The sequence below is a fragment of the Cutibacterium equinum genome, assembly GCF_028021195.1.
GTDB classification, from domain to species: domain Bacteria; phylum Actinomycetota; class Actinomycetes; order Propionibacteriales; family Propionibacteriaceae; genus Cutibacterium; species Cutibacterium equinum.
In genome coordinates, this window is the sequence record NZ_CP115668.1 from 2,300,582 (window position 1) to 2,415,924 (window position 115,343).

96 protein-coding genes, 1 tRNA gene and 3 pseudogenes (2 of these 100 running past the window's edge) are annotated in these 115,343 nt (G+C 62.9%); 51 read left to right on the top strand and 49 right to left on the bottom strand.

Annotated elements, in window-relative coordinates:
- Positions 1 to 1,564, top strand: the 3' portion of a protein-coding gene (locus O6R08_RS10435) for an LCP family protein (RefSeq protein WP_333907896.1). The gene continues 302 nt to the left of window position 1, outside the view; 1,564 of the gene's 1,866 nt are visible here — the last part of the coding sequence; the start codon falls outside the window, past its left edge; it ends in the stop codon at positions 1,562 to 1,564.
- Between the two features lie 103 nt (positions 1,565 to 1,667).
- Here the strand turns inward: O6R08_RS10435 and O6R08_RS10440 are convergent, their stop codons facing one another.
- Both O6R08_RS10440 and galK read right to left on the bottom strand, forming a co-directional pair.
- Positions 1,668 to 2,645 (bottom strand): LacI family DNA-binding transcriptional regulator, encoded by a 978-nt coding sequence (locus O6R08_RS10440; RefSeq protein WP_271419372.1) that lies wholly within the window; start codon positions 2,643 to 2,645, stop codon positions 1,668 to 1,670.
- Between the two features lie 126 nt (positions 2,646 to 2,771).
- A complete protein-coding gene (gene galK / locus O6R08_RS10445) occupies positions 2,772 to 4,007 on the bottom strand; it encodes a galactokinase (RefSeq protein WP_271418044.1) in 1,236 nt (411 codons plus the stop codon).
- Positions 4,008 to 4,236: 229 nt separating this feature from the next.
- Here galK and O6R08_RS10450 point away from each other — a divergent pair, with 229 nt between their 5' ends.
- Positions 4,237 to 5,946, top strand: a complete 1,710-nt coding sequence (locus tag O6R08_RS10450; RefSeq protein WP_271418045.1) for a sodium:solute symporter family protein — start codon at positions 4,237 to 4,239, stop codon at positions 5,944 to 5,946.
- Positions 5,947 to 6,010: 64 nt separating this feature from the next.
- Entirely contained in the window at positions 6,011 to 6,229 is a 219-nt protein-coding gene (locus O6R08_RS10455) for a hypothetical protein (RefSeq protein ID WP_271419373.1), read from the top strand.
- A 356-nt stretch (positions 6,230 to 6,585) separates the two neighbouring features.
- On the opposite strand, the gene O6R08_RS10460 is transcribed toward O6R08_RS10455, so the two are convergent.
- From O6R08_RS10460 to O6R08_RS10475, 4 genes are all read right to left on the bottom strand, one after another.
- A complete protein-coding gene (locus O6R08_RS10460) occupies positions 6,586 to 7,077 on the bottom strand; it encodes a hypothetical protein (RefSeq protein ID WP_271419374.1) in 492 nt (163 codons plus the stop codon).
- Between the two features lie 70 nt (positions 7,078 to 7,147).
- Positions 7,148 to 7,233 (bottom strand) — tRNA-Ser (locus tag O6R08_RS10465).
- A gap of 415 nt (positions 7,234 to 7,648) precedes the next feature.
- Positions 7,649 to 8,116 (bottom strand): hypothetical protein, encoded by a 468-nt coding sequence (locus tag O6R08_RS10470; protein WP_271419375.1) that lies wholly within the window; start codon positions 8,114 to 8,116, stop codon positions 7,649 to 7,651.
- Positions 8,117 to 8,565: 449 nt separating this feature from the next.
- Positions 8,566 to 9,021 (bottom strand): hypothetical protein, encoded by a 456-nt coding sequence (locus O6R08_RS10475; RefSeq protein ID WP_408640107.1) that lies wholly within the window; start codon positions 9,019 to 9,021, stop codon positions 8,566 to 8,568.
- A gap of 353 nt (positions 9,022 to 9,374) precedes the next feature.
- Here O6R08_RS10475 and O6R08_RS10480 point away from each other — a divergent pair, with 353 nt between their 5' ends.
- The 4 genes from O6R08_RS10480 to O6R08_RS10495 all read left to right on the top strand — a co-directional run bounded on the left by O6R08_RS10480 (position 9,375) and on the right by O6R08_RS10495 (position 14,039).
- Complete coding sequence (locus O6R08_RS10480) at positions 9,375 to 10,376, top strand: NAD(P)H-quinone oxidoreductase (RefSeq protein ID WP_271418046.1); 1,002 nt, start codon at positions 9,375 to 9,377, stop codon at positions 10,374 to 10,376.
- A gap of 285 nt (positions 10,377 to 10,661) precedes the next feature.
- A complete protein-coding gene (gene argG, locus O6R08_RS10485) occupies positions 10,662 to 12,089 on the top strand; it encodes an argininosuccinate synthase (RefSeq protein WP_271418047.1) in 1,428 nt (475 codons plus the stop codon).
- A gap of 138 nt (positions 12,090 to 12,227) precedes the next feature.
- Positions 12,228 to 12,737, top strand: a complete 510-nt coding sequence (locus O6R08_RS10490; protein WP_271418048.1) for a DUF4282 domain-containing protein — start codon at positions 12,228 to 12,230, stop codon at positions 12,735 to 12,737.
- A gap of 102 nt (positions 12,738 to 12,839) precedes the next feature.
- On the top strand, positions 12,840 to 14,039 hold the full coding sequence (locus O6R08_RS10495; protein WP_271418049.1) for an MFS transporter: 1,200 nt from the start codon (positions 12,840 to 12,842) through the stop codon (positions 14,037 to 14,039).
- Positions 14,040 to 14,344: 305 nt separating this feature from the next.
- On the opposite strand, the gene O6R08_RS10500 is transcribed toward O6R08_RS10495, so the two are convergent.
- A complete protein-coding gene (locus tag O6R08_RS10500) occupies positions 14,345 to 15,292 on the bottom strand; it encodes an endonuclease domain-containing protein (protein ID WP_271418050.1) in 948 nt (315 codons plus the stop codon).
- A gap of 438 nt (positions 15,293 to 15,730) precedes the next feature.
- Between O6R08_RS10500 and O6R08_RS10505 the strand changes: the two genes are divergently transcribed.
- The 3 genes and pseudogenes from O6R08_RS10505 to O6R08_RS10515 form a co-directional block, all read left to right on the top strand.
- A complete protein-coding gene (locus O6R08_RS10505; protein WP_271418051.1) occupies positions 15,731 to 16,579 on the top strand; it encodes a hypothetical protein in 849 nt (282 codons plus the stop codon).
- A gap of 449 nt (positions 16,580 to 17,028) precedes the next feature.
- Positions 17,029 to 17,496, top strand: a complete 468-nt coding sequence (locus O6R08_RS10510; RefSeq protein WP_271419377.1) for a hypothetical protein — start codon at positions 17,029 to 17,031, stop codon at positions 17,494 to 17,496.
- Between the two features lie 363 nt (positions 17,497 to 17,859).
- A pseudogene (locus O6R08_RS10515) lies at positions 17,860 to 18,125 on the top strand (hypothetical protein); the annotation flags it as partial.
- On the opposite strand, the gene O6R08_RS10520 reads toward O6R08_RS10515, so the two are convergent.
- Entirely contained in the window at positions 18,122 to 19,483 is a 1,362-nt protein-coding gene (locus O6R08_RS10520; protein ID WP_271418052.1) for an aminotransferase-like domain-containing protein, read from the bottom strand. The pseudogene O6R08_RS10515 and the gene O6R08_RS10520 overlap by 4 nt on opposite strands.
- A 128-nt stretch (positions 19,484 to 19,611) precedes the next feature.
- Here O6R08_RS10520 and O6R08_RS10525 point away from each other — a divergent pair, with 128 nt between their 5' ends.
- Entirely contained in the window at positions 19,612 to 20,826 is a 1,215-nt protein-coding gene (locus tag O6R08_RS10525; protein ID WP_271418053.1) for a Tm-1-like ATP-binding domain-containing protein, read from the top strand.
- Between the two features lie 19 nt (positions 20,827 to 20,845).
- Entirely contained in the window at positions 20,846 to 21,670 is an 825-nt protein-coding gene (locus O6R08_RS10530; protein ID WP_271418054.1) for a phosphoenolpyruvate hydrolase family protein, read from the top strand.
- 186 nt (positions 21,671 to 21,856) lie between these two features.
- Here the strand turns inward: O6R08_RS10530 and O6R08_RS10535 are convergent, their stop codons facing one another.
- Positions 21,857 to 24,025 carry a cation:proton antiporter gene (locus tag O6R08_RS10535; protein ID WP_271419378.1) on the bottom strand — a complete coding sequence of 723 codons (2,169 nt, stop codon included), beginning with the start codon at positions 24,023 to 24,025 and terminating at the stop codon, positions 21,857 to 21,859.
- Positions 24,026 to 24,389: 364 nt separating this feature from the next.
- Between O6R08_RS10535 and O6R08_RS10540 the strand changes: the two genes are divergently transcribed.
- Both O6R08_RS10540 and O6R08_RS10545 read left to right on the top strand, forming a co-directional pair.
- The gene (locus tag O6R08_RS10540) at positions 24,390 to 24,956 is read left to right on the top strand and encodes a WhiB family transcriptional regulator (RefSeq protein ID WP_271418055.1); all 567 of its coding nucleotides are present in this window, start codon (positions 24,390 to 24,392) and stop codon (positions 24,954 to 24,956) included.
- Positions 24,957 to 25,028: 72 nt separating this feature from the next.
- Entirely contained in the window at positions 25,029 to 25,784 is a 756-nt protein-coding gene (locus O6R08_RS10545) for an HAD family hydrolase (protein ID WP_271419379.1), read from the top strand.
- 47 nt (positions 25,785 to 25,831) lie between these two features.
- Here O6R08_RS10545 and O6R08_RS10550 read toward each other — a convergent pair whose 3' ends face one another.
- The 5 genes from O6R08_RS10550 to aat all read right to left on the bottom strand — a co-directional run bounded on the left by O6R08_RS10550 (position 25,832) and on the right by aat (position 30,993).
- A complete protein-coding gene (locus O6R08_RS10550) occupies positions 25,832 to 27,157 on the bottom strand; it encodes a DUF4921 family protein (protein WP_271418056.1) in 1,326 nt (441 codons plus the stop codon).
- Entirely contained in the window at positions 27,154 to 28,428 is a 1,275-nt protein-coding gene (gene serS, locus O6R08_RS10555; protein WP_271418057.1) for a serine--tRNA ligase, read from the bottom strand. Before serS ends, O6R08_RS10550 begins: the two co-directional genes overlap by 4 nt.
- 131 nt (positions 28,429 to 28,559) lie before the next feature.
- Positions 28,560 to 29,471: a PRC and DUF2382 domain-containing protein gene (locus O6R08_RS10560; protein WP_271418058.1), complete on the bottom strand. Its 912-nt coding sequence runs from the start codon at positions 29,469 to 29,471 to the stop codon at positions 28,560 to 28,562.
- 553 nt (positions 29,472 to 30,024) lie between these two features.
- On the bottom strand, positions 30,025 to 30,234 hold the full coding sequence (locus tag O6R08_RS10565; RefSeq protein WP_333907897.1) for a prephenate dehydratase domain-containing protein: 210 nt from the start codon (positions 30,232 to 30,234) through the stop codon (positions 30,025 to 30,027).
- 27 nt (positions 30,235 to 30,261) lie between these two features.
- Positions 30,262 to 30,993 carry a leucyl/phenylalanyl-tRNA--protein transferase gene (gene aat / locus O6R08_RS10570; protein ID WP_271418059.1) on the bottom strand — a complete coding sequence of 244 codons (732 nt, stop codon included), beginning with the start codon at positions 30,991 to 30,993 and terminating at the stop codon, positions 30,262 to 30,264.
- A gap of 192 nt (positions 30,994 to 31,185) precedes the next feature.
- On the opposite strand from aat, the gene O6R08_RS10575 reads away from it, so the two are divergent.
- The 6 genes and pseudogenes from O6R08_RS10575 (at position 31,186) to O6R08_RS10600 (ending at position 36,115) form a co-directional block, all read left to right on the top strand.
- Positions 31,186 to 32,136, top strand: coding sequence for a metal ABC transporter substrate-binding protein (locus tag O6R08_RS10575; RefSeq protein ID WP_271418060.1), 951 nt, complete (start codon positions 31,186 to 31,188; stop codon positions 32,134 to 32,136).
- Positions 32,137 to 32,190: 54 nt separating this feature from the next.
- A complete protein-coding gene (locus O6R08_RS10580; RefSeq protein WP_271418061.1) occupies positions 32,191 to 32,940 on the top strand; it encodes a metal ABC transporter ATP-binding protein in 750 nt (249 codons plus the stop codon).
- Positions 32,941 to 32,948: 8 nt separating this feature from the next.
- Positions 32,949 to 33,896, top strand: a complete 948-nt coding sequence (locus O6R08_RS10585) for a metal ABC transporter permease (protein ID WP_271418062.1) — start codon at positions 32,949 to 32,951, stop codon at positions 33,894 to 33,896.
- A 1-nt stretch (position 33,897) separates the two neighbouring features.
- The gene (locus O6R08_RS10590; protein WP_271418063.1) at positions 33,898 to 34,848 is read left to right on the top strand and encodes a metal ABC transporter permease; all 951 of its coding nucleotides are present in this window, start codon (positions 33,898 to 33,900) and stop codon (positions 34,846 to 34,848) included.
- Between the two features lie 574 nt (positions 34,849 to 35,422).
- A pseudogene (locus O6R08_RS10595) lies at positions 35,423 to 35,632 on the top strand (siderophore-interacting protein); the annotation flags it as partial.
- A gap of 66 nt (positions 35,633 to 35,698) precedes the next feature.
- Positions 35,699 to 36,115: a siderophore-interacting protein gene (locus tag O6R08_RS10600; protein WP_271419381.1), complete on the top strand. Its 417-nt coding sequence runs from the start codon at positions 35,699 to 35,701 to the stop codon at positions 36,113 to 36,115.
- A gap of 86 nt (positions 36,116 to 36,201) precedes the next feature.
- Here O6R08_RS10600 and O6R08_RS10605 read toward each other — a convergent pair whose 3' ends face one another.
- The 3 genes from O6R08_RS10605 to O6R08_RS10615 all read right to left on the bottom strand — a co-directional run bounded on the left by O6R08_RS10605 (position 36,202) and on the right by O6R08_RS10615 (position 38,588).
- On the bottom strand, positions 36,202 to 37,056 hold the full coding sequence (locus tag O6R08_RS10605) for an undecaprenyl-diphosphate phosphatase (RefSeq protein ID WP_271418064.1): 855 nt from the start codon (positions 37,054 to 37,056) through the stop codon (positions 36,202 to 36,204).
- A gap of 149 nt (positions 37,057 to 37,205) precedes the next feature.
- The gene (locus O6R08_RS10610) at positions 37,206 to 37,724 is read right to left on the bottom strand and encodes a ferritin (RefSeq protein ID WP_271418065.1); all 519 of its coding nucleotides are present in this window, start codon (positions 37,722 to 37,724) and stop codon (positions 37,206 to 37,208) included.
- Positions 37,725 to 37,874: 150 nt separating this feature from the next.
- Positions 37,875 to 38,588 (bottom strand): hypothetical protein, encoded by a 714-nt coding sequence (locus O6R08_RS10615; RefSeq protein WP_271418066.1) that lies wholly within the window; start codon positions 38,586 to 38,588, stop codon positions 37,875 to 37,877.
- 98 nt (positions 38,589 to 38,686) lie between these two features.
- On the opposite strand from O6R08_RS10615, the gene O6R08_RS10620 reads away from it, so the two are divergent.
- Positions 38,687 to 40,054 (top strand): MFS transporter, encoded by a 1,368-nt coding sequence (locus tag O6R08_RS10620; RefSeq protein WP_271418067.1) that lies wholly within the window; start codon positions 38,687 to 38,689, stop codon positions 40,052 to 40,054.
- Between the two features lie 137 nt (positions 40,055 to 40,191).
- Here the strand turns inward: O6R08_RS10620 and rplI are convergent, their stop codons facing one another.
- The 4 genes from rplI to rpsF form a co-directional block, all read right to left on the bottom strand.
- Positions 40,192 to 40,641 carry a 50S ribosomal protein L9 gene (rplI, locus tag O6R08_RS10625; protein WP_271418068.1) on the bottom strand — a complete coding sequence of 150 codons (450 nt, stop codon included), beginning with the start codon at positions 40,639 to 40,641 and terminating at the stop codon, positions 40,192 to 40,194.
- A 14-nt stretch (positions 40,642 to 40,655) separates the two neighbouring features.
- The gene (gene rpsR / locus O6R08_RS10630) at positions 40,656 to 40,895 is read right to left on the bottom strand and encodes a 30S ribosomal protein S18 (RefSeq protein WP_004809778.1); all 240 of its coding nucleotides are present in this window, start codon (positions 40,893 to 40,895) and stop codon (positions 40,656 to 40,658) included.
- A gap of 145 nt (positions 40,896 to 41,040) precedes the next feature.
- The gene (locus O6R08_RS10635) at positions 41,041 to 41,631 is read right to left on the bottom strand and encodes a single-stranded DNA-binding protein (RefSeq protein ID WP_271418069.1); all 591 of its coding nucleotides are present in this window, start codon (positions 41,629 to 41,631) and stop codon (positions 41,041 to 41,043) included.
- Positions 41,632 to 41,745: 114 nt separating this feature from the next.
- Positions 41,746 to 42,036: a 30S ribosomal protein S6 gene (gene rpsF / locus O6R08_RS10640; protein ID WP_271418070.1), complete on the bottom strand. Its 291-nt coding sequence runs from the start codon at positions 42,034 to 42,036 to the stop codon at positions 41,746 to 41,748.
- A 466-nt stretch (positions 42,037 to 42,502) separates the two neighbouring features.
- On the opposite strand from rpsF, the gene O6R08_RS10645 reads away from it, so the two are divergent.
- Positions 42,503 to 47,938, top strand: a complete 5,436-nt coding sequence (locus O6R08_RS10645) for a S8 family serine peptidase (RefSeq protein WP_271418071.1) — start codon at positions 42,503 to 42,505, stop codon at positions 47,936 to 47,938.
- Between the two features lie 133 nt (positions 47,939 to 48,071).
- Here the strand turns inward: O6R08_RS10645 and O6R08_RS10650 are convergent, their stop codons facing one another.
- From O6R08_RS10650 to O6R08_RS10685, 8 genes are all read right to left on the bottom strand, one after another.
- Positions 48,072 to 48,455 (bottom strand): rhodanese-like domain-containing protein, encoded by a 384-nt coding sequence (locus O6R08_RS10650; protein WP_271418072.1) that lies wholly within the window; start codon positions 48,453 to 48,455, stop codon positions 48,072 to 48,074.
- 477 nt (positions 48,456 to 48,932) lie between these two features.
- On the bottom strand, positions 48,933 to 49,352 hold the full coding sequence (locus O6R08_RS10655) for an ROK family protein (protein WP_271418073.1): 420 nt from the start codon (positions 49,350 to 49,352) through the stop codon (positions 48,933 to 48,935).
- Entirely contained in the window at positions 49,240 to 50,097 is an 858-nt protein-coding gene (locus O6R08_RS10660; protein ID WP_271418074.1) for an ROK family transcriptional regulator, read from the bottom strand. Before O6R08_RS10660 ends, O6R08_RS10655 begins: the two co-directional genes overlap by 113 nt.
- A gap of 111 nt (positions 50,098 to 50,208) precedes the next feature.
- Positions 50,209 to 51,747, bottom strand: a complete 1,539-nt coding sequence (locus O6R08_RS10665) for a sulfatase-like hydrolase/transferase (RefSeq protein ID WP_271418075.1) — start codon at positions 51,745 to 51,747, stop codon at positions 50,209 to 50,211.
- 42 nt (positions 51,748 to 51,789) lie between these two features.
- Positions 51,790 to 53,250: a sugar porter family MFS transporter gene (locus O6R08_RS10670; protein WP_271418076.1), complete on the bottom strand. Its 1,461-nt coding sequence runs from the start codon at positions 53,248 to 53,250 to the stop codon at positions 51,790 to 51,792.
- A gap of 385 nt (positions 53,251 to 53,635) precedes the next feature.
- A complete protein-coding gene (locus O6R08_RS10675) occupies positions 53,636 to 54,865 on the bottom strand; it encodes an anaerobic sulfatase maturase (RefSeq protein ID WP_271418077.1) in 1,230 nt (409 codons plus the stop codon).
- A gap of 162 nt (positions 54,866 to 55,027) precedes the next feature.
- Positions 55,028 to 56,962 carry an AMP-dependent synthetase/ligase gene (locus tag O6R08_RS10680; RefSeq protein ID WP_271418078.1) on the bottom strand — a complete coding sequence of 645 codons (1,935 nt, stop codon included), beginning with the start codon at positions 56,960 to 56,962 and terminating at the stop codon, positions 55,028 to 55,030.
- 73 nt (positions 56,963 to 57,035) lie between these two features.
- Positions 57,036 to 57,833: a deoxyribonuclease IV gene (locus O6R08_RS10685; protein WP_271418079.1), complete on the bottom strand. Its 798-nt coding sequence runs from the start codon at positions 57,831 to 57,833 to the stop codon at positions 57,036 to 57,038.
- A gap of 121 nt (positions 57,834 to 57,954) precedes the next feature.
- On the opposite strand from O6R08_RS10685, the gene O6R08_RS10690 reads away from it, so the two are divergent.
- The 3 genes from O6R08_RS10690 to O6R08_RS10700 are packed head-to-tail and all read left to right on the top strand — an operon-like array spanning position 57,955 to position 60,081.
- Positions 57,955 to 58,764, top strand: coding sequence for an SDR family NAD(P)-dependent oxidoreductase (locus O6R08_RS10690; RefSeq protein WP_271418080.1), 810 nt, complete (start codon positions 57,955 to 57,957; stop codon positions 58,762 to 58,764).
- Position 58,765: 1 nt separating this feature from the next.
- Complete coding sequence (locus tag O6R08_RS10695) at positions 58,766 to 59,599, top strand: lysophospholipid acyltransferase family protein (RefSeq protein WP_271418081.1); 834 nt, start codon at positions 58,766 to 58,768, stop codon at positions 59,597 to 59,599.
- On the top strand, positions 59,599 to 60,081 hold the full coding sequence (locus O6R08_RS10700; RefSeq protein WP_271418082.1) for a GyrI-like domain-containing protein: 483 nt from the start codon (positions 59,599 to 59,601) through the stop codon (positions 60,079 to 60,081). The genes O6R08_RS10695 and O6R08_RS10700 overlap by 1 nt, the downstream gene beginning before the upstream one ends.
- A 121-nt stretch (positions 60,082 to 60,202) precedes the next feature.
- On the opposite strand, the gene O6R08_RS10705 is transcribed toward O6R08_RS10700, so the two are convergent.
- The 4 genes from O6R08_RS10705 to O6R08_RS11480 all read right to left on the bottom strand — a co-directional run bounded on the left by O6R08_RS10705 (position 60,203) and on the right by O6R08_RS11480 (position 64,911).
- The gene (locus O6R08_RS10705) at positions 60,203 to 61,402 is read right to left on the bottom strand and encodes a septal ring lytic transglycosylase RlpA family protein (RefSeq protein WP_271418083.1); all 1,200 of its coding nucleotides are present in this window, start codon (positions 61,400 to 61,402) and stop codon (positions 60,203 to 60,205) included.
- Between the two features lie 283 nt (positions 61,403 to 61,685).
- Positions 61,686 to 63,944, bottom strand: a complete 2,259-nt coding sequence (locus O6R08_RS10710) for a heavy metal translocating P-type ATPase (RefSeq protein ID WP_271418084.1) — start codon at positions 63,942 to 63,944, stop codon at positions 61,686 to 61,688.
- Positions 63,945 to 64,100: 156 nt separating this feature from the next.
- On the bottom strand, positions 64,101 to 64,493 hold the full coding sequence (locus O6R08_RS10715; protein WP_271418085.1) for a heavy-metal-associated domain-containing protein: 393 nt from the start codon (positions 64,491 to 64,493) through the stop codon (positions 64,101 to 64,103).
- Between the two features lie 22 nt (positions 64,494 to 64,515).
- The gene (locus tag O6R08_RS11480; protein ID WP_456298776.1) at positions 64,516 to 64,911 is read right to left on the bottom strand and encodes a metal-sensitive transcriptional regulator; all 396 of its coding nucleotides are present in this window, start codon (positions 64,909 to 64,911) and stop codon (positions 64,516 to 64,518) included.
- A 484-nt stretch (positions 64,912 to 65,395) separates the two neighbouring features.
- Here O6R08_RS11480 and dnaB point away from each other — a divergent pair, with 484 nt between their 5' ends.
- The gene (gene dnaB, locus O6R08_RS10725) at positions 65,396 to 66,742 is read left to right on the top strand and encodes a replicative DNA helicase (RefSeq protein ID WP_271418086.1); all 1,347 of its coding nucleotides are present in this window, start codon (positions 65,396 to 65,398) and stop codon (positions 66,740 to 66,742) included.
- A gap of 53 nt (positions 66,743 to 66,795) precedes the next feature.
- Positions 66,796 to 67,806 (top strand): zinc-binding alcohol dehydrogenase family protein, encoded by a 1,011-nt coding sequence (locus tag O6R08_RS10730; RefSeq protein ID WP_271418087.1) that lies wholly within the window; start codon positions 66,796 to 66,798, stop codon positions 67,804 to 67,806.
- Positions 67,807 to 67,911: 105 nt separating this feature from the next.
- Here O6R08_RS10730 and O6R08_RS10735 read toward each other — a convergent pair whose 3' ends face one another.
- The gene (locus tag O6R08_RS10735) at positions 67,912 to 68,235 is read right to left on the bottom strand and encodes a hypothetical protein (protein WP_271418088.1); all 324 of its coding nucleotides are present in this window, start codon (positions 68,233 to 68,235) and stop codon (positions 67,912 to 67,914) included.
- Positions 68,219 to 68,533 (bottom strand): ArsR/SmtB family transcription factor, encoded by a 315-nt coding sequence (locus O6R08_RS10740; protein ID WP_271418089.1) that lies wholly within the window; start codon positions 68,531 to 68,533, stop codon positions 68,219 to 68,221. Before O6R08_RS10740 ends, O6R08_RS10735 begins: the two co-directional genes overlap by 17 nt.
- Positions 68,534 to 68,638: 105 nt before the next feature.
- Between O6R08_RS10740 and O6R08_RS10745 the strand changes: the two genes are divergently transcribed.
- The gene (locus O6R08_RS10745) at positions 68,639 to 68,956 is read left to right on the top strand and encodes a hypothetical protein (RefSeq protein ID WP_271418090.1); all 318 of its coding nucleotides are present in this window, start codon (positions 68,639 to 68,641) and stop codon (positions 68,954 to 68,956) included.
- Entirely contained in the window at positions 68,953 to 69,528 is a 576-nt protein-coding gene (locus O6R08_RS10750) for a DNA-3-methyladenine glycosylase (protein WP_271418091.1), read from the top strand. Before O6R08_RS10745 ends, O6R08_RS10750 begins: the two co-directional genes overlap by 4 nt.
- Before the next feature lie 204 nt (positions 69,529 to 69,732).
- Here the strand turns inward: O6R08_RS10750 and O6R08_RS10755 are convergent, their stop codons facing one another.
- The 4 genes from O6R08_RS10755 to O6R08_RS10770 form a co-directional block, all read right to left on the bottom strand.
- On the bottom strand, positions 69,733 to 70,983 hold the full coding sequence (locus O6R08_RS10755) for an anaerobic glycerol-3-phosphate dehydrogenase subunit C (RefSeq protein WP_271418092.1): 1,251 nt from the start codon (positions 70,981 to 70,983) through the stop codon (positions 69,733 to 69,735).
- Positions 70,984 to 70,985: 2 nt separating this feature from the next.
- Positions 70,986 to 72,329, bottom strand: a complete 1,344-nt coding sequence (glpB, locus tag O6R08_RS10760; protein WP_271418093.1) for a glycerol-3-phosphate dehydrogenase subunit GlpB — start codon at positions 72,327 to 72,329, stop codon at positions 70,986 to 70,988.
- Complete coding sequence (glpA, locus tag O6R08_RS10765) at positions 72,326 to 73,960, bottom strand: anaerobic glycerol-3-phosphate dehydrogenase subunit GlpA (protein WP_271418094.1); 1,635 nt, start codon at positions 73,958 to 73,960, stop codon at positions 72,326 to 72,328. Before glpA ends, glpB begins: the two co-directional genes overlap by 4 nt.
- Positions 73,961 to 74,375: 415 nt before the next feature.
- Positions 74,376 to 75,341: a 2-hydroxyacid dehydrogenase gene (locus tag O6R08_RS10770; protein WP_271418095.1), complete on the bottom strand. Its 966-nt coding sequence runs from the start codon at positions 75,339 to 75,341 to the stop codon at positions 74,376 to 74,378.
- A 135-nt stretch (positions 75,342 to 75,476) separates the two neighbouring features.
- Between O6R08_RS10770 and O6R08_RS10775 the strand changes: the two are divergent.
- Positions 75,477 to 75,635, top strand: a pseudogene (locus O6R08_RS10775) (MarR family winged helix-turn-helix transcriptional regulator); the annotation flags it as partial.
- Complete coding sequence (locus O6R08_RS10780; RefSeq protein ID WP_271418097.1) at positions 75,632 to 77,272, top strand: chloride channel protein; 1,641 nt, start codon at positions 75,632 to 75,634, stop codon at positions 77,270 to 77,272. The pseudogene O6R08_RS10775 and the gene O6R08_RS10780, both read left to right, overlap by 4 nt.
- Positions 77,273 to 77,306: 34 nt before the next feature.
- On the opposite strand, the gene O6R08_RS10785 is transcribed toward O6R08_RS10780, so the two are convergent.
- Complete coding sequence (locus O6R08_RS10785; RefSeq protein ID WP_271419383.1) at positions 77,307 to 78,650, bottom strand: amino acid permease; 1,344 nt, start codon at positions 78,648 to 78,650, stop codon at positions 77,307 to 77,309.
- A gap of 135 nt (positions 78,651 to 78,785) precedes the next feature.
- Entirely contained in the window at positions 78,786 to 79,319 is a 534-nt protein-coding gene (locus O6R08_RS10790) for a MarR family winged helix-turn-helix transcriptional regulator (RefSeq protein WP_271418098.1), read from the bottom strand.
- A gap of 156 nt (positions 79,320 to 79,475) precedes the next feature.
- Here O6R08_RS10790 and O6R08_RS10795 point away from each other — a divergent pair, with 156 nt between their 5' ends.
- From O6R08_RS10795 to O6R08_RS10805, 3 genes are all read left to right on the top strand, one after another.
- Positions 79,476 to 80,021, top strand: coding sequence for a YceI family protein (locus O6R08_RS10795; protein WP_271418099.1), 546 nt, complete (start codon positions 79,476 to 79,478; stop codon positions 80,019 to 80,021).
- Between the two features lie 95 nt (positions 80,022 to 80,116).
- A complete protein-coding gene (locus tag O6R08_RS10800; protein WP_271418100.1) occupies positions 80,117 to 81,289 on the top strand; it encodes a metallophosphoesterase family protein in 1,173 nt (390 codons plus the stop codon).
- Positions 81,286 to 83,895: an ATP-binding protein gene (locus O6R08_RS10805; RefSeq protein WP_271418101.1), complete on the top strand. Its 2,610-nt coding sequence runs from the start codon at positions 81,286 to 81,288 to the stop codon at positions 83,893 to 83,895. The genes O6R08_RS10800 and O6R08_RS10805 overlap by 4 nt, the downstream gene beginning before the upstream one ends.
- A gap of 71 nt (positions 83,896 to 83,966) precedes the next feature.
- Here O6R08_RS10805 and O6R08_RS10810 read toward each other — a convergent pair whose 3' ends face one another.
- Positions 83,967 to 85,313: an MATE family efflux transporter gene (locus O6R08_RS10810; RefSeq protein ID WP_271418102.1), complete on the bottom strand. Its 1,347-nt coding sequence runs from the start codon at positions 85,311 to 85,313 to the stop codon at positions 83,967 to 83,969.
- The gene (locus tag O6R08_RS10815) at positions 85,313 to 85,960 is read right to left on the bottom strand and encodes a TetR/AcrR family transcriptional regulator (protein ID WP_271418103.1); all 648 of its coding nucleotides are present in this window, start codon (positions 85,958 to 85,960) and stop codon (positions 85,313 to 85,315) included. Before O6R08_RS10815 ends, O6R08_RS10810 begins: the two co-directional genes overlap by 1 nt.
- Before the next feature lie 137 nt (positions 85,961 to 86,097).
- Between O6R08_RS10815 and O6R08_RS10820 the strand changes: the two genes are divergently transcribed.
- A complete protein-coding gene (locus tag O6R08_RS10820) occupies positions 86,098 to 86,970 on the top strand; it encodes an aminodeoxychorismate lyase (protein ID WP_271418104.1) in 873 nt (290 codons plus the stop codon).
- A gap of 167 nt (positions 86,971 to 87,137) precedes the next feature.
- On the opposite strand, the gene O6R08_RS10825 is transcribed toward O6R08_RS10820, so the two are convergent.
- A complete protein-coding gene (locus tag O6R08_RS10825; protein WP_271418105.1) occupies positions 87,138 to 87,665 on the bottom strand; it encodes a hypothetical protein in 528 nt (175 codons plus the stop codon).
- Positions 87,662 to 88,576, bottom strand: a complete 915-nt coding sequence (locus O6R08_RS11350) for a L,D-transpeptidase family protein (protein WP_333907898.1) — start codon at positions 88,574 to 88,576, stop codon at positions 87,662 to 87,664. Before O6R08_RS11350 ends, O6R08_RS10825 begins: the two co-directional genes overlap by 4 nt.
- A 35-nt stretch (positions 88,577 to 88,611) precedes the next feature.
- Between O6R08_RS11350 and O6R08_RS10835 the strand changes: the two genes are divergently transcribed.
- The 3 genes from O6R08_RS10835 (at position 88,612) to O6R08_RS10845 (ending at position 94,050) form a co-directional block, all read left to right on the top strand.
- A complete protein-coding gene (locus O6R08_RS10835) occupies positions 88,612 to 89,517 on the top strand; it encodes a carbohydrate kinase family protein (RefSeq protein WP_271418106.1) in 906 nt (301 codons plus the stop codon).
- A gap of 39 nt (positions 89,518 to 89,556) precedes the next feature.
- The gene (locus O6R08_RS10840; protein WP_271418107.1) at positions 89,557 to 91,626 is read left to right on the top strand and encodes an NAD(+) synthase; all 2,070 of its coding nucleotides are present in this window, start codon (positions 89,557 to 89,559) and stop codon (positions 91,624 to 91,626) included.
- Between the two features lie 177 nt (positions 91,627 to 91,803).
- The gene (locus tag O6R08_RS10845) at positions 91,804 to 94,050 is read left to right on the top strand and encodes a 6-phosphofructokinase (RefSeq protein WP_271419385.1); all 2,247 of its coding nucleotides are present in this window, start codon (positions 91,804 to 91,806) and stop codon (positions 94,048 to 94,050) included.
- Positions 94,051 to 94,155: 105 nt separating this feature from the next.
- Here O6R08_RS10845 and O6R08_RS10850 read toward each other — a convergent pair whose 3' ends face one another.
- Both O6R08_RS10850 and O6R08_RS10855 read right to left on the bottom strand, forming a co-directional pair.
- Positions 94,156 to 94,881, bottom strand: coding sequence for a hypothetical protein (locus O6R08_RS10850; protein WP_271418108.1), 726 nt, complete (start codon positions 94,879 to 94,881; stop codon positions 94,156 to 94,158).
- 140 nt (positions 94,882 to 95,021) lie between these two features.
- Positions 95,022 to 95,147 (bottom strand): acyltransferase, encoded by a 126-nt coding sequence (locus tag O6R08_RS10855; protein WP_271418109.1) that lies wholly within the window; start codon positions 95,145 to 95,147, stop codon positions 95,022 to 95,024.
- A 223-nt stretch (positions 95,148 to 95,370) separates the two neighbouring features.
- Here O6R08_RS10855 and O6R08_RS10860 point away from each other — a divergent pair, with 223 nt between their 5' ends.
- The 4 genes from O6R08_RS10860 (at position 95,371) to O6R08_RS10875 (ending at position 101,337) form a co-directional block, all read left to right on the top strand.
- Complete coding sequence (locus O6R08_RS10860; RefSeq protein WP_271418110.1) at positions 95,371 to 96,624, top strand: L,D-transpeptidase; 1,254 nt, start codon at positions 95,371 to 95,373, stop codon at positions 96,622 to 96,624.
- 273 nt (positions 96,625 to 96,897) lie between these two features.
- Positions 96,898 to 98,427 carry a septal ring lytic transglycosylase RlpA family protein gene (locus O6R08_RS10865; protein ID WP_271418111.1) on the top strand — a complete coding sequence of 510 codons (1,530 nt, stop codon included), beginning with the start codon at positions 96,898 to 96,900 and terminating at the stop codon, positions 98,425 to 98,427.
- A gap of 312 nt (positions 98,428 to 98,739) precedes the next feature.
- A complete protein-coding gene (locus O6R08_RS10870) occupies positions 98,740 to 100,026 on the top strand; it encodes a citrate synthase (RefSeq protein WP_271418112.1) in 1,287 nt (428 codons plus the stop codon).
- Positions 100,027 to 100,311: 285 nt separating this feature from the next.
- Entirely contained in the window at positions 100,312 to 101,337 is a 1,026-nt protein-coding gene (locus O6R08_RS10875; protein WP_271418113.1) for an adenosine deaminase, read from the top strand.
- A 54-nt stretch (positions 101,338 to 101,391) separates the two neighbouring features.
- On the opposite strand, the gene ald is transcribed toward O6R08_RS10875, so the two are convergent.
- Both ald and O6R08_RS10885 read right to left on the bottom strand, forming a co-directional pair.
- Positions 101,392 to 102,504 carry an alanine dehydrogenase gene (ald, locus tag O6R08_RS10880; RefSeq protein ID WP_271418114.1) on the bottom strand — a complete coding sequence of 371 codons (1,113 nt, stop codon included), beginning with the start codon at positions 102,502 to 102,504 and terminating at the stop codon, positions 101,392 to 101,394.
- Between the two features lie 173 nt (positions 102,505 to 102,677).
- Positions 102,678 to 103,688 (bottom strand): Lrp/AsnC family transcriptional regulator, encoded by a 1,011-nt coding sequence (locus O6R08_RS10885; RefSeq protein ID WP_271418115.1) that lies wholly within the window; start codon positions 103,686 to 103,688, stop codon positions 102,678 to 102,680.
- Between the two features lie 303 nt (positions 103,689 to 103,991).
- Between O6R08_RS10885 and ord the strand changes: the two genes are divergently transcribed.
- The 9 genes from ord to O6R08_RS10930 form a co-directional block, all read left to right on the top strand.
- Entirely contained in the window at positions 103,992 to 105,035 is a 1,044-nt protein-coding gene (gene ord / locus O6R08_RS10890) for a 2,4-diaminopentanoate dehydrogenase (RefSeq protein ID WP_271418116.1), read from the top strand.
- An 11-nt stretch (positions 105,036 to 105,046) separates the two neighbouring features.
- Complete coding sequence (gene ortA / locus O6R08_RS10895; RefSeq protein ID WP_271418117.1) at positions 105,047 to 105,394, top strand: 2-amino-4-oxopentanoate thiolase subunit OrtA; 348 nt, start codon at positions 105,047 to 105,049, stop codon at positions 105,392 to 105,394.
- Positions 105,391 to 106,806, top strand: a complete 1,416-nt coding sequence (gene ortB, locus O6R08_RS10900) for a 2-amino-4-oxopentanoate thiolase subunit OrtB (protein WP_271418118.1) — start codon at positions 105,391 to 105,393, stop codon at positions 106,804 to 106,806. The genes ortA and ortB overlap by 4 nt, the downstream gene beginning before the upstream one ends.
- A complete protein-coding gene (oraS, locus tag O6R08_RS10905) occupies positions 106,803 to 107,225 on the top strand; it encodes a D-ornithine 4,5-aminomutase subunit OraS (RefSeq protein ID WP_271418119.1) in 423 nt (140 codons plus the stop codon). Before ortB ends, oraS begins: the two co-directional genes overlap by 4 nt.
- A complete protein-coding gene (oraE, locus tag O6R08_RS10910) occupies positions 107,222 to 109,555 on the top strand; it encodes a D-ornithine 4,5-aminomutase subunit OraE (protein ID WP_271418120.1) in 2,334 nt (777 codons plus the stop codon). Before oraS ends, oraE begins: the two co-directional genes overlap by 4 nt.
- Before the next feature lie 5 nt (positions 109,556 to 109,560).
- The gene (locus tag O6R08_RS10915) at positions 109,561 to 110,991 is read left to right on the top strand and encodes a glutamate mutase L (RefSeq protein ID WP_271418121.1); all 1,431 of its coding nucleotides are present in this window, start codon (positions 109,561 to 109,563) and stop codon (positions 110,989 to 110,991) included.
- Positions 110,988 to 112,076 (top strand): alanine/ornithine racemase family PLP-dependent enzyme, encoded by a 1,089-nt coding sequence (locus O6R08_RS10920; RefSeq protein ID WP_271418122.1) that lies wholly within the window; start codon positions 110,988 to 110,990, stop codon positions 112,074 to 112,076. The genes O6R08_RS10915 and O6R08_RS10920 overlap by 4 nt, the downstream gene beginning before the upstream one ends.
- Positions 112,077 to 112,175: 99 nt before the next feature.
- On the top strand, positions 112,176 to 113,591 hold the full coding sequence (locus tag O6R08_RS10925; protein ID WP_271418123.1) for an amino acid permease: 1,416 nt from the start codon (positions 112,176 to 112,178) through the stop codon (positions 113,589 to 113,591).
- A gap of 371 nt (positions 113,592 to 113,962) precedes the next feature.
- Positions 113,963 to 115,343, top strand: partial view of an amino acid permease gene (locus O6R08_RS10930; protein WP_271418124.1) — the 5' portion only. 125 nt of this gene lie beyond the right edge of the window; only the first 1,381 of its 1,506 coding nucleotides appear in the window; its start codon is at positions 113,963 to 113,965; its stop codon lies off the right edge, out of view.

A 115,343-nucleotide genomic window follows, 5' to 3' on the forward strand; every position in this document is an offset into this window, starting at 1 on the left:
GTGGAACGAGGAAGCCAAACGTAGCCACGCCTTCCACATCTGTCTGGGATGGACAGTCCTGGGAGCGATCGTTCCCGGTCTGGCCCTGTCCCGCAGTCGCGCGCCACGACGCCGGGTCGCGGGCCTGACGGTGGTCGGGCTCCTCGTCATCACTCTGACCATCGTTGTCGTCTTCGTCCTGGCCAACCCGACGGTCGCAGCATCCATCGTCGTCCGGCCAAAGCTGCTCACCGCGCTGATCTGGGGGCTGCCGGCCCTGGCCGTCGCCTTGACCGCCCTGCTGACCTTCTCCCATCTGGACCTTCGCCCTCGCGGCATCACTCGAGGGCAACGATGGCTCTCGACCGTCCTCGTCACCGTGTTGTGCACCACCATCGCGACCCCATTGGCCGTCGCGGGACGCTATGCCTACGACTCGGCGCACATGCTCAATCAGATCTTCACCGACAAACGCTCTGGCACTCGTCCCTCCATCGACTACAACCAGGACGTCAGGGCCATTTGGGCCTCCAAGCCGCGGGTCAACGTTCTGCTCGTCGGAGCCGACGACACCAAGGCGCGCAACTACCGCGCCGACAATTCCATGAACACCGACACGATCATGGTGGCGTCGATCAACACCTCCAACGGCGACACGTCGATCTTCCAGATCCCGCGTAACACCGCGAGGATGCCCTTCCCCGCTGATTCACGGCTGCACGATGACTTCCCCAATGGATTCGTCGGGAAGGACGACGACGGCCGCAACCCTGACTACATGGCCAACGAGATCTGGTCGACGGTGTCGGCTCGGTACGTCGATCGCATGGGCGAGACCGACTATCCCGGTGCTGACGCCCTCAAGCTGGCCACCGGTGAAGCCCTCGGACTCAAGATCGACTACTTCGTCATGCTCGACATCGACGGCCTCCATAGACTCATTGACGCCCTCGGTGGCGTGACCGTCAACATCAACGAGCGCCTGCCCATCGCTGGCAACACCGAGGGCAAAAGACCCGACGGCTACCTCGAGGTTGGCCCCGACCAGCACCTCGACGGCTATCACGCCATGTGGTACGCCCGATCGCGCTCAGAGAGCTCCGACTACGACCGTATGGGACGCCAGTCCTGCCTCATGAAGGCTGTTCTCGACCAGACCAGCCCCCAAACCGTCCTGACGCGCTTCGAATCGATTGCCGACGCCTCCGGAAAGATGGTGGTCTCCGACATCCCGCAGGGGATGCTACCGGCCTTCGTCGACCTGGCCATCAACATGCGTGACGCCAACATCAACCGCGTCGTCTTCACCAATGGCAAGCACGGCTTCTCCTCGGCTCACCCCGATTACAACCTCGTCCGCAAGCAGGTACAGGCCGCCATCAACGGCGTCTCGAAGGCCACGAACAAGAACAAGCCAGTGACAGGGGCCTCGGCAGCCAAACCCCGCAAGAGCGCCACCCCGACAGCCAATCAGAGCACGTCGAAGAAGTCCTCGCGCCAAACTGACCCGAGCCCGTCGCCGACCAACCATGACGTCTCGCAGTCGGTGACCGACGCTTGCGCCTACAACCCCCAACAGCCCTGACGACCGGCGCTTGGGCTGGGCCTACGACGAGCCTGTGCCCTCGCTGGCAACATGCAGGTCCCGGACTCGACTCGGTGAGGCGACCGTTCGTCTGAGACCGCCGTCAATGCTGCGGAGCTGCGGTACTCCCGCGAACGACCAGCGGAGCCGGAACCATCTCGCAGGTGGACCCATGGCGGGTCCCCCGCAACTGAGACAGGAGTTTCTCGGCGAGACGCTGACCGATCGCGGCAAAGTCCTGACGCACCGTTGTCAGCGTCGGCCACACCACATTGCCCAGGACATCGTCGAATCCCACCACGGACATGTCGTCAGGCACCCTGACCCCTAAATCCAGCAACCCGACGATGAGTCCTGCCGCCATCTCGTCATTGCTGACCACCGTGGCGGTCGCACCGGCAGCCTTGAGGTAGCGGGCAGCCTCCCGTCCCGACGAGGCCGTCCAATCCCCTGCGATGACGTCGGGAATCTCGCAGCCGTTGTCCTCCAAACACTCCTGCCAGGCTTGACGACGCACCGCAGCCTGACGAGAATAACTCGGCCCGCTGACAAAGTGAACGGTCCGATGTCCCAGGGCCAGGAGATAGTCAACTGCGGCGCGCACCCCAGCAGCCTGATCACACCCGATGGTCGAAAATCGCCTGCACGGCGGACCAGCCATGACGACCGGGATTCCCGCCGGCACGTCAAGCTCGTCGGGGCGATCAAGCTCAAGACCCTCAATGATGAAACCGTCGACCCGACCAGACATCCGCTTCATGGCGTGCCCATAGGCCTTGACGAGGTCATCGGTGGGCTCGAGGCGGTCCAGGACGACCGCGAAATCGCTCCGCCGAGTGGCGTCAACGATGGACTGGACGGTGCGCAGCTCCCCGGTGCGAGAAAGATCTGTGGCCAGAACGCCAATGGCACTCGTGCGCCCTGAACGGAGGCTGCGGGCAGCCACATTGGGCGAATAACCCACCTCGGCCATGGCCTTGAGCACCTTCTCGACGGTCCGCGGCCGCACAGCATCGGAATGATTGACCACGCGCGAAACGGTCTGCTGGGACACCCCCGCAGCCGCGGCGACATCGCCCATCGAGGGGCGCGACGACCTCCGGCGCTGTTGCTCGTTCATCGATACACCCTTCACGATGGCAGGCCATCTGCCCGCATCTGGTTCCTCACCACGTCCGCCGTCGGACTGGCGAGTTCGATCAGTCAATCATTGCACCCGGAGCGCGGCAGGACCTGGGGAGACAACATAAAGATCGGGGTGGGTGAACCCGGCGTCGTGGAAGGCCTTGACGACCTGCGTGGCAACCTCGTTGCGGACGTCGCGGTCGACCAGAGCGATGGCACAGCCGCCGAATCCGCCGCCGGTCATCCGCGCACCGAGGGCGCCGGCGGCCCGGGCCGCGTCGACGGCGGTGTCCAGCTCAGGACAGGTGACCTCGTAATCGTCGCGCAGGGAGTCGTGGGAGGCGTCCATGAGCGGTCCCACCTCGCGGATACGTCCGGCATCGACGAGCTCGACGAACTGGATGACACGATCATTTTCGGTGACGACGTGACGGACACGGCGGGCCATCTCCTCGTCGTCAAGGGCTGCCAAGGCGGCACCAAGGTCGCTGACCTCACGCAGGCTGGCGACGCCGAGAATGCGTGATGCGTCCTCGCAGGCGCGACGGCGGGCCTCATACTGGCCATCGACGAGGCTGTGGGAGGCGCGGGTGTCGATGACGAGCAGTTCCAGGCCGGCAGCATCGAGGTCGAAGGGGACCTGACGAACCGACCAGTCCTCGCAGTCGAGGAGGAGGGCGTGACCCTCGGTGGTGCGCAGGGATGCCGTCTGGTCGAGACCTCCGGTAGGTGCTCCGGCAACGTCGTTCTCCGCAGCGCGGGCAGCATTGACGAGATCTGTACGGCCGGCCTCGGAGTCGGACAGGCCAAGGTCGAACAGATCTGCGAGGGCCAGCCCGACGCTGCACTCGACGGCTGCTGACGAGGACAGACCCGCTCCCAGGGGTACGCAGGTGACCAGGGCGGCCTCGAATCCGCCGATCTGGTGTCCGGCCTCGCGCAGTGCCCATGCGACGCCGGCGGTGTAGGCCTGCCAGCCATCGACGGACCCCGGAGCGATCTGATCGACGCTTCCCTCCCAGGAGACGACGGACTCGCCAAGCTGAGAGACGAGGACGACCTGGTTGTCGTCGCGACGACGAGCGGCAACGTAGGTGCGGTGAGGCAGGGCCATGGGCAGGCAGAAGCCGTTGTTGTAGTCCGTGTGCTCACCGATGACGTTGACGCGACCGGGAGCGGCCCAGACGCCGTCGGGGGTGCCGCCAATGCGCTCGGCGAAGAGGTCACGGGCACGGGCTGCGCCGTCTTCAGCCGACCATGCCGTGCCGATCGTGAAGGTCTCGTGATGTGCCGCGGAGGCGTCAGTTGTCTGCGACATGTGTGGCTCCTTTGCCCGTCAAGAATCGGTGTCAGTGAGGAAGACCGTACGCCGCTACCGACGATGGCAACGACTCCGTGGGCACTTCGCTCACCGATAATGTTTACGTACTCAAAAATAGCGGGTCGGGGTGGGAGTCCGCCACCCTGGGGTCCTATGGTTCCTCACAGGGCCGATGCCGGCAACGCCACCGTCGGCCCCGCCATGACAGAAAGGACCACCCCACACAATGCCGTTGGAGACGCTCATCAACGCGGGATTCGTTGACTACCTGATCCTGCTCATCTATTTCGTGTTCGTTCTCGGGATCGGACTGGCCGCCAGACACCAGGTGTCCGACTCCCTTGACTTCTTCCTGTCCGGGCGCAGCCTGCCTGGGTGGGTGACAGGGCTGGCGTTCGTGTCAGCCAACCTCGGTGCCGTCGAGATCATGGGTATGTCAGCCAATGGCGCCCAGATCGGCATCCCGACCGTGCACTACTTCTGGATCGGCGCCATCCCGGCGATGGTCTTCCTCGGCATCGTCATGATGCCCTTCTACTACGGCTCCGGGGTGCGCTCGGTGCCGGAGTTCATGCTCAAACGATTCGGGCCTGCCGCTCACTTGGTCAATGCGATCTCCTTCGCGCTCGCCCAGTTGCTCATCGCTGGCATCAACCTCTACCTGCTCGGGACGATCGTCCATGCTCTGCTGGGATGGCCACTGTGGGTCGCCCTCATCGTCGCCGCGGTGATCGTGCTCGCCTACATCAGCCTTGGTGGCTTGTCGGCGGCCATTTACAACGAGGTGTTGCAGTTCTTCGTCATCGTCGCCTCCCTGCTGCCACTGGTCGTCATCGGTCTGCACCGTGTCGGCGGATGGAACGGGCTCAAGGCCAAGATCACCGCTGCGGCGCAAGCCCATCCCGACACCGTGACCCCAGCCGCCCAGCAGTTGCACTCCTGGCCCGGTCAGGCGCTGTCGGGATTCACCAACCCGGTGATGTCGGTCATTGGCATCACCCTGGGACTCGGATTCGTGCTGTCCTTCGGCTACTGGACGACCAACTTCGTCGAGGTGCAGCGTGCCATGGCCTCTGATTCGTTGTCGTCGGCGCGCAAGACACCAATCATCGGCGCCTTCCCGAAGATGCTGGTGCCGTTCCTCACCGTTCTTCCCGGCATGTTGGCGGCAGTGCTCGTTCCCGAGATTGCTCGGATGAAGGCGGGCGAGCATGTCGCCGGTGGCGCGTCGGGCAACGCCGTTCAGTACAACGACTCGGTGCTGTTCCTCATCCGCAACCTCTTGCCGACTGGTCTGACGGGTATTGCGATCACGGGCCTGCTGGCGGCCTTCATGGCCGGTATGGCCGCGAATATCTCGGCGTTCAACACCGTCTTCAGCGTGGACATCTGGCAGCACTACGTGCGCAAGAACAAGTCTGACGTCTACTACGTCAAGGTTGGCCGAATCGCCACGGTCATCGCGACTGTCATTGCTATTGGAACCGCGTTCCTGGCATCTGGTTTCTCCAACATCATGGACTACCTGCAGACCCTCTTCGGGTTCTTCAACGCCCCGCTGTTCGCGACGTTCATCCTTGGCATGTTCTGGAAGAAGTCGACCCCGCACGCCGGCTGGTCGGGGCTCGTCGTCGGTACTCTCAGCGCCGTGACGGTGTGGATCATGAGCCTCAATGGGGTGTTCACCTTGCCGGGTCAGGGAACTGCGTTCCTGGCTGCCACGGTCGGATTCCTCGCCGACATCATCGTCAGCATTGTGGTTTCGCTGTTCACAACACCGAAACCGGCTGCCGAACTCGTCGGTCTGGTGTATTCGGAGACGCCGAAGGAAAGCCTCGTCGATCCGCACGAGAAGAGCCTGCCGTGGTATCGACGCACAGTTCCGCTCGGCATGACCGTGCTTGCCATCACCGTCGTTCTCAACATCGTTTTCTGAGGAGGTTGTCATGACCAACGAAACTTCCACGGCCCGTCGCAATCGTCGCAAGGTCGCCCGCGCGATGGATATTCGTACCGTCATTGGTGAGTTGCTTGCGCTCTATGGCGTCATTCTGACGATCACCGGCCTGATCAAGGGGGCAGATGCTCGAGCCGACGTGTGGGCCGGGATCTGTCTGCTCATCGCCGGAGCAGCATTCCTGCTGTGGGCGAAGATTCGCCCGGTCAAGGTGCCTGAGGCCCCAAGACAGGCCGATTCCGGCCAGCTCGAGGAGAGCTGACACCAGGTGATACCTGCGCTGAGTTGACCGAATCGCTGAGCTGTTGGATCGCTGAGCTTGGTTGGATTCGGCGCAGGATGACTTCAAACTGGCCGGGCCGTGCATGACGCGGCCCGGCCACATCGTCACTGAGCGATGCCGCCACTGTTGCCATGCGCACCAACCCCGACGCGGTCCAGCGCGTGCACCGCACACCCCGTCCCCGCGTGAGTCGGACATGCACCACCAGCGTCAGTCAGAACGCCCAGAATCGCCATCCCACACAAGTCGGAATGCACCCATGAGCCGCGCGCAACAGGCCACGGCACTGCGAACCGTTTCTGGGACGTCACGGCCCGCTTGGGTCGTGATGGGGTTCAGACGTTTTGCCGATATCCGCGCGATTTGTCGAGGCGATGGGCGACGTCGACAGCCAAATCGTCCATTTCCTTGGGATCCCCGCCGCCAGGACGAACGATGTGAGTGCGTCCGACTTGGCCGTGATAGAGGGTGAGACGGGAACGTGACTGCGTGAGAGCGGCCTTGGTGACCTTGTCCCAGGTGCCGCGGCGATCCTGTCCGGCACCGTGGATGTGATAGCCCTCGTCGTCGAGGTCGACGTACAGCTTCATGTGAACCATCGACCAGGCGGCAATGATGGCCAGGGCGATGCCGCATGCGAGAACGGCGATGAACAGGATGGTCACGGCTTCGTGCCACTTGTTGGCGACACTGATGATCATCAGGACGGCTCCGATGATCGAGATGACGCCGGCGACGATGAATCCACGAATTGGCGGCTCCGGGGACATGACGTGCCGGCTCGCGCCAGGAGGAAGATCCGTCACGTCCTTCTTGGCCATCCCAATCTCCCGTCGCTACAAGGTTGATCTGTGAGGCTCGACCCCCGGGTACCCGGTGTGAGGGGGCAGGCCCTCATGGCGGCGAGAGTGGGATTCGAACCCACGGAGGTTGCCCTCGGCCGCTTTCAAGGCGGCTGCACTCGTCCACTATGCGATCTCGCCAACCGGGCTCGGCCCGGTGGTCACATCTTAGCCATGATTCAGCGGTGCCATTCACCGTGTGGGGCTTCGACGGTGAAGCTTGGGCGAGATCTGCTACGCGGCACAGGTACTGCACGGGGTCTCGCGTGGGCATCACACAGGTTCTCGCGTGGGCATCACACAGGTTCTCGCGTGGGCATCACACAGGTTCTCGCGTGGGCATTTTGCGGTGTCTCGCGTGAGCATCACACAGGTTCTCGCGTGGGCATTTTGCGGAGTCTCGCGTGAGCATCACACAGGATGTCGCTTCGGCATCACTCGAGCTGCGGCCCTGCCTCTGGAACGTTGGCGCTCCACCGTCGCCCCATGGGCGCTGCGCAAAGCCCATTGCGCGGCGCTGATGTCAGGTACTCCCTCGCTGCCGTCAGATACTCCCTTATTGCGTTTCGGGTTTTGTTAGTACTGCGATGAGTTCGTTGACTTTGAGTGGTTTGGATGATGAGCGTGTCGTGATGATCTGGCCGGACTGGCTGCCTGAGCGCCAGTGTACTGTCCAGACTTCGGTCATGCGAAGGGTGTAGTCGCCCGGATGCTGGTACATGTAGCCGCAGTCGGGGGATTGGGCTCGCGGGTCAGCAGTGGTGGGGCGGGGAGTCGTGTGAGAACAGTGAACCGTTTTCTCTCCGGTTTCATAGATGGTTTCGGACCTCTGGGCGTCAAGGGAGACCACGATTCCATGGGCGGAGTCGTGTGCGGTGTGATGTCCACCCTTGGGGTTGTGGAACCACAACGGCTGTCCCACGGCTGTGATATTCCACTTGTTGGCCGAAGGAGACGGCTGGACATCGATGACGGGTTTGGTCAATCGGATACTGGTTGCGATATCAATCGACCAGGCTCTGATCTCCTCAGCAGTGCGGCCTGTAGGCGTCTGGGGTGCACGATGCGGGGTCCGATGGTCAGGCGTGGGTGTGGAGTCGTGGCTGTGCAGCCCTGGTAGATACGGCATCCTGGTGAGGGACAAGATCGCTGAGTCAACATAGGGATCAGTCCCCGATAGCTTGGGTAATCCAGGAGACCCAGACGAGCCTGGTGAGTCTGGCGAGGTGTGGCCACGATGGGAGCCACCACCGCCATGACGACGCTTGTGATGGGAACCCCTGTAACCCGGATTGTGGTACTTGGCCCCCTTCTCCGGATCGATCACAGGCCTCCGATGGTAGCCATGTCTGTGGTAGATCACAGTGACTTCACCGGGGGTTTCCGCGTCCAGTACCCCCCGATTTCCCTCCGCAAACGCCTGCATCGACATGAAACCAACATGAAGAAGCGCAAGCCCGACACATGAACACATCACTTTTCGCATGTGTCTACACCCCCCGAAAATCCGTCAACGATGACAAGTTTGCCTTTTTCTCGAATCATCGAGAGAGTGTTCTGTCGCAGATTCCCCCGTGCCATCTCTTTCCCAGCATCATCGACAAAGACCCAACCCCGCTGATCTGCACACGACTTGATCGTTATGTCGTATCCCGGTTCCGTCTTGATCCGAGACAGAGTCATTTCTCCGAACCCAGCCGATTCCGGAGTGACATGGTGCCCCCGTTTCTTGACCTTCGTGTAATACTCCTGCAGGGCTCCCTCCCACGGGTCGCCAACCACTTCCCTCAGCCCTGTCGGTAGAACCTTCCCTCCGCCCTCTTCCTCGAACAGCAGCGACTGCTCCATGTACGTCTCGTAAACCTTCTTGGCCTCCAGGAACAGCGCGTCCTGCGTGGTCCCGGGAACCGGGGTCGCCGTCGCTTTCACCAACCTCGGCTCATCCGACCTCGGCGTGGAAGTCGATCTCGGCGTGGGAGTCGAGCTCGTCGTCACCGCACCGGGCGCAGGAGTCACTCCACCCATCGCCCCAGAAGCGCCGTCATCACCACCACAGGCAGCCGTCCCCAACATCACCACGAAAGCAGTTACCATCGCCAAACGCCGTCGACAGCCTCCGGCGTGCTCACCATTCATCACCATGACGACAATCCTGAAGCCCCACACAACCGTTGAGAACCCCCGAAACCAAAATCTGTGGAAAACCCCGAAAATCTGTGGATAACATCGTTCGGTCGAGTGAGGGACCTGGCATCCACCCCACCCTGTGGCACGCTTGAAGCATGCATGCGATCACCGTCCGCCCCACTGACACAACAGACTCCAAGGGCCGCCATCGCCCCGGCCCCGAGTGCATCGAATGGACCGAGGTGCCCACCCCCGAACCCGGGCCGGGCGAGGTCCTCGTCAAGGTGAGGGCAGCCGGCATCAACCGTGGTGACCTCCTACAGCGCCAGGGTCTCTACCCGCCACCGAAGGGCGTTTCCCAGACCATGGGCCTGGAAGTCAGCGGCACCGTCTCCTCCCTGGGCCCCGATGTCGACGGCTGGTCCGAAGGCGACGACGTCGTTGCCCTACTCGCTGGCGGCGGATACGCCGAATACGTCATCGTCCCGGCCGGCCAACTTCTCCCCCTCCCCGACGGCATCGACCCAGTCACCGCCTCAACCCTCATCGAGGTCGCAGCAACCGTCATCTCCAACATGGACCACGTCGGCCTGTCCCAGGGCGAGACCCTTCTCGTCCACGGTGGCGCCGGCGGCATCGGACAATTCGCCATCCAGTACGCCAAATCGCTCGGCTGCACGGTCATCACCACGTGCGGCACCCCCGAGAAACAGGAGTTCTGCCGCGATCTTGGCGCCGACGTAGCCCTCGACTATCACGAGGACTGGGTTGCCGCCGTCAAGGAGGCGACCGATGGCCGCGGCGTTGACGTCATCCTCGATGTCATGGGCGCCAAGTACCTCAGCCTCAACGTCGATGCGCTGGCCACCGGCGGTCGTCTCGACATCATCGGGATGCAGGGCGGCGTCAAGGGGGAGCTCAACATCGGCAAGCTGCTCAACAAGCGTGCCCTCGTCACCGCAACGAGCCTGCGCCCCCGACCCCTCGAGGAGAAGGCCAAGATCTGCCAACGGGTCCGTGAGATTGCCTGGCCGCTCTACACCAACGGCAGCATCAAGCCCGCCCCCGTCGAGTCCTTCCCCATGCCCGAGGCTGGCGAGGCTCACGCTCGCCTGGAGTCCGGCGAAGTACTCGGGAAGGTCGCGCTGACCCTCTGAGGCCCCTCGCCCACACACGACCTGTCACGGCTTCGGTCGCGGCAGGTCGTTGTTGTTTTCACCATCCCAATGCCGTCTCAGCTCCCATCGGCGTAAGTCGGACAGTCAACCCGGAACCGCCCGTCCATCACTTGAGCCTCCCATCACCCGGCCTCACGGTGGTGATTTCGGTTACGACTCCGGTCTCTGCCACCTGACATGGCACCGCCCATCATCAGCACCCGGAGCTCCACCACACCCACCGAGTGAATATCCATTTGCTTGTACGCATATATATGCTCTAGAGTGTACGACGTGTCCAAGGTCATCACTCAGCTTCCCGTCGGCGAGCGCGTCGGCATCGCATTCTCTGGAGGTCTCGACACCTCGGTAGCCGTCGCGTGGATGCGCGAGAACGGCGCGATCCCATGCACCTACACTGCCGACATCGGTCAGTACGACGAGCCCGACATCGCGTCAGTGCCGGGCCGCGCCCTCGACTACGGTGCCGAGATCTCTCGACTCGTTGACTGCAAGGCAGCCCTGGTCGAGGAGGGCCTGAGCGCCATCGCATGCGGGGCCTTCAACGTCCGCTCCGCCGGGCGCCCGTATTTCAACACCACCCCGATCGGTCGCGCTGTCACCGGCACGCTACTGGTGCGCGCCATGCACGCCGACAACGTCTCGATTTGGGGCGACGGCTCCACCTACAAGGGCAACGACATCGAGCGGTTCTACCGCTACGGCCTGCTCGCCAACCCTCAGCTGCGCATCTACAAGCCCTGGCTCGACGAAAATTTCGTCGCCGAGCTCGGCGGCCGCGACGAGATGAGTGCCTGGCTCACCGCCCACGACCTGCCCTATCGCGACTCCAAGGAGAAGGCCTACTCCACCGACGCCAACATCTGGGGCGCCACCCATGAGGCCAAGACCCTTGAGTCCCTGCACGCCTCGATCGAGTCCGTCGAGCCCATCATGGGCGTCAAGTTCTGGGACCCCGACGTCAAGATCGACACCGAGGAGGTGACCATCTCCTTCGAGCAGGGCATGCCTGTCGCCATCAACGGCAAGGAGTACGACGACAACGTCGCCCTCGTCCTGGAGGCCAACGCCATCGGCGGTCGCCACGGACTCGGCATGAGCGACCAGATCGAGAATCGCATCATCGAGGCCAAGTCCCGCGGCATCTACGAGGCCCCCGGCATGGCCCTGCTGCACATCGCATACGAGCGGCTCGTCAACGCCATTCACAACGAGGACACCCTCGCGACGTACCACAACGAGGGACGTCGTCTCGGCCGGCTGCTCTACGAGGGCCGCTGGCTCGACCCGCAGTCCCTCATGGTCCGCGAGTCGCTCACTCGCTGGGTCGCAAGTGCCGTCACCGGATCGGTCACCCTCAAACTACGTCGCGGCTGGGACTACTCCATACTCGACACCACCGGCCCGAACTTCTCCTACCACTCCGAGAAGCTGTCGATGGAGCGCGTCGAGGGCGCCGCATTCGGCCCGACCGACCGCATCGGCCAGCTCACCATGCGCAACCTCGACATCGCCGACACCCGCGAGAAGCTGGAGCTCTACTCCGCCCAGGGCCAGCTGACAAGCCACGCAGATCTCGTTGGACAGCTGAAGGCTGGCGGCGCGGCGGACATCGCGGCCAGCGGATATGACGACGATGACAACAGCCAAAGGGCTCTCGACGCCGCCGCAATGGAATTTGGTGTCGACTGATCGCAACACCTCAGGTTGGGCCGTCCGAAAGAGACTTGGGCGGCCCCATAAGTTTAATTATTCGTCACGAAGTATTTCCCTCAGCGATACGAATATGAACACTTCCCCGAAGGCGTCCTCACATGGCACACTGTTGCCATGAGTAATGTGACGCCGACCGGCGACTCGAATAACAACAGCGCAAACGCGCCGTACCAGCCCTCGAACTACCCCACCCAGCCCTACGGACAGGGCAACCGGTCGACCCAGCCCTACGGCCAGAGCAACCAGTCAACCCAGTACAGCTACGACGGATCCAACCCGTCGCCGTCCAGCGACAAGAAGGGCTTCTTCGGGGCCCTTTTCGACATGTCCTTCGACTACTACGTCACGCCGAAGATCGCGAAACTTGTGTACATCATCGCGATCATCTGCGCGGCCGTGATGTGGATCGGCTCTATCATCGTAGCCGGCGTTGGCGGTGCCATTGGTACAGCCGCCGGCGCCGATGCTGGCGGCACCGGCGTGGTCGTCGTGCTCATAATTCTCGTGGGATGGATCCCAGCATTACTGTTCGTCATCGGTGTGCGGATGCAGATCGAGTTCGTCCTCGCCCTCATCAAGACCGCCGAGAACACCGCCACCCTGCGTCGCAAGCTGGAACGCTGAGTCAACCTCGGAGTAGGCCGCACATCACCGACGATGTGCGGCCTATGTCATGCCCAGGCTCTCTACCAGCGTGGGCCAGCCAGATCGTTGTAGAGTGCTTGAGTGCGCGGTTACCGGGATGTCATCGCCATCCGGGAGGTGTGGGCAACCCTCCTGTTGTCGGCTCTCATCCGGATTCCGATCTTCAGCCTCGGAATCGTCATGAGCGTCCACGTCGTCAGTTCCCTGCATCTTGACTACGTGCGAGCCGGGGCTGTGACGACCGTCGTCACCGTGGCAACTATGGTTTCAGGGCCATGGCGAGGCAGCATGGTCGACCGCAAAGGGCTGCGGCGAACCATGTTCCCGTCTCTTATCATCACGACGGCCACCTGGGGACTATCGCCGTGGCTAGGGTATTTCCCGCTCCTCGTGCTATGCGCAATAGGGAGCCTGTGGAACTACCCGATTTTCACCATCCCACGCCAGGTCTTGATGGCCGCCGTGCCCACGTCCCGACGCCGTGCCGCTCTGTCACTGGACTCGGTGAGCGTGGAAATTTGCTACATGATCGGCCCGACAGTCGCCATCATTGCAGCGACGACCATCGGAACCCAGATCACCATCACCGCGTGTGGGTTCATCGCTGCCATTGGCGCTGCAGGCCTGATGATCCTGAACCCGGCGACCACCGAGCCCTCCAAGGTCGACCCGGTGCCACCAGCCTCGGACGCACCGGCTGTTCAGACCCCGCACAACCCGAAGACGACGTGGCTGTCGCCAACGTCGGCGTCCCTTCTGTTCACCGTCATCGCAACCGGCTTCTGCCTGGGCGGTATTGAGCTGACGACCGTCGCCGCCATGAGGTCGATGGGCCACCCCGGGATGATCGGGTGGGTGCTCGCAGCCTCAGGTTTTGGGTCGGCCATCGGTGGCGTCATGTACGGAGCCCTGCCAAGGGGGGCGTCCACGGCGCTTCTCCTCGTGTTCCTTGGTGCGATGACTGCGTTGCCGGCACTGTCGAGCGGCCCTGGGTCGGCGGCCATCCTGCTGTTCGTGGGTGGCATCTTCTGCGCCCCGACGATCACCTCGTCCATCGATGCCCTGACCGACCTGGTACCGGCAGATTCTCGAGGAGCCATCATCGGATGGCAGGGATCATGCCTCAACGGCGGCACGGCTATGGCAGCCCCGTTGATCGGCGCCATCATGGACTCTCACGGGTGGCAGTGGGGATTCCTCGTGGCTGGAATTACCAGCGCCATCATCGGAGCGATCGTGTGGACGACAATCCGGCTCGTGAAGAAGCGTCAGACCGCGTAATCGCCGAGTTGCTGGGTGTGGAGGCGCGACTGACGTCAGCGCCGCGCGCCTTATTCCGCTGCTGGCCCACCCATTCCGCTGACCTGATCCCGCACTTGGGTTTCCTGGTCGGGCGCCTACCCGCGTTGATTCGTCAACTACCCCGCGCGTCCGCGTTCCGCGTGGTGTGGTGATGTGGGTGGTGACCGGGTGTTGTGTCGTGTGGGGTGGTCGCCAGTGTGGTCATAACCAGTTTTGCCACCACTGGGCAAGGTGAGGCCTTGGATCCGTACTGTCGCAATACCTGGTGTCGGGGAGGGTACTGGTTAGGCGGGTCGAACGCCGTTCATGATGCGTCGTAGGACGGTTTCGGTGTACATGGTTTTGGGTCGGTGACGTCGGTGGAGGTGGGAGGCCAGCCAGTCGAGGACGAACCGGGGGCTGCGCCGCATCATGGTGGGGGTAGTGTGAAGTACAGTCCAGCCGTGTCGATCCAGGTGGGCTGAGCGCATCATGGTGTCTTCGAAACCGTCCGCAGTTGCGTGAACACTGCGTCCGTCGATTTCGAGGGCGACGTGTTCAGCGTCGAATGCTTGGTCGAGGTAGTAGCAGTGTTCTCCGGCCCAGATTTTCCGGTTGGGCTTGTGCCCGGTCACTCCCACGGCGCGCAGCATCCGCCCCATCTCCGACTCGGGAATCGACCAGGCGTTGAGATCAATATCGGCCAGCGCAGCGTCAACCTGGGCCTTCGAATAGCGGCCAGCCAATGCCTTACGGGCTTTGCGGCACGACGCAGGGGTGACCAGGTGTTGACGCAGCGCCTCGCAGACCCATTCCCAATCGCCGGCAATCGCCAATATCAGCACCGAGACCTCCGGCATGGTCATCCAGATACCGTCGCGTTCGACCAGGTATCGGCGAGGCATGTGCCAGCGATGCACCCGGATTCTGGGCCGGTCCAGACATCGGGTGCGCGAGAATGCCTCCACACTCCCAATGCGCGCCAGGTCCATGTACCGGTCTGCCCCGGGGGCTTTCAACCCTTGCAGCACCAACGCGACTCTACCGACGAGGGTGATGTCGCGGTGCCACAGCAACAAGGCGCGGATAACGGTGTGGGGGTCGTCGGCCAAGCCGGTGGCAGCCACCACACCAGGCAGGATACGGACGGCGTGGCCGCGGGCCACAGCCCGGTCGGCTTGGCCGCGAATGGGGCTATAGCGATGAATGCGGGCCACCCCGTGACGATTCAAATAGTCTTGAAGAGTTCTCACATATTCAGTTGTCGTCTGAGTACCCGGGTTTCGTTCACCCAACTTGGATCTGTGGATAGCACCAGCTCTGGCCACGATCGCCGCTGTGGATAGCCGCAGCCCAGAAGGCGGCCTCTCAATCACCACCACTGCCGGGATGGTGGCGATCCGGGTGATGACGGGCCGGGCCGCTACCAGCGCTGGCAGCAAGCCCCTGCACAACCGTGATGACCACCGCGTTCGGGATAAGAGGGTGCGCGAGGGGTATTAGGATTCGATGCCCTCCGTGGCAGTCTCTTCTGAGGGGTCACTGTCGCCGACAACTCCGGTGACCTGAGGAGCGCGTTTGACGCTTTGCGTGCGTTTCAAACCCCGCCCTTAGATGGTGAACAACACCGTTGAATCATGGTCAAGTTGTGACCACCGGGCCGAACCCGATCGGCGAGATCACAATTGGAGATGACGGTTGCTGCGATCTCGATGAGGGTTGAGGCAGTGGTTGGGTCGATGCCGGCTGCCCTCACCTTGACGAGGACCTCGCCCGGCCCGGAGTTTCCTCACATGAGTCAGAGGTCTTATCCACAGATTTTCGGGGTTTTCCACAGATTTTGGTTCCGGGGGTTCTCAACGGTTGCGCGAGCCTTCAGGATTGTCGTCATGGTGATGAATGGTGAGCACGCCGGAGGCTGTCGACGGCGTTTGGCGATGGTAACTGCTTTCGTGGTGGTGTTGGGGACGGCTGCCTGTGGTGGTGATGACGGCGCTTCTGGGGCGATGGGTGGAGTGACTCCTGTACCCAGTGCTGTGACGACGAGCTCGACTTCCACGCTGAGGTCGGATGAGCCGAGGTTGGTGAAAGCGACGGCGACCCCGGTTCCCGGGACCACGCAGGACGCGCTGTTCCTGGAGGCCAAGAAGGTTTACGAGACGTACCTGGAGCAGACGCTGCTGTTCGAGCAAGAGGGAGGAGGCGAGGTGTTACCTGCTGGGCTGAAGGACGTTGTTGGCGGTGACTGGGCGGAGATGATCCGGGAGTACTACGAGAAAGTGAAAGAGCGCGGTCACGTTGTTCGGCCTGACTCTGCCGGTTATGGACCGGTAAGTATTGCCATCCATGAACCCAAGGAAGGTCATGCGTTAGCTATTGACTCGTGTGTTGATCAACGGGGATGGGAGTTCGTAGATGCTTCAGGGAAGTTGGTTTCTGAGGGGACGCTCAAACATAACCAGCTGTTCTTTGATCGGATTGACGGTCACATGGTGATTGTTGACGGACTCTCAGAAAGGGGAGAAGAATGCGAGGCCTGACTATCGCTCTGGCGACGCTGATTGCCGTACAGGGAATCGGGCTGCAACAATCGGGGCGAAGCTCGTCCTCCGAAGCTGTTGTTGATAATGAGAAGACCGGTGTCATAAGCATTGGCAAGCGCATCGGAGGTTCTCATCGAAAGCCTGTGATCGATCCGGAGAAGGGGGCCAAGTACCACAATCCGGGTTACAGGGGTTCCCATCACAAGCGTCGTCATGGCGGTGGTGGCTCCCATCGTGGCCACACCTCGCCAGACTCACCAGGCTCGTCTGGGTCTCCTGGATTACCCAAGCTATCGGGGACTGATCCCTATGTTGACTCAGCGATCTTGTCCCTCACCAGGATGCCGTATCTACCAGGGCTGCACAGCCACGACTCCACACCCACGCCTGACCATCGAACCCCGCACCGTGCACCCCAGACGCCTACAGGCCCCACTGCTGAGGAGATCAGAGCCTGGTCGATTGACATCGCAACCAGTATCCGATTGACCAAACCCGTCATCGATGTCCAGCCGTCTCCTTCGGCCAACAAGTGGAATATCACAGCCGTGGGACAGCCGTTGTGGTTCCACAACCCCAGGGGTGGACATCACACCGCACACGACTCCGCCCACGGAATCGTGGTCTCCCTTGACGCCCAGAGGTCCGAAACCATCTATGAAACCGGAGAGAAAACGGTTCACTGTTCTCACACGACTCCCCGCCCCACCACTGCTGACCCGCGAGCCCAATCCCCCGACTGCGGCTACATGTACCAGCATCCGGGCGACTACACCCTTCGCATGACCGAAGTCTGGACAGTACATTGGCGCTCAGGCAGCCAGTCCGGCCAGATCATCACGACACGCTCATCATCCAAACCACTCAAAGTCAACGAACTCATCGCAGTACTAACAAAACCCGAAACGCAATAAGGGTTCACGAGGAGAGATTTACGCTGCTTGATGATGTGGTCTTCAGTCCTCACGACACCGCTGCTGCGAGAAGCTGATCCCGGCCAGTGCGGCAGATGTGACCCCCGAGGGTAACGACAGAGGAGATCCGGCCATAGCTAATGCGACAAGTGTTGTTCTGAGCAGTCCGGCGAATGAGTGTTCTGGCTTGAGGTTTTCAGAGCGCCGTTCAAGAAGGGACAAGTACTATGCAAACATGCTGCCCGTACTATGCAAAGATGCTGCCCGCGCGAGCAGGGATGATCCGGACCAGGACTGCCGTTCCTGCTCGCCGCTCAGGTGCTCCCTGCGCGAAGTCGCCGCGAGGTTCCAGTGTTTGTGGCCCACGGTCAGCCCCGACTCGAGCACACCCTCGTCCACTCCGTGATCGATGGCCACTCCCGACTGGTCTACGTCGAGGTCCACGACGATGAGACCGCCCTCGCGGCCACCGCAGTCCCGGCCCGGGCCGTCGGCTGGTTCGCCAAGCCGAGCGTCGTGATGCCCTGGCCGACTGGATCCACTTCCACGATCATCACAGGCCCCATTCAGCCTGCGGCAACCTCCCACCCGTCACCCGGCTGACCAACCTCCCCGGTCAATACGCCTAACACACCATCAACGCGGCCCGCAGCGACTCCTGGTCATGCCAGACGGGGATTCGCAGCATGGTGCGGTGCCCGTCGTGCGGCGAGAAGCGCGGCCCGGGCGCAAGCTTCACTCCGACACGCTTGGCTCGCTCCGCGAGAAGCGCCGCGTCCTCGCCGGTGTCGACCCACAGACATGGACCGCCGTGGATGGGCTCCCACCGCCACTTTGGCCGGAGCTCGCGCAGCACGGCCTCTGTGCGAGCGAGTTGATCATGGAGAAGGGTGCGCCGCTCATCGCGCGCCTCCTCGACGCGCTGCAACATGCGCACGGCGAGAAGCTGGTCGACGACGGAGGTGGCGAGGTCGCCTACCTTCCGCAGCTCGGTGAGCACCCGGATTCGCGGGGCCGAGGCACGAATCCAACCAATCCTCAGCCCGCCCCAGAACAGCTTCGAGCATGTCCAACAACCGATGAGTCGGTCGGGGTCGACGAGTCCGGCAAGACTGGGAGCAGCGCCGACCCCAAGCGAGAGGTCCGCAGAACAACAATCCTCAATGACCTGCACCGATGAGTCGTTCACGACGCCGGCGATGGCCTTGCGCATCGTCGTGGAGGTCGTGCGACCGGTGGGGTTGTGAATGCTCGTCTGGCAATACAGCAGCTCGGGGCCCCGCTTCATGGCCTGCTCCAACAACGCGACGTCGAGCCCGTCGCCACGCATGGGGATCCCCTGCACGCGGACGCCCTCGGAATTGAACACCTCCAACGCGCCGCGATAGGTCGGGTCGTCACAGAGCACCAGGTCGCCGGGCGCCACCACGCTGCGCACCGCGAGCTGTGTGGCATGCTGAGCCCCCGTCGTGACGAGGATCTCCGAGGGCTTGGTGGGTGTGTGACGACGGGTGAGGTAGTCGGCGATGGTCTGCCGCAACACCGGCAGCCCGGCAGGGAAGTAGCCGTCGGTGTCCAGATACGGGTCCAGCTCCCGCACTCCACCCGCGAGTACCTCCCGTGCCACACGCGACGCGGGGAGGGCACCCGTCGAGAGGTCGGCGAGTTCGGCGGATGCGTTGGTGAAGGAGAACAGCCGCCCGGACATGCCGGTTTGAGCCGTGGCCTTCCCGGACCGGATCCGTACCCCAGACCCCCGTCGGGCTGTCGCGTACCCTCGCTCGACCAGGATCGACACCGCGGATGCGACGGTGCCTCTCGCGATTCCGAGGCTCGCCGCCAGTTCCCGCTGGGGAGGAAGCATGATTCCGGCAGGTACGAATCCCTGCTCGACGAGATCCGCGATGGCGTCAGCGAGCGAATCCGGTAACCGGCCGTGCTCGGGAGCCCACGGGCCGAGGAGATCTGCCAAGTGCGCAGCGGTCATGTGTGAGTGCACACCATGAGTCTCCTCTCGATCAGCGGCCATGCTGGGCCAATGTTCGTCAATTGGCCCAGCGCGGCCGATGCGCGATACCTAGGCTGGCGCCAATCTTGCACGAAGGGGTGAAGACAATGGCAGTTGTTGGCCTGATCGGCACCTTGGATACCAAGGCCGATGAGTACCGATGGCTCAAAGAACGACTGGTTGTGGAGGGCGTCGAGACCCTACTCATCGACGTCGGATCGTTTTCGAGCAGTGAGCTTGCGGACGTGTCCTCCGAGGAGGTGATTCGGGCCGCCGGTGGAGACGCCGTCGAGTTGCGCGCCGTGCGCGACCGCGGGCGCATGATGGATGTGATGAGCCATGGTGCCGCTCGGATTGCCACACAGCTCGCGGACGAGGGCAGGATCCACACCCTGCTCGCCATCGGAGGCTCGGGTGGCTCTTCCGTCGCGAGCGCGGCGATGCGGGCGCTTCCCATCGGTTTTCCGAAGTTGCTCGTCTCGACGATGGCCTCAGGCGACGTGAGCCCCTACGTGGGCGAGGCGGACGTCGCGATGATGTACTCCGTCGTCGACATGGCGGGCATCAACTCGGTCTCGGAGATGGTCCTTGACAACGCGGCGGCGGCTGCCGCAGGCATGGCCAAGTCGTTCGAGGGCCGCATCGCCCGCGACGACCACAAGCCACTCGTCGGAGTCACCATGTTCGGCGTCACGACGCCGGCTGCCGACGAAGCCCGCGCACGTCTCACCGAGCTCGGATACGAGGTGCTCGTCTTCCACGCGACCGGCACCGGCGGCCGCGCGATGGAGAAGCTCGTGGAATCCGGCATGCTCGCCGGCGTCTGCGACCTCACCACCACAGAACTGGCCGACGACCTCGTCGGCGGCGTTCTCTCCGCAGGCCCCCACCGACTGGAAACCGCTGGCAGAGTGGGCCTTCCACAAGTCGTCAGCGTCGGGGCGCTCGACATGGTCAACTTCGGCCCCCCAGACACCGTGCCCGCCAAGTTCGAGGGGAGGCACTTCGTCGTACACAATCCAACGGTGACGCTGATGCGCACCACGCGCGAGGAGATGGCCGAATTGGGACGCCGAATCGCCGCCAAGCTCGGTGCAGCCAACGGACCGACGTCGATGTTCATCCCATCGCGTGGGGTGAGCGCCCTCGACGTCGACGGGGCCCCGTTCCGCGATGCCGAAGCTGACGAAGCTCTGTTCGGGGCACTGCGTGACGGCCTGCGAGGCAGCAGCGTGGCGCTTGTCGAACTCGACCAGGCAATCAACGACGAGGGGTTCGGCAAAGCGATGGCTGACGCCCTCCATCAAGCAATCACCAAGTGAAAGGACCGGAATCAACACTATGTCACGACAAGAGATCCTCGACGGGTTCCGCGCGAAGGTCGCGGCAGGCCACCCAATCATCGGCGGCGGCGCCGGCACCGGCATCACCGCGAAGTCTGCCGAAGCCGGCGGCATCGATCTGCTCGTCATCTACAACTCAGGACGGTTCCGCATGGCGGGCCGTGGCTCGCTGTCCGGCCTACTCGCCTACGGCGACGCCAACGCGATCGTCATGGAAATGGCCAACGAGGTCCTTCCCGTCGTCAAGCACACCCCCGTGCTCGCCGGAGTCAACGGCACCGACCCGTTCCGGGTCATGCCGTACTTCCTCAAGCAGGTGAAGGAGGTGGGCTTCGCCGGAGTCCAGAATTTCCCGACGGTGGGCCTGATCGACGGCGTATTCCGCGCCAATCTCGAGGAGACGGGCATGGGCTACGGCCCCGAGATCGACATGATCCGCATGGCCCATGAACTCGATTTGCTGACGTCTCCGTACGTCTTCGATGAGGATCAGGCCAAGGACATGGCAGCGGCCGGCGCCGACATCCTCGTTCCGCACATGGGCCTGACAACATCCGGCACCATCGGGGCCCAGACTGCACTCAGCCTCGAGGAAGCTGCGGTGAAGGTACAGAAGCTGGCCGACGCGGCGAAGTCGGTGAATCCTGACATCCTGTGCCTGTGCCACGGCGGCCCGATCGCCCACCCCGAGGACGCCCAGTACATCCTCGACAACACCGAGGGCATCGTCGGCTTCTACGGCGCCAGCTCGATCGAGCGCTTCCCCACTGAGGTGGGGATCAAGAAGCAGACCGAGGACTTCACATCAATCACGTTCAAGTGAGGACCCTCACCCCGAGGATTCCACAGCACCACCACCGCCAACATGGCTGACAAGGGCTGCCACTGATTCGACGAAACTCCCACGACCAGAAGGAGAAGAGGCATCCGGTGGAAGGCGACAGGAAACGACCGGCGCCACCATGACGAAGGACCTGACGACGGCACAGCCACCCTCAGGTCCTTCTTCTCACCACTCGCTCGGTGAGTCCGCCGACATGGGCGACGCTCTGCCCGGACTCAGCTGATCAGTATGGGGTCGAATCGGTTCCTCGTCGCGCACATCGGCAATGGACCCGGACTCAGCCCTCTCTTCATGGGCTGTGGGAGCAGCAGGACGGGACTCGTCCTCGGTCGCGACCAAGGAAGCCTTCTCCGCTGCCGCCTTCTCCTTCTCCGCTGCCGCCTTACGATCGGCGTCAATGCGATCTCGAACCGCCTCCTCTGACGACGGCACGGACATCGTCTGACGCTTCGGTTCCTCATCCTCAGCAGGAGCAGGTTCCGGAGCTTCCTTCCACTCGTCGCCCAGGTAAATGATGGTGTCGCCATCCTTGGGGTCACTCATGTCGACGTTTGCGACACTCACCGACGACGGCTTGACGACAAACATCACGACAGCCTCGGGGAGGGCTTGGCGGAACTGCTCCCAGGTCCGATCCTCGTCCAGCTCGACCCGGCGCACCCTCTTGCCGCTGCGCCACATCTTGTCCATGGCCGAGTGGGTTGCCGGCGGGTCGAAAGCTGTCCTCGCCTTGAGGATTTGCGCAGTGCCAGTGGTCGAATCCTCGTCGTCACCCTCATCCAGACGCTCAAGCTGGAACACGTTCGCCCGCCCCAACGCGCGCCGGTAATGCACCGACGCGATCGAGTTGGTGTCATCGTCGGGGGTACAGGCCACCATCGACGCGATTCCTGCGAGGTCCATGTCCTCAGTCGCGTACTCGGAGAGGAAGTCTGCTGCCTCGCACCTGAGTCCCGCTTTCTGGGCAGCGTAGAGGTCGTAGGCACGTCGGGTGACGATGAGGGTGGGGACGTCCAGGTCGCGCAGGGTTTTCGCGGTGTCGATGCTCCATGCCGGTGATCCCGCAAACATCACTCCGCGCGGACTTGCCGACGCCAACCCGAGCTTCTCAGCAAGCCTGCCAATACCCAGACCGTAAATGGCCACCGTGCAGACGATGACGAGGAATACCAGCGGCACGAGCCGGTCGACCTGGCTTGCCATCCCCGTAATCTGGTCAGCGAACGACATGAGTCGTTGAGCCCGCTCGGGGTCGGACTCGGCGATCTCCTTGGCCTGCTCCTTGACATGGCTGGCAGACTCGCTGAACTCCATCGCAAAGATCGATGCCACCGATGCGGCCACGATTCCTCGCGGAGCCATGAACGCCATGAGGATTCTCTCCTGGCGTGTCGTCTCAGTGCGCAGCAACCCCAGCATCACCGAGACCGGCCGGATGACCAGCACGAGCAGGGCGACGAAGATCAGGCCCGTGGGCAGGATGTCGACGATCTGGGAGGGTGTCACCCGTCCGGCGAGCATGATGAACAGCACCCCAACGAGCAGTACCTGCAGGTGCTCCTTGAACTCGATGACGGGCTCAAGCTCGAGGTTGCGCTGGTTGGCCAGGTAAATGCCCAGCATCGTCACGGCGACGAGCCCCGACTCCTCGCGCAGGAAGTTCGCTCCGACGAAGGTACCGACGGCCACCCCGACGAAGATCACACCCTGCAGGAAGTCCGGGATGAGATGTCGTCTCATCATGGCGGTGAGTAGCCAGCCGATAGGAGCCGCGAACAACAACCCGACCAGCAGAGTCAGGCCCAGGTTCAACATGCCTTGCCCGATCGAGGACCCGTCGATACTGCTGATGCCCTGATAGACCAACAGGGCCAGGATCGCACCCAACGGATCGACGACGATGCCCTCCCATCTGAGCAGGGCACTCACCCGTCGAGTGGGTCTCAGCTGACGCAGGATCGGATTGATGACCGTCGGACCGGTGACGATGAGGATCGCGCCCAACAGCAGGGACACGCGACCGTCGAACCCCAACACCATCGCAGCCAGGGTGATGAGGAGCCACGCGATCCCTGCGGTGATGGTGCACAACCGAAAAATCGGTCTTCCCAAGTCACGAACTTCGCGGAGTTTGAGCCCAAGTGACCCTTCGAAGAGGATGATTGCCACTGAGAGGTTGACACCGTCAAACAGGAGTTGCCTTCCGAATATTTCGTCGGGAGTGACCCACTGTCCGAGGGCGAAACCGATCACGAGGAGGAACAGCAGCGCGGGTAGGCGTAAACGCCATCCGAGCCACTGAGCACCGACCGCAAGTGCGAGGACGAGTGCCATGTATGTTGCTGCATCCACCTTGGCACTCTAACCGGCACAGCGCCGGTTTTCCCACGCGGGACGGGTCGGGCTGAGCGCCAGTGGGGCTGGCAAGCCCTTGGACGCCGGCAATGTGGACGAAAGTCCGCTGGATTCACGATCAGCTGTCCAAAAGTACAGATCTGGCTGTACTGAAGGCCACCGTTGCCATCGGCCTCAGCGGCGTAACACCCCGAGATGTGTACGTACACATCCGCCTGGCGCGCCCTGTTGAAGCCGAAATACCGTCACCGTCGACGTCACGTCAACGCCTGAAACGCACTTGTACCATCACAGCCAGTTGACGTTGAAACACGCCGCCTTGGCCCATCGGAAAGGAGCCATCGTGAACCGGACGAGCGACCGCACCCTCCCGGCCTGTGCCAACCTCACAGCAGTTTTCCAGCATCCCCTGCTCGAGGGTGACAGCGCTGCCGCCACACCCGACGAGCACCGCCTGGAGCGCGCACTGCGGACCCAAGCTCAAGCCGCCTGCTCCGCCTGCCCCCTCTTCGAGCAGTGCCTCGAGAATGCCATCCTCAACCATGACGTCGCCGGATTCGCTGCGGGCACAACCCCACGTCAGCGTTCGCGCATTCGCTCCCGCCTGGGGGTACGAGTTCGTCCCGAGGACTTCGAGTCCTACGCCGGGGTCATCAGTCCCGGCCGCCAGGTGTCCACCCAGGATGTTGTCAAACTGCGTCAAGCCCACCCTGACCAGCCGTTGAGCTTCATCGCAGAGCGTCTCGGCTGCTCACTGTCCACCGTGAAGCGGCACATGCGGCAGGCTCGCGACACCTCGTCAGCTCCACGCCACAACGCACCCGCGAAAGCCAAGATGACCAGCCTGGCGGCCGCGTACGAGACGGTGACCGGACGCCCGCACCCGAGGCGCGCAAGGTTGGCTGCCTGAGAAAGTCACGTTGTGTTCACCGCATGATCATCGCATGGTGGCAGGCTGGCTAACATGACATTCAATCCTCGTATGGTGGCCCTCGACATCGACGGCACCCTCGTCGACATGAAGGGCGAGCTTCCGGACTCGGTCCGTAAGGCGGTTGCCAAGGTCGATGTCCCCATCGTCCTGGCTACCGGGCGAGGGCTCTTCGGAGCGATACCCGTCCATAAGGCTCTCGGCTTGCAGGGAGGACACGCGGTGGTGTCCAACGGAGCCGTCACCGCGACGATGTCGCCTGTCGAGATCGAGTCCCACGTCACCTTTGACCCGCGGCCCATCATCGATCACGTCATGGACGTCTACCCGCAGGCGCTCATCGCGGTCGAGGAGGCCGGCGTCGGTTACCGTCTCAACCAGCTCTTCCCCACCGGGGAGCTGCAGGGCGAACTGCGCATTGAGACCATTGACGAGTTGCGCTCCCGTCCGACGCCCCGTGTCATCATCCGCGACCCGAACGGTTATGCCGACTCCTTCCGCGACCTGGCCCACAGCCTCGACCTGCACAGCGTCTCCTACGTCATGGGCTGGTCGGCGTGGCTGGACATCACTCCGGAGGGCGTGACGAAGGCCTCTGCCCTCGACGCCCTGTGCCGCCTCAAAGGCGTCGACCCCAAGGACGTGCTGGCCATTGGTGACGGCAACAACGACGTCGAGATGTTGCAGTGGGCTGGACGCGGAGTCGCTGTCGGTGACGCCCCCGACTCGGTCAAGGCCATCGCCGACGACGTGGCTCCCTGCTTTGCCGAGGGCGGCACTGCGGTTGAGCTGGGCCGCTGGTTCTGAACCCACCTCGGCCCACGCAGGGCTGCCCCGACGACCAGGGAACGGCCTCAATCGACCCGCCCTGCCCGCAGCACACCCGGCTCAATGTGACACTCCTCCCCCAGGTCCATCGGGGCGATACGTCCTGCCTCCCGTGCGTCGACAAGCTTCGGCAGCAGCATCGCGGTCAGAGCCGTCGGTGAAATGGTGTTGACGTAAATCTTCGTCCCACCCTCGAACCCAGCCAGGGTGGAGGTGCGCAGTTTGAGGATGATCCGCCACGGCACCGGCACTCCGACCCCCATCGGACGGTAATGCCACTCCTCGTTGGCCGGCACGTCATCGCTGACGGCGACATGGGCGGCGTGCAACAAGTCCGACACGGCGTCAATCCCGTCGTCGTCAACACGCCAGGGCTGGTCGGCGCGACACGTCGACCACACCTCGACCGACGGGTACCTGTGTCCAAAACCGACCGTCATGATGGCACCCTCGTTGCGGGCCAGCACCAGGCCGTGCTCTGCGGCGAATTCAGGACCCCAGCGATTGAAAATACCTGGGTCGAGGACAGCCTTGGGAAGCACCGACTCGTTGTCAGCTCCCACCTCGTCAATGGCCACCAACTGCTTGTGCAGATGGTCGAACGACGCCCCGGCCGGCTTGAGCCAGTTCTGGAAGGCCACCACGTAGCGCACGTGCTCGTTGTGCCGGTGCAACTGGGCCATCGAGTCAACGGTCAACGCCATGAAGGCCCGGTGCTCGTCAACAGTCAGGCTGGCCGATCCCGCGACGTCTGCCGTCGTCGTCCCCTCATCGGTGTAGTGACGACGAGCGACGATGACGTCGTGCCCACCGGCGAAAAAGGCCGCCGAGGCCTCCCGTAACTCATCTGAGGTCAAATCCTCCCCGCGCCGTGACGACCCCATCGCCGTGAACTTGGCGTCGAGGATCGACCTGACATGGGCCTCCCCTTCCGGGCTCGACAGGTACTCCTCCTGCCAGTCCCGCGAGGCGCGCGGCAGGTCCATCCCCCAGTTGAGCTGCCAGTACTGCCACGACAGGATCTCAAAGAGATTGGGGATCCGTCGGAATTCCGGCACGGTGGCGTCAAGCTGATCTGCCGGGACGTGACGCAGGAGGTCGTGGCCGCGCACCAGACCGCCCTCCCGCTTCACCAGCCGGGTCTTCTCCGGAGGGGTCGACAAGAGGTTGTCCGGGCAGAAGGCGCAGGTCGCGCGACGATCATGGTCGGTGAGTTCTCGGGTCTGCGTCACCGGTTTGCTCAGCGGACGAGCCCCGCGACCAGGCACCGTCCAGACCTTCGTGCCCGTGAACGGGTTGACCTGCTTGATCGTGCCATCGGGTAGTTCCCGGTAGTACGGCTCGTCGCTCACGACAACGGCTTAAGGAATTCGCGACCGCCGAGGTAGGGACGCAGCGACTCGGGCACCCGGACCGAGCCGTCAGCTTGCTGATGGTTCTCCAACAGCATGATGATGATGCGGGTCATCGCGCACAGGGTGCCGTTGAGGGTGGCCAGCGGCTCGACCCCGTCAGGTCCGCGGTGGCGGATGGAGAGGCGACGAGCCTGGAAGGTCGTGCAGTTCGAGGTCGAGGTGATCTCGCGGTAACGATTCTGTGTCGGCAACCAGCCGTAGCAGTCGTACTTACGAGCAGCCGAAAGGCCCAGGTCACCGGAGGCGACGTCGAGCACCTGGAACGGGATCTCCAGCGCCGAGATGAAGTCCTTCTCGAAGCTCAGCAGCTTCTCGTGCCAGCCCTCGGCCTCCTCGGGGAGGCAGTAGACGAACATCTCGACCTTGTCGAACCAGTGGACACGGAAGATACCGCGGGTGTCCTTGCCGTAGGAGCCGGCCTCGCGTCGGTAGCACGGGGAGAAGGCGACGTAGCGCTTCGGGAGGTCGGCGTCGTCAAGGATCTCCTCGGAGTGGAACGCCGCCAGGGCAACCTCGGAGGTTCCCACCAGGTATTGATCGTCCTTGGGCAGGTAGTAGACGTCGTCAGCGGCCTGGCCGAGGAAGCCGGTTCCCTCCATCGCCGACGGCTTGACGAGAGCCGGCGGAATCATCGGGGTGAATCCCCACTGCGCCGCCTTGGACATGGCCAGGTTCAGAAGGGCGAACTCCAACTGGGCCCCCACACCGGTGAGGACGTAGAACCGGGAGCCGGAAATCTTGGTGCCGCGCTCCATGTCGATCGCGCCGAGGGCCTCACCAATCTCGAGGTGGTCCTTGGGCTCGAACCCCTCGGCGGCGAAGTCTCGCGGGGTTCCGTTGGTCTCCTTGATGACGCCCTCGTCCTCGCCACCAGCGGGAACGCCGTCAATGACGATGTTGCCGAGGGTCTTGGCGAGTTCGACGAACCTGGCGTCGGCCTCGTCAGCGGCCTTCTTGAGGTCGGATACCTCGGTGGCGATCGACTTGGTGCGAGCCAGCAGCTCGGCCTTCTCGTCGCTGGATGCCTTGGCGATGCGCTTGCCCAGCCCCTTCTGTTCAGCGCGCAGGTTCTCGTGGGCGGCAATGGCCTCACGACGAGCCTCATCAGCGGCGACGATGTCGTCGACGACCGAGGGATCCTCGCCGCGGGCGACCTGGGAGCGGCGAACGGCGTCCGGATCCGTTCGCAGGAGCTTGGGATCGATCATGTGGCTGATCCTACCGGTCGCAGGCCGGCAAAAAATCACAGGCTACGTGGACGCGACAGAGCCCGGGTATGTCACCCGGGCCCTGTTGACGTTTTTGTCAGGCGCTCACGCCATCGCGTGAGTTCTTGACGTCACTTGTTCTTCGGCTGGTTGGCCTGATCGATGTCGATCTGTTCCTTGGCAACCTCACCGGACACGGTCTGGGTGCCCTGGGTGGTGTCCTTACCGATGCGGATCTTCTCGGCAGCAACGGTCTCCTTGCCGACGACCGCGCGCTCCTCATGGGTCACGATGTCCTGGGTGCCCTCAGACAGCTGGACGTCGTCAGCAGCGACCTCCTCGTCGAGAGGAACACGCTCGACGTGGATTTCCTCCCGCTCGACCGGAACCTGGACGGTCTCGGTGTCGTGGACAATGTGCTTGCGGATGCGGACGCGACCGGTTTCGACGCGCTCCTTACCGACCTTGAGGCGCTCCTCATGACGAACGACGGAGCCATCCTCGGCCACCGGGGACTTCTGATCGGCAGTGGTCTGGGCCTTGGTGTCGGCGACCTTCTGGTTGTTGGCGTCGGCGACCTCGTGACCGGAGACACCGTTGCCAGCAACACCCTGGTTGCCATTCGTCTCAACGGTCCGCTGGCCAGCCACTCCCCCGGCGACACCGTTTCCAGCCACGCCCTGATTGGCATCCTTGGTGGCGTCCTTCTCGGAGCCGAAGGCATCGGAGTAGTAGCGGTACAGGGCGTCGGTCTCATCCTCGGAAAGATGGCCGTCGGGGTCAACGTTCGGAGCGTCCTTCACCTTGTCCTTGGAGTAGGGGGCGCGGACCTGGTCACCGGAGATGTCGAGGCCCTGGTACGGAACGAAAGTCTCGTTGCGTCCAAACAGACCGGTCTTGACGGTCACCCATGCCGGCTGGCCGGAAGCATCGTCAAGATAGACTTGGCCGATTTCGCCAATCTTGTCACCGGACTGGTCAACAACGGTGCGATCATAGAGAGCGTCAATATTAGCGTGCGTAGGGGTCTCATGAGTCGGCATTCTTAAGTCCCTTCGTCTAGATTTCCGCGATATCCCAATCGGGGAGCCGACTGGGATCAGTTGACGCCTTCAACGATACAGACTTGAGAGTCATATTCAACCCCCTCCACCTCACGCTTATGGAATTTTTCAAAACCCCTTGCTTAGCGAATCTAAATATGTTACAGCTTGCACTCTCCACGAAGATGTTTTCGTTACCATTTCCCCACGATTCGCCGGAACCACCCCTCTGCCCCGCGTCATCCTCATCGCAGAAGCCGCAGATGACATCCGGGTCTCCAGGCGCCGCAAACACCCTTGTAGAAGCGTTCGGATAGAACCCAAGGAAGAACATCTGGCGACTGATTCGATATAGCCCCTCGAGCACAGCCGTCATCCTCTCATCCACGACGTGGCCGACGACGTCGATGGAGAAGAGATACCCACCAAGACGACCCTTGGCTAATCTCGACCCAATTCTCGACAATCAATTTCGCGGAACGAGAACTGCTGCAGGAGTTACACCAAGGCACCAAGATGATCGCTCACGGGAACGATGACAACAGATGTGCGATCACTTCTTGCTTCGAGCAATCTTTTGGCCACTTCTTGCTACCACAATAAATCTCGTGGCAGCATCCGGATTATCGGCAATATCTTGTGCCAGGGCTGTCGATCCGTACATCGGTCCTGCAACTTCGGCGCAAACGGCGGCGTCAAAACGTGATTGCGGATCCGACACCGGTCGGGCTGACGCCTTGGCGCACGCCGTCACGCCAGCCACGAGATCACCACAGCAACCCCGATCCCGTCAGGCGGACATGTCTTCGAGCCGATCAAGGAGCTGGGCGCCGTTCCATGCCGGGTCATCCGGGCTGGTCCACTGTGGGGCCGGACGGTCCAGAGCGCGCTCGAGAAGGTCGAGATATTCGCTACGGTCAACCTCGGTGACGCCCAGACTGGCCAAGTGCGGCGTGCTCCACTGCACGTCCAACAATCCCTCGCCGAGTTCACACACCAACCTCAGCAGAGCCGTCTTGGAGGCGTCGCGGCCATGTTGCGGGTCGTGGAACATCGATTCCCCACTGAACAGACCGCCCACATTGACGCCGTAGAGCCCACCCACGAGACGCCCCTTGTCGTCCCAGGTTTCCACCGAATGGGCCCAGCCGCGTCGATGAAGGTAGCCATAAGAGTCGATGACGCGGCCATCGATCCAGGCGTTGGGGCGATCCGGGTCGGCGCATCGTGCGATGACCTCGTCAAAGGCACGGTCGACGGTCGTCGTCTGATGTTTGGTCGTCTTGCGCAAGCTGCGAGCGACCTTGAGATGGCCGGGGAGTAGAACACCTCGGCGCATGGGAGACCACCACGCCATCGCGCCCTGAAGTTGCGGGGGTACCTCGTCGTCAGCGATGGGCATCGGAAAGACACCCTCGTGGAGCGCCGTCAACACCAGTTGGGGGCCGAGCACCCCAGTGATCGCGATAAGGTCTTGGTCAGGCCATTGATCCGGGTCTCCGAACAGTTCTGGAACCGTCACCAACCTGGCCTCCTGTTGTCGCCGCCGGTCCATTGTCCCACCCTGGCAGCGACACCGTGTGTCGACGATGGTTGCGACTCAGCTACCAACATTAACCACCTCAATTATTAGGTAAGGCTGGCCTTTGCTAAAGTCGCGGTTGCTCGGGTGAACACACGAGCGCACATCTCACACACTCTAGGAGCCAGGCTCATGAAGTCCTCCATTCTTCGATCGGCCGCCGCCGTCGTCGCAGCATTGACCATGGCCGCCGGCATCGGCGGCTGTTCTGCCGAGAATTCCGACACCGGATCCGGTAATTCCGACAAGAAGACCCTCAACGTCGTCGCCTCCACCGGATACCTCGGAGACGCCGTCCACAACATCGCCCCCGACGCCAAGGTCAAGGTGCTCGTCAAGCCCGGCGGCGACCCCCACACCCAGGAACTGTCCACTGGTGACATCGAGGCCATCGAGAAGGCCGACGTCGTGGTCTGGACCGGCCACGACATGGAGCACCACATGATGGACCACTTCGACAAGCTCGGCAACAAGCAGGTTCCCGCCGCTGAGTCCATCCCCGAGTCCGATCTGCTCCCCTGGGAGGAGGACGGCAAGGTCGAGGGCCACGATCCCCACGTGTGGAACTCCCCTGACAACTGGAAGCACGTTGTGACCGCCACTGCGAAGAAGCTCGGCGAGATCGACAAGGCCAACGCCGACACCTACAAGAAGAACGGCGAGGAATACAACAAGAAGATCGACGAGGAGAAGGCCAAGGCCGGCAAGCTCTTCGACCAGATCCCCCAGGATCGCCGTATCCTCGTCACCGGACACGATGCCTTCAACTACCTCGGCAAGACCTACAACATCGAGATTCACGCCACCGACTTCGTCTCCTCGGAGTCCGAGATGAGCGCCGCCCAGCTGGACGACCTCGCCAAGCTCATCGCTGACAAGAAGATCAAGACGATCTTCCAGGACAACCTCAAGAACCCTGAGGCCATCAAGCACCTCAAGGAAGCCGTTGCCGCCAAGGGTGGGTCCGTGACTGTTTCTGACAAGCCGTTGTACGCTGACTCCCTCGGCGAGGAAGCCCCGGTCGACACTTACCTGGGCGTCTTCCAGTACAACGCGGAAACCATCACCAACGCTCTCAAGTGAGCACAGCGGTGTTGCCCACTGCAGGTGGGCGGCACCAGCCTGCAAGGAGAAGCCATGACCTCATCCGAACCCACGGCCCTCGAGGTTGACGACCTCACCGTCGCGTATCAGGACACCATCGCCCTGTCCCACGCCACCCTCAGCCTGCCCACGGGTGAGGCCCTGGCTCTCCTCGGCCCCAATGGAGCTGGCAAGTCCACCCTCATGAAGGCCATCCTCGGGCTCGTCCCCACCCTCACTGGATCCGTCCAGATCTTCGGCAAACCCCTCAACCAGATGCGTCGACGCATTGGGTACATGCCGCAGGCTGCCGAGGTCGACTGGGACTACCCGGCGACCGTGGGCGACGTCGTGGCTCAGGGAACCTTTGGCAGGCTCGGATGGTTCAAGCGCCCCGGGGCCGCCGAAAAACAGATTGTCCGGGAGTCGCTGGAGACCGTCGGCATTGCGAAATATGCCGACCGGCACATCACTGAACTGTCCGGTGGTCAAAAACAGCGGACCTTCATGGCGCGAATCCTGGCTCAGCGCCCCGACTTCTTCTTCATGGACGAGCCCTTCGCCGGGGTCGACGCTGCCAGTGAACGCACCCTGATGTCAGTTCTCGACATGCTCGTCTCGGAGGGGAAAACCCTCGTCATCGTCCATCACAACCTCGCCAGTGTGGCTGACATCTGTACCTGGGCGTGCCTGCTTGCCGAGGGGAAGGTCGTCTCGGTTGGTCCCCTTGCCGAGGCCTTCACCACCGAGACGGTCCACACCGCCTACGGCATCAGCGACGACATCTTCACGGGGGCACGATGAGCGCCCTCATGCTGACCCAGATCACTCCTCTGACCGGGATCATCCCCGCATCGGAGTTCTTCGGCAGCTACACCTACCGGACGATGCTCATCGGCACGGTTCTCATCGGATTGTTCTCAGGTGGGCTGGGGTGTCTGCTCTACCAGCGCAAGCAATCCCTGCTGGCCGACGTCATTGGTCACTCCGCGATCGCTGGGGTCGTCGGGGCCTTCATCGTGTCGGCAGCGGTGTTCCACGTCAACGGCCGCTCCATGGTCACATTGACCATCGGTGCCGTCATCTCCTCAGCCCTGGCCGCGCTGTTGGCCAACGCGATCAGCGCCCACTCCCGGGTGAGTATCGACGCGGCGATGGCCATCTGCCTGGCGCTTTTCTACGGCGGTGGCATGGTCGGGCTGCGCATCATCGCCGGGTCCACCCTGCCCAACCGCCAGGGAATCAACACCTACCTCTTTGGCAACGCAGCCACCCTGACGACCGAGGACAACACCGTCATCCTCATCTTCGGGCTCATCGCGGCCACGGTAACGGCCTTCACCTGGCGTGGGCTGACACTTTTCATCTTCGATCCGGTGTTCGCGACAATGTCCGGGTACCGTGGGCGGACCGTTTCGACGATTTTGTTCCTCGTGACGACGACATCCATCGTCATCGGGGTCAAGACCGTGGGTCTTGTGCTCATGATTGCCTTCGCGATCATGCCGGCTGCCACAGCCCGACTGTGGGTGCGACACATGCACACCATGATCATCCTGGCCGCCATTCTGGGGGCGCTGTGCGGAGCTGTCGGCTCGTATCTGGCCGTATGCATGGGCCGGGTTCCTACCGGTCCGGTGATTGTCGTCGTGCTGTTCGTCGTGTTCGCCTTCTCGATGGTCTTTTCCCCGCATCGATCCTTGACGCAGATTCGGGTGTCGCGGCGTCGCGCACTGGCAGCACAGACGGAGGGGAACTGACATGCCACTCATCACCTCCATCCTGCTGTTGGCTATCGTCACGGCTGTCACCTGCTCGGTGCCCGGGATTTTCCTCGTCCTACGCCATCAGTCAATGCTCGTTGACGCGATGTCGCATGCAGTGCTGCCGGGGATCGCCATCGGAGCGCTGCTGTCAGGGTCGTTGAATTCCCCGCTCCTGGTCATCATCGCGACCCTCATGGGGTTGATCGTCGTCATTGGCGCTGAATGGCTGGCCCGCACCGGACTGGTCACCGGCGACGCCAACCAAGGGCTGATCTTCCCGGTGCTGTTTTCCATCGGCGTCATCTTGTTGTCGACAGTGTTGACCGAGGTTCACATCGACGAGTCGACGATTCTTGCCGGCAACATCAACCTTCAGGCACTGTCGGTGAACCACATCGTGTTGGGCACGATCGACATCGGCCCCATCACCATGTGGAAGGAGATCGTGGTGTGTGTCATCACTGCGGTCTGCCTCTTCGCGATGCGCCGGGTGCTGGCGGTCGCGACCTTTGACCCGCAACTGGCTCGCACCATGGGCCTGCCAGTCCGGTTGACCAACGGAATCCTCATGTGCCTCATCGCCCTGACAGTGGTGGTGTGTTTTGATGCGGTGGGGTCCATCCTCGTCGTCGCACTCATGATTGCTCCGCCGGCCACCGCTCTCCTGCTGGCGAAGACCCTGCGCCGGATGGCGGGATGGACCGTCGTCGTAGCGGTGGTTTCGGCCGTCATCGGGTTCGAGCTGGCGAAAACCTGGGACCTGGCAACCTCGTCCATGATGTCGGCGGTCTCCGGAGTGGTGTTCCTGGTTGTGCTGGTCGGCACGACCATCGCGACGCGCATTCGACAGCGTTCCCTGGCCAAGAAACCAGCCCGGACCGAGGTTCAGGTCTCCGACAGCCGGGCAGGGTCCACGAAGGCCCTCACCGACGCTGCGCTGTCCTGACGGCGGTCCGGATAACCGACGGTCGCCGTTAACTGTTCGGGCCGGTCACACAGTTCGTTTGCGCTCACTGGCCGTTTTGCGCTCACTGGCCGTTTTGCGCTCACTGGCCTTGCGGGCTTGTCCCGCCATTGACGTCTCGGTGATTTTTGTCAGCCGAGGGTGGGGCCGAGCACTCCAGTGTCGCCTCCCCCACCCCATCTGACACTTTTCGCACTGCGGCACGGGCACCCTCCTTGGGGAGCAAGATGTTGCGGGGCCGGAACCCATACCTGCGAGGTCACGTGTCGTATCCTCTGCGAGACCCACAATGAACCACACCAGTCGAATTACACCTGTGTGAGTTGTCCCCAGTTGGTGGATAACCCTGTGGATAACTCCCGGAGTAGGGGTTCTTTCACCGTCAGACCCCCTCACGCTCACCCGGAAGCACCGCACCCACGACACATTTGACAACGCTGCCGTTTCATAATTGATGTAGCCTGGCCACATGGTCAGAGCCCAACGTCTGGCGCGAGTCCGCGAGGTCCGCCACGACATCCCGAACGTCATCTCGATCGACTTCGAACCGTGCGACATGCCGCCCATCACCTCGGTCGACGATCACGTCAAGATCGTCCTACCCTCCGACGGATCCGACCTCCGCGCACCAGTCAGTCAGGACGACGCCCACCCCCTGCTGCGCACGTACACTCGTCGCCGATGCTCGGCTGACGGGTCGTGGGGCATTGACGTCCTGCAGTTCGGTGCCGAGACCGGGACAGACGCCCATGACGGCCCCGGGTCCCAGTGGTCAAAAATCGTCGAGCCCGGAGACCAGGTGGCAGTACGGGGGCCGGGGGGCCATTGGCAGATGCCTTCAGACCTCACCCATGTGCTCGCCGTCGCCGATGCGGTTGCTCTGCCGGCAGTAGCGAACACCCTGGCCTCCCTGCCGGAGTCGGCCCGCGCCACCGTCGTCATCGTCGAGGGACATCACATTTATCCCCTCCCCGACAACGACCGCGTCACGATCGTGACGGCTCCCCGGGACCCCGAGGGAATTTTCGCCACCGTCCGAGACCTGGACCTTCCTCGCGACACCCACGCCTTCGTTCACGGGCAAGCCGCGATGGTCCGCCCCATGCGCCGTCACCTGCGCCTCGAGCGCGGGTTACCCAAGGAGAGGGTGCACTTGTCGGCCTACTGGTTCGCAGGGCGCGACGCCGACGGCTGGCGCGCCATGAAGAAAGACTTCAACCGCTCGATGGAGGCTGAGTCGGGAGACTGAGGGGGTTCTATCTGAGCTGTCTACGCACACAACATTGAGGGCCGACCTGCGTGAAGCAGGTCGGCCCTCAATGAGTCGGATGGGGATCAGGCGGTGACGACGTTGGTCAGAATGAGGGCGATCATGATCAAGCCCACGACGATCCGGTACCAGATGAAGCCAGTGAACTTGTTCGAGGAGACGAACTTCAGCAACCACGCGATAGAGGCGTAGGCCACGATGAGCGAGACCACCGTCGCCACAATCGTCGGCCCCCAACCAATCGCGTTGGCTCCGCCGCTGGCGGTGGAAATGTCACTGGCGGCCGAGACGGTCTCGTAAATGCCGGCAGCCACCAATACCGGGATACCCATGAAGAACGACAGCCGAGTTGCGGTCGCGCGATCGAACCTACGGAACAGACCGGCAGAAATCGTCGCACCTGACCGTGAGATGCCGGGGAAGAGAGGGGCCAGCGCCTGGAAGCAGCCGATGAAGATGGCGTCGACAATGCCAACTTCCTTCATGCCACGATCAAGACCCGACTGACGGTCTCCCAGCCACATCACGCCGCTCCAGACGATGAGGGCAATGGCGACGACCCACAGAGAACTCAGGGTGTTCTCGATGGCGTCCTTGAACAACAGTCCGACGATGCCGACCGGAATCGAGCCAACGATGATGCCCCAGCCAAGGGTGTAATCCGGATCACTGCGATCCTCCTTATGGGCCAGACCCTTGCACCACGCGACGACGATGCGCACGATGTCGGACCAGAAGTAGATGATGGCGGCGATGATTGCGCCGACCTGGATGATCGCAGTGAAGGCGGTGATTCCGGCGCCCTGGATGTCGTATCCAAGCAGCTTTTCAACGATGCGCAGATGGCCGGTGCTGGAGACGGGAAGGAACTCGGTAATGCCCTCGACGATGCCGAGGATGACGGCATGCAGCCAGTTCACGGATGGAAACCTCTCGATTGGGGGCCGTGGGGATGCGGCAGACGCTCATCCACGTCAATGCATCCGAGGTCACACCATAGATGAAGATACCGACAGTTCTGGGCCGCACACATCCCTATGCCACGCGGGCGAACCCGCATGGGTCCACGTCAGTCGCCGTTCTCGGTGGACTCCACATCGCGAGAGCCGAGCTCAGCATCCAAGCGGAGCAGGCCAGAGCCGTCATCATCGATGAGCTGGATCCGGCCGATGATGTCGCTGACGGTCGACTCCTCCTCGATCTGCTCGTCGATGAACCAATGGAGGAGCGGAATCGCGTCAATGTCACCAGCTGAGGTGCAGGAGCGGTACAGCTGACGGATGGCCTCGGAGACCTTTTCCTCATGGGCAAGGGCTGCCTGGAAGATCTCGAGCGGGGACAGGCCGGGCTCGATCTCGGGGGCCTTGATCGTTCCGATACGGGGGTGACTTCCGCGATCGAGAACGTGGTCGATGAACTTGTTGGCGTGCACGATCTCTTCGTCCGCCTGGTGGCGCAACCACGCGGCCATGCCAGAAAGATCCTGAGCATCGGCCTCGATGGCCAGCTGACGATACGTCATGTCAGCGGTCAGTTCGAGGGTGATTTGATCGTTGAAAGCTTGGACGATGTCATCGGACATTTTCATACCTCGAGCCTACGAGGGGGATCCAAACGGTCTGGCTTGACCAATAACGCCGCCCCAGGGAGCTGGTCATCACCGCTGTGACCCTCCCCTGCCCGCGGTGACAGTTTTCGCCGCGCCCCAGGTGCCGCGTGGCCTGGCCACGGTGATGATTCACTCCTCGTGATGATTTCCGCCGCCGGGTCCAGACCACAGGACCTGCGTGTGACCGTCCCCGACGCACCAGACGGAAATCCCCATCACACCGACCTCCAGTGGCACGACATCTGCCAGGATCTCGACGGCACGCCCCTGTAACGCAGGCGGAACCTGATAACCCATCGTGACGTGGGGATTCCACCACCGTGGGCCGTAGTAGTTGAAGGTCGTGACACCAACCTCAGCCAGCCGGCGGTGCAGCACCTCGTGGGGCCTGCACAGCACGTCCAGGGCCTCCGAAGTGCGAAAAACATCATCCGGGCTCAAGGAGGAGCATGATTCGACACCCCCACCCCGCGAGGTGTCAGAAATCGTCATGGGGTCGGAGGCAGCGGGTTTGACGGCAACCCCAGGGCGGGTGGGGTCGTGAGAACGGCGGGTGGGGTCGTGAGGACACAGGGCCACCACACCGTCAGAATTCGGCAACCGACACGATGTCGTCAGTGTCACTCGCTCCGGCCACCCAACGTCGACGAGATCAGAGTCAATCCCGTCCATGGTCGACACCGCCGCCACTGTGATGTGGGCCGGCTCGTGCAGCACCGGGACTCCGGCTGCCATGAGCCGGTTCCGCGCGTCGCGAAGAACCTGTTGGGATTCGTCGTTGAGGGTGAGCGACAACGTGTGCGTGAACACAACTCCGGGCTGCCACTCACTGTCTTGTGTCACGACTCACCCCACTGTTGCCAACAATTTGTGAAAGATGTCACACTCGTCGGCTTCAATGCGGCATACTTCCAATGTCGATGCCAAAGGAGGCGCCAACGGTGGCAAGTGAAACACAACTGGTCCGTGAAGAGCATAGTCTCGGGCGGGCTGCACTCAACACTCTCAAAGGGTGCCTGGGAAACCTCGTCGAATGGTACGACGTCTACACGTACACGGTCTTCGCAACCTACTTCCAGAACCAGTTCTTCAGCCCTGAGGACAAGAACTCGCGCATTTACGTCTACGCGGTGTTCGCCATCACGTTCCTCATGCGTCCGCTGGGCTCCTGGTTCTTCGGACGCTGGGCTGACCGGCACGGACGTCGCTCCGCCCTCACCTTCTCAGTTCTGGTGATGGCCTTCGCCTCGTTGGTTGTGGCGATCCTTCCGTCTCGCGACCAGATTGGTATGTGGGCCGCCGTGCTCCTCATCATCTGCCGCATTGTCCAAGGATTCGCCACCGGTGGCGAATACGGCACCTCGGCGACCTACATGTCGGAGGCAGCGGTTCGTCATCGTCGCGGCTTCCTGTCCTCCTTCCAGTACGTCACCTTGGTTGGTGGCCAGGTCATTGCCCAGGCTGTCCTGCTCATCGAGACGGCCACGCTGACCCACGATCAGATCGCCACCTGGGGTTGGCGTGTCGCCTTCGGCATCGGTGGCCTCGCGGCAGTCATCGTGCTGTGGATGCGACGCACCATGGACGAATCCCTCACCGAGGAGCATCTGGAAGACATCCGCGCCGGTCTGGACCGCGACTCCGGCACCATGCGCAGCCTGTTGGTCGACCACTGGCATCCCCTGCTGCTGGTCTTCCTCATCACCATGGGCGGCACCGTCTGCTTCTACACCTACTCGGTGAACGCCCCGGCCATTGTGAAATCCACCTTCAAGGAGCAGGCGATGACGGCGACCGCCGTCAACCTCATCGCCTTGATCTGCCTCATGTGTTTGCAGCCAATCGGAGGTCTCATTTCCGACAAGATCGGCCGCAAACCGCTACTGGTCTTCTTCGGCGTGGCCGCCACCTGCTACACGTGGGTCCTCATCACCTTCCTCCCGAAGGCCACCAACCCCTTCGGCGCCTTTGGCCTGCTGCTCATCGGCTACATCATCCTGACCGGCTACACCTCGATCAACGCCTTGGTGAAGTCAGAGCTCTTCCCAGCCAAGATCCGTGCGCTCGGCGTCGGTGTCGGCTACAGCCTCGCCAACTCCTGCTTCGGCGGCACTGCCCCGGTCATCTACGAGGCCTTCAAGGAGCATGACAAGGTGACGTGGTTCATCGTCTACGTGACGACCCTGACCTTCATTTCCACCTTGGTCTACATCTTCGGCTTGAAGAACAAGACGGCTACCCACCTCGATCACGAGCAGGGGCACGCCTGGGCTCACAACGAGGGAACTCCCCCGCCAACCACACGCTGATGTCTCCGCAAGCCATCCAGTGACCCCATGCGGGCGCACAATGGAATCACGCTTCGTCATGACTTTCGCCGGTGGTGACGTAACACAGGGAGGGCACCCATCTGGGTGCCCTCCCTCATGTCTGCGTCTACGTCAGATCAGGCGGCGGGAACAGTCTCCACCGTGACGTGACCCTTGATGGCGTCATGCAGCTTGACGCCGACGGTGTGCTTGCCGATGGTCTTGATCGGCTTGTTGATCTCGATGGTCCGCTTGTCGAGGGCGGGACCACCAGCCTTCTTGACGGCAAGGGCGATGTCGCCGGGGGTGACGGCACCGAACAGACGACCGTTCTCGCCAGCCTGGACGGTCACCTGGACGACCAGGTGCTCCAGCTGCGAGCGGATCTGCTCGGCCTCCTCCTTGGACTTGATCTCCTTGGCGTCGCGGGCGCGAGTGATGTCCTTGATCTGGGCCTCAGCACCGCGCGTCCACTTGATGGCGTAATTCTGCGGCAGCAGGTAGTTACGGCCGTAGCCGTCCTTGACCTCAACGATGTCGCCGGGGACACCGAGCTTGGCCACCGGGGCAGTGAGAATGAGCTTCATGTCCTTCTCCCTTCTCAGCGAGCCGTCGAGGCGTACGGGAGCAGTGCGAGCTCGCGAGCATTCTTGATCGCGATGGCGACCTTGCGCTGGTCCTGGACCGACAGCCCGGTGACGCGACGAGCGCGGATCTTGCCTCGCTCAGAGATAAACTTGCGCAGCAGGGCGGTGTCCTTGTAGTCGACCGCGCCGATGTGCACGGTCTTGACGGGAACGACCTTCTTCTTGTTCACAGACTTGCGCTGTGGACCGGCCATTGTGGTGCTCTCCTTCGTGTGAAAGCCCGGCTCTCGCCGGAATGTGCCTTGTCCGTGGCCCCACGTGGGGCGCCGAACCTGATGTTTCTTCTATTGATGACGCCGATAGTCGCTGGATCGGGCCTACCGATCACAGACCTACCGATCAGAACGGGGGTTCGTCGGTCTGGGCCGAGGCCCAGGGGTCGACTCCCCCGCCACGATTGGCGTCACCATTGTTGTAGGACCCTTGGTTACCGGAATCTGAGCCCCAGTTACCACCCTGGCCACCATTGCCGCCGGACCAGCCGCCCTGGCCACCACCGGAGTTTCCGCCCCAGTTGCCGCCCTGACCGCCGCCGCCATTGCCACCCCAGTTGCCTCCGCCGGAGGACTGGCTGCGAGTCACCTTGGCTGAGGCGAACCTCAGCGACGGACCCACCTCAGCCACGTCAATCTCGTAGGAGGTGCGTCTGTTGCCGTCCCGATCCTCGTACGAGCGAGCCTTGAGGTTGCCCGACACGATGACACGCATGCCCTTGGACAGGGACTCGGCGACATTCTCGGCGAACTGACGCCACACCGAGCAATTGAGGAACATAGCCTCACCGTCGCGCCACTCGTTGGTCTGTTTGTCGAAAGTCCGCGGGGTCGATGCCACCGTGAAATTCGCGACAGGCACCCCATTAGGGGTGAAGCGCAGATCAGGATCGGCAGTCAGGTTGCCAATCACCGTGATGGGTGTTTCGCCAGCCATGTCACTCTCCGCAGTTCGGGGGTTTGCGAATCAATGGTTCCAGTGTGCCGCTCACCTCGGACAGTCTTCAGGATCACCCGAGGAACAGAGGCGAACAGCGTGGGTCCTCGACCCTCAGTGGGTCTCGGGACGCATGACCTTGGTGCGCATGACCTTCTCGTCGATGGCGAGAAGACGGTCCATCTCCTGGATGGTCGCGGGCTCGCAGGTCGCGTTGAGGACGACGTAGATGCCTTCGGACTTCTTCTGGATGTCGTAGGCCAGGCGGCGCTTGCCCCACACGTCGACGTTGTCGACGGTGCCCTTCTCGTCAGTGATGACCTTCAGGTACTTCTCCATGAGGGAATCGACCTGACGCTCCTCGACGGTCGGATCAATGATGATCATGACCTCGTACTTACGCATACGCTGACTCCACCTCCTCTGGTCTCAGCGGCCACGAGTACATCCCGTGGCAGGAGGGCGAATGCCACCGATCGGGGTCTGCCCGATCGGTCAGCTGCCATGACAGACAGCCAATTGAGCACTATACCGGCTGGATCGTCGTTCTCCGAATCCTCAAGGTCCGTCTCGGGCCGGCTCACCTCGGACACACACGCCACCTGTGATCCCCGCATCACAGACTTCCTCAGGGTGACCTAAGTCGTTGGTAACGATTTCGTCAATTTCTTCGTCGAGGTCTCGCGCTCTGCGGGGATGATCCGACAAAGTTCTGCCAGGAGTGGTTAAAACTGCGTCTGGGGCTGCGACACATGGTCACCGTGGCTGGCATTGGTCACCGTGGCTGGTGTGCCGGATCCTCGGGCGCTCTGTCTGCCACGTGCGTGCCCGGGAGGTCCGGCCACAGTGTCAAGGAAAGACGGTCATACATATGCACACATCTCGAGGAGGAGGGCTGCTCCCAGCCATTGTTGCGCTGGCGCTGGCAGCCACTCCGGCCGCGATGGCAGCCCCAAGCCCCACACCACCGACCCCCTCTCCCACCCTCGCGACGCAGAAGCAGTCCGAGAAGGTCAAGGTCATGGTGCTGCTCAAGGGACAGCCGTCCGGACGCGGAGTTGAAAAAACCAATCTCGCCGAGCTGAGTCGCACCATCAGCGCCATTCAGGCCAAGGTCCCGATCACGGTTGACCGCCGATTTGGCCTGCTCCTCAAGGGGTTCTCGGCCTGGGTCGAGACCTCTGACATCCCTGCTCTCGAGGCCCAGCCGGGCGTCGTCTCCGTCAAGCCGGTCCGCGCCTATCAGCCAGCCGACGAGGAAGCCAACATCGCCACCGGCGCCACCGCGGCTCGCAAGACCGGGCTCGATGGCCGAGGCACTGTCGTCTCGATCGTCGACACCGGCATCGACATCAAGCACCAGGACATGCGCCTCGACGCCGAGGGCAAGGCCAACGCCAAGCTCAAGGCCGCTGACGGATTCACCGACAAGGTGCCCTACGGCTACAACTTCGCCGACCGCAACAACAACGTCAAGGACACCACTGCATCCCAGCACGGCATGCACGTTGCCGGCATCGTGGCTGCCAACGGTGGGGCCGACGCCGACGCCGTCGCCAATGGGCGCGTCAACGGTGCCGCTCCCCAGGCTCAGCTGCTCGCCATGAAGGTGTTCTCCAACGACCCTGCCAAATCCGGATCGGACGGCACCGGGGGCTCGGCCTACAGCGATGACATCGTCGCCGCCATCGAGGAATCGGTGCGACGCGGGGCGGACGTCATCAACATGTCTCTCGGCTCTGCCAACGGCGTGGACTCCGCAGACCAGGGCGAAGCCCTCGCCATCGCCAACGCCCAGCAGGCTGGAGTCCAAGTCGTCGTCGCCGCCGGTAACGACGGCCTGACAACCTCCGCCCAAGGTGACGAGATCGACACCCTCGGACTCCTCGACAACGGCGCCCTCGGTAGCCCCGCCACCGCCCCGCAGGCCTGGTCGGTCGCCTCGATCAACAACGCCCACAAGATCGTCACCATCGCGAAGGCCACCTGGGAGGGCGGATCGTATGACCCCGGGTACCAGCAGCAGGCTGGCCCCGTCGACCTCGAGGCTCACAAACTGGTCGCTGCCGGCATCGGCAAGCCCGAACAGGTCCCCGCTGAGGTCAAGGGTAACTGGGCCCTCATCGAGCGCGGTGAGCTCTCCTTTGCCGACAAGGTGACCAACGCCGTCGCCAAGGGAGCAACTGGCGTCATCATCTTCAACAATGCCAGTGGCGGAAACGACATCCCGGGCATGGCCGGCATCGACAAATCCACGGTCCCGGTCGTCGGACTTGGCCACGACGACGGCCAGAAGCTCATCGACGTCATGAAGTCCGGCAAGGAGGTGTCGATCCAACTCACCAAGTCCAACAAGCTGGTCGACAACCCCGACCCGATGCTCGCCTCGAGCTTCACCTCGTGGGGAGCCACCCCGGATCTCAACTTCAAGCCTGAGATCGCCGGTGTCGGCGGGGCCGTCTACTCGACCCTCAACGACAACAAGTACGGCGTCGAGTCGGGCACCTCGATGGCCACCCCGAACGTCGCCGGGCTGTCAGCCCTCATGCTGCAGTCGCTCAAGAAGACCAGCCCCGACCTGTCTCGGGTCGCAGCCAATTCCACCGTGCGCACCGCGATGTCGAACACCGCTGAGATCCTCACGTACTCCAACGGTGTGCCGCTGGCTCCCCGGCAGATCGGCGCTGGACTCGCCCAAGTTGACCGCGCCGCCAAGACCCGTGTCCTGGCGACCATCGACGGCAAGCCCAACGCTGCTCTCAAGGAGATCACCTCGGCTCGCAAGGTCAACGTCGCCCTCACCAACCTCGGTGACAAGCCGCAGACCTTCACCACCAGCCAGACCTGCGTCATCAACGAGGATCACAGCGGCGACAAACCGCTGACCTCGTGCTCGACCGACGAGAAGGCTGCCTCCCAGACCAACACTGTGACGGTTCCGGCCCACGGCACTGCCAATGTGTCCTGGACCATCACCCCGAAGACCGGTAAGTCCCACTGGATCGAAGGCTGGTTCAGATTCTCGTCCACCGACCCGTCCCAGCCTGACCTGAGCCTGCCTTACATGGGCTTCGTCGGCGACTGGAACGCCGAGAGCATCATCGACACCCCGGTCTACTCGAAGGACCCGTCACTGATGTCTCAGGTCTTCGGCGAGGAGAACCCGCACAAGACCGTGCTGGCCAGCACGAACCTCGCCTCGACGACCATCGAGCGCGGCGTGGGAGCCAACTTCTTCTCCCCCAACGGCGACGGGATGCTCGACACCATCTTCGCCCAAACCCTGCTGCTGCGATCTGCCCAGGAGCTCAAGTTCTCCGTCGTCGATGCCAACGGCAAGACGGTGCGCGAACTTGGTTCCGATCAGGATCTGCAACACCTCCGGCTGACCAAGCTGGCTGTCCTCAAGACCAACGCCGCCGAGAGCGATCCCGATCGCGGTTGGGACGGCAAGGTATGGGACGCCAAGAAGGCCGCCTTCGTCACTGCCCCCGAGGGCAAGTACACCTTCAAGGTGCAGGCTCGTCTGTCGCCCGACTTCGGCTGGCAGACCGTCGAGATGCCCTTCGTCCTGGACGTCACTGCGCCGAAGTTGGCCACGTCGGTGCGTCACAACTCTGACGGCACCGCGTCGGTCGTCGTCAAGGCCACTGACGCTGGCTCCGGCGCTGGTCCGGTCGCCGCTCGCGACGGCTCAGGCACGATGCTGACCCCCGACACCACCTCGGTGCCCGACGCGACCGTCTTCACCGTCTCGGACCCGGCTGCGGCCAAGTACGTGCAGGTCACTGCCGCCGACGGCGCCTTCAACACCACGACCTCGGTCGTCATGCTCGACAAGACGGCCCTGGCCGCCCCCGACCCCCTCCTCAGGGGATCCGTCGTCAACGCTGAGACCCCGGATTCCTCAACCTTGGGCCTGGTTGACGACCAGCCCTTCCTGCGCAAGGACAAGACCCTGCCGGTCCGTGGTGTCGTCTCCGCCGAGGTTGCCAAGGTGACCGTCAACGGTGTTGACGCGACGATCGACGCCGACCACCACTTCACCGCGATGGTCGGATGGACACCGGGCCACAACACCTACGAGATGGTCGCCTACGACGCTGCCGGCACGGTCCTTGACCGTTCGACGACGTGGATCGACGTCGACTTCAAGGCCCCGACGCTGACCGCTGACGCCGCCCGCAATGCTCAGGGCCTCGTCACCATCAACGACGACGGCACTGTCGACGTCTCCGGCACCGTCATTGATGACCAGGCCAAGGTTGGCGACCAGCGTCGCCCGCTGACGGTCCTCATCGACGGTGAGAAGGTCCAGGCACATGACGACGGCACGTTCAAGGCGACCGTCGCCCCGGAAGAGTCAGCCACCCAGATCGTCGTGACGGCCGATGACGGGGCCAACGTCAGCACCGTGGCCCTGCCTCTCGACCGCCCGGTCACCGGGGGCAACTCCTTGCGTATCACCTTCGACAACCCAGCCATGGCTGATCCGAACCTCCCGTTCGGCCAGCCGAACGTCTTCCTGGACGGCAAGGACCCCAGCGTGGACGCCACGACGACCCCTCGTACCTACACGATCTCGGGCACCTTCAACCGTGCTCCCAAGTCGTTCACCATCGAGGGCAAGGAAGTCAAGCTCGATTCCGCGCTGCACTTCTCCGTCAAGGTTCCGATCAACCAGGGGCTGACCAAGATCGGCTACATCGTCACCGACTCCACCAAGGGAGCCAAGCCGATCGAGAGTGCATGGCGGGTGTTCTATGACAGCCGAATCCCCGGCATCCAGCTTGATCGTCCGCGCATTGCCGAGGACGGGGCCATCTACATCACCAAGCCGTCGCAGGACGTGACCTTCGCCGGACGTGTGTGGGACAACGCCTTCGGCTACGCCCTGGCCATCAACGGCGACATCGTCACCAATTTCACCAACATCTGGGACCCGGGCGCCGACATCAACAAGCGCATGTTCTCCGAGGATGTCACCTCCTCCGACGGCGACCGCATCCTGCTGGGTCTCTACGACCTCATGGGCAACGGCCTGGAGCAGATCATCCCGGTGATCAGCGACACCGAGGCCCCCCAGGTCGAGGTTGCTGGCGTCAAGGCTGGCGAGGTGGTGTCTGAGCCGACGACGATCACCGTCAAGGCTTCTGACGCTCATCTTCGCAACATGAAGGTGACCCTGGACGGCAAGGAGGTCGCCTTCAAGGCCACGGAAGTGGTGCCTGCCGAGGGTGCGGAGGTTGCCTTCGACGGTGAGCCGGACAACACCGGCGCCCCTGCACCGAGCACCCCAACCACTGACTCGGCTGGCCAGGCGGCCAAGGTCGCTGCTGCTCAGGCGGCTGTGGACAAGGAAGCCGCCAAGGATGACGCCACGCCGGCCAAGACCGGGGAGGGTTACACCCAACTGACGGTCGAGCTGCCGACCAAGGACCTGGCTGCTGGCGCACATCAGCTGGCTGTCACCGCCACTGACCGCGCTGACCGTCGTAGCGACCTCGCGGTGCCGTTCACGGTGGACGCTGCTCCTCGTATCGAGGGGCCGGCTGGCCTGGTCGTCAACCCCGACGAGAACATCCTCGATCAGATCCGCGCCGCCTACACGGTGGTTGACGATCTCGACAAGAACATCGTTGTCGACGCCAACCTGAGCGGGCTCGTCATGGACCAGGCCGCGCCGGTTGTCCTGACCGCGGTCGACTCGGCTGGCCACGTCGTCACCAGGACCGTGCAGATCACCATGCAGCGTCCGGAGCGGACCCTGGCCGGTGAGTGCGGAACGATGAAGGGTCGCTTCGCCAAGGGGGATTCGATCTCGATCACCTGTCGCACCGACGCCAACGGGGACGTCATCGTCACCGTGAAGAACGCCGGACCGACCGTTCCCGGAACACTGAGCCTCAACGTGCCGACCGATCGCAAGATCCTCGTTGTCGATCATGGCAAGGTCATCGGCACCGCGAAGGGTCAGGTCGTCAACGGCAAGGTCGTCCTCAATGCCCCGTCGAAGATCACTTTGACCTTCGTCGCCCAGAAGGCCGGCTCGGGGGAGACCCAGCCGACCATCCCGGGCAAGACGAAGCCGGGACACGGCACGAAGCCGGGACATGACGCAACGCCGAGGCACGGCACCACGCCGGGCAACGACGGATCCAACGGTTCCAAGACCCCGCACCGCCATTACCGGCTACCTTCCACCGGCGGTGATCCCGCCGTCGGTCTGACCGGTCTTGCCGGGCTCCTGGGACTCGGAGCGCTGGCCAGCATGTCAGTTGCGGCCATCCGCAAATCGCGTCGCTGACCCATGACAGCGCATCGCCCCCTCACCAGTCGGTGAGGGGGCGATGTTCGCTTGGAGGAGCTGACATCAGGATATCAGGGGGGTAGTCGCCAGAAAGCGACATAGAACGCCCGTGGCGGCTCACTGCGACGTGTCAGTGTCCGCGCGGCGGCCCAGGGATGAGAATTTCCCCACCAGCTCGCCAGGCGCGCAGGCCGGATGCGAGGAAGTCGCAGGTGTAGCCCTTCTCCCGCACCCGGTCCACCAGGTGACCGGATCGCAACCCGGTGTCGCACACCAGGACGAAATGAGGATCAGGTTCAGCCAACGGGTCATCGCCATAGACGGCAGTGAATGGGTCGGCGATCAACTCCTTGGGATTGACGAGCCGAGCCCCAGGGGCGTGACCGGCCTCGTATTCGCGAGGAGTCCTGACGTCGACGAGAACTCCTCCTTTGGCAAGGATGTTGAGGACGTCGGGCAGTTCAAGGCCTCCCTCGGCCATTCCATGATTCACCAGCAGGTCGCGCAGTCCCATGTCTGCACAGTCTAGGGACAGCGGCCGGGCGACGATTCACACCGCGTCATCGTGGGTGGTAACTCACCCGATGGCGAAAACTGTCGGCACACCAGTGCCCGGGGACCGGCAGTGCCCGTTCCTCAGGCCTGGTGACAAAAATCGCCACCCGCCGTCAGTCATCGTCGGGCTGAGAGTCAGTGCTGGTGCCGGGTAGCACCGCGCGAACCTCCTGATGACCGGGCAACACCGCACGGATCCTGATGACCGAGCGGCACCGCGCGGATCCCGACGACAAAACTCGCCCCTCACCGGCCACGTGTGCACTGCGATGCCGGGACGGCGCCCGAGCTGACGAAAATGGTCAGGAGGATATGAGGTCCACCGATCGGCAGGCAGTCCAAGGCACACATCGACCGGTACACCCATCGACCGGGGCGCGCATTGTCCGAGGTCGGCACCCACTCGCGCAGATTCCCGATCACCCGATCCGACCTGCTAGCCCTGGCTGTAGGTCCCAGCCGCAATGGCGGCACCCATGGCCCGGTCCTCGTCATCGAGAATCGCCGGTACGACGTCAATGTCCCACGGAACTCCTGGAATCAACTCTTCGGCCAGGGCATCGTGAAGGTCCGTGACAATCTGGGGGCAGGCGTGCGGCAACTCTCCCCCGACAACGACTCGCGAGGGGCTCATGAGAAGAACGGCCGCAGCGCTCACGCAGGCAACCGACTCCGCCGCTTGCCGCAAGGCCCCGCGAGCATTTTTGTCACCCCTTGCCACAGAGCCGGCGAGGGCATCAAGATCATCCACCCCTGCTGCCTGACACACGGCAGGAATCGACGCCACCGTCTCCAGGCACCCCGTCTTGCCGCAGTAACAGCGACGGCTGGACTGCGGGACCCGCGCGTGTCCCAATTCCCCCGCGTATCCGGTGGCCCCGCGACGTCACCACCGAGAGGATCGCGGCAACGGCCAATTCCCCCGCGTATCCGGTGGCCCCGTCACGAACGTGATCGGCGACGATGACTGTGCCACCGACACCCCACCCGAGGTGGACGTAGAACTGTTCTGCGACCCCACTGCCGGCACCGTCACGAGCTTCCCGCAATGCAGCCATCCGGATGGTGTTGTCGACGATAACCGGCGCATCCCACCACCGCCTCGTCAGTGAGGCCACCTTCGAGGCGTACACGTCCCCGCGTCCGACCGGCACCGGTAACCCGACGCCAATGGCTGTCACATAGTCGGTCTCCAGTCCGCCATCCGACATCACTGTGGCAAGGGCTTTCACCAACTCGGCCAGGTCGTCCTCCCACTCCTCAGAAGGCTCGCGACCGTGCGAGACCTCCGCCACCCGGGATCCTTGGTGGTCCACGGCCACAGCCAGGGCTCGGGAGCGAGAGATGTCGAAGCCGAGTACGGCCACCACCCCGGCGCGCAGGGTGAGTCGCTCCACCGGACGTCCCCGGCCATGAGGGTGGGGATCAACGAGATGGTCAACAACCCCTTGAGCCCGCAGACCATCGAGGGCACGCCCGAGGACGGGACGGGAAATGTCGAGGACGTCGCACAGCTCGGCCCGGGTGTACGAACCTGTCGACAACGCGGCGATGATTCGCTGTTCCAGGGTTTCGGCCTGAGGACGTGTCAGGTACTCCATTGGCGTCACTGCCCTTCCGCCGTGAGGACGAGTGCCTTCAGTGTGCCACAGGGTACGCCGCTGCCCGCCTGAGCAGCGATTCTCAGACGGGCAGACGAAGGGGAACCGAGATCAGTCGGTGACGACCTCGTCGAGGTCAGATCGGGCGGTGTTGACCAACGGCACGTCAAAATCGACCATCGCGGCCATCCACTTGGCAAAGGAGTGATCTCCCCGCTCGCGCAGCTGACGGTAAAGTTCCTTGGCCAGCTCGCGGCGAATCTCGTCATAGACCGGGACCGTATAGACGTTGTTCATCTCGGCCGGGTCCACCCGCAAGTCGTAGAGCTCGTTGATCGACTCGTGGTTCATGACCAGCTTGAACTCCCGAGTGCGCAACATGCGCTGCTGGAGCGGGAAATGGTGGCCGTGGAACTCGCAGACGATGTTCTCGCGCCATCCCGGTACTTGCTCGCCACGGGTGAGGTCGACGATCGAGCGGCCGTCAGGCACGAGGGCAGGGTCGAGTCCGGCGATGTCCATGACGGTGGCGGGCAGGTCGATGAGAGACACAAAAGCGTCACTGCGACCCACGGTGGACACACCTGGGATGTGGGCGATGAACGGGACGTTGTAAATGTCGTCGTACATGGCCGGGCCCTTGTCGTTCATCCGATGCGACCCGGTGAACTCTCCGTGGTCGGCGGTGAAGAAGACCGCGGTGTCGTCGAGCACGCCGAGCTCCCGAGCGGCATCCATGATTCGGCCGATCTCGAAATCGATCATGGCGACGTAGCCCCAGTACACCGCGATGAGTTTGCGCCACTGGTCGTTGCTGAAACTCGACGTCGACCAGTAGGTCGCGTAGTTCTGCTGCACCGGAGGCTTGCCGATGAGGGAGTCGCCAAAATTCTCAGGCAGGGTGACGTCGTCAGGGTCGATGAGGTCGAACCACTCATCGGGCAGGAAGTAGGGCAGGTGAGGCCCGAAGAAGTGGACGTCGAGGCAGAAGGGTTTGCCGCTGTCCTTCCAGTCCTTGGCGTACTCGCGCAGGCGTCCGATGGCCCGATCAGCCAGGAAACGCTCGAACGTCGCCTCCTCGGGTTGGTCGAGTCGAGCGGCAAGGATGTGACCAGGACGCTTGCCGGGCAGCTCACCGCGCCACAGGTCGTGGGCCTTGACCGGCGGAAGATCGTTCTCCTTGAGCCAGGCGACATATTTCTCGTTACCGACCGGGTTCTCGGCCCCCCAGTAGGTGTCGTCGTCAGCCCCAAAGGCCGATGGCAGGTTCGCTCCACAGTGGTACTTGCCGACGATGCCGACGTTGTACCCGTTGTCTCGCAGCTCCTGGGTGTAGGTCCAAGCGTCGAGGGGGATCTTCGTACCGTAGGCGATGTTCCACTCCGGATTGGCCAGCACCTGGTGCTTGATCGGAAGCCGTCCGGTCATGAGGGAGGCACGCGCCGGGGTGCAGATCGCCGTTGGGGTGAAGGCGTGGGTGAAGGCGAACCCGTTGTTGCCCATCTCGTCGAGGACTGGGGTGTGGGCGTGGGGATTACCAAGGCAGCCAATGGTGTCGACTCGGTGCTGGTCGGTCATGATGACCAGGACGTTGCGGACGTTGTCGGGAATGTCCCGCTCCCGGGGTGTCCCGGTGGGGTTTTCAGTCATAATCCTTTCCTTTCTGTGAATCATCTGTGAGTAACGCGGACCTCAAGCACCCATATCCTCGAGTTCCTTGCCAGCCGTCTCATGAAGGTAACGGCCAGTGAAGATGACGGCGAGGATGCCGAAACCGCAGTAGAGCCAGTAGGTGCCGGCCGGCGACCAGGAGACGAGGAACGGGAAGAGCAGAACCACCAAGAAGTTGACGAAGAAGTCAGCACCGGAGGCCATCGACATGGCCGCGCCACGAATCTGGTTGGGGAACATCTCGCCCATGACGATCGAGAAGATCGGGCCCCACGAAGAGGTGAATCCGAGTAGGAAGCAGCACAGGGCGGCAACGGCCAGGAATCCCAGGAACGGGTTGGATGCGACGTCGGGGCCATCGGGCCCCATTGGGGCGATGGTGAAGACGAGGGCGACAACGGCCAACGAGAGGAAGATGAGGGTACCGCCCCACATGAGCATCCGCTTGCGACCAACGCGATCGACCAGCACGATGCCGGTGACGACGCCAACGATCTTGAAGCAGGTGAGGAGGAGGGTTTGTTGGAGGGCCATGTCTTCAGAGAATCCGACAGCCTCGAAGAGGGTATTGGAGTAGAAGAAGACACCGTTGGTACCGGTGAGTTGCTGGAACGCGGCGATGGCCATCCCAACGAACACGAGACCCTTCCACTGTGAGTTCATGACGGCGCGTATCCCGAGGGTGCGCTCCTCGGCTCCCAAGGTCTTGCGAATGGCGTCGACGCGCTCCTCGGCCTCCTCGGCGGTGTCACCGGTGACCTTGGACAGCACGGCAGCGGCCTTGTCCTCTCGTCCGGCGGCGACGAGCCAGCGCGGGGATTCAGGGATACGAGCTGTCATGATGACGTAGAAAACTGCCGGGATGAGCAGGCACAGGAACATCCACTGCCACGCCTTGAGGCCGAGGGCCAGAGTTGCCTCCGTGCCGCCGGCGCTACGGGAGACCAAGATGTTGATGATGCCGGCGAAGAAGAGACCCAGAATGATAGCCAGCTGCCGGAAGGCGATGAGACGGCCACGAATGTCCGCCGGAGCAATCTCAGCGACGTAGCCGGGAGCGACCGTTGTCGCAGCCCCGAAGCCGATGCCACCGACGATGCGGCACACCAGTAGGAAGGGGTATCCGCCCAACCAGGGAGACATGGCGCCCAGGACCGCCTCGAAGAGCAGGAAAGGCCCGACCCATATCAGGGTCGCGCGCCGCCCGATGCGGTCTGAGATTCGGCCGGCAAAAATGGCGCCGATCAGTCCACCGATGATGCCGGCGGAACCGGCAACACCCTGGGCAAGGGCTCCCAGGTGGAACTCGGACCCGACGGCCTTGATGGCTCCGTTGAGGACCATGCCCTCGAACCCGTAGAAGAAGGGACCGAGGGTGGCGATAATCGCCAACGAGGTAGCGTACTTGCGCGCGGCAGCGCGGCGTGGTTCGAGAGGTGCGCCCGTCTTTCCTGACGCTGCGGAACTGGTCGTGGTGGACATCCACTCGCTCCTTTGCTGGTCAACCTGAGGACGACATCGACGTCGCCCGACGATAACTGGGGCATAAGAACGGGGGATTTTTGACCGCAGCCACGGTCACCAAACAACGAGAATTGTGCGAAACCTCACTCCATCAGGGCGAGGTTGGCGGCCTCGGTCCTCGCCTCGCTGCGGGACACCCGATGCGGTTGTCCTTTCCCATCGGCCCCGTCGAAAAGCATCAACCCAGGAAGGCCCGGAGCACTCGAGTGGTGGATGCCCCCAGTGTGCTGATGAAAATGGGCAGCGCCGATGTCCGCACGCAGACCGTCAGCAGCTCCTTGGACCGTCATCGGCCCTTGTCTCAGGTCGCACACGCCGAGAGCTGACTGATGGGCACCGACTGTCAGCGAACCGAAGGGCGCAACCTGTTCCTCACCTGGGGATCAAGAATCTCGGCGGGGGCTCGGTTGGCGCGCACCAGCCGAGCCATGGCAACGAGATCGGGACGGATCGACGAGTAGAAATGGAAATACCCAGGGCACAGGTAATTTTGACCTTCGTCACCATCATCCGAGGTCATGAAACGATCCTTGGGGCATCCACCCTGGCACATTCTCAAATGCGGACACTTACGACATTGCTGGGTCAGATGAAGATTCTTCTTCTTGGAGAATTCCCGCATCGTGTCCGTCGACACCAGCTCCGCGAAGGACGCCTCTCGAATGGACCCGAGCCGCCAATCAGGCTCAACCCAGTGATCGCACGCATAAACGTCACCATTGAATTCCATGGCTACGTTGTTGCCGCATTGCGGGGCATGAACGCACACCGGGTGAATGCCGAACATGGCCGACAGCGCGGCGTCGAGATCCTGAATGAAGACCGTTCCGACGTCATGCTGGACCCATTCCTCGAAGATCTCGGTGAGGAACTGGCCGTAAGCCATCGGATCGACGCTGCGGGACGTCACCGCAGCACCGGCCTGGCGATAGAGCAGCCGCTGCCCCGACGCGGTCCGCCATCCTGCCTCAGCCACCGGAAGATCCTCGTCGTTCACCCTCTCGACGATGGGTATGAACTGAAGGTACTGCGCCCCCAAGTCATCGCGGAAATGCCGATACACCTCGAGACCCGAATGCTGATTGGCAGCATTGACGGTGCACAAGATATTGGTCCGGACTCCCGCTTTCTGCAAAAGACGGTATCCGCGCACGACCATGTCATACGTGCCACGTCCACCGCGGTTCTTACGATACGCATCATGGAGGTGGGCCGGGCCATCAATGGACACACCGACGAGGAAATCCTGCTCAGCCAGAAACTTCGCCCACTCGTCATCGAGGAGCGTGGCATTCGTCTGAATGGCGTGGGTCACATTCTGACGCGGTCGTCGATACTCGTCGGCAAGTTCGACAACCCTCCGGAAGAAGGGCAGCCCCCTCATCGTCGGCTCGCCACCCTGCCACAGCATCGTGACCTCGCCGTCGTCGCTGGCAGCCAAGAACTCCGCGACATAGTCACGCAAGGTGTCGTCGTCCATCCGCTGACGGGGCGCGTCATAGAGCAGTTCCTTCGACAGGAAGAAGCAGTACTCACAGTCCAGATTGCATGCTGCACCTGTCGGTTTTGCCACCACTGACAACGGCAGACGTTGACGTACAAGGGGCGTGGAGGGCCTCTCATCTGATGCGTGGGATGTCATTGTTCCTTCCGTTGTCGTTTCCCGCCCATCAATGTGGGACGGGGGCAGAAATCCCGCCAGCCGCACCGATGGGCCACGCGGGTTGCGAAGAAATCAGCCCTTCGAGCCTCCCTTACCTGCCTTACGACGTATCGCGATCTTGGTGTACATCTCCTCGACAACCTCGGTGAATCTCTTCTCCACCTCGCGGCGTCGCACCTTGAGGGTCGGTGTGAGCAGGCCGTTGTCCATCGTGAACTCGTCCCACAGCACCCGCATGTCACGAATCTGCTCCTGGTGAGGCAGCTTCTCGGTGATATCGGCAACACGGCGTCGAATCTCCTCGGCCAGCTCCTCAGAGCGCAACATCTCCGGGCCAGTCATCGACGAGATGTGCAGCCTCTCGGCAATCTCCTCCACCTGAGGCAAGGAGGGCTTGACGAGCAGGGTCAGACAAGGTCGATTGTCGCCCAGCAGCACCGCATGTTCGAAGAGAGGATCCTTCATGAGGGAGTTCTCGATGGGCTGCGGAGAAATGTTCTTGCCATTGAGGGTGACGATGATGTCCTTGAGCCGATCGGTGATGACGAGGAAGCCGTCGTCATCGATGTATCCGATGTCACCGGTGTGAAGCCACCCGTCCTCAATCGCCGCCGCAGTATCCTGGGGGGCCTTCCAGTACCCCTTCATGATGTTCGGACCACGGTAGAGGATCTCCCCTTCATCAGTGGTCGACATCTGGCTGCCCACCAGCGGTTTACCGGCGGTGCCGAACTTGCACCCGCCTGGGGAGTTGAAGCTCACCAGCGGGGACGCCTCCGTCAGCCCGTAGCCCTGGCACACCAGCAGACCGCATGCGGCGAAGAACTCCTCGACTTCCTTGCGCAGGGGAGCACCACCAGCCGCCAGCACCGTCTTGGGGCCTCCGACAGCGTCACGAATGGCTTTCAGGACGAGACGATCGGCCACCTTGTGTCGTGCTTCCAGGCCGATGCTGGGACGACGCCCCTCTTGCTGGGTCTGCCACCACTGGCGTCCAACCTCGATCGACCATTCGAAGATCTTGAGCTTGGCGGCGGAGTCAGCGACCTTCTCCCGCGCCACCTTCATGACCTGCTCGTACAGTTTCGGCACCGAGACGAACAGGGTCGGCCGGACGTCGACCAACATCTGCGAGATGGTTTTGGGGTTGGACACGAAGGTGTTGAGGCACCCGTGCCGGATGACCACCATCGACCAGCCCCACTCCAGGGCGTGGGACAGCGGCAGGAAACTCAGGGAGTGGTCAGCCGGGGAGAAGTCGAAGAAGGCGTCAAGGGCCTGCAACTCAGCCAGGGCCGCGCGGTGGCTGATCATGACTCCCTTGGGCTGCCCGGTGGTCCCCGAGGTGTATATGAGCGCGGCGACGTCGTCAGCACACGATTGCCCCATGCGCTCCTCGACGACGGGCTGAGCCTCCTCACTGATCCCAGCCTGACGCACCTGCTCCAGTGAGAGCACCGTCAAACCGTCATGATCACCAACGAGATCGGCCGGGTTGATCAGCACGACCGTCTCCAGGCAGGGCATCTGGTCGCGCGCCTCGAGAATGCGGTCGAGCTCCTTGGGGCCAGCGGTGACGATGGCCCGAACCCCGGCATCAGTGACGATGTGGACGATCTGGTCGGGGGTCGACGTCGGGTAGATGGGCACCGGAACGGCACCGATCGTCATGCCAGCCAGATCAGCCTCAATCCACTCCGGGCAGTTGCCAGCGAACAGGGAGATACGGTCGCCGCGCTGCAGGCCGTCCTCGGTCACCACCCCTGGGGTGACGAATGCCCGCGCCAAACCAGCGACGCGACGGCCCGTCTCCGCATAGGTGCGAATGATCCACTGATCATCCTGACGAACTCGGGTCGCGGGACGAAAACCATGATTCGCAACCGTGTCACGAAACATGTGGGCGAGGTGATTCTCGACGAGATTCTCCCCCGGTATCGGTTGGCCGAGAAGTTCCCCGGCTGGGTCGAGTCCAGCCTTGTGAGACTGACGCGTGCTCGATGTCATACCCGTTCCCCCTCGCCGGTGCACACCTGACACTTCATCGTAATGTTCCCTGACCGTCCAACACAGACTGTCCTCACAAGTGCTCACGCAGCCAGGCGATATCGCGCGCCTGCCCCTGACCATCCCCTGGCGTCTCGACGACGACCGGGGCCTGCGCAGCACGGATGACGTCGACCAGCGTGTCGGCGTCGCACTCCCCCTCACCCAGGTTGGCGTGGCGATCCCGCCCCGAACCAGCCGGCCCTTGGGAGTCATTGGCGTGCACGAGGTCGATCCGACCCGTGATTCCACGCACGTCGTCAACCAAGCTCGTCATGTCAAGACCCGCCGCGAAGGCGTGACAGGTGTCCAGACAGAACCCGACATTCTCATGACCCGAGGCAGCACCGATGGCCTGCCACGTTCCTGACAGCCTCTCCAGGAAGCGGGCCATCGCGTTGTCCCCACCGGCAGTGTTCTCGACGAAGAGCGGCACGGGGAACTCGAATCCGTCGATGGCTTTGCGCCAGTTGTCCTGACCCTTCTCGATCGACTCCCCAGCGCGCACATGGCCCCCGTGGACGACAACACCCATCGCCCCGATCTCGGCGGCAGCGTCGAGAGTCTGCTGCAACAGCTTGCGGCTGGGAATGCGGATGCGGTTGTTGAGGGATGCGACGTTGATGACGAAGGCCGAGTGCACAACGAGCGTCAACCCCGCGTCCTCGGCAGCCTCCTTGAGGGCCTGGGCGCCGCCGGGGAAGTCACAGACCGGCTTGGCCCAGGATTGCGGGTCACCCAGGCTGATCTGGGCAATGTCGGCTCCCCGTGCGGCCGCCTGTGCCACGGCGTCGGCGGTGTCGACATGACCGCCAATGATCCACTTCGTCATGCCAACACTGTGCCACGAGGAACCGACCGTTCGACGACTCAGACTGTTCGCTTCAGCGCAACGCCGACGAAAGTCCATGTGAAGATGGTGACGATCCCCCCAGTGTCGTAGATTGGAGGGCATGGCAACGAGCATGGTCACGGGTGGCACATCAGGTATTGGCCGCGAGTTCGTCACCCAACTGGCTGCCCGTGGCGACGACATCGTCATCGTCGCCCGCGACACCGAGCGGATGGCCACCATCAAGGCGGATGTCCAAGCCCGCTACGGAGTGTCGGTCGAAACGATCGAGGCAGACCTGTCGCAGCGCGAAGACGTCGATCGGATCGCCACACGCCTGGAGGATTCTGCCCACCCCATCGATCTGCTCGTCAACAACGCCGGCTTCGCGGTGCATGCCAAAATCCTCGACCCCGACGCCCTCGAACTGCAGGACCGTGCCTTCGAGGTCATGATGAGGGCAGTTCTGGTGCTCTCAGCCGCAGCTGGCAGAGCCATGAAGTCCCGGCATCACGGAGCGATCCTCAACGTCTCCTCCTCCAGCGCCTGGATCAACACCGGCAACTACTCAGCCATCAAGGCGTGGGTGCTCACCTTCACCGAGGGCCTCGCCAATGAACTGGCCGGCACCGGCGTCAAGGCCATGGCCCTGTGCCCCGGATGGGTCCACACCGAGTTCCACTCCCGAGCCAACGTCACCGCGAACCACCTGCCCGATTTCTTCTGGATCGACGCCGAGGTCCTGGTACGTGAAGCCCTCAAGGACCTCGATTGTGGCAAGGTGGTGTCCATCCCCACCCCGCTCTGGAAGTTCTTCATCGCCGTGGCCACCCACACCCCCCGATCTGCCATGAGATTCCTGTCACGAACCCTGTCCTCGTCGCGAGACAAGGACGATCATCCGCACCACACATCAGGAGGCGAGGCCTGAGATGGCCAGCGTCAAGCCCACCAAGGACAGGGGTCGATACACCAACGATCTGTCCGCCGTGACGCGTCAGGCAGCCAACATGCTCCTGCTGCGGCCGCTGGTGTGGAAGCTGGTCAAGGTCTCCGTGCACGGTGTGGACAACCTTGACGGACTCGACGGTGCCTACGTGGCCGTCGCGAACCACTCCTCCCATCTCGACGCCCCGCTGGTCTTCGGCGCACTGCCAAAGCGGCTCTCGAAGTACCTGGCAACCGGAGCCGCAGCCGACTACTTCTTCACCGCTTGGTGGAAGGCCGTCACGCCAGTGCTGTTCTTCAACGCATTCCCGGTCGATCGAGGCAAGGGCAAGACCAAGCAAGGTGCTCGCAGCCCGCGCTCCCATCGCGGCATGGCCGGATCCCTGCTCACCGACGGCGTCCCGCTGCTGATTTTCCCCGAGGGGACGAGGTCGCGCACCGGAGCGATGGGGACCTTCAAACCCGGTGCTGCCGCTCTGGCAATTTCGCGGGGAGTCCCCGTCATCCCGATAGCCCTGGTCGGCGCCTGGGCTGCCATGCCTTCCGAGCAGTCAGGGCTACCCAAGGGACGTCCCCCGGTTCACGTCGCGATTGGACACCCGATGGACCCCGTCCCCGGTGAAATCGCCCACGAGTTCTCCGAGCGGATTCGCCGTCAGGTCATCGAACTGCACGACCAGACGGCCCGCGCCTACGGCATGCCCACCCTCGACGAGTACGGACGCCACCGTGCCTTGAGCAAAGCTGCCGGGGGCGCAGCAGCCATCCAGAGCAAGAACTCGAAGGCTGGCTCGGCCGAGTCGAATGGAGGTCGATGATGGATCGCCCAGTCAAGATCAGGCAGGTCGATGCCTGCCACGTCATCTCGATGACCCGGGTGGTGTCCATCGACGAACTCGATCCGTTCATGGATGAAGCCTTCAAGGCGCTGGAACGCTTCGCACCGGGCGACCCAGCCCTTGGCAAGGACTCCCCCTTCGTCTTCTACCACGACGGTCTGACCGCTGACCATGATGGCACGGTCGAGGTGTGCCAGCCGATTCAAGGCTCCATCGACGACTCCGTGCTGCCCGAGGACGTCACGGTACGCACCGTGGAGGCCCATCGGGAGGCCTGGGTGACGGTCACCAAGGCCGAACTCGAGTACCCCGACATCGACGAGATCTACGATGACTTCGAGGCCTGGCTGGAGGAAGCGGGAATGGTGCGCAATGGCGCCCCTCGCGAGGTCTACTGGGCCAATTGGGACACCACCGGCATGGAAGAGCCAGTCTGCGACGTCTGCTTCCCCATCGCCTGAGGCTCACACGAGGGTGGGCACCCTCACCCGACGCTCGTCCCGACAGCACTCGCCAGGTCTGAACCACTCACCGTAAAAGGCCCCGTCACGTGACGGGGCCTTTTACTCATGAAGCCTTGGATCAGCTGTAACGGACGGTCACCAAGCCCTGTCCGGGAGCGATGGCATTCATCGCAGCGGTCGACAAGTCGAGGCAACGCCCACCGACGTAGGGGCCGCGGTCATTGATGCGCACGGACACGGTACGGCCATTGTTGACGTTGGTGACGCGAATCCTGGATCCCAGCGGGAGGGTCCGCGAGGCAGCGGTCAGGCCCGACGGGTCGAAGGTCTCACCGGAAGCGGTGGGGTGACCGGCGGTGCCGTCCCCCTCGCCGTAGGTGGAGGCCACGCAGGTAGTACCGCTGGTCACCGGATTCGAGGTTGAGCCGGCCTTGGAGCTTGATGCGGTGGATGCACCCTTGGAGCGCGACGACGTCGATGGGGGCGTGACCTTCTTCGTGCCAACCTTGACAACCTCGGCCACCGGGGCCTTGACGACCTTGGTGGAAACCTTCTTCTCGGAGACCTTCTTGCCGTCCTTGTAGACGACGGTCCACGTCTCCTCGTTGGTGCCCTTGACGCCCTTGGTGGTGATCTTGGTCTTGCCCTTGGCCAGCGAGGAGTCCTCGACCTTCTTGGTCGAGAAGGGGACTGCCACGCGGCGCTTCTGGGACTTCTGATCAACCATCGTCAAGGTGATCTTCATGCCATCGGCCAGCGGGGTGCCCAGACCCGGATTGCTGACGTCCTGGGAGTCGAAGGAGATCTTGGCGGCCTTGAGGGCGTCGGCGACGGTTCCGACCGCGGTGACCTTCTGAGTCTTGCCGCCAGCGGTGACCGTGACGTCCTTGGCAGTCTGCATGGAGAAGGACACACCGGCGCGGGAAATGTCCAGGGAGCGCGACACCGAGACGAGGTTGTCCGGATCAGACTGGTTGAGCTGGTCCAGCACCTCGGAAACGTTCTTGGCGGTGGTCCAGCGGACCACCTTCTTGCCGTCGATGGTGACGGCGACGCGACGACCGTAATTGACGGTGATGACCTGACCGTCATGGATCTGGGAATCCAGCGAGGGCTGGACATCGTCGTGGGGACCAACGGTGATTCCCTGCTGGGCGAGGGCCTGCCTGACCGTGCCTGGCTTGACCTTGGCCTGCTGGGAAACTCCGTCCACGGAGAAGGTCACGGTGTCTCGATCAAGCACCTGGATCATCATGAGACCGCCAGCCGAGGTAAGGCTGAGGGCTCCGGTAATCGCGGAGGCTACAACTTTCGACATTCGACCACTTCAGTATCGGGGGCTCGGGGGCCCGGTAAGGGGATCAGCGTAGCCACATCAGGCGCGCGCCAAACATGCCTCCGGTGGGAAGCACGGCACTTACCATAGAGCAGTTCACCGGGAGATTCCAAAGATTTGCTGAGAAAGTTAAGATTCGCTCGTCCTGCAGGTGTGCGTGACGGGGGCCCGTCCAGCGAGCCCTGAGGACCCCCGCACCGCGAAAAACCGCGTCACCAAGCGGTTCGTGGACGCCCTATTGGCCCCGCCGATCCGTCTCCGGTCCTCAGTGTGAATCGCTCATCCGAGGCTGCCAACGTACCAGCCTCATCGAGTTCGTGACGACGAAGATCGAGCTGAAGGCCATCGCTGCCGAGGCGATGATCGGGCTCAACAACCCGACCGCAGCCACCGGGATGGCCACCACGTTGTAGGCGAAGGCCCAGAACAGGTTCTGACGGATGGTGCGATCCGTGGCATGGGCCAGCGACAGCGCATCAACAGCGAGCCTCGGGTCTCCTCGAGTACAAACAATGTCGCTGGCGGCGATGGCCACGTCGGTTCCGGTACCCATGGCGACGCCCAAATCTGCCGCCTGGAGGGCAGCGGCGTCATTGACGCCGTCCCCCATCATCGCAACGCGGGTTCCGTCAGCCTGGAGGCGCCTGACGACGTCAACCTTGTCCTCGGGCAGGACCTCGCTGATGACCTCGTCGATGTCCAATTCTGACGCCACACGGGTCGCGGCACCGGAATTGTCACCGGTCACCAGCACCGGGCGCACACCGGAATCAAGGAGACGCCTGACAGCGGTGACGGCCTCCGGCTTGATCTCGTCGCTCACCGCGATCGCGCCGAGAATATCGTCACCTCGACCGACGACGAGCACCGTACGACCCTCACCCTGGGCTCGCTCGACGTTTTTCGCCAGCGCGTCAGGGAGGGTGTCGAACAGTGAGGCCCGGCCAGCCTTCGCCGGCATCCCGTCGACGATTCCGCTCACACCCATCCCCGGCAGGGCCTGGAAGTCCTCGGCGGGGGCAATTCCGGGGCACGCCTCGACGACGGCGCGCGAAATTGGGTGCTCCGACCCCACCTCCAGCGCTGCAGCGACGCGAAGGGCGGGTGGAATGTCAGAAATGTTCACCGCACGTCCTGACTCGTCCCACACCTGGACCACAGTCATCTGCCCGGTGGTGAGGGTTCCGGTCTTGTCCATCGCAAAGACGTCAATACCGCGAGCCCTCTCCAAGGATCGGGCTCCCTTGATAACAATGCCCAGCCGCGCCCCTCGACCGGTACCGGCCAGCAGGGCCATCGGGGTCGCAAGACCCAGAGCACAGGGGCAGGCGATGATGAGTACTGCGACCCCAGCGGTGAAGGCGGCATTGACCCCTTGTCCCAACAGACCCCAGACGACCATCGTCAGCACGCTGATGACCAGAACCATCGGCACGAAGATCGAGGAGACCTTGTCGGCGAGATCCTGGGTCTCGGACCGACTCGTTTGAGCCGCCTCGACGAGGGATGCGATCCGAGACAGTTCGGTATCTGCTCCGACGGCAGTGGCCTCGATGACAAGACGCCCTGACGTATTGATCGTGGCACCCACGACGTGGTCCCCCGGGCTCACCTCCACCGGCAGGGATTCACCGGTCACCAGGGAGGCATCGACAGCGGAGCTTCCTTCGACCACCCGACCGTCGGTGGCCACCTTCTCCCCCGGTCGCACCACGAAATGGTCCCCCACTTCGAGGGCCTCGATCGGGACGGTGACCTCCTGTCCATTTCTGACGACTCGCACCGACGTCGCGCCCATTCTGAGCAATGCCTGCAACGCAGACCCCGCTTCAGCACGATTGCGAGCTTCGATCCAGCGACCCACGAGGATGAAGGTGATGACGCCGACCGACGCCTCCAGGTAAATGGCTGATGAGGGGTCGGGGCGTTGCAGTGCCCACGTCATGCGGTGGTGCATACCGACATGTCCAGCATTTCCCCACTCCAGGGCCCACACCGACCACCCGAACGAGGCCAGGGACCCCAGGCTGATGAGGGTGTCCATCGTGGTGGCGCCATGTCGCAGATTCGTCCATGTGGCTTGATGGAAGCCGGCACCGCACCAGAACACGACCGGGAGGCTGAGAGCCAGAGCCAACCATTGCCAGCCGTCGAACTGGAGGGCAGGAATCATCGACAGCAGCATCACCGGAACCGCGAGGATGACGGCAACGATCAGTCGGTTGCGAATTTTCGCCGCATGGTCCTCGGGGGGTGCTGCGGGCTCAGGCAGGGCGGCACCGTAGCCGGCCGCCTCGACCACCTCGATGAGGTCATCGACGCTGACCGGCCCGGTCGTCAGGACGTGGGCCTTGTTGGTGGCGTAATTGACGGTGGCCTGCACCCCGTCGACCTTGTTGAGCTTCTTCGTGATCCGGGCAGCGCAGGAAGCGCAGCTCATGCCGGTGATGTCGAGGTCGACGGACGTGGGCTCCGTCTCCTCCTCTGGTTTCGGCTTGATTCCCGAATGAGTGAGGGTGGACATGTTCTTCCTTCGTGGACCACCCATCGAAGTCCTGGGCGTCGAGGCAGGCGGTTATGTGGGGAATTTGACCTCAGAGTCGGGCCCTGACGATGTGCAGCCAGGTCCCGACTTCGAGGTCAGATGGGCGTCGTCACCAGCGGGACGACACGCAGCAGATCAGGCCCGGTGGCCTCCACAACCGCAACCGCCCTTGTCGGCATGCGCGGCGTGCATGGCAGCGGCTTCCTCGGAGTGCTTGTGGCCTCCGCAGCCACAACCGGACCCCTCAGCGTTGTGGTCGGCATGGCCGTGGCCACCGCAACCGCAGCGGCCGCCCGGATGCCCGGCGGTGTCGAGGGAGGCAGCCTGTGCGACGGTGTATTCGCCAGCCTCGTCGACGGCGTCAGCAACCTGACCGAAGGGGATCTCCCCAGCCGAGTCGATCGTCATGGAGCCAGATTCCAGGGACACGGTGACCTTGTCGACGCCGTCGATGGCCGAGACCTCCTCGGTGATGGCCTTGACACAGTGCTCGCAGGTCATTCCGTTGATGGTGTACGTCTTGTGCATTATTCCTCCAGTGTGCTTGTGATCAGGCTTTGACGAGGCGGGCGATGGCTTGGTTGGCCTCGGTGATCTTGTCCTCGGCCTCCTGCCCGCCGGCCTGGGCTGCGCGAACCACGCAGTGACTCATGTGCTCGGCGAGCAGTTCCAGTGAGACGGATTTGAGGGCCGAGGTGACTGCCGAGATCTGAGTCAGGATGTCGATGCAGTATTTCTCCTCATCGACCATTCTCTCGAGGCCTCGCACCTGCCCCTCGATCCGCTTGAGGCGACGCAGGTGCATCTCCTTGTGACCGAGGTACCCGTGCTGGGGGTGGTCCTGACAGCCGCAGGCTCCGCACTCTTCACTCGACTCCGACGTGTCGGTATCACGATGAGCGAGGGCCAGCTCAGGGACGTGGCAGCAGTCATCCGAGTGGGTCATGGGTCCTCCTCCACGAGGAAACATACCCTCTGGGGGTATATGAGGCAAGGGTGATTCGCCATATCAGCGCACCGTCAGCCACTATCCACAGACACTGTGGATAACTTGCCCCCACAGAGGGGGGCGCGCGCCGTCGACACCACCGCCACTCGCCGCCGCACGATGACTCATCCCCAACCCGACACGCCGGAAACTATCGTCAAATTCCTCACATCACTTCTATAACCCCTAGTCAGATGCGTTTTCCGGATGGGTATTCCACGGCATATCCCCATATCCAGTGACTTATCCACACGTTTTCCCCAGAGAGTCCACACGCATCCACCCCTTACACACAGGGGGCTGTGGAAAACCCGCCTGCAGGCAACCCAAAATCGTGGCACACTCCCGCACGGGGCATTCTCGAACGGAGGTGGGAAGGTCGCCCTCACCCTGACGGCGCCCCCACACCTGCGTCGCCCCGCGTCACCCTCAAGGAGCAGCCATGTCCCTCGCACCCGCCGAACCCGGACCATCCCTGGACCGCAACCCTCCCCAGGACATCGACGCCGAGAAGTCCGTCCTCGGGGCCATGCTCTCCTCCAAGGACGCCATTGCCGACGTCGTCGAGGAACTCAAAGGTGTCGATTTCTATCGACCCGGACACGAACTCATCTTCAACACCATCACCGACCTCTACGGTCGCGGAGACCCGGCCGACACCGTCACCACCGCCGACGAGCTCGACCGTCGCGGGGAACTCGAGCGCGCGGGCGGGCGTCTGTACCTCGCCGAGCTGCTGAGCAATGTCACCGTCACCGCCAACGCCGCCTATTACGCCAAGATCGTCGCCGACAAAGCAGTACTGCGTCGTCTCGTCGAGGCGTCGATACGCATTGCCCAGATGGGTTATCAGGGCCAAGGCGAGGTCGCTGACATCGTCGACGCCGCCCAGCAAACCCTCTACGAGGTCTCCACGCGCAAAACCAGCGAGGACTACCACCCGCTGTCCGAACTGTTCGAGAACGCGTTTGACGAGCTTGAGGCCATTGAGGCCCGTGGCGACGCCATGGCCGGCATCCCCACCGGATTCACCGACCTCGATGAACTCACCAACGGGTTCATGCCCGGACAGATGATCATCGTCGCCGCCCGTCCCGCCATGGGCAAGTCAACTCTCGCCCTCGACTTTGCACGCGCCGCCGCGATCAAAAATCATCTGGCCGCAGCCATTTTCAGCCTCGAGATGGGGCGCAACGAGATCGTCATGAGGCTGTTGTCCGCCGAGGCCGGAATCGAGCTGCAACGCATGCGTTCCGGACGCCTCTCCGAGGAGGACTGGCAGCGCATGGTCGACAAGACCACCCAGATCTCGTCGGCCCCGCTGTTCATTGACGACTCGCCCAACCTGACGATGATGGAAATCCGCGCCAAGGCCCGCCGGATGAAGCAGAAATTCGACCTCAAACTCGTCGTCATCGACTACATGCAGCTCATGACGTCGGGCAAGAAGGTGGAGTCTCGTCAGCTTGAGGTCTCCGAGTTCTCCCGCCAGATCAAGCTGCTGGCCAAGGAGTTGGAGATTCCCGTCGTTGCCCTGTCCCAGCTCAACCGTGGACCCGAACAGCGCACGGACAAGAAGCCGATGATGAGCGATCTGCGCGAGTCGGGGTCGTTGGAGCAGGACGCCGACGTCGTCATCCTGTTGCATCGTGAGGACGTCTATGACAAGGAGTCCCCGCGCGCTGGTGAGGCCGACATCATCGTCGCCAAACACCGTAATGGACCGACGCGAACGGTTCCGGTCGTCTTCCAGGGCCACTATTCGCGGTTCGTCGACATGCAGCGCTGAGACCGTGGTCGGGACCCATACCCAACGATCCCGCTCGGCACTACCGTGAGGTCATGGAAAGCATGCATGCCGTTGCCGTCACACGCTCCCTACCCGTCACCGATCCCGAGTGTTTTGTCGATATTGACCTGCCGGTGCCCGAACCGGGCCCCCACGACCTGCTCGTCGAGGTGCAGGCCGTCTCCGTCAACCCCATTGACGTCAAGCTGCGCAAAGGCGCCGGCACCCCGTCGCGTCCCCTCGTACTCGGTTTCGACGCCGCTTCAGTCGTGCGTGCCGTCGGATCCGAGGTCCACGACTTCTCGGTCGGCGACCAGGTGTGGCACTCGGGGAACCGCGATCGCCCCGGCACCTACTCTCAGTTCACCGTCGTCGATTCACGGATCGTCGCGAGGCGTCCGGCATCCCTGACGACGGCCGAGGCCGCATCCTTGCCGTTGACGTCCTTGACGGCGTGGGAGGCACTCGTCGAGCACACCCGCTTGGGGACCCCGGATCAGCGCAGCGACAAGGCCTTCCTCATGATCGGTGGAGCCGGCGGGGTCGGATCTGCGGCCATCCAGCTTGCCCGGGCCATCACCAGCGGGCCGGTCGTGGCGACCTCCTCGCGTCCCGAAACCGCCCAGTGGTGTCAGGACATGGGCGCGACTGGGATCATCAACCACCGCGAACCCTTGGCCCCGCAAGTCAAGAACCTCGGAATTGCCGCTTTCGACGCCATTCTGTCCGCCTACACCCCACCGGCATCGGCGCTGGCCGAGATCATGGCCCCCTTCGGCCACCTCGCCATGATTGACGGCACCGATTCCTTCGACCTCATGGCCTTCAAACCGAAGTCGCTGTCCGTAACGAGCGAGTCGATGTTCACCCGTCCCCAATTCGGGACCACAGATGTCGCCAAGCAGGGCCAAGCTCTTGCCCGTATCACGCGGCTAGTCGAGGACGGCCAGATCCGCCCGACAATGACCCACCACATCGAGGGGCTGACGGCTCAGCACGTCCGCCAGGCCACCGAGATCGTCGAGTCCGGCAGGATGATCGGAAAGGTCGTCATCACCGTCTAACACCCGTTACCCGGAATCGGCGCCCTTGCGGATGACCCACAGCACAACTGGACCCCCGGTTTCCCGGGGGTCCAGTTGTGGCTAGCGTAACGAGAGAAAAGGAACTCAGGCGGCGTGCTGGCAGGTCGGGCAGGTGCAATCCTCGCAGGTGCAGTTGGCGCAGGAATCGTTGCAGTGACCGCACTCGCAGGTCTTGTGATCGCAGGTCGGGCAGGTGCAATCCTCACACGTGCAGTTTGCGCAAGAATCGTCGCAGCGCCCACACTGACAGGTGGTGCACTCGTCGTAGTGGCCGTCGTGCTCGTGGTGAGCGTGGCCCTCGTGCAGGTAATCGACGTGGTCGTGGTGGATGACAGCCTCGTGGCCGCAGTTCGGGCCGTGGGTGTGATGGTGGGTCTCAGCGGGACGATGCTCAGTGGTGACAGTCATGGTTGTGCTCCTTCATGTGGTTGAAGGCGTCCAGGAAGATGGACGCCACGTGGTCGTCAATGAGCGAGTACATGGCCTTCTGCCCTTCCTTGCGCGCAGAGACCAGATGCGCCCGTCGCAACACCTTGAGGTGATGGGAGACCAACGGCTGTTTGGCGCCGACGATCTCCGACAGTTCCCCGACCGATGCCTCACCATCTGTGAGGCGATTGACGATCCGTGCCCGAATCGGATTCGCCAGGGCAGAGAACAGTTGAACGACGGGGTCGAATGGCTCCGGTTCCATGTCCTTGCTCATGACCACGACTGTATATCGGCTTTTTTGTATATGCAAACATTTTGATGGATATCATTCTCATGTTCATCTGGGGGCAGGGACCGATTCGGTACCTACACTCGAGGTATGAAGTTAAACAAGGCTGAAGACGTCAACACCGCCGAAGTCGCCGGTCTGGGACTGGTCGGAGGCTGGCTCACCGCCCGTGCCACCGGAGTACGAGAACTCGGCGGAGTGGTGCTCGCAGCCGCCGGTTGCTGGGCTGGCCGCACCTGGCTCGCCAAGAGTGGCCCGACAGTCGCCGGCATCCTTGGGGCGACCTACCTGGGTGCCTTCGGCGCCTCCCACGGGTTGGCGAAAAAGATCGGCGCATGGCCCGCCGTCATCACTGTGACCGCCGCCACCTGCACCGCCTGTCACTTTTTGTGCGACGCCAAGGAGTGATCGACCTTTCAGCCCCCGCCATCGAAGTTGCCCCGTTGCTCCTTGGGGCAACGATCTGGCACGGACCGGTGGGAATTCGTCTCACCGAGGTCGAGGCGTACATGGGGCTCGACGATCCCGCGTCCCATGCCTTCCGCGGCCCCACCCCACGCGCCCGCGTGATGTTCGGGCCACCCTCACACGTGTACGTGTACCTGTCCTACGGCATGCATCGCTGCGTCAACCTCGTCTGCTCCCCCGACGGTGTGGCCTCGGCTGTTCTGCTACGCGGCGGACAGGTGACAGCCGGTGTGGGCGACGCGCGCCGTCGCCGCGGAAACGTCCCCGAGAACCGTCTTGCGTGTGGACCGGGAAATATGGGCTCCGCCTTGGGGGCAACTCTCACGGAGTCAGGGGATCCGGTGACGCTCATCGGCCCTGACGCCACCTCAACATCCGGGTGGCGGCTCCAACCGGCCGATCGCCCCGTCGAATTTCGTCAAGGCCCCCGGGTGGGCATCAGCAAAAATACCGACGCCCCTTGGCGGTGGTGGATCCCCGACGATCCGACGGTTTCTGGGCCCAGGAAGTAGAAATCCCGACGTCCTCACGGCGGGGACCACAGCAGGTTGCCCGCACCCGTCACCTCGTACTCATGCGCCGGACGGCCCCCCGCACGCACGTAAAAGGGCCGGGACCCGCCCCCACAGCAGGTCCCGGCCGACTCCGGATCACAGGAGGTCCGGCGAAACTGAGCCCCACACCATCGAAAAGGGGTCCGGCTCAGAAGGTCTCGATCAGTCGAGCAGGTTGTCCGAGAGTCCAAGGGAGTGGTGCAGCAACCACACCGGATGGACGATCTTGACACCCGAGGACTTCGAGATCTGCCAACGGCAGGTCTCAGTGTCACACACGCCGACGCCCTCGTTGTGATCCTGCATGTGCTTGAACACACCCGCACCGATCTTCTGAGCAACCTCGTAACGCTCGGCCTTCAGACCGTAGGTACCGGCGATGCCACAGCACGGCTCGTTGGACTCCAACACCTTCACACCCGGAATGAGCTCCATGAGCTGCACCGCCGGGAATCCCATGCCCTGGCTCTTGACCTGGCAGGGCTGGTGGTAAGGAACCGTGATGTCGAGCGGACGGAACTGCGAGGCGTCAAGCTCACCATTGCGGTACTCATCCATGAGGAACTCCGAGAAGTCCCGGGAGCGCACCGACACGTCGTGGAGACGAGGATCGTCAACACCCATGATCTCGTGGGCCTCGTGCTTCATCATGCCCACACACGAACCCGACGAGGACACGATCGTCAGACCCTTGCCGAGGCTGATGATCTTGTCGCACAGGCTGAGAATGTCCTTGGTGGCACCCTCGAACAGACCATTCGACTGCTTGGCCAGACCACAGCAGCCCTGCTTGGGGACGAGGACCTCATAGCCCAGGTGCTCGAGCACCTCGATGGACTTCTTGGAAGTCTCGGTCTCGAAGTAGCCACCGGCGCAGCCCTGGAAGAAGATGATCGGACCCTTGGTCGCCGGCTTGGCCGGCTTGTGGTGGCGCATCCACTTGCTGAGCGTCTCGGTCTGAGCAGTCGGCATCGGGGCGTCGCGGTGGACCCTGATGATCTTCTCGACCGCGATACGGATCGGCTTCTGCTTGAGGCCCCAGTTGGCCAGCGGAGCAATCGGGGACAGCACGCGTCCCTCAAGGGTCGTCAGCGGGATGAGGCGGTCACGCAGCGGAACACCATTCTGGTGCTTCATCTTCATGGCGGCCTGCTCATTGAGCTCCGCGATCTTGACTCCCTGCGGGCAGTGCAGGGTGCAAATACCGCAGAAATTGCACCACTCCAGTGAGTGATCGACAGAGGCTCCGTCACGATAGCGCTCGCCCTGCGGGCCGTTGTACTTCGGACCGGTGTAGAGCGGGGTGGCCTTGGCGACCGGGCACATCGTCTCGCAGATCGTGCACTTGACGCACGCGTCGAGCGACTGGCGCGAGACCTCGTGTCCGGCGAATGTCTCCTCGATAACACCCATGATCAGTTCCTTTCCTTGGTCGCAGCGCCTGCCTTGACCGCTGACAGGATGGCATCGGCGGCCTTGATGGCCGAGCCGAGGGCGATGCCCTCACCCGACTTCTCCTGCCACCTGGTGGCGCCGGCGATCACGCCACCGGCAGCGTAGACATTGGAATGGACGGGCTTGCCATGCTCGGTGACGAGCATGTTCTCGTCGACCTCGACACCGCACAGGAAGAGGGGCTGCGGGGAACCCCAGTAGTCACCGTGGATCAGGTCCTCCTCCTTGATGCCCTCCGGCATGGTGACCGGGAGGTCAAGGATGGTCTCGTGCAGATGGCCGTGGGAGTCGAGCTTGAGGGCTCCGGACTCGAAACCGCCACCAGCGAGGACAACAGCGTCAACCTTGATCTCCTTACCAGCACCAGCGGTTCCGACCCTCACGGAGACGACCTTGCCGTCGGAAACCGTGCAGCCGGTGACCTTCGAGCCGAGCACGTAGTCGACGCGCTCATTCTTGGCGGTCACGACGAGCTTGTTGTTGAGACGCATACCGGGCACGCAGGGCGGCAGGGAGGCGATCTCGAACACCTTGGTGCCAAGGATCCTGCTGAAGTCGGCAAGAACCTCATCATGGTTGTCGATGCCGAGGACAGCCGGCAGCGCAACGATCTCACCGGGGTTGATGAATCCCTTGAGGCCCTCAGCCAGCACCCGACGGGTATGAGCATTGTCGAGGGAGCGAGCGATCGACAGGCCAGTGGCGTCGTACTCGCCCTCGCGCGGCTCAAAATCGACGATGACGGCGCGGGCGGAGACGTGGCCACCGCCGGGCAGTTCGGTGCGGTCGATGTTCTGGGCGATGAGACCAGCGTGGAAGTCCTTGTACTGGGCCAGGCCCATGACAACGACCTTGTCGCCGTCGGTGAGGTTGCCGTTGATCATCGACGGTGGGACCAGGGCGGTGGGACGGATCGCGCCAACAGCGGTCGGCAGGTTGATCGTCGACTCGCCGTCACCGACCAGGAAGGACTCGCCGACAACCTCGCGCAGGAAGTCGACTCCCTCCTTGACAGCCTCCACGCCGATCTTGGCGTAGGGGTGCTCGGGATGCTTGGAGGCGTATTCCTTGACGGCCTCGTACGGGTTCTCGACGCGCTCAGGGGTGTAACCGAGAACGTCGACGGTTCCCTGACCCAACTGCAGGCCACCGACACCCTTGGTGACCAGGGTCACACGGGCGCCACCGCGGCGCAGACGCAGGGCGGTGGTCAAGCCGGCCAGGCCAGACCCGATGACGACGACGTGCGGCGCCTTGAAGCGGTCGGCAGTCGGCGATGAGGTGGAAACGGTTGCGGTGCTCACAGCTCAACCTCCTGCTGCGGGGTGGGAAGGTGCTCAACGTCGAAGGTGCCCTGGAAGATCCAGTCATCGAGGGCAGTCTGACGAACCTGCTCGCCGTAAAGGATCGGCCACAGACCAATCCAACGGTTCTTGAGGAACAGACGCAGCAGGCCGGTGGCTCGCTCGGCGTCGATATTGCCCTCTTCGACGGCAACGCCGGTGGCGCGCATCGAGCAGAACCCACCCTGGCAGGGGCCCATGCCCAGACGCAGCTGACGACGCAGGTCGTCGAAGGTGGCGTCTGGCTGCTCGGCCAGCAGGTCGGTGAACATCTTGCGGCTCATGAGCTCGCACTCGCAGATGATCTGGTCGTCGAGCTTCTTGGACATCGGGACGGCCTTCGGGTCACCCCCGCGAACCAGACCAGTGCCGGCACGACGCTCTTCGTTCTCGCCGAGACGATGGGTGATGAGGTAGTTCTTGCCGACGGTGGAACCGGGCACGACCTCCTCGGCGGTGCGGCAGGGACGATCGTCACCGAGCTGTTCGCACATGACGTCGACGACATTCTTGGCCATGAGACGGTACGTGGTGAGCTTGCCGCCGATGATCGACACGATGCCGTTGACCCCGTCGCGGGAACCGTGGTCGAGGATGCTCATGCCGCGCGACATGTGGCGCGTGTCCGTGGCAGCAACTCGCTTGTCCTTGAACAGCGGGCGGGCGCCGGCCCATGCGTGCACCGCGCGGGCGTCGCGGAATCCGGGGACCAAGGCCTCGCCGGAATCGAGCATCTGCTGCACCTCGTTGCGCGGGATGGCCAGACGCTGTGGATCATCCGCCTTGACGTCGGTGGTGCCGATGATCGACACGGTGTGCACCGGCACGAGGATGTCGCCGTCAGCCGGGTAGATACAGCGGTTGACAACCGTGTTCACCAGGCGGTGGTTCATGGCGATCATGATGCCGCGGCCGGGAACGACATCGACGTCGTGGCAGCCGACGAGCTCGGCAATGCGTCCGGCCCACGGGCCAGCGGTGTTGATGACGAACTTGCAGTCGATGCGGATCTGCTCGTCGTGCTTGAGGTCGTGGGCGACAACGGCACTGATCTGATCGCCCTCACGGATGATCTCGGTCACGGCGGTGTAGGTCATCACCTTGGCGCCGTACTCGATGGCCGAGTGAGCCGCACCCCACACCATCTGCCAACCGTCAACCGATCCGTCCTGAACGGCGAAGGCACGCTTGATACCGGGGTTGAGGCGCGGTTCGCGGCGCAGGGCCTCGGCCGTGGAAATCTCCTCGAAGGGAACCTTTGACTTCTTGGCCCCCTCGATCCACTGATCCGAGAACTCCAGGTCGTCCTCGGGGGTGACCACGAAGAGTCCGCCGGTCTTCTCGACGGCGTCGGCGTGGATGCGAGTGACGATCTCGTTCTCCTCGGCGCATTCCGTCGCCGATCCGGGATCAGACACGACGTAACGGCCACCGGAGTGGAGCAGGCCGTGGTACCGACCGGTCGTCCCTTGGCCGAGGTCGGCCTTGTCCAACAGAACGGCGCGGTATCCACGCATCGCGACGTCCCGCACGACGCCCGCACCGGTGGCACCGCCACCGATGACGACGACGTCTGCGTCCATGGTCCTCATTGAATGCTCCCTTCGAAACCATCCGGCGTGTGGGGTGTGGCTCAGGGGTTATCGGTGCCCCGCCACCGTTGCCAGGTACTTCTCAAGGTTAGGGAAAACAATGGGTAACAACCACTGAAACCGGCTTTCGTGCATGTTCGTGCAACCCCCCGGGAACAGACGTGCAGATGGCTTCATGGCGCGGTTTACGCCCGGGCACATCGTGCTCTCGGTGCCCCAATTTAAGCAAAGAATAACTTGTTTAAATATAAGGATGGCAATTGCGCGAATATCCACTCACACCCACCGCAGCACAATTCTTGCCCCGCCATCACGTGGTCTCGCCAGCCTCTCCGGACAGAACTGAACCCGGCCCCGTCAGCATCGTTCTGTCGTCAGGGCCGGGCTCGCGGTTGCAACGCTGTGAGCGAACAGATCACTCCACCGGGGTCTCAGCCGGCTCCCCCGAGAGCACCTTGGCGATGTTGCGAGCAGCCAGTCGACTCATGGCCTCTCGGGTCGGCAGGGCGGCAGACCCAATGTGGGGCAGCAACACGACGTTCTCCATCGTCAGCAGATCCTCGGTGATCCTCGGCTCCTCCTCGAAGACGTCCAGCCCCGCACCGGCGATCGACCCGGACTTGAGAGCCTCGACGAGAGCGGCCTCGTCAACACAGGCGCCGCGCGCGGTATTGACCAGGTAGGCAGTCTCCTTCATGGCTGCCAACGCCTTCGCGTCGATGACATGGCGGGTCTGATCGGTGAGCGGGCAGTGCAAGGAGACGACGTCAGAGATGGCGAAGAGCTCGTCGAGGTCGACTCGACGTGTTGGCTGGGTATTCGGATTGACAGCGTCGATCGCTGCGACGTCCTTGTCGTGACGGGAGTTGTAGATGACGTTCATGCCGAAAGCGGCAGCGCGTCGGGCCATCGCCTGGCCAATCTGCCCCAACCCGATGATGCCCAGCGTCGCTCCCTGGAGTCCAGCACCCAGCATGAAGGTGTGGTCGTAGCGCCAGGCCTTGCCGGCACGCACCCAACGCTCTGCCTCGCCGGTACGGCGGGTGACCTCGAGCAACAAGGTGAAGGCGAGGTCGGCAGTGGCCTCATGGAGAACGCCGGGAGTCGAGGTGACGACGACTCCCGCCTGCTTGGCGGCGTCAAGGTCAATGTTGTTGAACCCAGCGGCGCACTGCCCAATGACCTTGAGCTTCTCGCCCTTGGCGATCATCTCGGCGTCGAGGGGGTCCGACAGGCTGGACAGGAGTGCGTCGGCGGTGGCGATCTGGTCGCAGAGTTCCTGACGATCCATGAAGTGGTCGCCACCCACGATCTCGTGACCGGGGAGTTCCTCGTTGACAACAGACATGAGTTGCGGTGCGGTGACGATGATGCGAGCCATGGCATCACTGTAGGTGACCCCGACCAACCGGAACAGGGCGTCGCTCACATTGCTGCGGCGTGCAACAATTCCACTGTGCAGGTGTCGCGGGGTGTAACGAAGTTGAAAGAGCTGAACCCCAACCATGCCGACGCCCAGAGACGTCAGCTCATCGACCTGCTCAACCACGTACACCCAGGAGAAATCGAGACCGTCATCACCGGGCCCACCTCGTTCACCCGCACTGCCGAGGCCCGTGACCACGGCGCTCCCACTGCCAACCGCGTCTGCGCAGAGGAGTCCAGCCAGCGATGACCGAGAACGCCGTCCGCCCCGAGGCCCGAGCCGCCTGGACCAAACGCCTGAGACGCCTGCGCCGCGCCCTCATCCCGCACCGTCCCAAGGCATTCCGAGACTCCCTCAACCGATGGCTGCTCATGGGCACGGTCATCGGGATCGTCTCGGGGATCGGCGCCATCATCTTCTTCTTCTGCCTGGAAACCGGCACCCACTACCTGCTGGAAACCTTGGGCGGGTACACCCCGCCAAGCACCCTCGGCGAGGGAGACGGCAACCCAGGAACCAACCTCACCCGCCCTTGGGCCATCCCCCTCGTCGTCACCGGAGGCGCGCTGGTCTCGGGCATCCTGGTGTACTTCGTCGCCCCCACTGCCAAGGGTCACGGCACTGACAACGCCATTCACGCTGTTCATCACGACCCGACGGCGCTCAAGGGCAAGGTCGCGGCAGTCAAGATCATCGCCTCCTCGATCATGATCGGTTCCGGAGGCTCGGGTGGTCGCGAGGGCCCCACCGCCCAGATCAGCGCGACCGTCATCTCCTCACTGTGCAAGAGACTCAAGATCACCACACCGGACGCCCGCATCGCCGTCTCGGCAGCAACCGCTTCGGGCATCGGCGCCATCTTCCGTGCCCCGCTGGGTGGAGCACTGCTGGGTGCTGAGCTGCTCTACCGCGACGACATGGAATCCGACGCGATCATGCCCTCCCTGGTGTCGTCCATCGTCGCCTTCGCCGTCTTCGGATCGGTCTACGGATTCGAGCCAATCTTCGGTTCGCTGAGCGGAGTGCAGTTCTCCCAACCCCTCCAGCTCATCTGGTACGTCCTGCTCGGCCTGGCTGCCGGTCTCATGGGCAAGCTCTATGTCGGCGTCTTCTACGCCGGAACCTCGCTGTTCAACCGACTTGAGAAGGTTCCCGGCTGGCTCCTGCCTGCCATCGGCGGCCTGGGCGTCGGTCTGCTCGGCCTGGTCATTCCAGCTGCCCTGGGAACCGGTTACGGATCGATGCAACAGGAGATGTTCGCCGACAATCTCGTGCGCATGCCCTTGCTCATGGTGCTGGCCATCCCGTTCGCCAAGATCCTGTCAACGACCCTGTCGATCGGCTCGGGCGGTTCGGGCGGTGTCTTCGGCCCCGGCATGGTCATTGGTGGGGCCACCGGAGCTGCGCTGTGGCGTCTTCTCGACGGACTGCCGGGTATCCCGTCCTCCCCGATGAGTTTCGTCATCGTTGGCATGATCGCCTGCTTCGGGTCGGTGGCCCACGCCCCGCTCGGCATGCTGCTCATGGTTGGGGAGATGACCGGGAACCTGTCGATGCTGGCTCCCGGCATGATCGCCGTCGCCGTGGCCGGGCGAGTGGTTGCAGACACCTCGATCTACACCTCGCAGCTCAAGGACCGCCTGGAGGGACGTCGCGTCCACGCGATGGGGCGCGTCACGAAGCCAGCAGAGGCCAAGCCCGTCGTGGCGGCGTCGCATGAGCCACCCCACGCGACGCCCCGCACAACAGCAACAGCCTCCGAGCAAGTGCGTGCCACACCGTCGAACAGGATCGTCCCGCAGGTCATTCGGGCCGAGGACCGCAAGAAGGCACTCCTCGCCCAGCTCCCCGAGCCACCGAAGGGTCCAGGCCACTCACCCGCCTGACTGTGGTCGGTGTGATCCCAATCAGTGTGGTCTCTCAGTCAGCCGTGGGACGAAATGGGTTGTGCCCGTCGTGGCGCGCCCAGGCGATACCGACGAGGTACAACACCACGACGAGGGCCCCCGTTGACAGCAACTGCACACGCACGTCGGGGGCGAACATACCCAACGCGATGACTCCCACCAGCAGAATCATCGCGACCCAGGACACCACCGGGAATCCCTTGACCCGCATCGGCAGCGCGGTGCCGTCACGCTCGGCGCGACGACGCAACACGTACTGAGAACAGATGGTGAAGAAATACGTGACGATGATCGTCGAACCGACGATGTTGAGCAGGGTACCGAGCACGGCGTCACCCCATTTGAAGGTCGCCAACACGCAGCAGAAACCGAAGAACACACTGGCGAACACGGCCGCAGCAGGCACCGAGCGGCCCCTCGTCCGCATGGCCACACGGGGAGCCATGCCGCGCTCAGCGAGGGAGCCGAGCATTCGGGCTGCACCGTAGAGGTTGGCGTTGAGGGAACTGAGCAGTGCCAGCACGATGACCAGGGTCATGACCTCGGAGGCTGCCGGGATTCCGGCGCGGTCAAGCACGGCAACGAAGGGAGAGGTGGCGAGCTTGGGGTCGTCCCAGGGGACCGCGATGACCATGACCCCCACCGATCCCATGTAGAACAGCAGGATTCGCCAGACGATGGTCCGCACCGCCCGGGAGACATTGCGGGCCGGGTCCTCGGTTTCCGCCGCGGCCACAGCCATGATCTCGATGCCACCAAAGCTGAAGGTCACCATGAGGAGGGCGGCCGCGACGCCAGACCAGCCGTTGGGCATGAATCCACCGTGTCCGAGGAGGTTGGAGGTTCCGGTCGCTGGGACTGCCAGTACGCCGCAAGCGAGCAGCACACCTATGACGAGGAAGAGGACGACGGCGACCACCTTCACCAGAGCGAACCAGAACTCAAACTCCCCGAATCGGTCCACGCCGAGCAGGTTGATGGCCGTCAGGACGACCAGGAAGATGAGTGTGAGCAACCACACCGGGGCTATCGGCCACATCGCGACGAGGGTTGATGCTGCCGCGATCGCCTCGGCTGCCACGACGATGACCAGCTCGATCCACCATACCCAGCCCATGGCGAATCCGGCAGCCGGACCCATGGCTCGCGAGGTGTAGACCGAGAAGGCACCGGAATCGGGGTGGGCCGCAACCATCTCGCCAAGCATGTGCATGATGGCGATCACGAGCAGACCGGCGACGATGTAGGCCACCAAGGTGGCCGGGCCTGCCGCTGCGACGGCTTTGCCAGACCCGACGAACAGTCCGGTGCCGATGGCCGATCCGAGGCTCATCATCACGAGATGACGGCCTTTCATGCGGGGCGTGCTGCCTGCCGGTTTCGTGGACGTCTGCGTGACGCCCGTCGTCTGTGTGGCCACGGTCCCTCCTCACCTAGATGTGGTAGAGGTGATGTTAAGGCCGAGTCCACCCTCCCACGATTGCTATTTCCGTCAGTGGGACGGGTCGCGATTGGCGCGACGTGTCTGCTGGGGCCGTTGGGAATCGGTCAGCTGGCTCTTCTCCTCCTTGATGAGTTCGTCGCGGATGTGGGTCAAAATGGTGTCCAGATCGTCGAGATGGCCGTGGTCCAGGCCACCGAAGACAACCCGACGCACCAAGGAGGCATGACCTGGAGCAGCCTGCCGCAGCGCCTCCATCCCCTGATCGGTGAGATGAACAATCGCTCCCCTGCCATCAGTGCAACAGATGCGACGCTCGACGAGTCCGCGCTTCTCAATTCGCGTCAGGTGATGGGACAGCCTGGACCTCTCCCATCCCATGTGCTCGGCCAGGGCGACGACTCTCATCTCGCCACCGTCGGTCTCCGAGAGTCGGACGAGCACTTCGAAGTCCTGCATGGACAACTGTGAGTCACGCGACAACTGACGATTGAGTACTGCGGGCAGCATCGTCGTCACCTCCAACCAAAGACGCCAAACGCGCTGTTGGTGGTCATCAAGCCAAACGGTGCGATCCTGTGTCACTGTGCCCCTCTCCGTTCCTGAGCATGGCAGCTCAGTAAGCACGCGTGAGCCTACCTGAGCATCCCCTTGTTGACATATCACCTACCGCGTGACATGATAACTTGTGTCCTGGTAGTTGACACATCAACCGGAACATCCGGAAAGCAAGGAGATCACATGACTGACATCACCGCTGTCAACGGCACCTACACCATCGATTCCGCCCACTCCCGCCTCGGCTTCGTCACCCGCCACGCCATGGTCACCAAGGTGCGTGGATCCTTCGACGAGTTCGAGGGCACTGCTTCGGGCAACGGTTCCGACGCCTCCACCGTCTCCGTCGAGGTCACCGCTCAGACCGCATCGTTCGTCACTGGCAACTCCGACCGCGACGCTCACGTGAAGTCCGCCGACTTCCTCGACGTCGAGAACCACCCCACCATGACCTTCCGCTCCACCTCGGCTGCCATCAAGGGCAACGTCCTTGAGCTGACTGGTGACCTCACCATCAAGGGAGTGACGAAGTCCCTGACCATCCCGTTCGAGTTCGGCGGCGAGGCCGTTGACCCCTTCGGCAACAGCCGTATCGGCTTCGAGGGACGCTCCAAGATCTCCCGCAAGGACTTCGGCCTGACCTACAACGCCGTCCTTGAGACTGGCGGCGTACTGGTCTCCGACGAGGTCACCCTGGAGATCGAGATCAGCGCCATCAAGCAGAACTGATCACCAAAACTCCACCAAATCTGGCTTGACAAGCCAGAACATCAACGGAACATCCGTTACACAGAAGTGTCAGGGTCATTTCCTATCGTGTTGCCATGACGAGATTCCTTCATACCTCGGATTGGCAACTGGGGATGACCCGGCACTATCTGTCCAAGCAGGGCGACGATGACCCGCAGGCACGGTTTACTGCCGATCGCATCGAAACGGTGCGCAGGCTGGGCGAGGTCGCCCGGCAGGAAGAGTGCGATTTCGTTGTCGTGGCCGGCGACGTTTTCGAGACCCAGAACGTATCTGCTCAAATCATCGCCCGCAGTTGCGAGGCCATGGCCTCCATGGACTTGCCCGTTTATCTACTACCGGGAAACCACGACAGTCTGGAGCCCGGATGCCTGTGGGACGCGACGGAATTCACCCGTCACTGCCCCAGCAATGTCCGTGTCCTACGCGACCAATCGGAGATCGACGTCACTGACGCGAATGGCTCCGTCATCGCGCAGATCGTCGCCGCCCCCCTGACGACTCGTCATCCATCGACAGATCCGCTGGCAGAACTCGCCACCAGCCTGAAGCCCACCCAGATCCCTCGCATCCTGGTTGGTCACGGCCAGCTGGAGGGATTGTCAGGTGATACCCGGGACGCTCTCATCTCGCGGGCTCCTCTCGACGATGCCATTGCTCGTGGCGCGTTGACCTACGTCGCTCTGGGAGACCGCCACATCGCGTGGCCGCCCGATGACGACCACGCTGCCATTCGTTACAGCGGCACCCCGGAGACGACGAGCTTCAACGAGGAAACCGTCGGTACCGCAGTCGTCGTCGATCTCGACGGGCCTGTCACCTGTACGACGATCAAGGTTGGTACCTGGCTGCACGCGCGGGTGAGCCAGCAGGTCGCGGGCGAGGAAGACTTGGAAGCTCTGAGGGATCGGTTCGACTCCTTCGACCACCGGGACCGCACCATCATCCGCTATGACCTCCACGGTCAGCTCACCATCTCCCAGACGGCCGAGCTCGACGAGATCATCGCCGACTACGAGACCGTCTTCGCCAGCATCGAGGCCAGCGAGAACCGCCATGACCTCACGATCGTGGCAGACGATGCCACCCTCAACGACGCCGACCTACCGAACTGGGTGAGGGATGCCGGTGAGGAATTGTCGACCATGTGTGCCACCAATGACGACGCCGTTGCAGCCCTGACCCTTCTGCACCGTTTCGTGAGTGCGCAGAGTCCGCAGACGCGTACTGCGGGGGTGAGACGATGAAACTCCATCGCATCCACGTCGAGAACTTCAAAGCCATCGGGAACCGCACCCTTGAACTGCCCGACACTGGGATCGTCGTCGCGACTGGCCCGAACGAGATCGGAAAGACCTCGATGATCGAGGCACTGGACCTCGTTCTCGGCACCAAGTACAAGGCTTCCTCCCGGGCACAAGAGGTCCGAGCGGCCCAGCGCTTCGGCACCTCACTCCCGGTGGTCGTCGAGGCTGAGATGACGATCGGTGAACATCGTTGTACACACCGAAAGAGATTCCTCAAGAACACAGAATCCTCGTTGACGTTCATATCCGGTCCCCGGGCCGGGCAAGTCGTCACTGGGGACGAGGCTGTCGAGACGATGGAAACCCTGCTGGCCGGAGTGGACATGACACTGTGGAATGCCCTACGACTCATGCAGGCCAGCAGCCTGTCGCCGCTGCGGTTGGATTCCTCCCAGGCGTTGACAGCCGCGCTCGAGCAGACCGGTGGCCAGAAGCCCGACGAGGGTTCGATCGGCGGTCTCATGGACCGAGTGCGTGCCGAGTACGAGGTGTACTACCAACCCGCCACCGGCAAGGAACGGAAGGCAGCCTTCGAGGAACGGCGGCAGCTGGAGGCTGTCAGCCGTGACCTCGAGGAGGCGTCGGCACGCCTCAAGGAGGTCGACGATGTCGTCGAGGCCCTGACTCGGATCAATGAGCAAATCAGTCATGACCGCGACGTCGAGGCATCGACGAAGGCCCAGTACCAACAGACCACGGCTGCCCTCGACAGTCTCACCGAGCTGGAGAAGGAAGTCGAGACCACCAGTCGCATCGCCAAGGAAGCGGGTCAGCGTCACACCGAGGCCAAATCCGCTCACGATGTGCGAGCCCAACTCGTCGAGCGCCTCACCGAGGCCCGCGAGAGGCACGAACGGTGCGCGCAGGTAGCAGCCGAGAAGGACGAGAAGGACGCAGCGGTCGACGCTGAACTCGCAGAGGCCCAGAGTGCCCTCGACGAAGCTACATCCAAGGTCGCCGAGGCCGAGACCGCGGAGGAAGACGCACGACGTACCCTCTCCGCCGTGCGAGCCGGTGAGAAGGCTGCGAGAGCTCGCACGCAGCTGGACCGCATCAACGAGCTCAAGGAGCGCATCAGCGACGGACAGCGACGCCTCGAATCCGAGAAGGTCACGAGCCAGCTGCTGACCCAACTCAAGAACGCTGTCAAAACCGACGACCTCGCCAAGGAGGCAGCGGCTCTGGCCAGCACCCAGCTCATCATTGAGCACCGAGCTGAGGGCGATCCGCTGCGCATCGACGGCACCGAACTTGACCTGCCTGTCGGCCAGACGCTCCAGCGCAGCATCGACGGCGAGCTCGTCATGGAGATGGGCGATCTGTGGCGGCTGAGAATCTCCCCCACCAGCGAGGTCATGAATCTGGCACGTGACGCGGACCAGGCACACCAAGCGGTCGAGTCCCTCCTCGGGGAGCTCGGCGTGAGCAACCTGGAGCAGGCCGAGGCCCGCATGGCCGAGCGCAAGGTTCTCCAGTCGCACCTCGCTTCCTGGCAAGAGCAACTCGAGCGCGAGCAGGGCGAGAGCACCATCCAGGAACTCGAGGCCCTGGCCGATCACACCAGCGAGGACGTGCCCCTCACACCCGCACAGGCCCAAAAGCTGGAGGACGATGCCGTCGCCAAGGCCAATGACGCTCGCAACGCCGAACGTCAGGCCCAGGCGCGCTTCAACGCAGTGGACAAACGTCGCAGTGAGGCTCACGACCAGGCACTTCGCGCCAAAATCGACCTTGACCATGCAGCCGAGACACTCGACCGGCTCACCAAGGAACTCGCCAACGCACGGAAGACCGCCCCGGACGACGACCTCGCCCAGACCCTCAAGACCGCCGAGGAGGAGAACCGCGTCGCGAAGGCCGATGCCGATCGTGCGGCCGCTGCCCTGGCCGAACGCAACCCTGACCAAGTACATGCCGAGGCGCAGGGGAGCCAGTTGGCCCTCAGCAAAGCCACCGCGCGCCTCAAGGAGGACACTGATCGTCAGCTGGAGCTCAAGGGACAGTTGTTAGGACTGGGTCGCCAGGACCGCCAGGCCGAGGTCGACGCCCTGAGCAGCAAGCACCACCAGCTCGCCCGCCGTGTCGCCGGGCTGGAAAAGCGAGCACGGTCGACGAAGCTGCTCTACGACACCCTCACCCATCACCTCGACAAGGTGCGTCAGTCCTATGTGGCCCCGTTCACCGGCGAGACCGACCGGATCGGCCAGGCCGTGTTCGGTCCAGATCTTCACGTCGAGATCGACTCCACGCTGACGGTGGTGGCCCGCCACCTCAAGGGCACGCGCATGGAATGGGACCAACTGTCATCGGGGGCTCGGGAACAATTGGGACTGGTGGTCCGACTGGCTGCGGCTCACCTCATTGATCCCGACGACGGAGTTCCCGTGATCCTTGACGATGCCCTGGTCTACTCGGATGCAGTGAGGGTCAGACACATCCTCACCGAGGTCGCCCGCGGAGCCCAAACCAGTCAGATCGTGGTGTTCACCAGTGCCCCTGAAAGGTACGACTCAGTTCCCGGGGCTCAGCAGGTTCGGTTCGACTGATCCCCCGCGTCGCGCGAGCGGGAATCGTTCGGGACCCATCGACCCGGGGCAAGGAATCAGCCGGGGGTCACTCAGGCTCCGGTGCGCATCCAGGCATCCCCGTGAGCCCGCCACGCTAGCATCGCGCAACGCACCGCCATGAACCCACCAAAGGCGATCCACAACCAGACGACCGCAGCTGCCGGGTCAGCTGGCGCCCACAGATGAACCGCCCATGCCATCGGCAGGTACACCAGAAACATCACGACCTGGGCTCCCGACAGCCAGCGGCCGTCACCAGCTCCGATGAGAACACCATCGAGGACGAAGGCCGGGCCGGCAATCACCTGCTCAACCGCCACGACGAGGAGACCAGCCGCAACCGCACGATGAACCGCCGGGTCATCGGTGTACATGGCGGGAACCACCTGGTGCAAGGCTGCCAGCACAATCCCGACGACAACCCCCGCCCACACTCCCCACTGGGTCATCGTGCCGGTCAACGACCGGGTGCGGTCAATGTCGCCTGCTCCCAAACTCGCTCCCGTCAAGGCCTGACCAGCGATACCGAGGGCATCCATCATCATGAGGAGCAGGTTCCAGATCGTCATCGTCACCTGGTAGGAAGCCATGGTGATTGCCCCCGCCTGTGCTGCCACCCACGTCGTCACGTACAGGGCCGCCCGCAACGCAATGGTGCGAATGAGCAACGGGACCCCGTCGCGCAGGCTTGATGCGATACCGCCGACGTGGGGCATCAGGCTCAGGTCGAGACCGTGAGTACGCCTCCACAACACCCACACCAAGGCCGCCGCCATGGCGATCTGGCAGATGAGGGTGCCCATCGCTGAGCCGTCGATCCCCCAACCCATGCCGAGCACGAACCACAGGTTGAGCGCCAAGTTGAGGCTGAAGGTGACGACGGTGACGACCAGAGGCGTCCGGGTGTCCTGAAAACCACGCAGCACGCCGGTGACGGCCATCGTCGCGAGCATGGCGGGCACACCAAAACCGGTGATGCGCAGATACCGTCCGGCCTGCTCGGCAACCACTCCGCTGGCACCAAACCACCCGGCAACCGTCGTCGGGATGACCACCAGCATGACGGCGACGAGGACGCCGATGATGACCGACAACCACAGTCCGTCCACACCAGCCTGAGCCGCGCCGCGGCGATCCCCTGCCCCCATCCGGCGCGACGAGGTGGCCGTCGTGGCATACGCGAGGAAGACGAAGAGGCCCGTGAACGTCGTCAGGGCTGCCGAGGCGACACCCAAGCCAGCCAACTGGGCGGTACCCAAGTGCCCGACAACGGCGGAATCCGCGACGAGAAACAGCGGCTCGGCCACCAAGGACAAGAAAGCGGGTACCGCCAGATTCAGGATCTGTCGGTACCCGGCCTCAGCCGCGGAGTCCGTCTTGCGACCCGCTCGAACCATCAGGCTCGGGCAATCGCACCACGCAGGGAGGCACGAATGACATTGAGGACGTTCTCGGCGCGCTCGGCAGTTTTGTCACCACGCAGCGGACCAGAGGTCGACAGCGAGACAAACCCGTGAAGCAACGACCACAGCAGGATGACCAGGCCACGTACATCGACTCGCTCCGAGAGCTTGACGTCGGGGCCGGTCAGAACATCGTTGATCACCGAGTCGGGATAATTCGGCGCCTTGGACCGATCCGCCTTGAGCATGTCGAGGCCGGCATCCGAAATACGGTATGCGACGTCAAAAAGCCCCGGCTCAGCCAGAGCGAAATCCAAATATGCGCGGCAGGCAGCCACCAGTTCGGCGACGACTTGCGCCTCATCGCCTTCACCATGGGCTTCAGCCACAGCTTCGCGCATTGTGAGGCCGATCTGGTCGGCAGCCGCCAAGCCCACCTCGTCGAGAAGGTCGTCGCGGCTGGCGAAGTGACGGTAAGCGGCATTGGGTGACACGCCAACCCGGCGAGTCGCTTCACGCAGCACGACCGCCTCGGCACCACCGCGCCGCGCCATCTCCAAACCCTCTTTCACAAGGGATTCACGCAGATGGCCGTGATGGTAGGCCTGACGTTCCTGCGACGAGCGATATGCCTGGGTCATGAATCGTCTCCCGTCCGTTGGTCATATGGCATCAGCCTGGCTGGTTGAACACAAACGCCCAACTTTACGTGACAGTCCTGTGCTCCCGCATGGCAACCCCTACGACCACACATATTCCACCCAACTAGGCTGAACGCATGAATTCAAGTGTTCCATACCTACTGGCTATCCTTGGCGAAGGTGTCGTCCCGCCCTCAACCATGGTGTGCCACGGGGACGATCTCGGGCTGCTGCGAGGCGACGGAGTCTTCGACGCAACTCGCATCGTGACGACCGAGGACGGAACATCACGAATTGATCATCTCGAGGAACATCTTTCCCGCTTTGCTCGCTCGATTGCCGGCATAGATGGGCCCACCCCCGACATGGACTCGTGGCATCGCCTCATCGAGGACGCTGCGCGTAACTGGCGTGTCCCCGGGGAGGCCACCCTCAAACTCGTCTACACCAACGGTCGCGAGGTCGTTCCGGGACCTCCGCGAGGGTTCCTCATCATCGCTCCCCTCTCTGAAACCCACATGGAGGAGCGGGAAGGAATCAACGTGCTGTGCCTGTCGCGTGGCGTCACCAGCGACGCCTTCGCGGATGCTCCGTGGCTTCTCGGCGGTGTCAAGACCCTGTCCTATGCCGTCAATGTCGCGGCACTGCGTTACGCCAAGTCCCAAGGCGCTGACGACGTCATCTTCACGTCAACCGAGGGATATCTGCTGGAGGGACCCACCTCTGGACTGGTCGTCAAGGCCAACGACGCACTGTGGACAACCCCCACCGGCACGACTGGAATCCTCAGCTCCATCACCGTCAATACCGTCTTCGAAGCCGCTGACGACAATGGGGTCAAGACTGCCACCCGCCTCATGAGGCGCGACGAGGTGTTGCGCGCCCAGGGAGCCTGGCTGTTGTCATCCATTCGCGGCGTCGTCCCCATCCTCAGCATTGACGGCCACCCGGCTCCCCACGACGACGAGATGACTCACCGGTTGCGGGTCTGGGCCGGGTTCGAGGAGTGACACCGGCCCCCTCGAATCCACCCCCTACGACGAAAGCCCTTGCCAAGGTCGGGGTGACTCATCGTCTGCACCACTGCTGCTCATGTCTGCCAGCCCGAACTGCACGAGGGTGGACAACGGTGTGGGTGTCATGACTCACAGTCGTGGGCACCCTTGCCGTCACGGATTCATCGCGAACGGGTTCCTGCTATGACCCACGGACCCCACCAAGCACCCAGCCCGATGGCTACCAGGAGGGCGGGCCAGGTGACCTCGGCCACCGCTGAGAGCACAGGCATCAGGGCGTAAAGACCCGCTGCTCCCAGCAGCACCGTCACCGCCCCGACGATCCCGCCCGCACAACGCTGACTCCTGCGCTGCTCCAACCGCGCACCCAGCAAAGCTGCCAGCAAGACGACTGGGACGATGAGGATCACCGCCACGCCCATCGCATAGAGCACACCGACAAGGAGGCTGCCGAACCAGCCGCGTACCGGCATCGTTCCGCCGGTGCCATTCTTCCCAGGTGTGACGGCCCAGATCGCCAAGCCAAGACCCCACACCAGGCCGGTGATGGCCATGGCCGCGACAAATGCAGCAGCAGCCCGACCGACCCGGGCAGATTCAGTCGTCGCTCCCAGATTGTCCTGGTTGACCTCGTGACCCAGTCGTGCTCTCACGTCGACGGTGTGCTCCTTGACGCGCCGACGACTCACCGCACCTTCACCTTGGTGCCCTCATGAGCAAAGGAGTAGAGAGCCTTCGAATCCTGCGGAGCCAATCTCGGGCAGCCGTGACTCGAGTACCCCGGCATACCCAGGGTGTCGACGGGCTGAGCCAGCTTCTTGGTTTTCTCATCCCACGGAATCTGGTGGAAGCCAATACGGCCGATCGCTCCTGGCCGCTGGTAGAAGGCCAGGAAATTGGGGATGTACCAGTGGATACCGTCCTCGGTGGACGCGGCATGGCGCGTCTTGAACGTGATCTCGTAGTCGCCGACGGGGGTCTTCCAAGGCTCGGCGGTGGTGAGCATCGCGCGCTTCACCACACCGTCGCCAACGAGATAGACGTGATTCTCCGCCTTGATCCACAGCACATAGGTGCCAGCACCTGCCGAGGATTTGCCACCCACTGCCAGGGACGCCGGAGGTGGAGTCGGACCAGAAGTCGAGGGTTTCGGCCCCTTGGGCTGAGGGGTTGGGGACGTCTCGGTCTCGTCGACCGCATTGCCGGCCGTGCGTACTTCCGGAGTCGTCTTCTCACTCGAGGAGGCCTGGGCCGTTGGGACGGGGGAAGTCTTGGCTGCTGAGGCGGGGGAGGCCGTGACTGTCGGCGCCGGGGACACCGTCGAGCACGTCACGGGATAGTGATGACGGTCATGAAGATCGCCGGCACCAGGAACAGAATCGATGCACGTCGTCGATGCCGGCATGGATGATGCACATCCCGTGACCAAGCACACCATTGCCACCGAGGCAGCAAGGATGCCGCCGGCGCGCGGTTGTGAGGTCGGGGTGCTTCCGGAAGCAATCATCGTATCCAGTCCAAAGGCAACTCGGTGGCGATTCGAATGCCATGCTAATGGCAAAACGACAGACGGACCATCTGCTCGCATGCCAAGAGCCATGCACGAGACTGGCCACAACGTCGGGAGGAGAGAGCATGTCTACCGCGCTTGTCATCGGGGAGTCGCTCATCGACATCGTCAATGATGCCGGGCGGGTGAGTGAGCATCCCGGGGGCTCGCCCATGAATGTCGCGGTCGGGTTGGCACGCTTGGGACGCGACGTCGAATTGGCGACCTGGATCGGCTCTGACGATCACGGCCGCATGATCGAAGCCCATGTCGGAGCCGACAACATCCGTCTCAGCAGCTCCTCTCGAGGCGCCGATCACACATCCACGGCCACCGCCACTCTGACGGGAGGCCAGGCGAGTTACGAGTTCGACCTCGAGTGGGCGTTGCCGTCGGTGCAGATTCCCACTGACTGCGTGGTCGTCCACGCCGGATCCTTGGCATGCGTCATCGCCCCGGGGCATCGGGTGGTGGCCGAGACGGTGGCCGCCGCCCGGGACTTGGCAACCATCACCTTCGATCCGAATTGCCGACCCAGTGTGCTCGGTGACCCGGGTGCTGCGCGCCACGATGTTGAACAGTTCGTGCGCCTGGCCGACGTCGTCAAGGCCTCCGACGAAGACCTGACCTGGTTGGCAGAAGGCGGCGACCCAGTTGACATGCTGACCAGCTGGATGGAACTGGGGCCAAAAATTGGCATTCTGACGATGGGAGAACACGGCGTGGTGGCTATGACGGCCGGAGGTGTCGAAATTCGCGTCCCCGGGGAGCGAACTGACATCGTCGACACTGTCGGGGCCGGGGATTCCTTCATGTCGGCAACCATCGACGGGTTGTGGACTGCCGGGCTGCTGGGGCCCGAACACCGCACGGATCTCGGAGACATCCGGCCTGACATTTTTCGTCAGGTGATGCAGAGGGCAGCCCACATCGCGGCCATCACCGTCTCCCGAGCCGGGGCAAATCCCCCGCGGAGCGACGAACTGGGGTGAACCGAGCTTGCCTGCTCCACCTTCTGCGAGACTGGCCCCATGAAGGGGAATTTCCACTCGGCATATGACCAGGGCTTCGCACGAGTCGCAGCATGCACCACGACGGTGCACATTGGTGACCCGGCCTCGAACGTGGCGGGAATAATCGACACCTGCCGGGAACTCGACTCTCGCGACGTGGCCATCGCTGTCTTCCCCGAACTGTGCCTGACCGGCTACGCCATCGACGACCTGCTGCTCCAAGATGTCGTTTTGGACGCTGTTCTCGACGCCATTGAAACTCTGCGCCAGGTATCCAGCGACCTCTTCCCGGTGATCATCGTCGGCGCTCCCCTCCGGAGAGGAAACCGGCTGTACAACTGTGCCGTCGTCGTCCACCGCGGCCGAGTGCTCGGTGTGGTGCCCAAGAGTTATCTCCCCAACTACCGGGAGTTCTACGAAAAGCGTCACTTCGCCTCAGGTGTCGGCACCAGCGGGATCATCGACCTATCGGGCCGACAGAAATCTCACCTGGCCTCGACCGAGGTCCCCTTCGGCCCAGACCAGCTCTTCCAGGCATCCGACCTGCCCGACCTCACCTTTCACGTGGAAGTCTGCGAGGACCTGTGGGTACCGGTCACCCCGTCTTCTCAGGCTGCGCTCGCAGGGGCCGTCCTGGAGGTCAACCTGTCCGGGTCTCCCATCACCGTCGGAAAATCCCGCCAGCGTCATGAATTGTGCAAGGTGACCTCCGCGCGCAACCTGCAGGCCTACGTCTATGCGGCTGCCGGCCCTGGGGAATCGAGCACCGACCTGTCCTGGGACGGCCAGACGATGATCTACGAGAACGGGCTCCTGCTGTCAGCCACCGACCGTTTTTCCCCCGATCCGGGGTACTGCCTGGCCGACGTCGACCTCGACCTGTTGCGTCAAGAGAGAATTCGTCAGGGGTCCTTCGATGACAATGCCCTCGCCCAACCCCAGGACAAGGACTGGCGAGTCAACACCGTCACCCTGGACCCGACCCACGATGACATCGGCCTCGAGCGACCTGTCAATCGGTTCCCCTTCGTCCCCAACGAGCCCGATCAGCTCGCCCAGGACTGTTACGAGGCCTACAACATCCAGGTCTACGGACTGCGTCGTCGCCTCGAGTCAATTGGGTCGCCCAAGGTTGTCATCGGCGTGTCTGGCGGCCTGGACTCCACCCACGCCCTGCTCGTGGCAGCCAAGGCGATGGACCAGATGGGACGTCCTCGCACCGACATCCTGGCGTACACGATGCCCGGATTCGCCACCACCGACCACACCAAGAACAACGCCTTGGCTCTGTGCCAGGCCCTCGGCATCCCCTGCGAGGTGCTGGACATCCGCCCGGCAGCCACTCAGATGCTCAAGGGGATGGGGCACCCGGCCGGAGACGGCGCCGAGGTCTACGACGTCACCTTCGAGAACGTCCAAGCTGGTCTGCGCTACGACTACCTCTTCCGCATCGCCAACCAGCGTGGCGGCATCGTTCTGGGCACCGGAGACCTCTCGGAGCTCGCCCTGGGATGGTGCACCTTCGGTGTCGGTGACCAGATGAGCCACTACGGGGTCAATACCGGGGTGCCCAAGACCCTCATCCAGCACCTCATCCGGTGGTGCATTTCGTCGGGCCAGTTCAACGAAGCCGCCAATGGTGTCCTGGAGTCAGTGCTGGAGACAGAAATCTCTCCCGAGCTCGTCCCGGCTCGCCCCGGAGAGAAGATCCAGTCGACCCAGGCGAAGATTGGCCCCTACGAGCTGCAGGACTTCACTCTCTACCACGTCCTGCGCCACGGCATGCGCCCCAGCCGGATCGTCTTCCTGTCCCATCACGCCTGGCGGGACGCCTCCGTGGGTTCCTGGCCGCCGGGGTTCCACGACGAGGACCGGCACTCCTACGACCTGCCAGCCATCAAGGACTGGACCCGCCTCTTCCTGCGCCGATTCGTCGGGAACCAGTTCAAACGGTCCACCCTCCCCAACGGCCCCAAGGTGGTCGCCGGGGGGTCGCTGAGCCCGCGCGGGGACTGGCGGATGCCCTCGGATGCCCTCGCCCGAGCCTGGATCGACGACCTGGAGACAATTCCCGACGAGCGCCCCTGAGACCCCCGAACTGCTGACCTGGGGGAAATGGTCACCACGAAGATCCATCAACGTGTCACCCCATCCCCGAGGCATCGCGGCGGTGACGAAAACCCCCAGCTCACCGTCCCCACAGTCACAGTTCACCCTCCGACCACCCTGACGCGGCAATATTGCACTGTGCGTGTTGATGACGAATTGAGGCTTACCCCCACCCTCCCCGACGGTCATGGGCTGCGCATCGGCATCCTGACCAGCGGCGGCGATGCCCAGGGCATGAATGCTGCTGTGCGCGCCGTGGTGCGCTCCGCGTTGAGCGTGGGGGCCGAGGTCTATGCGATCTACGAGGGATACCAGGGGATGATCGATGGCGGCGACGGCATCCGGAGGTTTGGATGGGATGACGTCGGGTCGATCCTCAACCGTGGTGGCACCGTGATCGGCACGTTCCGCTGCAAGGAGATGCGCGAACGCTCAGGTCGGTTGAAGGCTGTGCAAAATCTCTTGGAGCACGAAATCGATCGACTTGTCGTCATCGGTGGCGATGGTTCGCTCACCGGTTTGGACGTGCTGCGCACCGAGTGGGCCGACCTCGTCGCCGAGCTCGTCGACACGGGTCAGGTGAGCCCCGAGGTGGCCCGCAAACACCCCTCCCTCATGATCGCGGGACTGGTGGGCTCCATCGACAACGACCTCGTCGGATCCGACATGACCATCGGCGCCGACACTGCTCTGCACCGCATCGTCGATGCCATCGACGACCTCACCTCCACCGCAGCCAGCCATCAACGATCCTTCGTCGTCGAGGTGATGGGTCGCCACTGCGGCTACCTCGCCCTCATGGCGGCAGTCGCCGGTGGTGCCGACTACGTCCTCATTCCGGAACGCCCGCCGGAGGACGGCTGGGAGGATCGGATGTGCGCCGAGCTCAAGCGCGGCCGTCAGGCAGGGCGCCGGGATTCGATCGTCGTCGTGGCGGAGGGGGCCACCGATCGCGCCGGTCATCGCATCACCTCCGAATATGTCCGTCAGGTCCTCGAGGACAAGCTCGGCGAGGACGCCCGCGTCACCATCCTGGGCCACGTCCAGCGCGGCGGACGCCCCTCGGCGTACGACCGTTGGGCCTCTACCTGGCTGGGCTATCACGCCGTTCACGAGGTGCTGTCGACGACACCGGAGGCCGAGGGACACGTCATCGGAACCAGCGCGAACCGCATCCACCTCCTCCCCCTGGTCAAGGCCGTCGCCGACACCAAGTCGGTGCCCGGTCTCATCGAGCAGGGTCGTTACACCGAGGCCATGCGGATGCGGGGACGCTCCTTCGTCGAGATGGACGCCATCTTCACCGAGCTCAGCGAGCCGGCCCGCACCACGGCCCAGGGAGTCGATGACGCCGACCGCAAACGGATCGCGATCATGCACGCGGGCGGGCCAGCTCCGGGCATGAACACTGCTGCCCGCGCCGCCGTCCGACTGGCGATTTCTCGCGGCCACACCGTCATCGGAATCCACAACGGATTCGTCGGCCTGGCGGAGGGGGACATGTCGGAACTGGCATGGGGCGACGTCGAGGGCTGGGCCGGGGAAGGGGGAGCCGAGCTGGGCACCCGCCGCGAGATCCCGAGCACCCGCGACCTTTACGCGGTCAGCCGCGCCCTGGAGGACGCCCACATCGACGCCCTGCTCGTCATCGGCGGTTACTCGGCCTACGAGGGCATCTACAACATCACCAGCGAGCGGGACCGCTACCCGGCCTTCCGTATCCCGATGGTGTGCATCCCGGCCTCGATCGACAACAATCTCCCCGGCTCAGAGTTGTCCATCGGTGCCGACACCGCCCTCAACGTCATCGTCGAGGCGATGGACAAGATCAAGGAGTCGGGTATCGCCTCCCGGCGGTGTTTCGTCGTCGAGACGATGGGCCGTGACTGTGGATACCTCGCCCTGATGTCGGGAATCGCCGCAGGCGCCGAGCGGATCTACACCAATGAGGACGGCATCAGCCTGGACGATCTGGCCAATGACGTCCACTGGGTGCGTGAGTCCTTCGCCCGTGGGCGACGTCTCTTCCTGGCTGTTCGTAACGAGAACGCCTCACGCAACTACACCACCGAGTTCATCGCGCGGCTCCTGGAGGAGGAATCCCACGGCATGTACGACGTGCGCCACGTGAGGCTGGGTCACATGCAGCAGGGCGGGTCGCCCTCCCCCTTCGATCGACTGCTGGCCAATCGCCTCGCCTATCGCGCTCTCAACCTCATTGACGACGAGCTGGCCGCCCATCAGGACGGGTCGTGGTTCATCGGCGTCAACGAGTCGGACAAGCGCCCCACTCACATGGAGATGATGCCCTCACTCATCGACTCTGCTCATCGTCGCCCCCGCGAACAGTGGTGGCTGACGATGTCGCCGGTGGGGCGCACGGTGTCCAATGACGTGCGCTGAAGCCACACCCCATCATGAGCCAGATTGATGCCAAGCCGGATTGATTGCGTCGCGATTCCTCGTGGGACCTGACGATAGTCGTCAGGGGAGGGCGGAAAGCAGCGCTCAGGGGACCTTCGGGAACTCCATCTTCTCGTCGTACTTGGAGAAGGCGGCGTCGACCTTCATATCCCCGCCCTCTTCTGACGCAACCGAGGCCTTCATGCGCTTGATCCGCTTGGAATCGTCGAGCCAGAAGGTGACCTTGCCAGTGCTCTTGGCCTTGCCGGCACTTGGCGAGGCATTCGACGATTCGCTCGAGGTGGAGTCAGCCGGGGGGTTATAACTGCCGTCGTAACGATGGCCGCCAGATTCCTTGCCGACGTAGGTCAGATCATCGATCCCTCGGGTCAATCCGTCCGCCATTTTACCGGGCTCGACGTCGTGAGTGTCGGTCTGCGAAGGTCCCTGATCCTTCTTCCAGGCCGATCCCTCCTTGGTGAACGCCTCATCGCCGATGATCATCTGTTCGTGATTCCCGGTGGTTCCGGTGGCCGTCATGTGAGCCTTGGGCTTGGACGAATCCGTGCCGTCGTAGTCTCCGGTGACCTTCATGTCGATTTTCATGCCGCCCATCGAGCTGACCGCACTGATCTCTTGGCGATAGGTCTTCACCTTGGACATGGAGGCCTTGACCTCTTTGGCGAACCTCTCCTCGTCAACCTTCCCCTTCTTGAAAAGAGGATCAGACGCTGCGGGTTTGTCGGACCTGTCATCGGCCTTCGATCCACCGTCACAGGCCGCCAAGGACAAACTCGTCGTTGCGACCACGCCCAGGACAGCAACCTTCAACGGGGTACGTGAAAAAACTCGCATAACATTCGTCCGGCTGGGGGTGTGCCGGCCTTTCCGCCCGCGATGCTACCTGCTCACGCCTGCCGACACAGCCGCATCGTCCCACCGTGCGACTCGTCGGAGCCACCATCGACCGGTCACTTGACCATGGCCCACACCCACAACCCGAGAATCGTCACGCCAATGATCGTCACGATGACGACGATGAGCCACGTCAGCCAGTCGGGGCGCTGGCGGGGCGGGATCGGGTCACCGTCAGACATGGGGCACCTCCGGGTCGGTCAGGCGTGGTAATGACCCTCACAAGGGTAGCCGGAGACCATCAGCGCCCCGCCACCCGAGGCTGATCAGCGGGTAGTGAACGTGCCCCGCCAGGCCCAGTCAACGTTTGGGGAGTCGTCGGTTCAGCGCTGTACCATGTATCCCGTTCACCTTCCCCCGGAAATGGACCAAAGTTCGCATTTCGCACAGATGCATGGAGGTACCGTGTCGTCAAGACTGACCCGCCGTTCGGTTCTGGCCTCAAGTGCCGTCGCTGTGCCAGCGACTGTCGCAGCTTGCGCCAAGACGTCTCCGGAAGAGAACGGTTTTGGCTCGACCAGCAACATCAACGGCTCCGGTAAGTCGTCGGCGACCTCAACCCCTGCAGCGACCTCGACACCCACTGCGAACCCGACGCCGGCAGAGCTGACGATCACCTCGGACCACCCCATCACCGAGCTGCATCCCGATGACACCCTGAAGTTCGCCGTCGTCAATGGCTCTCTCAAGGATGTCAAGATCACCGAAAAGAACGACGACGAGGTCAAGGGAACCCTCGAGGACACCGTGTGGACTCCGGAGGAACCCTGGAGCCTCAATACCTCTTACACCGTGACGACGACCCTGACGAACACGGATTCTCGTGTCGACCCGACGACGACGGTCACCACGAAGATCAAGAGCCTCGACGGTGACACCAACGTCGTCGAAATGCTCTACGGTGACGCCACGGTTGGCGTCGGCATGCCGGTCATCATCAAGTTCCACAAAGAGGTCATCGACGCCAAAATGCGGGCCAAGATCGAAAAGGCCATGGAAATCGACGTCTCCCCCAAACAGGAGGGCTCGTGGGGATGGCTTGACCAGTCCCAGCTCATGTGGCGCCCGAAGGAGTTCTGGAAGCCCAATACGAAGGTCAGCGTGCGCGGCAAGCTCAAGGGACTACCCACCTCAAGCCATCGCTGGATCACCCGCGACATCGAGGATTCCTTCCGCATCGGCGATTCCCGCATCCTGAAGATCTTCATCGACGAACACAAGATGGATGTCCTCGTCAACGGCAAGCGGGAACGTTCCATCCCGATAACGACGGGCAGACCCGGTGCAAGCACGACCACCCGATCTGGTACCAAGGTCATCATCGAGCGCGACCGCACGAAGATCATGGACGCTGAGACGATTGGCATCCCCAAGGGAAGCTCGGATTATTACCGCCTCAAGGTGAAGTACGCCATGCGTGTCACCTACACCGGTGAGTTCATTCACGCTGCCCCGTGGTCCGAGGGTTCTCAGGGCAGTGCCAACGTCTCGCACGGCTGTGTTGGGCTGTCCACCGAGAACGCCAAGTGGCTGTTCAATCTCTGCGCGGCCGGGGATCCCGTTGTCAACAGCGGATCCAACCGTCAGTTCAAGCCTGGCGAGGGCATCGGCTGCTGGTGCTACGACTGGGAAGGCTGGCAGAAGCTCAGCGCACTGTGAGCCGTTCCCCCTGTGACGCGACGGAAACCCTCTACCTCGATACAAGGTAGAGGGTTTCACCATGTCAGGGTATTTTCACTCCTCGACGTCACTTTTTGGCTCTACAGCGCGGTTTTCTGCATCACGGAGAGCGTCTTGACGACCGTTGACACGACACGCTCAAACCCTCAACGTCTTTGAGTCCACCGCTCGGCAATTCCTAAGGTCCCACTTGTCCCGGAAACGCCGGGATCAAAAGCCCCGATGCCTTCAATGGCGAGAGGAAGTCACACCGTGATCCGCACCAAGCGCTCAGTCCGAGGTGCCGCCGCCACCATCGCCCTCACCTCCGGTATCAGCGTTGTTGCACCCGCCGTCATCGGCGCCGTCGCACACGCAGCGAACAGCCAGACGATGTACGCGACGACGGACGTCAACGTGCGCTCTGCATCCTCCAACTCCGGCACAGTGCTCACCGTCGTGGCCCGCGGCCAGTCGGTGCAGGTTACCGGCGAGAAGGTGCGCGGGTGGGTGCCCGTCGCCGTGAACGGAACCACGGGCTGGATTTACCAGCGCTTCCTCACCGAGGAGAACATCCTCCCGGTCCATTTTGGGTCCGATCCGCTTCCTGATACCATGATCGCAACGGTCCCGGTCAATGTTCGTGACGACTCCGCCAACGCCGGAAAGATTCTCACCGTTGCCGAGCGTGGCCAGGAGGTCCAGGTCACCGGTCGTCCCGACGGCGGCTGGGTCCCGATCTCGGTCAATGGCAAGTCTGGTTGGATCTACGGTCGTTACCTCACCACTGGTAAGGCGGCTCCGGCCCCTTCCACGCCGAAGGCTGAGGTCAAGACGGCTTCCTCGACCAGCCATGATTCGTCGACCAGCCGTGATGCGAAGCGTCCGGCCCTCGACAACGCGCCGATCCACACCACCACCGGCCTCAACATGCGCACCGCCCCCACCCCCAAGGCCAAGATCATCACCTCCCTGGCTGAAGGCACCGGAGTCGAGGCCACCGGCGAGGTTCACGGCAACTGGGTCCAGGTTCGCGTCGGCGACCGCCCTGGCTGGGTTTACCGCACCCACCTCACCGGCAAGGTGCCGGCAGCTCAGCCCATCAAGCAGGCGGAGCCTGCCAAGCCGGCCAAGCACGCCGAACCGGCAAAAACGGCCGAGTCGGCCAAGCACGCCAAGCATGCCAAGTCGACCAAGTCGGCCGACAAGGCGTCGATCCACACCACCGCCGGCCTCAACATGCGCACCGCCCCCACCCCCAAGGCCAAGATCATCACCTCCCTGGCTGAAGGCACCGGAGTCGAGGCCACCGGCGAGGTTCACGGCAACTGGGTCGAGGTTCGCGCCAACGGCCACACCGGCTGGGTCTACCGCACCCACCTCACCGGAAAAGTCCCCGCCGTCAAGGTGGACACTCCCCGGCGCGAGAAGCACCACAGCAGCGACACCAGCCGCACCACCACGGCCCGTCCGCCGGTTCGCGACACCGATGACGGCGCCTCGGACAAGGGTTCGGGTCACGTCGACGGACGTTGCATCGCCTCGTTCTACGACGAGCCGCAGTCGACGGCATCGGGCGAGCAGTTCAACCCCAACGCCATGACCGCAGCCCACAAGACCCTGCGTCTGGGTACTCGCATCCGCGTCACCAACGTCCGTAACGGTCGCTCGGTCGTCGTGCGCATCAACGACCGTGGCCCATACGTCGCCGGGCGTTGCGTCGACCTGTCGCGGGCCTCCTTCGCCCAGATCGCCGACATCAGCCAGGGAACGACCCCGATCACCTACACCATCCTCAACTGATGGCAAGGGACTGACGAGTCCTCCTCGTGGGGGCGGTTCGCCGATGGGCGGGCCGCCCCCACGTGCGTCTGGCCAACCGGAAGCCGTGCGTCTGCGGAGCCGGTGTCGAAAATTGTCATCTCACAGCCGAATCATGCTCAACCGTGCCGAAAATATGCCGGATTCTTGGTTATTTGCACCGGTAAGCCGTAGCCTTGGATGTGCCATAGTTCACACCGTGGTGACGCTCGGGAATGACCCCGTAGTGCCACCCGTCCACGTATGCCCGGCCACCGGTGACATCCGGACCAGGCCGCCAGGAAGGATCGCACGATGGGTTCGAGTGCAAGGTTCGTCGACGGAGACACCCAACTCGATTTCAACAAGGTTGTCGCCACTGACGGCCAGGTGGGTTACGACGTCGCAGGTCTGCTCAACAAGACCGGCAATGTCATGATCGACCCAGGGTTCGTCAACACGGCGTCCTGCACGTCTCAGATCACCTACATCGACGGCGAGAAGGGCATTCTGCGCTACCGCGGCTACCCGATTGAACAGCTCGCCGAGCAGTCCACCTTCCTCGAGACCGCTTACCTCGTTCTGTACGGCGAGCTGCCGAACAAGGCTCAGCTGGAGGGGTTCGAGGAGCGGATTCGCCGCACCACCCTCATTGATGAGCGAATGCGCGACCTGTTCCGTTGCTTCCCCCGTCGCTCCCACCCCATGCCCGTGCTCGCCGCCGGCATCATGGCCCTGTCGACCTTCTCCCAGAAGTCGTCGGGAACTGACCCCGACCAGATCGAGGCTGCGACCACCCGTCTGATAGCCAAGGTCCCGACCCTGGCCGCCTTCGGTTACAAGAACTCGATGGGTCAGCCGACCCTCTACCCCGACAATTCGCTGAGTTACGTCCAAAACTTCATCCGGATGAGCTTCGGCTTCCCGACTGAGCCTTACGAGTTCAATGACGAGATCACCCGAGCTCTGGAGACTCTCCTCATCCTGCACGTCGATCACGAGCAGAACTGTTCAACCTCGACAGTCCGCATGGTTGCGTCGTCGGGCGCGAATATGTATGCCGCCGTTGCGGCAGGAGTCAATGCGCTGTCCGGTCCGAAGCATGGTGGCGCCAACCAGGCCGTTCTCGAGATGCTGCAGTACATCCGCGACTCCGACATGACGACCAAGGAGTTCGTCCGCAGGGTCAAGGACAAGCAGTCCGACATCAAGCTGATGGGCTTCGGCCACCGTATTTACAAGAATTACGATCCGCGCGCCGCCATCATCAAGAAGCACGCTGATCGCATCATGGAGCTCCATACCGGTCGCGAGGACCTTCTCGAGATTGCCAAGGAGCTTGAGGAGACCGCGCTGAGCGACGACTACTTCCGGGAGCGCAAGCTGTACCCGAACGTCGACTTCTACACCGGTCTCATCTACGAGGCCATGGGCTTCCCGATGAATATGTTCACCGTGCTATTCGCCCTCGGGCGTCTGCCCGGCTGGATCGCCCAGTACCGCGAGCAGGCTGCCACCGGAGGCAACAAGATCTGGCGTCCGCGTCAGATCTTCACCGGGGCTGACCTGCGCGACTACGTGCCGCTGGATCAGCGCGCCTGAGTGTGCCAAAAGGTCCGGGAGCCGTGGCCCCCGGGCCTTTTCCATGCCTTCTTCAGCAATCGGGAGCGTCCTCCCGAATTGTTCACAGCCACCCCAGACCCGAGTCGTCCGTTTGTGCCACCTGGCCGAGGTCACAACCCCGCCCGATGACGATTTTCGTCGGCTCCCCCACCGGCATGTCATTCCAGAGCCGCAACCACCCTCGAGCCGGCGTTTTTTGTGCACCGGTTCTGGGTTTTCAGGAGCTGGCGTCGCATGGAGGACGGCGTCGATAGACTCCGGCGCATGGATTCGGCTGAAGCAATGAGTCTCCCCAAGGTCGTACTGCACGATCATCTTGACGGCGGGCTACGTCCGGCGACAGTTTTGGACCTCGCAGCCGAGCGTGACCGCCCTGTTCCTGCCAACACCCCCGAGGCCCTTGCCGACTGGTTCTTCGAGGCCGCTGACTCCGGTTCCCTGGCCCGCTACCTCGACACTTTCACCGAGACCGTCGCCCTCATGCAGGATGCTGACTCCCTGCGTCGCGTAGCGCGAGAATTCGTCGAGGACATGGCTGCCGACGGAGTTGTCTACGCCGAGACACGATGGGCCCCCCAGCAGCATCTCGAGCGTGGTTTGACCGCCGCGGAGGCCACCGAGGCGGTTCAGGCTGGCCTGGTGGAGGGGATGGAGTCGGTATCCAAGTCGGGCAGAATCATCATCGCGCGACAGATTCTGTGCCTCATGAGACATCTCGACGTCCCGCAGGACGTTGTCGACCTTGCCGTCAACCATGCTCCGGGGGTCGTTGGGGTCGACATTGCTGGTCCTGAGGACGGCTTCCCCCTTGCTCCCTTCACCGATGCCTTGAAGCGGGTCCAGGCAGCCGGGATCCACCTCACGGTCCATGCCGGCGAGGCGGCTGGCCCAGCGTCAGTTCTCGACGCCCTCGAGCATGGGGCCGAGCGTATCGGTCATGGAGTGCGCATCGTCGAGGACCGCGACGCATCTGGCTGGGGCCCGACGGCCCAACGCGTGTTGTCTGACCGGGTGCCATTGGAGGTCTGCCCTTCGTCGAACACCCAAACCGGTATCTGCCGCACAATCGCCGATCATCCGCTGTCTGTCCTGTGGCCAGCAGGATTCAACCTCACCCTCAGCTGCGACAACCGTCTCATGAGCCGCACGACAACCTCCCGGGAAGTGGCACTGGTGTCGCAAACCCTCCGCTGGAACCGCCTCGACGCTCTCTCGGTGCAGCGCAATGCCCTCCATGCGGCTTTTTGCACCTCGGCTGAGAAGGAATCCCTCGCTGCCTTGCTGGTGTGAGCTGCGCGTCATGGGGCGGCATCGGTGTGATGTCGCCCCATGATTATGGGTGTTTTAGAGCAGTTCGGAGACGTTGGAGACGTCCATGCCGAGGGCTTCTCCGACGCCGGTGGTGTAGAGCTTGCCGTTGTGGGTTGTCAGGCCGCGTGCGAGTTCTGGGCGTTTGGTGCAGGCGTTCTTCCAGCCTTCCTCGGCGATGAGCACGGCGTAGCGCATGGTGGCGTTGGTCAGGGCGTAGGTCGAGGTGTGTGGGACAGCGCCGGGCATGTTGGCCACGCAGTAAAACACCGAGTCGTGGACTGTGAACGTGGGCTCAGCGTGGGTGGTGGGATGGGAGTCTTCGAAGCAGCCGCCTTGGTCAATGGCGATGTCGACGAGGACCGAGCCTGGCATCATCTGTGCCACGGTGTCATTGTCAACCAGATGCGGAGTCCGGGCACCGGGGACCAGGACTGATCCGATGACCAGATCCGAGGCCGTGCAGGCTTCCTTGACAGCTAGTGGGCTGGAGAACTGGGTGCGGATACGTCCGTTGCTGACTTCGTCGATGTAACGCATGCGGGCGACGTTGACGTCGTAGATAGTGACGTCAGCGCCCATGCCGTCGGCCACACGGGCGGCGCAGAATCCGGCCACACCGCCGCCGAGTACGGTGACGCGTCCGTTACGGACCCCCGAGCCGCCGCCGATGAGGACGCCGTTTCCGCCGGCTGGTTGCAGGAGGCAGTTCGCGCCGACCTGGGCTGCGAGGCGCCCGGCGATTTCGGACATGGGTGACAGCAGGGGGAGGGAGTGGTCGTCCATTTCGACGGTCTCGTAGGCGATCGAGGTGACCTTGCGCGCCAGGAGTTCGTCGGTGAGGGCCCGGTCGGCGGCCAGGTGGAGGTAGGTGAACAGGGTCAGGCCCTCGTGCATGCGGTGGTACTCGTCTGCGATGGGTTCCTTGACTTTCAAGATGAGGTCGGCGTCGTCCCAGACGGTGTCGGCGTTGTCGATGATCGTGGCGCCGGCGTTCTTGTACTGCTCGTCGGGAATGCCTGAACCCAGGCCGGCCCCTGCTTGTACCAACACCTCATGGCCGTGGCTGGCCAACGAATGGACGCCCGCGGGCGTGATAGCTACGCGGAACTCGTTGTTCTTGATCTCTGTGGGGATACCAACACGCATCGCACCTTCTCCTTTGACAGTGTGCTCGTAGACGTCATCGTCAACCAGCTGCGGGGAACAATGCGAGAATAAGCACTCACACGGTCCACCCGCAGCGCTCAGCAACAAGAACCCTTGACTCTTTCAAAATCGCCCTGCAAACCTCGGGATCCGTCCATCAGGAGCCGGCACTGTTAGCGATCGCCTCTCTGGCGGTCCCCGATCAGCGGAGGGCAGATGAACTCCCCGGTGGCACGTCCGGTAGGGCCCAGAATCCATCCCATCGACTTGTGACTACGCATGTAAACGATGGTTTCAGCCGGAGCGAGACCTGGTATCGCCTCCGCGATCGCCGACTCGATCATGCCGATCCCGTTCTGACGCTCCACCCGGAAGTTCACCCGCAAGTTGTTGTTGCCCGTGATCCACATGCACGACCGCAGCCCCGGTTGCTGGCGCAACAACTCCAGCACCCTGGCCTTGTGATTGAGGGGGATGGTGGCCGTCCAGGTGCACTCCAAATTCCACCCGCCCAGCTCCGGGGAGACGTCACATCTGAGCTGGATCTTCCGGGTGGTGAGCAGTTTTTGCAACCGGCGATGCAAGGTGCTGGCCGGAATGTCCAGGGTCCTGGCCAGAGAGGTTGCACTGGCGCGTCCGTCAATCGCAAGCAACTCGGCCAGCTCACGATCCAGATCGTCTGGCGGCAGAATCCACAGCTCCCCCGCATGCGGGTTCTTGGCCAGAGTTCTCTCCGCCTTGTCGAGGGCATTGATGTGCCAGGCGTCCGACCCGATGACGACCGACGTCACCAACGCGCTGCGTGACCCATGAACACCGCGCAGCCCACCGATCCAATCGATGACCATGTCAGAGAGAGTGGGAAGATCGGGCGCCACGACGGTGAGCAACAGGTCACGATCCCCGGTCGTCTCGTCGACGCTGACGATCATCGGATTCGCGCACAAAGTCTTGATGACCTGGGGCAAGCTCTCGGTATGACAGTCAACCTCGACGATGGCCGTCATCTGCTGATTGAGGTTCGGACAAGCGGTTATCCAGGCGGTGCCGTCATCGACGAGACGCTGCCAGCGATGAGCAACGGTCGTTGGTGACACGCCCAGGATCTTGCCCACTTTGGCCCAGGTGGCACGCGGGTCGATCTGCAGGACGTTGACGAGTCGTCGGTCCAGCTCTTCGTACATGTGTCTCCTTCGACGCACTGGGAAGATATCCAAAAGTCTCTCACCTTGGTTGGAGAAAATGTGCAGCTACCCTCCCAGTTCTGCGCACATCTGCAGCAGGGGCCGATGCACAACCTTCCAGTGACAAGGTAGGGGCCGGACGGATCAACGAAGAGCCGTCGACCTGCACGAACGCAGGTCAGGGCAGGCCCCTTTGACTACGGAAATGCCGCCAGCACAGTGCTTGCACGGTGCCTGACAACAGTGACCAGCAAAGAAGCCGGCTCGCTTCAGCACCCGACATCGTTGTCAGGAGGAACCACAATGACCGCCACCAATCCCATCCGAGTCGTCCAGTGGGGCCTGGGAGCCATGGGCCAGGGAATGGCCAAACTCATCGCGTCCAAGGATGGACTGGATCTTGTCGGGGCCATCGATGTCAACCCGGCCCTGGACGGTAAGGACGTCGGCGAGGTGATCGGCATCGATCCCCTTGGAGTCCATGTCACGACTGATCCTTCCACCGTCCTCGATTCCGACAAGGTCGACGTCGTCACGATCGCCACCACCTCGTGGGTACGCAACCAGATTGCTGACCTTCGCACCATCATCACCGCCGGAATCAACGTCGTCAGCATCGCCGAGGAGATGTCCTGCCCCGAGGCCCAGAACCCCGAGATCGCCAAGGAACTCGACGAACTCGCCAAGACGCACGGCGTCTCGATTGTTGGTGTTGGCGTCAACCCCGGATTCGTCCTCGACCACCTCGTCGTCGCCCTGTGCTCCGGCAGCCAGGAGGTCACCCACATCGAGGCCCGCCGCGTCAATGACCTCGCCCCTTACGGCGAGACCGTGCTTCGCACCCAAGGCGTCGGAACTACCCCCGAGGAGTTCAAGGCCGGAGTCGCTGACGGCTCCATCGTGGGCCACGTCGGCTTCCCGGAATCCATCCGCCTCATCAGTGACGCCCTCGGCCTCGGGGTCGACTCGGTCGAGCAAAACATCGAGCCGATCATCGCCAACGTCGCCCGCCCCGCCCGCGACCGCACCGTCGAGCCGGGTCAGGTCGCCGGGTGCAACCACACGGCGGTCGGCCGTCGCGGAGGCGAGGAGGTCATCCGACTCATCCATCCCCAGCAGGTCGCCCCGGAAGCCGAGGGACAGGAGACAGGCGACTTCATCACCATCACCGGTGTCCCCGACATCTCGATGTCGACCGGACCGGAAATCTCTGGCGGCAAGGCCACCGCAGGTATCTGCGTCAACACCATCCCGCGCATCGTCGCTGCCACCCCCGGGCTCAAGCGCATCATCGATCTGCCCTCGCCGTGTGCCCTCATGGGGCCGTCGGCCTACGAGCGTCGCTGAGCGAGGTCAACATGGCAGAAATTCCCAACACCGCCCCGCAAGGCGACGGTCTGATCCTCGAAGGCACATGGGTGGAGGTTCGCACCATCATCCTGCAACCTTCTGAACGCGCCGCCGCCGTACCGGCTGACACCGCCGCTACTCCCCTCGTGCAGTGGATCAGTGGATTCCTCGACGAGGAGGCACACATCGGGGACGAGGTCACCATCACCTCAATCATCGGTCGGCATCACACCGGCGTCCTCGACCGCGTCAATCCCTGCTACAGCCACAGCTTCGGCAATACCGTGCCCGAGCTGTTGACGATCGGCACCATGCACGAACCCATCACGTCCCACGGGAAGGAGGACCAGTCATGAGCAACTCCTATGACGACGTCATGGCTCGCCGCAGCGACATCATGCGAAGGGCCCTCGCCCTGGATTACGACAGCTTCCAGCGAGGTGACCTGGTCTTCGACTACGACGCCCTGATGTCCTCCACCGGCTACGGTCTCGACGACGTCGCTCGCATCCAGGCCGAGACGAAGGTGGGTCACACCCCGCTGTACGAACTGCATCGTCTGACCGATGCTGTCCGCGAAATCGCCGGACCGGGCAAGGGGGCTCGGATCCTCCTCAAGGACGAGGCCGCCAATGCCTCCGGCAGCTTCAAGGCTCGTCGTGCGTCCCTGAGCGCCCACGAGGCGCAGGCCAAGGGGTTTGCCGGCATGGTCACGGCCACCAGCGGAAACTACGGTGCCGCCGTCGCATCCCAGGCCGCTCAGCGTGGACTCGCCTGCATCGTCATCCAGGAAATCTACGACTCTCACCACGTGGGCCAGCCGGAGATCGTCGAAAAGTCCCGGGCCTGTGAGGCCTACGGCGCTGAAGTGATCAAACTGACGGTTGGGCCGGAGCTTTTCTACGTCCTGCTGCGCACCCTGGAGGACACCGGCTACTTCAACGCCAGCCTCTACACGCCGTACGGAATCGCGGGCATCGAGACCCTCGGTGCCGAGATCGGTCACGAAGTGCAGCAGCGTTACGGACGCCAACCCGACGCCGTCGTGGTCACCAATGCCGGTGGCGGCAACATCACTGGAACTGCCCGCGGCTTGCGCAAAGTCGGCTGCGACGAAACCCAGGTCGTCGCCGTTTCGGTGGATCTCACCGGGCTGCACATGGCCTCCGACCACGACTTCAACAACAAGTCGTTCACCACCGGCCACACCGGTTTCGGCGTGCCGTTCGCCACCTGGCCTGACCGGGTCGACGTCCCGCGCAACGCCGCTCGTCCGCTGCGCTACATGAATGGCTACCATCTGGTCTCCCAGGGCGAGGTCTTCTACATGACCGAACTTCTGGCCAAGATCGAAGGCCTGGAGCGTGGACCAGCCGGAAACACCAGCCTGACGGCTGCAGTTGCCATGGCTCGTCAGATGGATCGCGACCAGATCGTCGTCGTCCAGGAGACCGAGTACACCGGTGCCGGCAAACACCACAACAGCCAGCTGTCCTTCGCCCGCTCGCGCGGTATCGAGGTCCGTCGTGGCGACCCGGCCGACAACATCCCCGGCAAGGCCATCGTCATTCCGGAACGCCTCAACCAGGTCGGTACCCGTGTCCTCGACCTCGACAAGCTGCGTCGCAGCTACCTGCGCCATGCCGGCCAGGTCATGCCGCCCGATGCATGGGGGGACGCCGAGCTGGAATTCCTGGCCGACGAGACCAACACCACCACTGATGCCGTCCGCCAGATCGGCGCTGATCTGGCCAAGGAAGGAGCATGATGTCCAACCCGGATCAAGAGCGCATCGACCGCTACGAAGCCCTGCGTGCCGAGCTCGCCGACCTCGATGACGCTGCCCTCAAAGAACGCTTCTGGCAGCTGTGCGAGGAGGCCATGACCCCGGTCGTCGATCTCGCCCGTACCCACACCACACCGTCGATCGAACGGTCCGTCCTACTGCGCATGGGCATCGACTCGGTGACGACCCACGCCGTCGTCGAGAACGTCTTCGCGGCAGGTCTGGGCGGCAAGGGAGCCGGCCACGCCGTACTGCGGCTGTCCCGTCGTGACGGCATCGGCCTGCGCGACGCAGCCACCTGCATCGCCGAGAACCCCAAAGTCCTCGACGAGCTGTTCGACGGCAGCCCACTGCCCCCGGCAAAGACACCGACGGAATCCAAGGAAGGAGTCTCGGCATGACCATCCACGACCCGTGCCTGCACCACACGCACGCCCAAGAGCGCGAGCAGCTCCCCATGGACCTGCCGCGTGCATCCGCCATTCAGCCTGTCGAGCCGACGGAGCCCGCTGAGCCCCACCCCGACCAGGAGTCCCTCGCCCCGAACACCAAGCTCGACGTCGAGGACATCCTCACCGACCTCGAGCACTATCACCCCCGTCGCAAGGGATGGACCTGGCGCACCGTGCCGGAGGAGGGAGTCGTCATGGGCGACTTCCACTACCGGAACATGTCCACCCCACTGAAGCAGGGCGTGCCCCTGCCCGCCGCGGAGTACTTCGAGAACATCGATCCTCAGCCGGCCCCCGTCGTCACCTCCGAGATCGCGTCCGGACACTTCGAGGACGACCTGCGCCGCATGAGGATGGCCGCCTGGAACGGTGCCGACCACATCATGGTCATCCGCACCACAGGACAGAGCCACATCGACGGGCTCCTCGAGGGCACCCCGGAGGGCATCGGCGGTGTTCCGATCACCCGCAAGCAGCTGCGCGCCAGCCGTAAGGCCTGCGACCTCATAGAGGACGAGGTGGGACGCCCCATCAACTTCCACTCCTACGTCTCCGGAGTGGCCGGCCCCGAAGTGGCCGTCCTCTTCGCCGAGGAGGGAGTCAACGGTGCTCACCAGGACCCCCAGTACAACCTGCTGTACCGGAATATCAACGCCTACCGCAGCTACGTCGACGCCGGCGAGGCCAAAAAGGTGATGGCGGGAGCCCAGATCTTCCAGATCGACGGCGCCCACAACGCCAATGCCACCGCTCGCCATGGCTGGAAGGTCATGCCCGAGCTGATGGTCCAGCACGGCCTCAACTGCATGTTCTCGGTGTTGGTGGGAATGCCAAAGGACCTCATCGGCCTGTCGACGGTCCCGCCGAGCGCTCCCCCGGCCCCGAAGCTCTGGTACGACCTGCCGTACGCAGTGGCTTTGCGTGATCTGTTCAGCGAGTACAAGATGCGCGCCCAGCAGAACACGCGGTACATCGAGTCCGACCTGGCCGAAGCCATCCGCACCCACACCATCGACACCCTCATCTCGATGCTGACCAGCGCGGACATCCAGAGCACCATCACCCCTGACGAGGGTCGCAACCTGCCCTGGCACCACAACTCCATCCGTGGAGTCCAGACGGTCAAGCAGACCTGGGCCGCCCTGGACGGCATCAAGGAGATGGTCACCATCAACCGCGAGGGGCCGCTGGGCGCCATGGTCCGTGACCTCAAGGAGAGGGCCATCGGATTCCTCACCGAGATGTTGCACGTCGGCGGGTACTTCGCCGCCGTGGAGGAAGGGTTCTTCGTCGACTCGGCAGAATTCCCGGAGCGCAACCATGACGGCATCGCCCGTGACGGCCAAGGCGGTATCGCCGAGGGAACTGTCGTCGAGCGTGACCCCGACTACCTCGCCCCGGTCTGCGACCACTTCGGCAACAACAACCTGCCCGAGGGCCTCGACAAGCCGTGCGACCTCATCGACGGCTGCACCCTGTGCAAACCCGACAAAATCGTCTACATCGACGAGCTCGACCCGAACGACTCCGCTGCCACCCGTCTGGCCCGGACCCGTCCGTTCCGTGACGGCACGGCCCTGCGCCCGGAGGCCGAATGGGCTGGTGACGGCGTCGTCCTGGTGCAGATGAACATCACCGCCTCGGAGGACATCGCCCGTGAGGCAGCTGTCGAGATGGCGCGCAAAATGGGCATCAGCGACCCGCAGGTGTGCAATCTTCAGGTGCTGCATCCGGCCGAGGGGTGCTTCGTCGAGGTCAAGGGCCAGGCGACCCACGTCGACGTCGACCCGTCCACGCTGACGATCCCCGAGAAGATCGAGCTGCTTCCCCCCGACGAATTGCGTCAGTACGTCACCGACCACGAGTTGTCGGTGGTCGCCGGAACCGTCGGTGAGGACGAGCACAGCGTCGGTCTGCGCGAGATTCTTGACATCAAGCACGGTGGCATCGAGAAATATGGCGTGAAGTACCGCTACCTCGGGACTTCTGTACCGGTGGAGAAGATGGTCGACGCGGCCATCGAGAGCGGAGCCGACGCCATCCTCATCTCGACCATCATCAGCCACAACGACATCCATCGCACGATGATGCGCAAGCTGGCTGACCTGGCCACCGAGAAGGGCGTCCGCGACAAGGTCGTGCTGGTGGCCGGAGGTACTCAGGTGAGCCGGGAGATGGCTGCCGAAACAGGTCTCGACGCCACCTTCGGACGCGGCACCAAGGGTATCGACGTCCTCGATGCCATCGTCCGCACGATGCAAGCCCGAGAGGGTGCCTGACAAAAATGACCGTGCTCACGACTCTGGAGATCGGCTCCACCATCACCAAGGCCAACGCCTTCAAACTGGAGTCCGGATTGTTGCACCACATCGGGCAGGGCTTTGCCCCCACCTCAGTGGCTGCCGGCGACGTGCGCATCGGCGCAGACGCCGCGATCGCCCAGATGAGTGAGCGGTGCGGCCTACCGCTGGACGCCGGGGAGGTCTTCGTGAACTCCTCGGCGGCCGGTGGGCTGCGCATGAGCGTCCACGGCCTGACCAAGTCCATGACGGCCAGGGCTGCCCGCGAAGCAGCCCTGGGCGCCGGAGCCATCGTCACGATGACCACCGTCGGGGCGATGGACGAGTTCGATCTCGAGGATCTGCAGGAGAACAACCCCAACATCATCCTGTTGGCCGGCGGAGTCGACGACGGGGAGAAACGGATCGTGGTGGAGAACGCCAGGATCATCGCCTCTGCCAAGTTGGGGGTTCCGGTGATCTACGCCGGGAATTCCCGAGTCCGCAGGCGGATCGAGAACATTTTTACCGAGGCAGGCCAGCCGTTGACGTGCGTCGACAATGTCTTCCCCGACGTCGATGTTTTGCGCGTCGAGCCAGTGCGAGCCGTCATCCATGACGTCTTCAATGACCACATCACCGCAGCACCGGGGATGCAGGGGCTGGCCAAACTGACCAGTCACGAGATCCTGCCGACCCCGGGAGCGGTACTTCTGGCCACCGAGCTCTTCGCTGACGCGGTTGGGGACGCTGTGGTGGTCGATGTTGGTGGTGCCACTACCGACGTCCACAGTGTCACGGACGGGTCCTCGGAGTGGACTGCCCGAGTCATCGATCCTGAGCCGCGTACCAAGCGGACCGTCGAGGGGGACCTGGGAGTTTTCGTCAACGCCCGACGGGTCGCTGCCATGACCGACGAAGGCGTGGACGAGAAGCGTCTGGAATGGCTGCGGGCCATCCCCAATGATGAACGCGAGGCGGAAGTCACCCGATGGCTGGCCAAAGAGGCCGTTGAAATTGGAGTGGCTCGCCACGCCGGTACCGTGACTGAAATCTTCACTCCCACGGGTAAGACCCAGGTAGTGCGCGGCAAGGATCTCAGTGCCGTGCGTTGGGTGGTGGGAACCGGCGGTGCTTTGACGCGGATCCCGGGTGGTGCGGACATCCTCCGTCGTATCTGCACCGGGGTCGGAGCCCAGCTGCTGCCAAGCCCCGAGGCCACCATCGTCATCGACCGCGACTATCGATTTTCAGCCCTCGGAACGGTGGCCCAGTGCTACCGCGACGAGGTGCGTCGAAGCTTCGCTGCCTGGATCGACTCCATCACTGACACCACAAAACTGCCGGGTGACGAGGGGCCAAGCGTCAACGGTGACGTCCTCTCGCCCGACGTGACGAAAAACAACATCTCACATGGGATGGAAAGCACATCATGAACGGCCCCACTCCCCGGTTGGAGATTCTCGCCGACCGGATTCACGACAACGCACGAGCGATCGTCGCCCAGTGCTCCGACCACGGCATTCAGGTTGCCGCCGTCACCAAGGTCTTGCACGCCCATCCAGCCCTCTTGCGGGCTCTGGACGACACCGGGATCGCGATGCTCGCCGATTCTCGGTTGCAGAACCTGCGCCGCATCGCTGAAACCGGATCCTCCCTGCCAACTCTGCTGCTGCGAGCTCCGGGACGTCACGACATTGACGCCACCGTGCAGCTCGCCGACATTTCTCTCAACTCGTCGCTCATCACCATGACCGCGTTATCGGAGGCCGCCGTCCGAGCGGGAACCCGCCACGGGGTAATCATCATGGTCGACGTCGGCGACCTGCGTGAGGGGGTCTGGCCCGACCATCTCGTTGACGTGGTGTCTGCCGCGGCGACACTGCCAGGCATTGACGTCAGGGGAATTGGTACCAATCTCGCCTGCTACGGCGGGGTCCAACCGAGTGTCGAGAACATGACCCGCCTGGTCCATCTGCGCAACCTCGCCCGAGATGCGACTGGGCTGGAACTCGGCCTCATCTCCGGCGGGAACTCGGCCAACCTTCCCCTCATGATGAGCGGGGACATGCCGTCGGAAATCAACCATCTACGTGTTGGCGAGGCCATCATCCTGGGGCGTAACACCCTGGACCGATCCGCGTGGCCGGGGACTCGCCAGGACACCGTCGAAGTGGTTTCCGAGATCATCGAACTCGAGCGAAAACCGTCAATCCCGCTCGGCCGCACCGGTGAGGATGCTTTCGGCCAACACGTCACTTTCACCGACCGCGGCGTTCGGCTACGTGCCATCTGCAATCTTGGGCGTCAGGACGTCAACCCGTCTGATCTGACGCCCATTGACCCCGGCCACATCGTGCTTGGGGCCAGCTCGGATCACCTCATCGTTGACGTGACCGATTCTGTCAGCCCGGTAGAGATCGGGACCGAAGTGAGGTTCCGGCCGACTTACGCGGGCTTACTTTCCACTGCCACCTCCTCTGCTGTCTGGAAGGGAGCAGCTACTCCCCAGGCCCTGTGAGGCGACTGTTATCACGTTCAGCGAACAAAGGAGTTCCCCGTGAGTACACGAGAAACGCAATCTGTCGGCACATCCCGCCGCAGCAATCTGACCAGACCGATGAAAAATGCATCGGCGACCCTCAAGCCGGTCGACCCCGCTGAGGAGCGGGAACTGCAACGCGGACTGACCAACCGGCATCTGCAACTCATCGCCCTGGGTGGGGCCATTGGCACCGGAATGTTCATGGGCTCCAGCAGCACCATTCACCTTGCCGGCCCGTCCAGTGCACTCGTCTACGCGCTGATCGGCTTCTTCCTGTACTTCATGATGCGTGCCCTCGGCGAGATGCTGCTCTCAAACCTCAATTACAAGTCCTTCCGTGACATCGCTGAGGACATGTTGGGGCCTGCCGGGGGTTTTATCGCCGGGTGGACGTATTGGTTCTCGTGGATCGTTGCCGCCATGGGAGACCTCGCAGCCATTACCGCCTACGCGCAGTACTGGTGGCCAAATATTCCGAAATGGCTGCCAGCGACCGCCTTGGCCGCCGTCCTTCTGGCTCTCAACATCATTGCCGTGCAGTTCTTCGGTGAGGCTGAGTTCTGGTTCGCGCTCATCAAACTCATCGCAGTCGGTGCGCTGGTGGTCGTCGCTGCCGTGCTCGTAGCCACCCGTTTCGTGTCCCCGGACGGGGACCCAGCCACGATTGCGAACCTCTGGAACGACGGTGGTTTCTTCCCCAACGGATTGATGGGATTCCTCGGCGGATTCCAGATTGCTTTCTTCGCTTTTGTCGGTATCGAGCTGGTCGGCACCGCTGCCGCCGAGACGAAGGACCCCCGCAACACCCTTCCCAAGGCGATCAACGCCATTCCGGTGCGGTTGGCCCTGTTTTACGTACTCGCCCTGCTGGCCATCACCACCGTCATCCCCTGGCGCAAGGTGGTGCCTGGCGTCAGCCCGTTCGTGTCTCTGTTCGGCCTGGCTGGCTTCGGAGCTGCTGCCAGCGTGATGAATTTCGTCCTACTCACCGCAGCCGCGTCGTCGGACAATTCAGGGCTGTACTCCACATCACGAATGATGTACGGCTTGGCTCTCGATGGTCAGGCACCGTCAAGGTTCCGAAAACTGTCGGGCAACAACGTCCCTCGCAACGCACTTGTCGCGTCCTGCCTGCTGTTGCTGTGCGGCATCATCTTCCTCTACACCTCGGACTCGATCATGCAGGCTTTCGCCCTCGTGACGACCGTTGCCGCACTGCTGTTCCTGTTCAGCTGGTCCCTCATCGTCGTGTGCTACATCGTGTATCGCCGCAAGCGCCCCGACCTGCACGAGGAGTCGGTGTACAAGATGCCTGGCGGCGTCCCAATGTGCTGGGTGGTGCTGGCATTCTTCGCAATCAGCCTCGTCATCCTCACCTTGGATCCGACGACGCGAATGGCGGTGATCGTCACGCCAATCTGGTTCGTCTTCATCGGTTCGATGTATTTCGTATACCGGCACCGCAAACAGCGCAATGAAGCATTGCACTGACCGTCATCATCTTTGGGTCCGCAAAGCAGACACGTCAAGCGGGCCTAAAGATGGTCTCCGGAGGCAGCCAGCCCTAACCGACAATTGGTCACACAGACATGGCCGTTGTCCTAATGTTGTCAACGGTTGTTGACATGGGTTTATAGCTATCTCGTTGGCGAATGGATAGCCATCGATAATGAGAACTCGACAAGCATGGAACCACACTCAGATCACCGCTACTTGGCCATCATTCAAACGAAGGTTCTCGAGAGTTGACTGGCCGGTGTTACACTGTATAAAAATCACATCTAGGCAGGTTAAGGCATCATCGATTCACTTTCATCATACTTCACTACACGACCCTGAAGCCCATTTTGAGGAGGCGACACATGACTGCTTTTGGCGAAACTCCAGACGCTTCATGGCACCCTCAAACACCAACGAATGAGGCCGCTCAGACTGCGCGCTCACCACATTCCGAGCAGCACAGTGAGGCGCACCTCCACCGCAATCTCAGCAACCGCCACATCCAGCTCATCGCGATCGGTGGCGCCATCGGGACTGGCTTGTTCCTGGGATCCGGCAAAGCTATCCACGCCGCCGGACCAAGCATCATCCTGTCCTACCTCATCATCGGCACCATGCTCTATTTTGTGATGCGGGCCATGGGCGAGTTGCTGATGCACAACCTCAGCTACAAGAGCTTCCAAGATTTCGCAGCCGACTTGATCGGCCCTTGGGCAGGATTCTTCCTAGGGTGGACTTACTGGCTCTGCTGGATTGTCACCGGAATGGCCGAACTCATTGGAATTACCACCTATTGGGATTACTGGGTCAGAAACCGCACCCTCGCTACCCTTTTAGCTGCAGCGACACTCTGCCTCCTTCTTTGCTTGAACCTCCTCACTGTTAAAATGTTTGGCGAACTGGAATTCTGGTTCGCATTGATTAAGATCGTTGCTATCATCTCACTCATCATCCTCGCCATCATGCTGGCAATCGTTGGATTCAAGTCCTCCTCTGGCATTGCCGCATCGGTCACCAACCTGTGGGATCACGGTGGGTTCATGCCACACGGATGGAGCGGATTCTTCGCTGGATTCCAAATGTCGGCATTCGCATTCGTGGGAATTGAACTCATCGGGACAACCGCAGCCGAGACCCAAGACCCCGAAAAGACGCTTCCTCGAGCTATCAGTGCCGTACCGGCACGGATCCTCATCTTCTACATCGGCTCACTGGCCGCGATCATGACAGCCGTGCCGTGGAACGATGTCCGCCCGGATTCCTCCCCGTTCGTGCAGGTTTTCGGACTCGTCGGATTCGCTGGAGCCGCCAGCGTAATGAATTTCGTCGTGCTCACGTCCGCCGCATCGTCTTCGAACTCCGGCATCTACTCCATTTCACGGATGCTCTATGGCCTCGCACACAAGAGGATGGCTCCGAGACAGTTTGGACAACTCAGCAAGAACGGTGTCCCACGATGGGGGCTCGTCGCCACCGTCCTGGTTCTCAGCACGGCGCTCATCTTGGCGGCGTCAGAATCCTTCATCGACGCTTTCACCATCGTTACGACAATTTCATCAGTGTTGTTCATCTTTGTCTGGAACATGATCGTCATCAGCTACCTGAAGTATCGAAAGATTGCGCCGGACGCCCACTCAACGTCGAAGTACCCCATGCCCGGTGGGCGCGGCATGTGCTGGGCCATCTTGGCGTTTTTCGTCTTCATCCTCGTGTTGCTGGCTCAGGAACCTGACACCGCCCGCG

Excerpts from the sequence above, each read along its gene's own strand:
- O6R08_RS10645 (WP_271418071.1), top strand. The coding sequence starts at position 42,503 with ATGCACACATCTCGAGGAGGAGGGCTGCTCCCAGCCATTGTTGCGCTG.
- dnaB (WP_271418086.1), top strand. The coding sequence starts at position 65,396 with ATGTCCCTCGCACCCGCCGAACCCGGACCATCCCTGGACCGCAACCCT.
- O6R08_RS10635 (WP_271418069.1), bottom strand. The coding sequence starts at position 41,631 with ATGGCTGGCGAAACACCCATCACGGTGATTGGCAACCTGACTGCCGAT.
- O6R08_RS10815 (WP_271418103.1), bottom strand. The coding sequence starts at position 85,960 with ATGACCCAGGCATATCGCTCGTCGCAGGAACGTCAGGCCTACCATCAC.
- oraE (WP_271418120.1), top strand. The coding sequence starts at position 107,222 with ATGACCATCCACGACCCGTGCCTGCACCACACGCACGCCCAAGAGCGC.
- ortB (WP_271418118.1), top strand. The coding sequence starts at position 105,391 with ATGAGCAACTCCTATGACGACGTCATGGCTCGCCGCAGCGACATCATG.
- O6R08_RS10805 (WP_271418101.1), top strand. The coding sequence starts at position 81,286 with ATGAAACTCCATCGCATCCACGTCGAGAACTTCAAAGCCATCGGGAAC.
- O6R08_RS10915 (WP_271418121.1), top strand. The coding sequence starts at position 109,561 with ATGACCGTGCTCACGACTCTGGAGATCGGCTCCACCATCACCAAGGCC.
- O6R08_RS10535 (WP_271419378.1), bottom strand. The coding sequence starts at position 24,025 with ATGGCACTCGTCCTCGCACTTGCGGTCGGTGCTCAGTGGCTCGGATGG.
- O6R08_RS10525 (WP_271418053.1), top strand. The coding sequence starts at position 19,612 with ATGGCAGTTGTTGGCCTGATCGGCACCTTGGATACCAAGGCCGATGAG.
- rpsF (WP_271418070.1), bottom strand. The coding sequence starts at position 42,036 with ATGCGTAAGTACGAGGTCATGATCATCATTGATCCGACCGTCGAGGAG.
- O6R08_RS10690 (WP_271418080.1), top strand. The coding sequence starts at position 57,955 with ATGGCAACGAGCATGGTCACGGGTGGCACATCAGGTATTGGCCGCGAG.
- O6R08_RS10745 (WP_271418090.1), top strand. The coding sequence starts at position 68,639 with ATGAAGTTAAACAAGGCTGAAGACGTCAACACCGCCGAAGTCGCCGGT.
- O6R08_RS10810 (WP_271418102.1), bottom strand. The coding sequence starts at position 85,313 with ATGGTTCGAGCGGGTCGCAAGACGGACTCCGCGGCTGAGGCCGGGTAC.
- O6R08_RS10480 (WP_271418046.1), top strand. The coding sequence starts at position 9,375 with ATGCATGCGATCACCGTCCGCCCCACTGACACAACAGACTCCAAGGGC.
- O6R08_RS10780 (WP_271418097.1), top strand. The coding sequence starts at position 75,632 with ATGACCGAGAACGCCGTCCGCCCCGAGGCCCGAGCCGCCTGGACCAAA.
- O6R08_RS10695 (WP_271418081.1), top strand. The coding sequence starts at position 58,766 with ATGGCCAGCGTCAAGCCCACCAAGGACAGGGGTCGATACACCAACGAT.
- O6R08_RS10885 (WP_271418115.1), bottom strand. The coding sequence starts at position 103,688 with ATGTACGAAGAGCTGGACCGACGACTCGTCAACGTCCTGCAGATCGAC.
- ald (WP_271418114.1), bottom strand. The coding sequence starts at position 102,504 with ATGCGTGTTGGTATCCCCACAGAGATCAAGAACAACGAGTTCCGCGTA.
- O6R08_RS10795 (WP_271418099.1), top strand. The coding sequence starts at position 79,476 with ATGACTGACATCACCGCTGTCAACGGCACCTACACCATCGATTCCGCC.
- O6R08_RS10820 (WP_271418104.1), top strand. The coding sequence starts at position 86,098 with ATGAATTCAAGTGTTCCATACCTACTGGCTATCCTTGGCGAAGGTGTC.
- O6R08_RS10705 (WP_271418083.1), bottom strand. The coding sequence starts at position 61,402 with ATGTCGAAAGTTGTAGCCTCCGCGATTACCGGAGCCCTCAGCCTTACC.
- O6R08_RS10875 (WP_271418113.1), top strand. The coding sequence starts at position 100,312 with ATGGATTCGGCTGAAGCAATGAGTCTCCCCAAGGTCGTACTGCACGAT.
- O6R08_RS10735 (WP_271418088.1), bottom strand. The coding sequence starts at position 68,235 with ATGACTGTCACCACTGAGCATCGTCCCGCTGAGACCCACCATCACACC.
- O6R08_RS10585 (WP_271418062.1), top strand. The coding sequence starts at position 32,949 with ATGCTGACCCAGATCACTCCTCTGACCGGGATCATCCCCGCATCGGAG.
- O6R08_RS10530 (WP_271418054.1), top strand. The coding sequence starts at position 20,846 with ATGTCACGACAAGAGATCCTCGACGGGTTCCGCGCGAAGGTCGCGGCA.
- O6R08_RS10685 (WP_271418079.1), bottom strand. The coding sequence starts at position 57,833 with ATGACGAAGTGGATCATTGGCGGTCATGTCGACACCGCCGACGCCGTG.
- O6R08_RS10670 (WP_271418076.1), bottom strand. The coding sequence starts at position 53,250 with ATGTCCACCACGACCAGTTCCGCAGCGTCAGGAAAGACGGGCGCACCT.
- O6R08_RS10610 (WP_271418065.1), bottom strand. The coding sequence starts at position 37,724 with ATGAAAATGTCCGATGACATCGTCCAAGCTTTCAACGATCAAATCACC.
- O6R08_RS10835 (WP_271418106.1), top strand. The coding sequence starts at position 88,612 with ATGTCTACCGCGCTTGTCATCGGGGAGTCGCTCATCGACATCGTCAAT.
- glpA (WP_271418094.1), bottom strand. The coding sequence starts at position 73,960 with ATGAGGACCATGGACGCAGACGTCGTCGTCATCGGTGGCGGTGCCACC.
- ord (WP_271418116.1), top strand. The coding sequence starts at position 103,992 with ATGACCGCCACCAATCCCATCCGAGTCGTCCAGTGGGGCCTGGGAGCC.
- O6R08_RS10600 (WP_271419381.1), top strand. The coding sequence starts at position 35,699 with ATGCCTTCAGACCTCACCCATGTGCTCGCCGTCGCCGATGCGGTTGCT.
- O6R08_RS10660 (WP_271418074.1), bottom strand. The coding sequence starts at position 50,097 with ATGGAGTACCTGACACGTCCTCAGGCCGAAACCCTGGAACAGCGAATC.
- ortA (WP_271418117.1), top strand. The coding sequence starts at position 105,047 with ATGGCAGAAATTCCCAACACCGCCCCGCAAGGCGACGGTCTGATCCTC.
- O6R08_RS10710 (WP_271418084.1), bottom strand. The coding sequence starts at position 63,944 with ATGTCCACCCTCACTCATTCGGGAATCAAGCCGAAACCAGAGGAGGAG.
- O6R08_RS10770 (WP_271418095.1), bottom strand. The coding sequence starts at position 75,341 with ATGGCTCGCATCATCGTCACCGCACCGCAACTCATGTCTGTTGTCAAC.
- O6R08_RS10490 (WP_271418048.1), top strand. The coding sequence starts at position 12,228 with ATGAGTAATGTGACGCCGACCGGCGACTCGAATAACAACAGCGCAAAC.
- O6R08_RS10545 (WP_271419379.1), top strand. The coding sequence starts at position 25,029 with ATGGTGGCCCTCGACATCGACGGCACCCTCGTCGACATGAAGGGCGAG.
- O6R08_RS10580 (WP_271418061.1), top strand. The coding sequence starts at position 32,191 with ATGACCTCATCCGAACCCACGGCCCTCGAGGTTGACGACCTCACCGTC.
- O6R08_RS10505 (WP_271418051.1), top strand. The coding sequence starts at position 15,731 with ATGACGGTTGCTGCGATCTCGATGAGGGTTGAGGCAGTGGTTGGGTCG.
- O6R08_RS10440 (WP_271419372.1), bottom strand. The coding sequence starts at position 2,645 with ATGGGCGATGTCGCCGCGGCTGCGGGGGTGTCCCAGCAGACCGTTTCG.
- O6R08_RS10870 (WP_271418112.1), top strand. The coding sequence starts at position 98,740 with ATGGGTTCGAGTGCAAGGTTCGTCGACGGAGACACCCAACTCGATTTC.
- O6R08_RS10920 (WP_271418122.1), top strand. The coding sequence starts at position 110,988 with ATGAACGGCCCCACTCCCCGGTTGGAGATTCTCGCCGACCGGATTCAC.
- O6R08_RS10665 (WP_271418075.1), bottom strand. The coding sequence starts at position 51,747 with ATGACTGAAAACCCCACCGGGACACCCCGGGAGCGGGACATTCCCGAC.
- O6R08_RS10715 (WP_271418085.1), bottom strand. The coding sequence starts at position 64,493 with ATGCACAAGACGTACACCATCAACGGAATGACCTGCGAGCACTGTGTC.
- O6R08_RS10840 (WP_271418107.1), top strand. The coding sequence starts at position 89,557 with ATGAAGGGGAATTTCCACTCGGCATATGACCAGGGCTTCGCACGAGTC.
- O6R08_RS11350 (WP_333907898.1), bottom strand. The coding sequence starts at position 88,576 with ATGGCTCTTGGCATGCGAGCAGATGGTCCGTCTGTCGTTTTGCCATTA.
- O6R08_RS10450 (WP_271418045.1), top strand. The coding sequence starts at position 4,237 with ATGCCGTTGGAGACGCTCATCAACGCGGGATTCGTTGACTACCTGATC.
- rplI (WP_271418068.1), bottom strand. The coding sequence starts at position 40,641 with ATGAAGCTCATTCTCACTGCCCCGGTGGCCAAGCTCGGTGTCCCCGGC.
- O6R08_RS10560 (WP_271418058.1), bottom strand. The coding sequence starts at position 29,471 with ATGCCGACTCATGAGACCCCTACGCACGCTAATATTGACGCTCTCTAT.
- O6R08_RS10520 (WP_271418052.1), bottom strand. The coding sequence starts at position 19,483 with ATGACCGCTGCGCACTTGGCAGATCTCCTCGGCCCGTGGGCTCCCGAG.
- O6R08_RS10575 (WP_271418060.1), top strand. The coding sequence starts at position 31,186 with ATGAAGTCCTCCATTCTTCGATCGGCCGCCGCCGTCGTCGCAGCATTG.
- O6R08_RS10680 (WP_271418078.1), bottom strand. The coding sequence starts at position 56,962 with ATGACATCGAGCACGCGTCAGTCTCACAAGGCTGGACTCGACCCAGCC.
- O6R08_RS10855 (WP_271418109.1), bottom strand. The coding sequence starts at position 95,147 with ATGTCTGACGGTGACCCGATCCCGCCCCGCCAGCGCCCCGACTGGCTG.
- O6R08_RS10590 (WP_271418063.1), top strand. The coding sequence starts at position 33,898 with ATGCCACTCATCACCTCCATCCTGCTGTTGGCTATCGTCACGGCTGTC.
- O6R08_RS10755 (WP_271418092.1), bottom strand. The coding sequence starts at position 70,983 with ATGGGTGTTATCGAGGAGACATTCGCCGGACACGAGGTCTCGCGCCAG.
- O6R08_RS10650 (WP_271418072.1), bottom strand. The coding sequence starts at position 48,455 with ATGGGACTGCGCGACCTGCTGGTGAATCATGGAATGGCCGAGGGAGGC.
- serS (WP_271418057.1), bottom strand. The coding sequence starts at position 28,428 with ATGATCGATCCCAAGCTCCTGCGAACGGATCCGGACGCCGTTCGCCGC.
- O6R08_RS10740 (WP_271418089.1), bottom strand. The coding sequence starts at position 68,533 with ATGAGCAAGGACATGGAACCGGAGCCATTCGACCCCGTCGTTCAACTG.
- O6R08_RS10455 (WP_271419373.1), top strand. The coding sequence starts at position 6,011 with ATGGATATTCGTACCGTCATTGGTGAGTTGCTTGCGCTCTATGGCGTC.
- O6R08_RS10730 (WP_271418087.1), top strand. The coding sequence starts at position 66,796 with ATGGAAAGCATGCATGCCGTTGCCGTCACACGCTCCCTACCCGTCACC.
- O6R08_RS11480 (WP_456298776.1), bottom strand. The coding sequence starts at position 64,911 with ATGACCCACTCGGATGACTGCTGCCACGTCCCTGAGCTGGCCCTCGCT.
- O6R08_RS10700 (WP_271418082.1), top strand. The coding sequence starts at position 59,599 with ATGGATCGCCCAGTCAAGATCAGGCAGGTCGATGCCTGCCACGTCATC.
- O6R08_RS10800 (WP_271418100.1), top strand. The coding sequence starts at position 80,117 with ATGACGAGATTCCTTCATACCTCGGATTGGCAACTGGGGATGACCCGG.
- rpsR (WP_004809778.1), bottom strand. The coding sequence starts at position 40,895 with ATGGCCGGTCCACAGCGCAAGTCTGTGAACAAGAAGAAGGTCGTTCCC.
- O6R08_RS10925 (WP_271418123.1), top strand. The coding sequence starts at position 112,176 with ATGAAAAATGCATCGGCGACCCTCAAGCCGGTCGACCCCGCTGAGGAG.
- galK (WP_271418044.1), bottom strand. The coding sequence starts at position 4,007 with ATGTCGCAGACAACTGACGCCTCCGCGGCACATCACGAGACCTTCACG.
- oraS (WP_271418119.1), top strand. The coding sequence starts at position 106,803 with ATGATGTCCAACCCGGATCAAGAGCGCATCGACCGCTACGAAGCCCTG.
- O6R08_RS10785 (WP_271419383.1), bottom strand. The coding sequence starts at position 78,650 with ATGAAAGGCCGTCATCTCGTGATGATGAGCCTCGGATCGGCCATCGGC.